Source organism: Streptomyces aureocirculatus, from assembly GCF_000720475.1.
In the GTDB taxonomy this organism is placed as follows: Bacteria; Actinomycetota; Actinomycetes; order Streptomycetales; family Streptomycetaceae; genus Streptomyces; species Streptomyces aureocirculatus.
In genome coordinates this window covers 115,344-198,875 of sequence record NZ_JOAP01000028.1, presented here as the reverse complement: position 1 = coordinate 198,875, position 83,532 = coordinate 115,344, and the positions used below count along the sequence as shown (strand labels likewise).

58 protein-coding genes and 2 pseudogenes (1 of these 60 cut by a window edge) are annotated in these 83,532 nt (G+C 71.1%); 23 read left to right on the top strand and 37 right to left on the bottom strand.

Annotated features, from left to right (window positions below; genetic code table 11):
* Window positions 1-365: 365 nt before the first annotated feature.
* A complete protein-coding gene (locus IG78_RS0125490; protein ID WP_030567145.1) occupies window positions 366-2,051 on the bottom strand; it encodes a ribonuclease J in 1,686 nt (561 codons plus the stop codon).
* A 129-nt stretch (window positions 2,052-2,180) separates the two neighbouring features.
* Window positions 2,181-3,080 carry a 4-hydroxy-tetrahydrodipicolinate synthase gene (gene dapA, locus IG78_RS0125485; RefSeq protein ID WP_030567143.1) on the bottom strand — a complete coding sequence of 300 codons (900 nt, stop codon included), beginning with the start codon at window positions 3,078-3,080 and terminating at the stop codon, window positions 2,181-2,183.
* A gap of 526 nt (window positions 3,081-3,606) precedes the next feature.
* Here dapA and IG78_RS0125480 point away from each other — a divergent pair.
* Window positions 3,607-3,846, top strand: coding sequence for a hypothetical protein (locus IG78_RS0125480; RefSeq protein WP_030567141.1), 240 nt, complete (start codon window positions 3,607-3,609; stop codon window positions 3,844-3,846).
* A gap of 90 nt (window positions 3,847-3,936) precedes the next feature.
* A complete protein-coding gene (locus IG78_RS0125475; protein WP_030567138.1) occupies window positions 3,937-4,497 on the top strand; it encodes a PH domain-containing protein in 561 nt (186 codons plus the stop codon).
* A 19-nt stretch (window positions 4,498-4,516) separates the two neighbouring features.
* Here the strand turns inward: IG78_RS0125475 and IG78_RS0125470 are convergent, their stop codons facing one another.
* The 6 genes from IG78_RS0125470 to eccD form a co-directional block, all read right to left on the bottom strand.
* The gene (locus IG78_RS0125470) at window positions 4,517-4,969 is read right to left on the bottom strand and encodes a hypothetical protein (RefSeq protein ID WP_030567136.1); all 453 of its coding nucleotides are present in this window, start codon (window positions 4,967-4,969) and stop codon (window positions 4,517-4,519) included.
* Between the two features lie 5 nt (window positions 4,970-4,974).
* Window positions 4,975-5,727 carry a 4-hydroxy-tetrahydrodipicolinate reductase gene (dapB, locus tag IG78_RS0125465; RefSeq protein ID WP_030567134.1) on the bottom strand — a complete coding sequence of 251 codons (753 nt, stop codon included), beginning with the start codon at window positions 5,725-5,727 and terminating at the stop codon, window positions 4,975-4,977.
* A 57-nt stretch (window positions 5,728-5,784) separates the two neighbouring features.
* Entirely contained in the window at window positions 5,785-7,164 is a 1,380-nt protein-coding gene (locus tag IG78_RS0125460) for a M16 family metallopeptidase (RefSeq protein WP_030567132.1), read from the bottom strand.
* Window positions 7,161-9,401, bottom strand: coding sequence for a polyribonucleotide nucleotidyltransferase (locus IG78_RS0125455; RefSeq protein ID WP_030567130.1), 2,241 nt, complete (start codon window positions 9,399-9,401; stop codon window positions 7,161-7,163). Before IG78_RS0125455 ends, IG78_RS0125460 begins: the two co-directional genes overlap by 4 nt.
* A gap of 421 nt (window positions 9,402-9,822) precedes the next feature.
* Window positions 9,823-10,110, bottom strand: coding sequence for a 30S ribosomal protein S15 (gene rpsO / locus IG78_RS0125450; RefSeq protein ID WP_030567128.1), 288 nt, complete (start codon window positions 10,108-10,110; stop codon window positions 9,823-9,825).
* A 360-nt stretch (window positions 10,111-10,470) separates the two neighbouring features.
* On the bottom strand, window positions 10,471-12,024 hold the full coding sequence (eccD, locus tag IG78_RS0125445) for a type VII secretion integral membrane protein EccD (protein ID WP_030567126.1): 1,554 nt from the start codon (window positions 12,022-12,024) through the stop codon (window positions 10,471-10,473).
* Between the two features lie 205 nt (window positions 12,025-12,229).
* Between eccD and IG78_RS0125440 the strand changes: the two genes are divergently transcribed.
* From IG78_RS0125440 to IG78_RS49420, 6 genes are all read left to right on the top strand, one after another.
* Window positions 12,230-16,204: a type VII secretion protein EccC gene (locus tag IG78_RS0125440; protein WP_030567124.1), complete on the top strand. Its 3,975-nt coding sequence runs from the start codon at window positions 12,230-12,232 to the stop codon at window positions 16,202-16,204.
* 154 nt (window positions 16,205-16,358) lie between these two features.
* Window positions 16,359-16,685: a DUF397 domain-containing protein gene (locus IG78_RS0125435; protein ID WP_030567122.1), complete on the top strand. Its 327-nt coding sequence runs from the start codon at window positions 16,359-16,361 to the stop codon at window positions 16,683-16,685.
* Between the two features lie 207 nt (window positions 16,686-16,892).
* Window positions 16,893-17,369, top strand: coding sequence for a hypothetical protein (locus tag IG78_RS0125430; protein ID WP_225882209.1), 477 nt, complete (start codon window positions 16,893-16,895; stop codon window positions 17,367-17,369).
* Entirely contained in the window at window positions 17,366-18,028 is a 663-nt protein-coding gene (locus IG78_RS0125425) for a hypothetical protein (RefSeq protein WP_051852954.1), read from the top strand. The genes IG78_RS0125430 and IG78_RS0125425 overlap by 4 nt, the downstream gene beginning before the upstream one ends.
* Complete coding sequence (locus IG78_RS0125420; protein ID WP_078965505.1) at window positions 18,028-22,875, top strand: putative T7SS-secreted protein; 4,848 nt, start codon at window positions 18,028-18,030, stop codon at window positions 22,873-22,875. The genes IG78_RS0125425 and IG78_RS0125420 overlap by 1 nt, the downstream gene beginning before the upstream one ends.
* Complete coding sequence (locus IG78_RS49420; RefSeq protein WP_157855875.1) at window positions 22,875-23,303, top strand: hypothetical protein; 429 nt, start codon at window positions 22,875-22,877, stop codon at window positions 23,301-23,303. The genes IG78_RS0125420 and IG78_RS49420 overlap by 1 nt, the downstream gene beginning before the upstream one ends.
* Before the next feature lie 184 nt (window positions 23,304-23,487).
* Here the strand turns inward: IG78_RS49420 and IG78_RS0125415 are convergent, their stop codons facing one another.
* The 4 genes from IG78_RS0125415 to IG78_RS0125400 all read right to left on the bottom strand — a co-directional run bounded on the left by IG78_RS0125415 (window position 23,488) and on the right by IG78_RS0125400 (window position 27,624).
* On the bottom strand, window positions 23,488-23,790 hold the full coding sequence (locus IG78_RS0125415; RefSeq protein ID WP_030567114.1) for a WXG100 family type VII secretion target: 303 nt from the start codon (window positions 23,788-23,790) through the stop codon (window positions 23,488-23,490).
* A gap of 72 nt (window positions 23,791-23,862) precedes the next feature.
* Window positions 23,863-24,201, bottom strand: a complete 339-nt coding sequence (locus tag IG78_RS0125410; protein WP_030567112.1) for a WXG100 family type VII secretion target — start codon at window positions 24,199-24,201, stop codon at window positions 23,863-23,865.
* Window positions 24,202-24,272: 71 nt separating this feature from the next.
* Window positions 24,273-25,376 carry a S8 family serine peptidase gene (locus tag IG78_RS44285; protein ID WP_225882208.1) on the bottom strand — a complete coding sequence of 368 codons (1,104 nt, stop codon included), beginning with the start codon at window positions 25,374-25,376 and terminating at the stop codon, window positions 24,273-24,275.
* 1,789 nt (window positions 25,377-27,165) lie between these two features.
* Window positions 27,166-27,624: a DUF2563 family protein gene (locus tag IG78_RS0125400; RefSeq protein WP_030567109.1), complete on the bottom strand. Its 459-nt coding sequence runs from the start codon at window positions 27,622-27,624 to the stop codon at window positions 27,166-27,168.
* Window positions 27,625-28,117: 493 nt separating this feature from the next.
* Here IG78_RS0125400 and IG78_RS51610 point away from each other — a divergent pair.
* Window positions 28,118-28,557: pseudogene (locus tag IG78_RS51610) on the top strand (hypothetical protein); the annotation flags it as partial.
* Window positions 28,558-28,986: 429 nt separating this feature from the next.
* Here IG78_RS51610 and mycP read toward each other — a convergent pair.
* Together mycP and eccB are read right to left on the bottom strand one after the other, a co-directional pair.
* The gene (gene mycP / locus IG78_RS0125385; protein ID WP_030567106.1) at window positions 28,987-30,243 is read right to left on the bottom strand and encodes a type VII secretion-associated serine protease mycosin; all 1,257 of its coding nucleotides are present in this window, start codon (window positions 30,241-30,243) and stop codon (window positions 28,987-28,989) included.
* A gap of 22 nt (window positions 30,244-30,265) precedes the next feature.
* On the bottom strand, window positions 30,266-31,813 hold the full coding sequence (eccB, locus tag IG78_RS0125380; RefSeq protein WP_030567104.1) for a type VII secretion protein EccB: 1,548 nt from the start codon (window positions 31,811-31,813) through the stop codon (window positions 30,266-30,268).
* 176 nt (window positions 31,814-31,989) lie between these two features.
* Between eccB and eccE the strand changes: the two genes are divergently transcribed.
* The 8 genes from eccE (at window position 31,990) to IG78_RS0125335 (ending at window position 44,633) form a co-directional block, all read left to right on the top strand.
* Window positions 31,990-33,333, top strand: a complete 1,344-nt coding sequence (eccE, locus tag IG78_RS0125375) for a type VII secretion protein EccE (protein ID WP_225882207.1) — start codon at window positions 31,990-31,992, stop codon at window positions 33,331-33,333.
* Window positions 33,333-34,115 (top strand): hypothetical protein, encoded by a 783-nt coding sequence (locus tag IG78_RS0125370; protein ID WP_030567101.1) that lies wholly within the window; start codon window positions 33,333-33,335, stop codon window positions 34,113-34,115. Before eccE ends, IG78_RS0125370 begins: the two co-directional genes overlap by 1 nt.
* 284 nt (window positions 34,116-34,399) lie before the next feature.
* The gene (locus IG78_RS0125360; RefSeq protein ID WP_051852952.1) at window positions 34,400-37,591 is read left to right on the top strand and encodes an SCO5717 family growth-regulating ATPase; all 3,192 of its coding nucleotides are present in this window, start codon (window positions 34,400-34,402) and stop codon (window positions 37,589-37,591) included.
* 663 nt (window positions 37,592-38,254) lie between these two features.
* Complete coding sequence (locus IG78_RS0125355) at window positions 38,255-40,174, top strand: ABC transporter substrate-binding protein (protein ID WP_030567095.1); 1,920 nt, start codon at window positions 38,255-38,257, stop codon at window positions 40,172-40,174.
* Between the two features lie 158 nt (window positions 40,175-40,332).
* Window positions 40,333-41,445, top strand: a complete 1,113-nt coding sequence (locus IG78_RS0125350) for an ABC transporter permease (RefSeq protein ID WP_030567093.1) — start codon at window positions 40,333-40,335, stop codon at window positions 41,443-41,445.
* Window positions 41,442-42,485, top strand: a complete 1,044-nt coding sequence (locus IG78_RS0125345; protein WP_030567091.1) for an ABC transporter permease — start codon at window positions 41,442-41,444, stop codon at window positions 42,483-42,485. The genes IG78_RS0125350 and IG78_RS0125345 overlap by 4 nt, the downstream gene beginning before the upstream one ends.
* Window positions 42,482-43,477, top strand: coding sequence for an ABC transporter ATP-binding protein (locus IG78_RS0125340; protein WP_030567089.1), 996 nt, complete (start codon window positions 42,482-42,484; stop codon window positions 43,475-43,477). The genes IG78_RS0125345 and IG78_RS0125340 overlap by 4 nt, the downstream gene beginning before the upstream one ends.
* 136 nt (window positions 43,478-43,613) lie before the next feature.
* Window positions 43,614-44,633, top strand: coding sequence for an ABC transporter ATP-binding protein (locus tag IG78_RS0125335; RefSeq protein WP_051852951.1), 1,020 nt, complete (start codon window positions 43,614-43,616; stop codon window positions 44,631-44,633).
* Window positions 44,634-44,926: 293 nt separating this feature from the next.
* On the opposite strand, the gene IG78_RS0125330 is transcribed toward IG78_RS0125335, so the two are convergent.
* A complete protein-coding gene (locus IG78_RS0125330; protein ID WP_037686170.1) occupies window positions 44,927-45,877 on the bottom strand; it encodes a bifunctional riboflavin kinase/FAD synthetase in 951 nt (316 codons plus the stop codon).
* 1,280 nt (window positions 45,878-47,157) lie between these two features.
* Complete coding sequence (locus IG78_RS50650) at window positions 47,158-50,229, bottom strand: hypothetical protein (RefSeq protein ID WP_249926137.1); 3,072 nt, start codon at window positions 50,227-50,229, stop codon at window positions 47,158-47,160.
* Window positions 50,230-50,298: 69 nt separating this feature from the next.
* Between IG78_RS50650 and IG78_RS49415 the strand changes: the two genes are divergently transcribed.
* Window positions 50,299-50,838: a hypothetical protein gene (locus IG78_RS49415; RefSeq protein WP_157855874.1), complete on the top strand. Its 540-nt coding sequence runs from the start codon at window positions 50,299-50,301 to the stop codon at window positions 50,836-50,838.
* A gap of 309 nt (window positions 50,839-51,147) precedes the next feature.
* Here the strand turns inward: IG78_RS49415 and truB are convergent, their stop codons facing one another.
* The 7 genes from truB to rimP all read right to left on the bottom strand — a co-directional run bounded on the left by truB (window position 51,148) and on the right by rimP (window position 58,507).
* Window positions 51,148-52,059 (bottom strand): tRNA pseudouridine(55) synthase TruB, encoded by a 912-nt coding sequence (truB, locus tag IG78_RS0125315; RefSeq protein ID WP_030567081.1) that lies wholly within the window; start codon window positions 52,057-52,059, stop codon window positions 51,148-51,150.
* The gene (gene rbfA / locus IG78_RS0125310; RefSeq protein ID WP_030567079.1) at window positions 52,056-52,571 is read right to left on the bottom strand and encodes a 30S ribosome-binding factor RbfA; all 516 of its coding nucleotides are present in this window, start codon (window positions 52,569-52,571) and stop codon (window positions 52,056-52,058) included. The genes truB and rbfA overlap by 4 nt, the downstream gene beginning before the upstream one ends.
* A gap of 92 nt (window positions 52,572-52,663) precedes the next feature.
* Window positions 52,664-52,960, bottom strand: a complete 297-nt coding sequence (locus tag IG78_RS0125305; RefSeq protein ID WP_030567077.1) for a DUF503 domain-containing protein — start codon at window positions 52,958-52,960, stop codon at window positions 52,664-52,666.
* 265 nt (window positions 52,961-53,225) lie between these two features.
* Window positions 53,226-56,366: a translation initiation factor IF-2 gene (gene infB, locus IG78_RS0125300; protein ID WP_030567075.1), complete on the bottom strand. Its 3,141-nt coding sequence runs from the start codon at window positions 56,364-56,366 to the stop codon at window positions 53,226-53,228.
* Window positions 56,367-56,511: 145 nt separating this feature from the next.
* Window positions 56,512-56,811 carry a YlxR family protein gene (locus IG78_RS0125295; protein WP_030567073.1) on the bottom strand — a complete coding sequence of 100 codons (300 nt, stop codon included), beginning with the start codon at window positions 56,809-56,811 and terminating at the stop codon, window positions 56,512-56,514.
* A 125-nt stretch (window positions 56,812-56,936) separates the two neighbouring features.
* Window positions 56,937-57,995 carry a transcription termination factor NusA gene (gene nusA, locus IG78_RS0125290; protein ID WP_078965499.1) on the bottom strand — a complete coding sequence of 353 codons (1,059 nt, stop codon included), beginning with the start codon at window positions 57,993-57,995 and terminating at the stop codon, window positions 56,937-56,939.
* A 2-nt stretch (window positions 57,996-57,997) separates the two neighbouring features.
* On the bottom strand, window positions 57,998-58,507 hold the full coding sequence (gene rimP, locus IG78_RS0125285) for a ribosome maturation factor RimP (protein WP_030567069.1): 510 nt from the start codon (window positions 58,505-58,507) through the stop codon (window positions 57,998-58,000).
* Between the two features lie 272 nt (window positions 58,508-58,779).
* On the opposite strand from rimP, the gene IG78_RS0125280 reads away from it, so the two are divergent.
* The 3 genes from IG78_RS0125280 (at window position 58,780) to IG78_RS0125270 (ending at window position 60,902) form a co-directional block, all read left to right on the top strand.
* Entirely contained in the window at window positions 58,780-59,331 is a 552-nt protein-coding gene (locus IG78_RS0125280) for a hypothetical protein (protein WP_030567067.1), read from the top strand.
* Window positions 59,332-59,429: 98 nt separating this feature from the next.
* Window positions 59,430-59,840, top strand: a complete 411-nt coding sequence (locus tag IG78_RS0125275; RefSeq protein ID WP_063760799.1) for a ferritin-like domain-containing protein — start codon at window positions 59,430-59,432, stop codon at window positions 59,838-59,840.
* Window positions 59,841-59,987: 147 nt separating this feature from the next.
* Entirely contained in the window at window positions 59,988-60,902 is a 915-nt protein-coding gene (locus IG78_RS0125270; RefSeq protein WP_030567062.1) for an aminoglycoside phosphotransferase family protein, read from the top strand.
* 266 nt (window positions 60,903-61,168) lie between these two features.
* Here IG78_RS0125270 and IG78_RS0125265 read toward each other — a convergent pair whose 3' ends face one another.
* The 10 genes from IG78_RS0125265 to IG78_RS0125220 form a co-directional block, all read right to left on the bottom strand.
* Complete coding sequence (locus IG78_RS0125265) at window positions 61,169-62,863, bottom strand: proline--tRNA ligase (protein WP_030567060.1); 1,695 nt, start codon at window positions 62,861-62,863, stop codon at window positions 61,169-61,171.
* A gap of 80 nt (window positions 62,864-62,943) precedes the next feature.
* Entirely contained in the window at window positions 62,944-63,492 is a 549-nt protein-coding gene (locus IG78_RS0125260; protein WP_030567058.1) for a GNAT family N-acetyltransferase, read from the bottom strand.
* A gap of 201 nt (window positions 63,493-63,693) precedes the next feature.
* Complete coding sequence (locus IG78_RS0125255; RefSeq protein WP_030567056.1) at window positions 63,694-64,542, bottom strand: GNAT family N-acetyltransferase; 849 nt, start codon at window positions 64,540-64,542, stop codon at window positions 63,694-63,696.
* Between the two features lie 110 nt (window positions 64,543-64,652).
* Window positions 64,653-65,807, bottom strand: a complete 1,155-nt coding sequence (gene ispG, locus IG78_RS0125250) for a flavodoxin-dependent (E)-4-hydroxy-3-methylbut-2-enyl-diphosphate synthase (RefSeq protein ID WP_030567054.1) — start codon at window positions 65,805-65,807, stop codon at window positions 64,653-64,655.
* A 249-nt stretch (window positions 65,808-66,056) separates the two neighbouring features.
* The gene (locus tag IG78_RS0125245) at window positions 66,057-67,358 is read right to left on the bottom strand and encodes a M50 family metallopeptidase (protein WP_030567052.1); all 1,302 of its coding nucleotides are present in this window, start codon (window positions 67,356-67,358) and stop codon (window positions 66,057-66,059) included.
* Window positions 67,355-68,644 (bottom strand): 1-deoxy-D-xylulose-5-phosphate reductoisomerase, encoded by a 1,290-nt coding sequence (dxr, locus tag IG78_RS0125240; RefSeq protein WP_030567050.1) that lies wholly within the window; start codon window positions 68,642-68,644, stop codon window positions 67,355-67,357. Before dxr ends, IG78_RS0125245 begins: the two co-directional genes overlap by 4 nt.
* A 197-nt stretch (window positions 68,645-68,841) precedes the next feature.
* Window positions 68,842-70,791, bottom strand: a complete 1,950-nt coding sequence (locus IG78_RS0125235) for an acyl-CoA dehydrogenase family protein (protein WP_107055001.1) — start codon at window positions 70,789-70,791, stop codon at window positions 68,842-68,844.
* Window positions 70,792-70,976: 185 nt separating this feature from the next.
* Entirely contained in the window at window positions 70,977-72,422 is a 1,446-nt protein-coding gene (locus IG78_RS0125230; RefSeq protein ID WP_030567046.1) for an aldehyde dehydrogenase family protein, read from the bottom strand.
* A 321-nt stretch (window positions 72,423-72,743) separates the two neighbouring features.
* A complete protein-coding gene (locus IG78_RS0125225) occupies window positions 72,744-74,336 on the bottom strand; it encodes a PucR family transcriptional regulator (protein WP_030567044.1) in 1,593 nt (530 codons plus the stop codon).
* A 321-nt stretch (window positions 74,337-74,657) separates the two neighbouring features.
* The gene (locus IG78_RS0125220) at window positions 74,658-76,802 is read right to left on the bottom strand and encodes a hypothetical protein (protein WP_030567042.1); all 2,145 of its coding nucleotides are present in this window, start codon (window positions 76,800-76,802) and stop codon (window positions 74,658-74,660) included.
* A gap of 260 nt (window positions 76,803-77,062) precedes the next feature.
* On the opposite strand from IG78_RS0125220, the gene gabT reads away from it, so the two are divergent.
* Both gabT and IG78_RS42660 read left to right on the top strand, forming a co-directional pair.
* A complete protein-coding gene (gene gabT / locus IG78_RS0125215; protein ID WP_030567040.1) occupies window positions 77,063-78,397 on the top strand; it encodes a 4-aminobutyrate--2-oxoglutarate transaminase in 1,335 nt (444 codons plus the stop codon).
* Between the two features lie 587 nt (window positions 78,398-78,984).
* Complete coding sequence (locus tag IG78_RS42660) at window positions 78,985-79,566, top strand: phosphatase PAP2 family protein (RefSeq protein WP_037686161.1); 582 nt, start codon at window positions 78,985-78,987, stop codon at window positions 79,564-79,566.
* On the opposite strand, the pseudogene IG78_RS0125205 reads toward IG78_RS42660, so the two are convergent.
* From IG78_RS0125205 to IG78_RS0125190, 4 genes and pseudogenes are all read right to left on the bottom strand, one after another.
* Window positions 79,517-80,536 (bottom strand): annotated as a pseudogene (locus IG78_RS0125205) (chitinase); the annotation flags it as partial. The gene IG78_RS42660 and the pseudogene IG78_RS0125205 overlap by 50 nt on opposite strands.
* A gap of 297 nt (window positions 80,537-80,833) precedes the next feature.
* Window positions 80,834-81,328 (bottom strand): hypothetical protein, encoded by a 495-nt coding sequence (locus IG78_RS0125200; RefSeq protein ID WP_030567033.1) that lies wholly within the window; start codon window positions 81,326-81,328, stop codon window positions 80,834-80,836.
* 143 nt (window positions 81,329-81,471) lie between these two features.
* Window positions 81,472-82,890 carry an NAD(P)/FAD-dependent oxidoreductase gene (locus IG78_RS0125195; protein WP_030567031.1) on the bottom strand — a complete coding sequence of 473 codons (1,419 nt, stop codon included), beginning with the start codon at window positions 82,888-82,890 and terminating at the stop codon, window positions 81,472-81,474.
* Window positions 82,891-82,940: 50 nt separating this feature from the next.
* On the bottom strand, window positions 82,941-83,532 hold the 3' portion of the coding sequence (locus IG78_RS0125190; RefSeq protein ID WP_030567029.1) for an ABC transporter permease. It continues 221 nt past the right edge of the window; the window shows 592 of its 813 coding nt (coding positions 222-813); its start codon lies off the right edge, out of view; the stop codon is at window positions 82,941-82,943.

The following is an 83,532-nucleotide window of genomic DNA, read 5'->3' as shown; positions in this document are numbered from 1 at the left end:
TGTACTCACCCGAGAGACTCTCTCAGGCTTTCCTCCGGGCGCTTCCCTTCGGTGTTTCTTTTGTTCTTGCGTTTCCGACTCTATCAGATCTTTCCGGCTACCCGTTCCGATCCGATTTCCTCGGTGCTTTCCAGGTCTTCGCTTTCGCGTTTCCCTTTCCGGCGGCTCCGACTTTATCAGAGATTCTGAGTCGGAATTTCCGTCCCGTTCGGGGTGTCCCCGGCACACTGTACGCGGCGCTTCCCCGTCTGGCGGAGCCGTAAACGTACTGGAGCGGGGCGCCCCGATGCAAATCGAGGCGCCCCGCTCCGGAAGACCGCTAGTCAGACGGGTCGGGCGGGCCGGTGGACCGCCACGGTGGACCGTCAGACCTCGACGACCACAGGCAGGATCATCGGGCGGCGGCGGTAGTTGTCCGACACCCACTTGCCCAGCGTGCGGCGGATGAGCTGCTGCAACTGGTGGGACTCGACGACGCCGTCCTGAGCCGACCTCTCCAGGACTTCCTGGACCTTCGGGAGGACCGCGTTGAAGGCGGAGTCCTCGATGCCGGACCCACGGGCCTGTACGTGCGGGCCACCGGTGATCTTGCCGGTGGTCGAGTCGACCACGACGAAGACCGAGATGATGCCCTCGTCCCCGAGGATCCTGCGGTCCTTCAGCGCGGGCTCGCCCACGTCACCGACGGAGAGACCGTCGACGTACACGTACCCGGCCTGGACCTTGCCCACGATCTTGGCCTTGCCCTCGACGAGGTCGACGACGACGCCGTCCTCAGCGATGACGATCCGGTCGTGCGGGACGCCGGTGAGGGCGCCCAGCTCGGCGTTGGCGCGCAGATGGCGCCATTCGCCGTGAACCGGCATCAGGTTCTTCGGCCGGCAGATGTTGTAGAAGTACAGCAGCTCACCGGCCGACGCGTGGCCCGAGACGTGCACCTTGGCGTTGCCCTTGTGCACGACGTTGGCGCCCCAGCGGGTGAGGCCGTTGATGACGCGGTACACCGCGTTCTCGTTGCCCGGGATGAGGGACGAGGCCAGGATCACCGTGTCGCCGGACACGATCCGGATCTGGTGGTCCCGGTTGGCCATGCGCGAGAGTGCCGCCATCGGCTCGCCCTGGGAACCCGTGCAGACCAGGACGACGTCGTGGTCGGGCAGATCGTCGAGGGTCTTGACGTCCACGACGAGGCCCGGCGGGACCTTCAGATAGCCCAGGTCACGGGCGATGCCCATGTTGCGGACCATGGAACGGCCGACGAAGGCGACCCGGCGGCCGTACTCGTGGGCCGCGTCCAGGATCTGCTGGATGCGGTGCACATGGCTGGCGAAGCTGGCCACGATGATCCGCTTGCGGGCGCCCCCGAACACCTGGCGGAGCACGTTCGAGATGTCGCGCTCCGGCGGCACGAAGCCCGGGACCTCGGCGTTCGTCGAGTCCGAGAGCAGCAGGTCGATGCCCTCCTCACTCAGCCGCGCGAACGCGTGCAGGTCGGTGAGGCGGCCGTCGAGCGGGAGCTGGTCCATCTTGAAGTCGCCGGTGTGCACGACCATGCCCGCGGGGGTGCGGATGGCCACGGCCAGGGCGTCCGGGATGGAGTGGTTGACCGCGACGAACTCGCAGTCGAAGGGGCCGACCCGCTCGCGGTGACCCTCGGCCACCTCAAGGGTGTAGGGCCGGATGCGGTGCTCCTGGAGCTTGGCCTCGATCAGCGCGAGGGTCAGCTTGGAGCCGATCAGCGGGATGTCCGGCTTCTCGCGCAGGAGATAGGGGACGCCGCCGATGTGGTCCTCGTGGCCGTGCGTGAGGACGATGCCCTCGATGTCGTCGAGGCGGTCCCTGATGGACGTGAAGTCCGGCAGGATCAGGTCGATGCCGGGCTGCTCCTCCTCGGGGAAGAGCACGCCGCAGTCGACGATCAGCAGACGCCCGTCGTACTCGAAGACGGTCATGTTGCGGCCGATCTCGCCGAGGCCGCCGAGCGGGGTGACCCGGAGGCCGCCCTTCGGGAGCTTGGGCGGGGCGCCGAGTTCAGGATGCGGATGACTCAAAAGACTCTCCTCACCACACACGCCACGTACCTGATGGGCACGTGGCGCGCATGACGTTCGTGCAGTAGCAGTTGTGTGGTTGCAGGCTCCTGGCCTGCGGTGTTGCGTATTCAGTTATGAAGTCTGTGGTTACAGCTCTACCCCACCGGCGGCAAGATCGATCTTGAGCTGGGCCGTCTCCTCCGGTGACAGTTCGACGAGCGGAAGCCGCAGCGGCCCGGCGGGACGGCCCTGCAGGGCGAGCGCCGCCTTGCTCGTGATCACACCCTGTGTACGGAACATGCCCGTGAACACCGGGAGCAGTCGCTGGTGGATCTCGGTCGCCTTCTGCACGTCGCCGTTGTTGTACGCCTCTAGCATCGCGCGCAGCTCGGGTGTGACGACGTGGCTGACCACGGAGACGAAACCACAGGCGCCGACCGAGAGCAGCGGCAGGTTCAGCATGTCGTCGCCGGAGTACCAGGCGAGGCCGGAGCGGGCGATGGCCCAGCTTGCGCGGCCGAGGTCGCCCTTGGCGTCCTTGTTGGCGACGATCCGCGGGTGCTCGGCGAGGCGGACGATCGTCTCGGTGTTGATCGGCACCCCGCTGCGCCCCGGGATGTCATACAGCATCACCGGCAGCTCGGTGGCGTCGGCGATCGCGGTGAAGTGCCGGAGGAGGCCCTCCTGCGGGGGCTTGTTGTAGTACGGCGTGACGGTGAGCAGTCCGTGTGCGCCGGCGCGCTCGGCGGCGCGGGCGAGCTCGATGCTGTGGCGGGTGTCGTTCGTGCCGACACCGGCAACGATGTGGGCGCGGTCTCCGACGGCGTCCGCTACGGCTCGTACGAGATCTGCTTTCTCCGCGTCGCTGGTGGTCGGGGACTCGCCGGTGGTGCCGTTGACGATCAGGCCGTCGTTGCCTGCGTCCACCAGATGGGCGGCGAGCTGTCGCGCGCCGTCGAGGTCGAGTGCGCCGTCCGCCGTGAAGGGCGTGACCATGGCGGTGAGGACCCGCCCGAAGGGGGTCTGCGGAGTGGAGGTCGGAGCCATGGGTAACACGCTACTCGCTGCTCAGCACGGGGTCGCCCCTCGGGTGACGCACAGGGCCTGACAGGGCCTGACAGGGGAGGAGCCCGGCACTGCCTGCTCGGGGGTTCAAGCAGTGCCGGGTCCGTTTGATCAGGCTAGATGAACTTCTAGAAATGCCGCAATACGGACACTTCGCTCAGCTCACCCGCACATCAGTGCCGCAGCGCACCGCGCGTCCGTGCCGTGCGCGGCATGATGAGGGGCGTCTCACGCGGTCGTGCGCCCCCGGTCGGGGAGCGGACGTCGCACGTCGCACACACCGAGGCGACCACTCGATGGTCTGGCGGCGGCCACTCGACAGTCCGGCGGCGACCACTCGCCGGACCGGCGGCGGCCAGTTGGCGGCCCGGCGCCGAAAGGCGGCTGTCCGGAGCTCCGTGACGACAATCTTCGGAGAATTTGCGGAAACCGGGCACCTTTTGGGCGATTCGAGCGTCTGTCTAGTTGACACAGTTCAGTTCGAGTCCCGTGAGGAGACGCGCTACCCATGTTCCGTCGGCGAGAGCCCGTACCCTTCGCCTTCGTCGCCGAAGCCGACAAGTTCCGCAGCAACGTCACTCCCCCGCCTCGTGAGCGCGCCACGGCCGGCCAGATCATGGGCCGCACGCTCATCGGCCTCACCGTGGTGGCCGGCCTGGTGGGCTCCCTGCTCTTCGGGATGCCCGCGATGTCCGCCGACCAGTCGCCCGCCAAGACCCAGCAGTCCGAGGCCTCCGACGGACGCTGACCCCCTTGGCCCCCCAAGGGTGGTAGCAGGGAGCACGGCTCGATAGCCTCACCGGGCACAGCCCATGCGTGGATCGAGTGAGGATCAGCCGTGCCCCTGCCCTTCCTGACCGCGGACCGCGCTTTCGACGACGCGGCGCACGATGTCGCGCTGCCCTTCGACGACCGCGACCGCTGGCGGCGGCCGTATCGCCCCGGCCCCTGGCGCGTGGGCGCCGCCGCCGTGCTGCTGCTCCTGGCCTCGTACGTCCTCGTGGCCGCCGTGATCATCGCCGTCGCCGAGTCCCTGCCGGGTGCCGCGGTCTGCGCCGGGCTAGCCGTCCTCGTCATCGGCGCCGCCCTGCGGCTGCTTCGCATGGGCACCTGGGTGAGCGCGCAGGGGCTGCGCAGGGTCTCGTTCCTGGCCACACGGACGGTCCCGTGGGCACAGGTGGGCTCGGTACGCACGACGCAGCAGCCGGTGCGGTGGCTCGGACTGCCCCGCACGGTGCAGGGGCAGGCGCTGCTCCTCGTACGGCAGGACCGGGCCGCCGCCGATCCGTGGCTGCTCCTGACCGACAGGAACGCGGACTTCCTGGCACGCCGTGCGGCCTTCGACCGGGCGGCCGACACGGTCGAGGTGTGGGCCGAGGAGTACCGGCCCACCGCCTGACGCATCGCGCCGAGCCCGGCTAGGCGCCGAGCGCCCCGCCCTCATGGAGGGTGATCGCCCTCTGCATGGCCTTCCGCGCGCGGGGGGTGTCCCGCGCGTCGTGGTAGGCGATGGCGAGCCGGAACCAGCAGCGCCAGTCGTCCGGGGTGTCCTCCGTCTCCGCCTTGCGCCGGGCGAAGACCTCGTCCGCCGAGTCCCGGTCGATACGGCCGCTCGGCGTCCGCTTCAACTCGTCGACTGGCAGCCCGCCTTCGGCTTCCAGCTCGGCGGCGAGCCGGTTCGCACGCCGCACGAACCGGGTGTTCTGCCAGAGGAACCAGACGCCGATGACGGGCAGGATGAGCACCGCGACACCGAAGGTGACGGTGAGCAGGGTGCCGTGCTGTATCAGGAGCACGCCACGGCTGCCGACCAGGACGAAGTAGACGACCAGGACGGCAGCCGTGACGGCGTAGGTGATCTTTGCGCGCATCAGGGTCAGTTCAGGTCCAGGAAGTGTTCCAGGCCGAACGTCAGGCCCGGCGTGGACACCACCCGGCGCACGCCGAGCAGGATGCCCGGCATGAAGCTGCTGTGGTGCAGCGAGTCATGGCGGACCGTGAGGGTCTCGCCCTCGCCGCCGAGCAGGACCTCCTGGTGGGCGAGGAGGCCGCGCAGCCGCACCGAGTGGACCGGTACCCCGTCGACGTCCGCGCCCCGGGCACCGTCCAGGGCGGTGCTCGTGGCGTCGGGCTGCGGGGCGCTGCCCGCTTCCCGGCGCGCCTCGGCGATGAGCTGGGCGGTGCGCGTGGCGGTGCCGCTCGGCGCGTCCACCTTGTTCGGGTGGTGCAGCTCGACGACCTCGACCGACTCGAAGTACGGCGCCGCGATCTGCGCGAACTTCATCGTCAGGACCGCGCCGATGGAGAAGTTGGGGGCGATGAGGACGCCCGTCCCCGGGGACGCGTCCAGGGACGTCCGCAACTGCGCGAGGCGCTCGTCGGTCCATCCCGTCGTACCGACGACGGCGTGGATGCCGTGTCGTACGCAGAAGTCGAGATTGCCCATCACCGAACCCGGGTCGGTCAGTTCGACCGCGACCTGGGCGCCGGCTTCCACCAGCGTCTCCGGTTTGTCGCCGCGGCTCAGTCCGGCGACCAGTTCCAGGTCGTCGGCGGCCTCGACGGCCCGGACGGCTTCGGAGCCGATCCGGCCCCTGGCGCCGATGACCGCCACGCGCAGCTTGCTCATGTCCTTCATCCTTAAACGGGAGTCGGTCCTTGGGGCGGACTGGGTCCTGCGGACGGGTCAGGCGACCGCGTCGTGCAGACGCGTGACCTGCTTGTCCTTGAGCGGGCCGATCGCCGAGAGCGAGGGGCGCCGGCCAAGGACCTCCCTGGCCACCTCGCGCACCTCGTCGGGGGTGACCGCCGTGATCCTCGCGAGCATGTCGTCGACGGACATCTGCTCGCCCCAGCACAGCTCGCTCTTGCCGATACGGTTCATCAGCGCGCCGGTGTCCTCGAGGCCGAGGACGGTGGAACCCGCGAGCTGGCCGATGGCGCGGGCGACCTCGTCGTCAGTGAGGCCGTCCTTGGCGACCTGGTCCAGCTCGTCACGGCAGATCTTCAGCACGTCGTGCACCTGGCTCGGGCGGCAGCCCGCGTACACGCCGAAGAGGCCGGTGTCGGCGAAGCCCGAGGTGTACGAGTACACGCTGTACGCCAGGCCGCGCTTCTCCCTGACCTCCTGGAACAGGCGCGAGGACATGCCGCCGCCGAGCGCGGCGTTCAGGACGCCGAGGGCCCAGCGGCGCTCGTCGGTGCGGGCGAGGCCCGGCATGCCGAGGATGACGTGCGCCTGCTCGGTCCTGCGGTCGACGATCTCCACCCGGCCCGATGTGGTCAGGCGGCGCGTGCCGGAGCGCGGGGCCACCGGGGTCGCGTCCGTGCGGTGCAGCGCGCCGGCCTTCTCGAAGGCGGCGCGGACCTGGCGGACGACCTTCTGGTGGTCCACGTTGCCGGCCGCGGCGACGACCAGGTGGGTCGGGTCGTAGTGCTTCTTGTAGAAGCGGCGGATGCGGTCGGCCGTCAGGGCGTTGACCGTGTCGACGGTGCCGAGGACCGGGCGGCCGAGGGGGGTGTCGCCGAGCATCGTGTGCGCGAACAGGTCGTGCACGCAGTCGCCCGGGTCGTCCTCCGTCATCGCGATCTCTTCGAGGATGACGCCGCGCTCGGCGTCCACGTCCTCCTGCTCGATGAGCGAGCCGGTGAGCATGTCACAGACGACGTCGATCGCCAGGGGCAGGTCGGTGTCGAGCACGCGCGCGTAGTAGCACGTGTACTCCTTGGCCGTGAACGCGTTCATCTCGCCGCCGACCGCGTCGATCGCCGAGGAGATGTCCAGGGCGCTGCGGCGGGCGGTGCCCTTGAAGAGCAGGTGCTCCAGGTAGTGCGTGGCGCCGTTCAGGGCGGGGGTCTCGTCGCGGGAGCCGACGTGGGCCCAGATGCCGAAGGTGGCCGAGCGGACGGACGGGAGGGTCTCGGTGACGACGCGCAGGCCCCCGGGGAGGGTGGTCTTACGGACCGTGCCGATGCCGTCGCGGCCCTTGATGAGGGTTTGGGTACGGGCGACGGCCCGCGCCTCCGAAGAGGTGCGGGCCGTCGCCTTGGAGCTACGGGACGTCACTTGGCGGCGTCGTCCTTCGTCTCGGAGTCCTTCGCGTCGGCGTTCTCCTCGCCGTCCTCGCCCTCGACGACGGGGATCAGGGAGAGCTTGCCGCGGGAGTCGATCTCGGCGATCTCGACCTGGACCTTCTGGCCCACGCCGACGACGTCCTCGACGTTCTCCACGCGCTTGCCACCGGCGAGCTTGCGGATCTGCGAGATGTGCAGCAGACCGTCCTTGCCCGGCATGAGCGAGACGAACGCACCGAAGGTCGTCGTCTTCACGACGGTGCCCAGGTAGCGCTCGCCGACCTCCGGCATGGTCGGGTTGGCGATGCCGTTGATCGTGGCGCGGGCGGCCTCGGCCTGCGAGCCCTGCGCGGCACCGATGTAGATGGTGCCGTCGTCCTCGATCGTGATGTCGGCGCCGGTGTCCTCCTGGATCTGGTTGATCATCTTGCCCTTCGGGCCGATGACCTCACCGATCTTGTCCACCGGGATCTTGACGGTGATGATCCGCGGGGCGTTCGGGGACATCTCGTCCGGGACGTCGATCGCTTCCATCATCACGTCGAGGATGTGGAGGCGGGCGTCACGGGCCTGCTTCAGCGCGGCGGCAAGGACCGAGGCGGGGATGCCGTCGAGCTTGGTGTCGAGCTGGAGGGCGGTCACGAACTGCTTCGTGCCCGCGACCTTGAAGTCCATGTCGCCGAAGGCGTCCTCCGCACCGAGGATGTCGGTGAGGGCGACGTAGTGCGTCTGGCCGTCGATCTCCTGGGAGATCAGACCCATGGCGATACCGGCGACGGCGGCCTTCAGCGGCACACCGGCGTTCAGCAGCGACATCGTGGAGGCGCAGACCGAGCCCATGGACGTCGAGCCGTTGGAACCGAGGGCCTCGGAGACCTGACGGATCGCGTACGGGAACTCCTCGCGCGAGGGGAGCACCGGCACGATGGCGCGCTCGGCGAGCGCACCGTGGCCGATCTCGCGGCGCTTGGGCGAACCGACGCGGCCCGTCTCACCGACGGAGTACGGCGGGAAGTTGTAGTTGTGCATGTAGCGCTTGCGCGTCACCGGGGACAGCGTGTCGAGCTGCTGCTCCATCCGGAGCATGTTCAGCGTCGTCACACCGAGGATCTGCGTCTCGCCGCGCTCGAAGAGCGCCGAGCCGTGCACGCGCGGGATGGCCTCGACCTCGGCGGCGAGCGTACGGATGTCCGTGACGCCGCGGCCGTCGATGCGGACCTTGTCCTTGATGACGCGCTCGCGGACCAGCTTCTTGGTCAGCGCGCGGTAGGCACCGGAGATCTCCTTCTCGCGGCCCTCGAACTGCGGGAGCAGCTTCTCGGAGGCGATCTCCTTGACGCGGTCGAGCTCGGCCTCGCGCTCCTGCTTGCCGGGGATGGTCAGGGCCTGGGAGAGCTCCGACTGCACGGCGGCGGTGAGGGCCTCGAGGACGTCGTCCTCGTAGTCCAGGAAGACCGGGAACTCGCCGGTGGGCTTGGCGGCCTTGGCGGCGAGGTCCGCCTGAGCCTTGCAGAGCGCCTTGATGAAGGGCTTCGCGGCCTCGAGACCGGCGGCGACGACCTCCTCCGTGGGGGCCTCCGCGCCGTCCTTGACGAGCTGGACGGTCTTCTCGGTGGCCTCGGCCTCGACCATCATGATCGCGACGTCGCCGTCATCGAGGACGCGACCGGCGACGACCATGTCGAAGACGGCGTCCTCGAGCTCGGTGTGCGTCGGGAAGGCGACCCACTGGCCCTTGATGAGCGCCACACGCGTGCCGCCGATCGGGCCCGAGAAGGGCAGTCCCGCGAGCTGCGTGGAGCAGGAGGCGGCGTTGATCGCGACCACGTCGTACAGGTGGTCGGGGTTGAGCGCCATGATCGTCTCGACGATCTGGATCTCGTTGCGCAGGCCCTTCTTGAAGGAAGGACGCAGCGGGCGGTCGATCAGGCGGCAGGTCAGGACCGCGTCCTCGGAGGGACGGCCCTCACGGCGGAAGAAGGAGCCGGGGATCTTGCCGGCCGCGTACTGCCGCTCCTCGACGTCCACCGTCAGGGGGAAGAAGTCGAGCTGGTCCTTGGGCTTCTTGGACGCGCTGGTGGCCGAGAGGACCATCGTGTCGTCGTCCAGGTAGGCCACGGCGGAGCCGGCGGCCTGACGGGCCAGGCGGCCCGTCTCGAAGCGGATGGTGCGGGTGCCGAAGGTGCCGTTGTCGATGACGGCCTCGGCGTAGTGGGTCTCGTTCTCCACCAGCGATTCTCCTACGTTCGTCTTCGCTCCCTGGCCCGTGTGGCCTAGGAGTTCCTCCCGGGCCCGTGTGGCCTGGGAGTCCGCCAAGCCCGTGTGGCCTGGGGTTTTCCACCGCGGGCCCGTGTGGCCTTGCGGTGGTGGGAGAAGCGCGCCGTGAGTGCGGGCCGGTCTTCGATCGAAGCACCCGGGGTTCGTCTTCTTCGTATCCCGGGGGCCACTACCGAGGACCGGCGGCGGCTGGATGCGCTTCTCCTATGGGGTTGTGAGCACGGGCTCGCGCCCGCGTCCGGCGCATGTGCCGGTGTCCAGCGGTGTGCCGGACGTCACCAGACTACAAAGCCACGCTGACAATGCGCACGTACAGCAAAAGGAGCGGCCCCCTTCGAGTGCTTCGAGTGGGAACCGCTCCCTTCACGGCGTCTTACTTGGCGCCCGCCGCACCGCGGCGGATGCCGAGCCGGTCAACCAGGGCACGGAAGCGCTGGATGTCCTTCTTGGCCAGGTACTGCAGCAGACGGCGGCGCTGGCCGACGAGGATCAGCAGACCACGACGGGAGTGGTGGTCGTGCTTGTGCGTCTTGAGGTGCTCGGTCAGGTCCGAGATGCGGCGGGAAAGCAGCGCCACCTGAACCTCGGGGGAGCCGGTGTCGCCCTCCTTCTGGCCGAACTCGGACATGATCTGCTTCTTCGTAGCGGCGTCGAGCGACACGCGTACTCCTTGAGATGTCTTCAATGCCTTCGAGTGCCCCTGGTCTGCTACTCAGGGGAGCTTCCGTGACTCGGGAGGCTGGGGTCCGCCCGGGGGCGGGGCCACCTTTGAGGGTGGGGTTCCGCCTCGGGAGGCGGGGTGCCGCGGCGCTTCTCCCTGGCCTGGGGGCCTCGGGGGGTGCGCAGACATGCGGGCGTTACACAGAGTACCAGGCTGGAAGCGGGCACCTTCCCGGGCCTCCCCCGGGCCTCCTGACCACACTGCCGGGAGCCACACGCCGGGTACCGCACCGCCGGGAACCGCACCGTCGGGAACGGGTGCCGCACCGCCGAGTACCGCACCGCCGGGAAGCCCCTCGCGTCAGCTCGTCATCGCGCGGGCCGACGCGTACACGTTGAACACGGCAAGCGTAAGCGGAAGCAGGGTGAGCAGGACGAAGACCTCGGCGATCTCCACGAAGCGGCCCCAGAAAGGGGTCACCCCGCTACGGGCCGTGATCAGGCCGATGGCGGTGGTCAGCGCGGCCGCCGCGGCGATGGCGGCCACGAGCCAGATGGTCCGCAGGTCGAGCGCGCCGGATTCGCCCGCGAGGGCGTCGCGGACCAGGTGCTGCGGCGGGTTCAGGCACAGCCCGACGCCGAGCAGGACCAGGCAGGCGAGCCCGGCGGCCAGCGTGGCGGCGACCTGGGCGGTGTAGCGGAAGAGCTGGGCGCGCATGAGCATGGCGATGCCGGTGGCGAGGGCGAGCAACTGGGCCCACACGTCGTCCGACGAGCCGAGGACCACCGCGGCACCGACGGACACCAGGGCGCAGCCGCCGACCAGGCCGATGAGCAGTTCGTGGCCGCGGCGGGCCTGGGCGGCGATGCGCTCGGCGTCGACGGGGTCGTGGGGCGCGGGGTCCGGGTCGGGGTCGTAGGCCTGGCGGGAGGCGTGCGGCGGCTCGTAGCCGATGGGTAGCCGGGCGAAGCGCATCGACAGGCCCGGCAGGAAGGCGAGCGCGCCGACGGCGAACGGGGCGCAGAGCGCCGCGGTCTCGGCCGGAGTCAGCTCGGCGAGGCTCGCCGTGAACGAGGCGAAGAGCCCCACGGCGGCAGCGAAGGCGCACGCCACGAACGGGCCGTCCGCGCGCGGCGACACCAGGACGAGCACCACGGAGGCGATCAGCACGGCCGCGCAGGCGAGCAGGAACTGGAGCTTGCCGATCCCCTGCCCGTCGGCCGGCGGAAGCAGCCCCGAGCCCGCGACCGCCACGTTCGGCAGCGCCCCGAGGCCGAGCGCCACGGCCCCGGCCCGGTCGTCGTAGATCCGCGCCCGGACGCCGGCGAGGGTGAGCAGCAGCAGACCCGCGACGGCGGCGAGGATGCCGGGGAGGCCGTGCGTGTCGTGCCGGGGGGCCGCGGTCCAGGCCGCGAAGGCGAGGAGGACCGGCAGCACGGCGCCACCGGTCAGGCCCGCCAGGCGCGTCAGCTCGGCGTTCCACAGGGAGCGGTCGCGCGTGACCGCGGAGGCGATGGCGTCGGACACGTCGTCGAAGACGGCCGGGGGCAGTGACGCGGAGAAGGGCCGCAGCGTGAGGAGCTCACCGTCGAGGATGCGTTGGGCCGCGAAGGAGCGCGCGCTGTCGAGGACCGCGCCGTCCCGGCGTACGAGGTGGTATCCGACCGGGGCGCCTTCGGCGGGGCTCTGCCGCGACAGGCGCAGGATCTCCGGGTAGAGGTCGGCGACCGCGACGTCGTCGGGCAGCGCCACGTCGACGCGGCTGTCGGGGGCGACGATGGTGACCCGGCAGAAACCGAGTCCGGCGACGGTCCTGGGGAGCGCCGGGTCCGGTGCGGCGGCGGGCCGGCCGCCGCTCCCTGACGCCTGTCCCGGTCCGTTGGCCCCGGCGGCGGCAGAAGTTGTCACGCTCACCCGTCGTTCCCCCCTTGGCGCTTCCGCTGCCGGCCACCCCGAACGGCCTGTTTTCTTCGCTCAGTTCGCAGATGCTCACGCGAACCAGAGAAACCCTATCGCCCCGTGCGACGACGTGTGTCAGTAGGATCGCGAGTCGGCCGACATCCGCCCCCGCAGGGCCTGAGGGGGCGTCTCCGCACTCCGGCAAGGGATTTGGTGGGCAGTGAGCCACATCGTCGTCAAGCGACCGCCGCGCGCTCTGCCGTCCGAGGTGCCCACGGCCGAGATCGTCCTGCAACCCCCTCCTGAGCTGCCGCGCGGTCAGCAAGAGGGCGCGCTCATGCAGTTGTTGCCCATGCTCGGTATGGGCGGCTCCGTGGTGTTCTTCTTCATGCCCACGGCGCATCCGTTCATGAGGATCATGGGCATGGTGATGATCGCGTCGACCATCGCCATGGCGGTGGCGATGCTCATCCGCCACCGTCGCGGGACCCAGGGTCAGTTGGCCGATATGCGTCGCGATTATCTTCGGTATCTGGCGCAAACACGACGTGCCGCCGTCGCCGCGGAGCGGGCGCAGCGGGACGCGCAGTACTACCTCCACCCTTCGCCCGAGCAGCTTTGGGCGCTCGTCGCCGAGGGCAGCCGGGTGTGGGAACGGCGTCCTGGGGACGCGGACTTCGGGCAGGTACGCGTGGGCCTCGGTCCGCAGGCGCTCGCCACACCGCTGCGCGCACCCGAGACGGCACCGGTCGACGACCTCGAACCGCTGACCGCCGGTGCGATGCAGCGCTTCCTGGCCGCGCACACCACGGTGGCGGACCTGCCGATGGCCGTGTCCCTGCGGGCCTTCTACCACCTGACCCTCAGCGGTGAGCCGGAGGCGGTCCGCGCCGCGGCGCGTGCCCTGACGGCCTCACTCGTGTCGCTGCACTCGCCCCAGGACGTGGTCGTCGCCGTCGCGGCGGGACAGGAGGCGACGGCCCACTGGGAGTGGACGAAGTGGCTCCCGCACTGCCAGATGCCCGACGCGGCGGACGGCGCGGGCTCGCGCCGTCTGATCAGCACCGATCCGCGGGAGCTCGAACAGCTCCTCGCCGCCCGCCTCTCCGGCCGCCCGCGCTTCCAGGCGTCCGGCACGCCGGTGCCCGACGAGCCGCACCTCGTCGTCGTCCTCGACGGCGTCACGCTCTCGCCGGACTCCCCTCTCGCCGCGGCGGAGGGACTGCAGGGCGTCACGGTCGTCGAGGTCGTGCCGGGCGAGCCCGCGGGCGGCCGCGGGGGCCTTTCGGTCGTCGTACGGCCGAATGTGCTGCGGATGGAATCCGGCCACGGCCTGGTGTACGAGGGCACTCCCGACGCGCTCTCGTACGAAGCCGCCGAGGCACTCGCGCGGCAGCTCGCCCCGCTGCGCGTCGCGGCGGGCGGTGACGACGACCAGCCGCTGCTCGCCAACCTGGACTTCACCGATCTGCTCGGCCTCGGCGACGCCGCGTCGGTGGACACGGCCCGCACCTGGCGGCCGCGCTCCCTCGCCGAGCGGCTGCGCGTCCCGATCGGGGTGGGCGAGGACGGCCGCCCGGTGATGCTCGACCTCAAGGAGGCCGCCCAGGAGGGCATGGGGCCGCACGGCCTGTGCGTGGGAGCGACGGGTTCCGGCAAGTCGGAGCTGCTGCGCACCCTCGTCCTCGGCCTCGCCGTCACGCACTCGTCGGAGACGCTGAACTTCGTCCTGGCCGACTTCAAGGGCGGCGCGACCTTCGCGGGCATGGCGCAGTTGCCGCACGTCGCCGCGATGATCACCAACCTCGCGGACGACCTGGCGCTCGTGGACCGCATGGGCGACTCCATCCGCGGCGAGCTCAACCGCCGCCAGGAACTCCTTCGTGACGCGGGCAACTACGCCAACATCCACGACTACGAGAAGGCGCGGGCGGCGGGCGCGCCGCTGCAGCCCATCCCCTCTCTCGTCCTCGTGATCGACGAGTTCAGTGAGCTCCTCACCGCCAAGCCCGATTTCATCGACATGTTCGTGCAGATCGGCCGCATCGGCCGCTCGCTCGGTGTGCATCTGCTGCTCGCGTCGCAGCGCCTGGAGGAGGGGCGGCTGCGCGGCCTGGAGACCTATCTCTCGTACCGCGTGGGCCTGCGCACGTTCTCCGTGGCGGAGTCCCGCGCGGCGCTCGGCGTCGCCGATGCCTACCATCTGCCGAACGTTCCCGGCTCCGGCTATCTCAAGTTCGGCACGGACGAGATGGTGCGCTTCAAGGCCGCGTACGTCTCCGGAGCGTATCGATCCGGTTCGGCGCGGGCCGCCGCGCTCGGCGGGCCGCTGCCGGTGGACCGGCGTCCTGTGCTGTTCACGGCGGCCGAGGTGCCGGTGCGCTACGCGCCGGCCGCGGTGGCAGAGCCGCGGGCTGCCACGGGCCCGGACCCCGATGACGCGCTCGCCGACACGGTGCTCGATGTGATCGTGGGCCGCGTCGAGGCCCGCGGCCCGGCCGCGCACCAGGTGTGGCTGCCGCCCCTCGACAGCCCGCCGCCGCTGGACGCGCTGCTTCCGGGACTCACGGCCGTGCCCGGCCGCGGTCTCACGCAGCCCGGTTACGAGGGCGCGGGCCGTCTCGTCGTACCGCTCGGCCTGGTCGACAAGCCGTACGAGCAGCGCCGTGACCCGCTCTGGTGCGACTTCGCGGGCGCGGCGGGCCATCTGCAGATCCTGGGCGGCCCGCAGTCCGGCAAGTCGACACTGCTGCGCTCCCTGATCGCGTCCTTCGCGCTCACCCACACCCCGCACGAGGTGCAGTTCTACGGACTCGACTTCGGCGGGGGCGGCCTTTCGGCGGTGGCGGGCCTGCCGCATGTCGGCGGGGTGGCGTCACGGCTCGACCCGGAGCGGGTGCGGCGGACGGTCGCCGAGGTGTACGGCGTCCTCTCCCGCCGCGAGGAGTACTTCCGTACGGCGGGCATCGCCTCGATCGCCGATTTCCGGGCACGCCGGGCGCGCGGCGACATCGCCGTCACGGACCAGCCGTGGGGCGATGTCTTCCTGGTGATCGACGGGTGGGGCAACTTCCGTTCCGAGTACGAGGCGCTTGAGGAGCACGTCCTCGACATCGCGGCCCGCGGCCTCGGCTACGGCATCCATCTGGTCCTCGCCGCGTCCCGGTCGATGGAGGTCCGCGCGAACCTCAAGGATCACCTGGTCAACCGTCTGGAGCTGCGGCTCGGTGACACGATGGACTCCGAGTTCGACCGCAAGGTCGCCGCCAACGTGCCCGCGGGCGTGCCCGGCCGCGGCCAGTCACCGCGGAAGCAGCACTTCATGGCGGCCGTCCCGCGTCTCGACGGCGTCACCTCGGACGCGGACCTCGCCGAGGCGACCGCCGCGCTCGTCACCGAGGTCTCCCGGCACTGGACGCTGCCCGCGGCGCCCCAGGTGCGGCTGCTGCCCCGCGAGCTTCCCGCGGAGCAGTTGCCTCCGGGCCACGCGTTCCCCGACCGCGGTGTGGCCTTCGCCCTCGACGAGTCCCGTCTCGAACCCGTCTTCGTCGACTTCGAGCAGGACCCGTTCTTCCTGGTCTTCGGCGAGAGCGAGGCAGGCAAGTCGAACCTGCTGCGCCTGCTCGTCCAGCGCCTGACGGAGCGCTACAGCGGCGACGCGTGCAAACTCTTCGTGGTCGACAACCGCCGCTCGCTCCTGGACGTCACCCCGGCCTCGCACCTGGCGGAGTACGTCCCGATGTCGAACGCCATGGATCACCACGTCGACGCACTCGCCGACCTGATGCGGCGCCGCACGCCGAGCCCCGATGTCACCGCGCGGCAACTGCGCGACCGCTCCTGGTGGTCGGGGCCGACGGTGTTCGTGATCGTGGACGACTACGACCTCGTCTCGACGTCCAGCGGCAACCCGCTCGCCAAGCTCACCGAGAGTCTTCCCTTCGCCCGCGACGTGGGCGTCCGCTTCATCATCGCGCGCTCGACCGCGGGCGCGAGCCGGGCGGCGTACGAGCCGTTCATGCAGCGCATGCTGGAACTCGGGGCGCAGGGTGTCGTCATGGCCGGTGACCCGAGCGAGGGCGACGTCCTCGGCGGGGTGCGGCCTCGGCCGATGCCGGTCGGGCGGGGCATCTTCGTCTCGCGGAAGCGCGGGAAGCCGTTGGTGCAGACGGGGTTGGTGGCGGGGCAGCCGTGAGTGGGCGGACCGGCTGCGCGCCGCCGGGGGCAGCCGTGAGTTGCCGGGAAGCAGCCCTGAGTTGGCGGGAGGGCAGCCTTGAGTAACAGAGCGCGAAGTAGGGTGTGCGCACAGTTCGTCCGTACGTCGTACGTCGGGAAGGGGCCGCTTCACCATGGCCGAGGCACAGAACGAGGCGCAGGAGCAGGGCCGGGAGTCGGAGCAGGACGTCAAGGCGCGCAAGGAGCGGGAGAAGAACGAGCTCTACGCGCTCGACATCTCCGGCGTCGAGTGGCACAGCGCACCGGGCACCGAGACGCACGAGGAGCGCGTCGAGATCGCGTACTTGCCTGGCGGCGCCGTCGCCATGCGGTCCTCCCTCGAACCGGAGACCGTCCTGCGCTACACCGAGGCGGAGTGGACGGCCTTCGTACTGGGGGCGCGGGACGGGGAGTTCGATCTGGAGCCGTCACCGCGGAACGGTGGTACGGCGGCGGAGTAGGCCCGGCGGTCGCGCCGCCGGGCCGGGAGGGGACCGCTGGTGGGCGGTGACGAGGCAGGCATGACCGGGCGGCCGGTGCGGCGGTCTCGGCTTGCGGAGCTGGCGGACATGACGGTGCAGGGACCGGCGGCGCCGGGACCGGGATTGTCGGCACCGGGACCGGGACCGTCGGCGCCAGGGCCAGGACCGTCGGCACCGGAACCGGCGATGCTGGAGGCGTCGGCGGGGGCGCCCCCAGGACCCGGGTCCCCCGCACCCGGGTCACCCGCACCCGCCGTCGACGCCGCGGCCCCCGCCACCGACACCGCCACCGCCACCGCCCGGCAACGCCGTGAGTTCGCCGTACTGCTCGGTGAATTCCGGCGGACGGCGGTGCTGTTGCCGCTGGGCGCGGACGAGTCCCCTCTCGTAGCGGACCTCGACGGCATTCGGTGGCTGTACGCGTTCTCGGACGAGGCGGCCCTGGCCCGCTTCGCCCTTGCGCGGGGTGATGCGGCACGCGCCTGGGACTACCAGCGCCTCCTGGGTGCCCGCCTGCTGGACGCCGTGGTTCCGGGGGTCGGCGTGCCGTGCGGGGTGGCGCTCGACGTGGGCAGCGAGGGGCACGAGGTGCTGTTTCCGCCGGTCCTTGGAATCGTGCCGGATCAGGTGGCGGTGGACGCGAACGAGGAGGAGCGGCAGTGAGCCAGGGCTTACCGGACCTGCAGGCAGGCGGCCTGAGCCGAATAGCCCAGGGCATCACCCTGGTGCTCGACGAGCTAAGGGAACTCGGCATGGCGGGCGCGGCCGGTGCCGGGCGCGGCTTCGAGGACATCGCCCTGACGGGACTCCAGTTGGGGCACGGCGGCCTGACCGCCGACTTCAAGGCGTTCTGCGAGCGCTGGGAGTGGGGAGTGCGGTCCCTCGTCAACGAAGGGAACGACTTCGCGCGAGGGGTGGGGCTCTCCGCGGGGACGTTCCATGAGACGGAGAAGTACGTGGAGGGCTCACTCAAGATCGCCGTGAACGCGGTGAACCCCGGGGGCAGCCCGTACGCGAGCGAGGAAGAGGTCACGCGGAAGAACTGGGGCGAGCTGACCGAGCGCCCGTTCTCGGACGCGGACTACAGCCTGGGCTCCGTCATGGACGCCAAGGACAACGCGGTGCAGGGCTGGAAGGACGCCGGCCGGGACGCGGCGACCTCACCGCTGCTCGGACCCGTGCCGCAGCAGGTGACCGGCATGAGCGACGAGGAGTACGAGGCGAAGCTGGACGAAACGTTTGGCCCCTCGCCCGATGAGCGGGCCGCGGACGCCGCAGGGCGGCAGAACCAGACCCGGCAGCAGGGCGGCGGTACGGACTGATGGGCATCGGCGACAGCATCGGAGACGCCTTCGGCAAAGGCGTGGACGTCGCGAAGGACGGCCTGGGCGAGGCGAAGGACGCCGTGGGCGAAGGCCTCAACTCCGGCCTCGGGGAGCTGGAGGACGGCTGGGACACGGCGAAGAGGTACGCGGGCGAGGGCATCGAGTGGGGCGGCGGTCGGCTCGGGGACGGCCTCGACCACGTCGGCGCGCACGGCGCCGCGGACGCGGTCGAGGACTATGCCGACGGCCTCGCCTCCGGTCTCGGCGCGGACATCGACGAGCAGCGGCTCGGCGAGACCGAGGAGGCCAACGAGCTCGTCCACGGCACCCCGGGCGCGATCCGCCGCAGCGCCGGGCATCTGAAGGACTTCGCCAAGGCCTTCGACAAGGTCGGCGGCGGCATGCGCGGCCTCGACTCGTCCCACTGGCGGGGTGCGGCGGCCACCACCTTCCGTGAGAAGTTCGCCGTGCACCCCACCAGGTGGCTGCACGCGGCGGACGCCTGCGAACAGGCGGGGCAGGCCCTGTCGACGTACGCGGACACGGTCAAGTGGGCGCAGGGGCAGGCGCAGGACGCCGTCGACCTGTACAAGAAGGGCAAGCAGACCTCCGAAAGGGCGGTGGAGGCGTACGACAAGCGCGTCCACACGTACAACGCGGCGATCGCGCTGGACAAGGACCCAGGGCCGCGCCCGGAACCCTTCGAGGACCCGGGCAAGGCCGACATGGAACGCGCCCACGAGATCCTCGCCGAGGCGCGCCGCCAGCGCGACGAGGCGGGCCGCGTCGCGGCGGCCGTGGTCAAGGCCGCCCTCACGCACGCCCCGGCGGAGCCGCCGCCGCTGTCCCGGCTGAAGTCCAACGGCGTCGACGTCCTCAAGGGGACGGGCCTCGAACTCACCCATGTCGGGGGCGGCGTCCTGAAGGGGGCCGCCGGCCTGGCCAACACCGCGCGCGGCCTCAACCCGCTCGACCCGTACAACGTCACGCACCCCGCCGAGCACCTGCAGAACGTGCACACGACGCTGGCCGGTCTTGTCTCGACGGCGGCGCACCCGGACCGCGCCGCGAAGGACATGTACGAGACCTTGAAGAAGGACCCGTCCGAGTTCGCGGGGAGGTTGTTGCCGGAGGCGGTCGGCACCAAGGGGGCGGGGCTCGCGCGAGGCGGTGTCAGAGCCGCCGCGAGGCGAGGGGCGGGCGACGCGGCGGAGTCGGGCGGACGGCGCGGGGCACGCGGTGCCGTCGGCGACGACCCCGGGAAGGGATCACGCCAGGAGGGCGTGGAGAGCCGGGGCACGGACCCGATCGACCTCGCGACCGGCAAGATGTATCTTCCGCAGACCGACATCACCCTGCCCGGCACGCTCCCCTTCACCTTCAGACGGCGGGTCGAATCCGGCTACGCGCTGGGCCGCTGGTTCGGCCCCTCCTGGTCGTCCACGCTCGACCAGCACCTGGAGATCGACTCCGAGGGCGTCGTCTTCGTCACCGAGGACGGCCTGCTCCTCCCCTACCCGCACCCTGCCCCGGGCCTGCCCACCCTGCCGAGCCACGGTCCGCGCCGCCCCCTCGACCGGGTGGACGGCGGCTACACGATCACCGATCCGGTCACGTCACGGGTGTGGCACTTCACCGATCGCGGCGGCGCCCTGGCCGTCATCGAGCAGATCGACGACCGCAACGGGAACTGGATCACCTTCGAGTACGACGCCGATGGCGCCCCCCGGTCGGTCGTGCACAGCGGCGGCTACCACGTCCGCGTCACCACCGACGCCGGTCGCGTCACCGCCCTGCACCTGGCGGGCGCGGCCCCCGACGGCACGGACCAGGAGCTGGTGCGCTACGGCTACACCGACGGAGATCTGACGGAAGTCACCAACTCCTCAGGGCTCCCGCTCCGCTTCGCCTACGACGAGGCGGGCCGCGTCACGTCATGGACGGACACCAACGACCGCGGCTACACCTACGTGTACGACGACCAGGACCGGTGCGTGGCCGAGGGCGGCACCGAGGGCCATATGAGCCTGCGCATCGCCTACGAGGAGCCGGACCCGGCGACCGGCCTGCGGGCGACGACCACCACGACGGACGCGGGCCACACCCGCCGCTTCCTGGTCAACGCGGCCTGGCAGGTCGTCGCCGACATCGACCCGCTGGGCGCGGTCACGCGCTACGAACGCGACCGTCACCACCGCCTGTTGTCCCGCACGGATCCGCTGGGCAACACCACGTCGTTCGCCTACGACGAGGCGGGCAACCTGCTCGGCGTGGTGCGCCCCGACGGCCGTGAGGCGCGCGCGGAGTACAACGATCTCGGGCGTCCGACGCGCGTGGTGACCCCGGACGGCCAGGTCTGGCGCCACACGTACGACGAGCGCGGCAACCGCACATCGGTGACGAGCCCGGCGGGTGCGACCACCCGCTTCACGTACGACGAGGCGGGCCGCCCCACGTCCGTGACCGACCCGCTGGGCAACACGACGACGGTCCGCTGCGACCGGGCGGGGCTCCCGCTGGAGACCGTCGACCCTCTCGGCGCGGTGACCCGCTACGAGCGCGACGCCTTCGGCAGGCCGATCGCTGTCGTGGACGCCCTGGGCGCCACGACCCGCCTGGAGTGGACGGTGGAGGGGCACATCGCACGGCGGGTGGCGCCGGACGGTACGGCGGAGTCCTGGACGTACGACGGTGAGGGCAACTGCACCACGTACGTGGACGCGATGGGCGCGGTCTCCTCGTACGAGTACACGCACTTCGACCTGCTGTCGGCCCGCACGGGCCCGGACGGTGTGCGCTACGAGTTCACGCACGACACGGAACTCCGCCTCACCGAGGTGAGGAACCCCCAGGGTCTGACCTGGAGCTACGCATTCGACGCCGCGGGCCGCCCGATATCCGAAACGGACTTCGACGACCGCACGCTGACGTACGAGCACGACGCGGCGGGGCGGCTGCGCTCCCGTACGAACGCGCTCGGCCAGACGGTGGCCTTCGAGCGCAACGCCCTCGGCCAGGTCGTCCGCAAGGACGCCGACGGCCGGGTCACGACCTTCGCGTACGACCTGACGGACCGGTTGGCCCAGGCCACAGGGCCGGACGACACTTCGTTGATCCTGCTCCGCGATCGCTTCGGCAGACTCAGGTCGGAGAAGGTCGACGGCCACGAGGTCACGTACACGTACGACGACTTGGGGCGCCGTACGGGTCGTACCACCCCTTCCGGGGCGACGAGCACGTGGACGTACGACGCGGCGGGCCGCCACGCTCAGCTTCTGGCATCGGGCCGCGCCATCGACTTCACGTATGACGCGGCGGGTCGTGAACTCGCCCGCCACCTGGGTGACTCCGTCACCTTCTCCCACACCTTCGACGACTTGGGCCGCCTCACCACCCAGTCGGTCACCGCGGCCGACGGCCACGCGATACAGGGCCGCGCGTACGCCTACCGCGCGGACGGCAACCTCATCGGCGTCGACGACCATCTCAACGGCGCCCGCCGCTTCGACCTGGACGCGGCGGGCCGGGTCACCGCGGTGCACGCGGCGAACTGGACGGAGACGTACGCGTACGACGAGGCGGGCAACCAGACGGAGGCGTCCTGGCCCGTGTCGCACCCGGGGCACGAGGCCACCGGCGCCCGCGCCTACACCGGCACGAGGATCACCCGGGCCGGGGCGGTCCGCTACGAACACGACGCCCTGGGCCGCGTCACCCTCCGCCAGAAGCCCCGCCTTTCACGGAAGCCGGACACGTGGCGGTACACGTGGGACGCCGAGGATCGACTGACGTCGACGGTCACTCCGGACGGGACGGTGTGGCGGTACAGGTACGACGCGCTGGGGCGTCGCACCACCAAGCTCCGTATGGCGGCGGACGGTTCGACGGTCGTCGAGCGGGTGGACTTCGCATGGGACGGGACGACGTTGTGCGAGCAGACGACGACGTCGACCGACCTGCCGAACCCGGTCACGCTCACGTGGGACCACCAGGGCTTGCGCCCTGTCACCCAGACGGAACGCATCACGTCGCCCGACGTGTCCGACGCGTCCACGGCTCCCCAGACCGAGATCGACTCCCGCTTCTTCGCCATCGTCACGGACCTGGTGGGCACGCCTACCGAACTCGTCGACGAACAGGGCGAGATCGCGTGGCACACGCGGAGCACCCTGTGGGGGGCTACGGCTTGGGCGGCTGGCAGTACGGCTTACACTCCGCTGCGGTTTCCGGGGCAGTACTTCGACCCGGAGACGGGGCTGCATTACAACTACTTTCGGCATTACGATCCGGAGTCCGGCCGGTACCTGACCCAGGATCCACTTGGCATCACGCCTACTCCGAATCCAGCCTCATACGTCCACAACCCGCACACGTGGGCCGACCCTCTCGGGCTCACCCCCTGCCGCGCCGATTACATGGCGGACAACGGCATACCATCGGGAGCGCCTGTCACACACGGCGAGACAGGCACATTGATCGGGGACGACGGGCCGAGCCAGCGAAACTTCAATAACGTATTGAACGAGAACGAGCACGATGTTGTCGCACACGGCTCCGCAGATGGTTTCTTGCAGCTCCCCGGAGGAAACGTGAACGGCGGACAGATCGTGGATGCCGTGACAAACAATCCGCACTACAATGGCGGCCCGCTCCGCCTCATGGTGTGCCACTCCGGGGCGGACACATCGGGCATCGCCCAACAGATAGCAAATGAGCTCGGCGTTACGGTGCGCGCACCGACCAATATGGTCGGCACCAATCCAGTATTGGGCGCCGGTCAAGTACCACAGATCGCCGGCGGCGGGTACTGGCGGATATTCCTTCCCATCATCGGAGGAAACTGATGAAGTTTGTTGGATTTTACCAGGACATGAACCCTGAGGGCCCGAGCCTCTACAGCGAGTCAACTCCGAGCATCAATTCAGGTGCACCGGAATATTCGTCTCAAGAAGTTCGCCGCTATCTTCATTCCGGCCACCCCGTCCTGGATGTAATGGAATCAACAACCGACGTCATCGGCCAAGCTTTCCATGTCCCCGGCGGATCTTCAATTCTCACCGATGGATCATTCGCTTGGCGAGTGGATTTGGCATCGTATGTAGAGCACTACTCCATTGCTCTGCCGTCGGACTTTCTGGAGTTCATGAGCAGCAACAACTTCAAGGTTGCACATGTCCCCAAAGACCGACTCCTTGAAATCTCGGTCGCCGTAAGCAGCGCATTGGGTTTCCACACCGACTCGGGGGCCGCGCCCAGAGCGCCACACAAGTAGTCTCCAGGACCGCCGCCACTCGACTTCTGCTCGGCATCAACATCGACCCCCTGCGGAAATCGGCCAAAGGAGGCAGACGAGAACTCTACTTCCAATTCGGGCTCCGACCGACGGCCGACCACCGTGCAACAGAACGGGGTGGGCACCTCCCGCGTATGCCCACCCCGCTATCGCCTGCCGCCCCTCACTGGAAGTAGCTGGCCCCCTTCAGGTCGCCACCCCGGTAGTCACCGCCCGCCTGGCCGACCTTCTGGCCGATCTGCATGAGGGCCGTGTGGATCGCCGACGCGTGCTGGTCCCACTCCTTCTGCTTCAGGACGTACGCCCGGTGGGCCTCGCCCTCCCATCCTTCAGCCACCCTGGCCACAGCCCGCTTGATGTCAGCGAGGTCGGACTCCAATTGCTTCGCCTGGATGCCGAGTTCGGTGGTGATGGCGTCGAGCCCGCCGTATTTGACCGCGAGTTCGTCGAAGTTGCCGCTTGCCATGCTTGTCCATCCCCTGGTGGTTTCGGCCGGACCACGACGGCCCGGAGAACAGCTCAGCTCAGCTCAGCTAACTCAATAGCTGCTGATGGCCGAATTCTTGCCGCCGTAGTCCACGTCGATACTGTTCATGGTCGCGCGGACCTCGTCCTCAAGCCGGTCCTTGTCCTTGCGGTTGGCACTGATACCGTCCAGGAAGTCCACAAGGATGCGGCCGATCGCCTGCATGTGCTGGTTGATCTCGGTCTGCTTCTTGTCGAAGGCATGCGCACCGATACCGCGCCAGTTGCCCTCCATGGTGTCAAGCGTCCCCTGCAATCGCCTGAGCTGCTTCTGGACCGAGTCATACTTGTCGACGATCTCCTTTTCGAGGAGCGCGACTTCCTGGTCATTTAGCTTACGGCCGTCGGCCATGAGCGGGCTCTCCTTACGTAGACGTTCAGGCTGTCATTGAGGCTCGTCTGTGCTACTCGCCTCTGATCTGCTCAGGCGTTACGCCGTTTGCGTACGAACGCGAAGGCTGCGCCGCCGAGGGCCGCCACCGCGGCTACGGCGCCGACGACGATCCACAACTGGTCGTTGTCGTCATCGGAGCCGCCATCGGACTTCGAAGTTGACGCGGACGCTGCCCGCTTGCTGTCGGCCGCGCCCTTCGGGGGGTTCGCCGCAGGCGCCGATGACTCCTCCGACGGAGCAGAGGACGAAGCTCCGACACCCGGTGTCTTCTTATTGGTGAGGGGGTCGATATCCGGCGGGCCCGGATTACCCCTGTTCTTCAGCAGATTCGGAGCCGGCCGAACCAGGCCGTAGCCGAGATAGTCACTGGGCTTGTCCTTCGGCCAGCTACGGCCCGCGGTGTCGATGAGGACGCGTAGGACTTGGTTGGCGGTCCAGTTGGGGTGCTTGGACCAGATCAGGGCGGCGGAGGCGGAGGCGATGGCGGTGGCGGCACTGGTGCCGCCGTCGCCGTCGCAGTACGAACGGAAGGTTGCATCGCACCAGCGGGGGACGTCGCGGCCCGGCGCCGCCAGGTCCACGTAATCGCCGAACTCGGAGTACTTGGCAACCTTGCCGGACTTGTCTGCGGCGGAGACTCCGGTGACGTTGGGATAGGCAGCCGGATAGCCGATGTAGTTCTTCTTCTCGGCATCGTTCCCGACACCGGCGAACATCAACTTGCCTTTCGACGCAGCATACTTCACTGCCTCTTTCTCGGCTGGGTACATGAAGTCACCACCAATGGACAGACTGATAATCTGTGCATCGCTGTCTGCCGCAGCTCGAATGGCTTCGGCGCTATCGCTCTCTTTCTTACCCTTGGCGCTGTACAGAGTGGTACGAAAGGAAACGACCAGGGCCCCAGGTGCCAAGCCCTTGAGACCCCCTCCCCGGCCGGCACCCACGATCAGCTCAGCCATTGTGGTTCCATGGCCGTCGTAGTCGTCCAGAGCTCCGCCCCTGAGGCCAGTCACGTCCTTGCCTGCATGCACACGCCCCTTGAGAGAAGGCGTCACTGCAATTCCGCTGTCGACAACGGCAACCTTGACGCCCTTGCCGGTGCTGACCTCCCATAGCTCATCGGCGCCCATTGCCTCCAAGTACCACTGCTTCGACCGGACGTCGTCGGCAGCCGCACCCGGTGCCATTCCCACAGACATCAGGGCCAGAACGCTGACGGCCGCGCTCGTCGTAGCGACCCGTCGCCGCACACGCCCCCGAAGCGGGAATGCCCCGTTGCCGTGTCGGCCAGATCCTGACTCCACGCCCTGCACGCCTCCACTCATCACTAACTGATTACTGGCGGCACGTGCCGCCGCTCGCCGGACAGATGTGTCTCCTCGTCCTCGACCAGATAGTCAGGCCGTTGCGAGGCCTCACCCACTTGCTGTTCCGGGCGGGGACGATTGTCCACAGGACCACGTACCAGGCCTGTGCCACCCGTAGTGAATCCACTCCTACGGCCGCCGACCACAGACTGACGATCCTTCGGAGTGCCGACCACGCCGTCAGGATTACTGCCGGACCGGAGGGGCATCTGCCTGCCACCACCCGTGCCATGAGGTGGGGCTCCCATAACTCCACGCTGCCCCACAGCTCCAGCACCTGTTCGTGCCTGTCCAAAACCTTCCGCGGGCCGCCCCCCTACGACGCCGTTGGCGCGCGGGGCACCTGTGACGCCCTGAACTCCGGGACGGTTGGTCGGCACGCTCCCGGGCTGCGGCGTTCCACCCGTGATACCGCGTCCCGCCGGGGACTGTACGGGCCCCGTCGGACCACTGACGCCTCTTCCTTCTGCAACTGGCACACGGCCCACCGGACCTGAGGGGACACGCCCCGGCCCCTCCTTCCCAGGGCCTCCCCCACCCGTTCGCCCAGGCGTCGGCGGGACGGGCGTCGTCGGCTTCACATCTCCACCTCGACCAGCAGCACGTGCAGGCGGGCCCGGGAGGGGCAGAGGCGGCACAGGACCCCCGAACGGAGGAGGCGGCCCCCCTACGCCCGTCGGACCAGGAGCAGGAGCAGGAGCAGGAGGCACCGAACCTGGTCCGGGGCTACTCGGCGGGGGCAACGTACCGACGCTGTCAATCGCCGTACGGTGAGGGACCGAGCTGACGGGTGCCAGATTGTCAGGCCGGTCTGAAGACGGGGTCGGCCCGACAGGCCAGTCAGTGGACGGGATCGGACCGCGCTCTTCGTTGCGAGGTACCAAGGGATTTTCCGTCCCGTTGGGGCCCAACGTCGTAACGACGCCCGAGTCGGTGGGGCGGGGTAGCGCTTCTCGCGTGGCACCGGCAGAGTCGGCGGGCGGAGCGGGCTTCCTACCCTCACCGGGAGCGAAACGTCCTCGCTCAGGCCGAGGCACCCCCACATCCGGCATAGCCGAAAACGAAGGCGCCTCCTGCCCCGCCATCTCGTGCTGCGAGACCCGGTAGAACGACGCCAACCGGTTCATCTGGTTGATCGCCTCCTGCCGGTGCTTCTCGGACTTGACGGCGGCCTCGTAGTCCGCGTTGCCGTCCACCCTCTTCGGAGAGGGGATGTCCGCCACCGATTTCGGATCGGTGCGCGTATCCCGTGGTGGCATCGAACCCCGCACGGAAGCCAACCCCGCGCCGGCCGACGCGATCTGGACGCCAGCGGCGTCAGCGAAGTCGGACAGCTTGTGGGTGTCCTTGACGAGGTTCTTGCCCCACTTGCGGAACGCCCGCCCGGCCTCGCCTTCCCAGTCCACCCGGTCGATGTGCTCGCCCAGCTCCCGGGCCGCCGCCGCGATCGCGTCGCGCGCCCTCTGGAGTGCCTCCCCCGCGCTCTCCAGATCGGCCGGGTTCGCCTGCTCGACCAGGTCGATCATGTCGTTGAGCCGGTGCCCTTCGAAGCTCACAGCTTCCACCCCGAGTCGGACTTGTCGCTGCCCTGACCGCCCCGCTCGTCGGTCTTCCCTCCGGGCTCCCGCCCCTCAGGTGTCTCCGCACGGCCGACCTGCGTCTGGATCGCCCAGAAGCGTTGCCGCAAATCGTCTTCGAGGTTGTCGAAGCCGACGTCCGCGCCGTGCACGGCGATGCCCATGGCTTCGATCTGGTCCCCGAGCATCTTCGACAGTGAGGTGAGCCGCTCGTGCACCTGGTCGTACTGGGAGTAGAGGCCGTCGGCCTCAGGGAAAGGGGCCGCCTCGCCGCTGAAGGAGGCACGGGCGATCTTCTGGTCGCGGACCTTGGACGTGCCGCCGTCCGATCCCTCGAACTCGGTGAGGAGCGTGTCGATGCGACGCCGGAACTTCTTCAGCGCCTCTAACCCGCGCTTGAGATCCGCGCCCGCCGACGGCGGCGCGGAACTCATGTACCCATCCTCACGCACGATGCCCCCACCGCTCCCCCTTGCCCTCAACTGTCCCCAAACGCGCGAACGCACCGGGCTGTGACCGCCCGACCATCGCGCGTCGCGCGCTCGTCACTCTAGCCACACCGAGAGTGACATCCAACCGAGCTTTGCGTCACAGCAGTTGCAAAGCAGCCATCAGTCAGAATCGGATGATCACGCTCCAATGGCACACCCGTGTCGAGCCAGGACCGAGAAGCGGAAGGCTTCCGCGAAAGCGTCGTGATTGAGACAACTCGGCGTGACCACGAGCGTGCTGTCACGTTGGGCGGCAAGGCTGCCAGCCGTCCGGAGCGGCCGGTACGTACGGGAGGGGCACACGACCGTGGTGTGGCATCCGGCGGCAGTTGGGCCGCATCGACGTCCTTGACGCCGGGTTCGACGAGCGGGTCGCAAGGCCCGGCGAGAACAACCCCGTGCACCTGCCGCCGCCGAGCCCGGAGAAGGACGGCTGATGGACCTCGACGCGCTCCGGTCCGCCGACTTCAAGGCGCTGGACGACGCCGTCGGTGACTGGTCGACCCTGGTGGGCAGCCTGGACGGGTTGCGGAGGGACGCCGACAACGGTCTTCGGCCCGCCGCCAGGGCGAACTGGGCGGGCGTCAACGCCACCGTCTCGAAGGAGTTCATCGGCAAGACCGCCGGAGAGTTCCAGGACGGATCCTCGACGACGCCACCGAGAGCGACACCTCCGCCGGTAAGGTCCTCAAGGCGATCGCCGACCAGAGCACGCACGGCTTCTCCGAGGCGAAGTACAAGGACCGGGACAGTGCGGTCGCCGCCGTGGACTCGGCGGACGAGTTGTCGAAGCTGGCCAAGAAGGATCCGCAGGACCTCTCGGTCAGGGAGTTCGACAAGCTCCATTCAGGACTGAAGGCTTACGCGCACGATCCGCAGCATCGGGACGTGACCCGTTTCCGCTTCACTGTGGGCCAGCACCCTGAGGGTTACGCGGCAGTGGAGGTCGGACAGAAGTCGTACATCGCTCAACTGATGTCCCATCACCTCGACCCCGCCCTTCCGGCAGACCAGCGCTACGCCCAGGACCCCCAGTTCGTTGTCGAGAACGTGGCCAATGGATCCGGCGAAGTGGCCCTATACACAGGAGCGGGAGCAGTCGGAAAGGCCAATGGCTGCGCTGATCCAGCGCATCCCGACCAGCGCTTGTTCACCAGCATTCAGTCGTTCACGTACGGCCGTGAGGACGCCCGCGCCATGGAGAACCTCATCAAGGCCTACACAAAACAAGTCGAACAGTCGAAGGCCTGCCGCCCGGGCCGCCCGAGGCCCTCCAAGTCGTAGAGAGGTCCCGGCTCGCCGTCGTCACCCGCCCGCGCCGCTCCGGCGCCGCCTCCGCGCATCCCGCAAAGTAACCCCCACCCCACCAAGCCCCACCACCACAACCACGGCCCCCACTGCCACATACGTGGCGAGGCGGGCCGTTCGTTCCTCTGTGGTTTCGCCGAGGTGGAGCCTTGCGGGGCTCGGGGCCTTGCCTCGGGTGATGCCTTCGCGGGACGTGGGTCGCTCGATCGGGTGGTCGTCCTCCGTCAGGGCGCGGACCGGGTCGACCACGCCCCAGCCGACCAGGCGGTCTTGGCCCGGGATGGAGCGTTCGGCGGTCTGCTGGATCTGGGCGGTGATCTGGCGGGTCGTCCAGGTGGGGTGCTTGGCCTTGATGAGGGCCGCGAGGCCGGCCACGTACGGGGCGGCGAAGCTGGTGCCGTTGTCGGAGCAGTGGCCGCCCTCGGGGACGGTCGAGATCATGTCCACTCCGGGGGCCGCCACGTCGACGAAGTCGCCGGACTGGGAGAAGGGGGCGCGTTCGTTGTTGCGGTCCGATGCCGCGACCGCAAGGACACCCTCGTACGAGGCCGGATAGGTCGGTTTCACGTTGCCGCCCAGACCGTCGTTGCCCGCTGAGGCGACGATCACGCGATCCTTGTCGAGCGCCCTGTCGACCGCCTCTTGGAGCTGCGGGGCGGGCTTCACCGCCTTGGCCGTGTCCTGGGAGATGTTGATGACGTCGGCACCCTTGGCGACCGCGTGGTCGATGGCCTGCGCGAGGGTTTCCGTCGTTCCGTGGCCCTCCGCGTCGTTCTGTTTGACGGGGATGATCGTCGCCCGGGGGGCAAGCCCCACGAAGCCCGTGCCCTTGGCGGGGCGGGCCGCGATGATGCCCGCCACGCGCGTGCCGTGGCCGACCGTGTCCGTGGTGCCGTTCGGTTTGCCCCGATCCACCTTGTTGCCGTTGTCGTCCTTGAGGTTCCTGGAGAGGAAGTTGCCGCCGCTGGACGCGTCCACCGCCCGCTTGAGCTGCGGGTTCTTGATGTCCACGCCGGTGTCGATCACCGCCACGCGGACGCCTCTGCCCGTGGACTGACGCCACAGTTCGTCGAGGAGTACGCGCTGGAGCGACCACGGTCGGCCCGTGTACTTCTTGGACGGGAACTCGCACTGGTCCGGGGACGACGGCGCCGCGGCTGCGGGAGTCGCAGTCGTCGCGGCGACAACCAGGGCGGCGGCCACCGTCACGGCCGTCCGCGTCCAAGGGCAGCGGCTTTGGGATGAGTGCGGCATCGTGTTGGCGCCCCTCACGTGATCAAGAACCCTGCGGCTGCCGTGCCGCCGCCGTCGACAGACGAGGGCCCGTGGGCAGGAACTTGGACCAGGCCGCGGGCACCCGGCCCACCTCCGCGTCCCCGTAGCCGAGTCGGGTCTGGGCCTGCCGTGCCTCCTGCTCCTGCTGCTTGCGCTGCTCGCGCTGCTTCTTGGAGGTGCCGATGCCCGCGTCGTCCGTCGCGCTGTCGCTGTTGGACTGCATCGCGTACCGCAGGCCCGTGTCCGTGACCAGGAAGACACCGCCCGACTCGGTGTCCGTACCGGTGAACTGGCGGTAGAGCTGGCCCGAGCCGGGTGTGACGTACGCGCTGGACGAGCCGGTGGGCAGGGGTGCCGGGAAGTCCGGGCCCGTCCACGTGCTCAGCGTGGTGGAGCCGTTGTCGGCGTCGACGTCCCGCAGGACGTTGCAGACGGTGTTGCCGCCGCCGGGCGTGGCGGCGGCCCTCGTCGCGGCTTCGCGGGGCATCCTCGGGCGCCGGGTCGGCCAGGTGTACTCGGCGTCGAACTCCTCGGAGACGGGCTTGATGTCGGCGGCGCTCATGTCGCGGGCGGTGCCGTGCTGCCCGACGCCCTTCAGCTCGTCGCTGCTGAGGAGCAGACGCGCGGTGAAGTCGGAGACAGGGGCCACACGGCGGGGCAGGACGACGTAGTACCGCCAGGTGTCCCCGTCCCGCGCCCGGAGCACCATGCCCACCTTGTTCGCGGCCCGGTCCTGGAGACCCTCGACCTCGGCATCGGCCCCGGGGACGCCGTCCACCCTGGGGAAGACGATCCGGTCGCCCCGGTGCAGCGTGGCGAGCCACTCCCTGGACACACGCTGTGGCGCACGGCCGGAGCCCACGACCGTACGCAGGAGCAGTTCGTTCTCCGCGGAGATCCGGTACGCGTACCCACGCGCGTCGACCACATAGCGGGACTTGTCCGGGCCCACCACGTACAACAGCTCCCCGCCGCGCAGCCGTCCGGAGCCGTCGGTCCTGTCCTGCTCCCGTTCCGCGAGCACGAACGCCGCCTTCTGGATGGCGCGGCCGCCCTGGACGGGCCGCTCGCACACCGCCCAGCGCTTGCCGGAGCCGGCCTCGGACGGGGAGGGCAGCCGGTCGGGGGCGTAGGGGATGCCGATGGTGGCGCCGTGCGGGAGCTTGCCGTTGTCGAGGACGGACTCGTCGACCTTGATGACGTCCCCCTTGTCGGCGTCGAGGAGAAGCCTCGCCGACGCCATGTTGAGGACGGGGTGCAACTGCCGCTTGCCGTCGGTCCTGAGGACGACGTAGCGGGTGGTGGACTTGCTCGCGATGATCACGTGTTCCTTCGGCTTGTCCCAGCCCGGCTTTGCCGCGGGCTTCAACATCCCCCACGCGCCGAAGACAGCGAGGACGACCACCCCGACGACCAGGCCGGGCACCACCCCGCGCAGCGGACGCGGAGCACTCTCCTCCGAGCCCGAGGGCGAGGGCTGAACGAACGCCGCGAGTGCGCGGCGCTTCGCGAAGGTGTAGGCGTTGAGTTCGTCGCGGCGTGATGCCATGTGTGACTGCTTCCCCCCTGGCGGCGCCGGGGGTTCGCGCCCCCGCCCCTCAGTTGTCAGACCCAGCGCCTACTATGCCTGTTGTGTAATCGCGCGTGTGGGGTGGGTTAGGTTTCGGGGCTTCAAGCGCCTTGCACACCGAGGCAATTCGGGAGATTCAACAGGGGGGTGGGCTCATGGCTTCCGGCACACGGACGCGCGTGAGGGGGCGGTCGGGACCCGGAGTTCAAGGATCTCCCGGGGGCGCCGCACCGGATGCCTCGCAGCCCGGGACGCCGGTCGTCCTGCGTCACCGCTCGCCATCGGCGCGAGGGGGGCCGTTCCGGCTGCAACGGCTGGTCCTCGTGGAGGTCGCGGCCGCCCTGCTGGTGACCGGATGGGTCGTGGGAGGCCCGGCCGTCGCGCTCGCGGTCGGCGGCGCGGCAGTCCTTGTGCTGCTGGCTCTCGTACGCCGCCACGGGCGCTCGTTGCCCGAACTTGCGAGCGCGTCACGGGCCTTACGGGTACGTCGGCGCCGCGCGGCCGAGACGCCACCACCACCGGGGACGGACCCCGCGTTCGCCCCGGCCCTGGAGTGCGACCCCTCCTTGCGGACGTGCACCCATCGCGGTCGGGACCGGCGCGAGGTGGGAATGGTGGGCGACGGGACCTTCCTGTCCGCCGTGCTGCAGATCGAGTCGGACGGCACCGCTCTGCGCGTCGAGCACAGTCGCCGCCCCCTGCCGCTCGGCCTGGTGCGGGACGCGCTCGAAGTGGACGGGATCCAACTGGAGTCGGCGCAGATCGTGCTGCACACCCAGCCCGCGCCCGCGCTGCATCTCCCCCAGCAGTCCGTGGCCGTCAGCAACTACGCACCCCTACAGGCGCAGACGGGCGCGCCCGCAGTGCGCATCACCTGGGTCGCCCTGAAGTTGGATCCCGAGCTGTGCCCCGAGGCCGTGGCGGCTCGTGGCGGCGGGCTCGTCGGCGCGCAGAAGTGCGTGCTGCGGGCCGTGGACCATCTGGCGAGCCGCCTGGCGGGCCAGGGCTTTCGGGCGACGGCCCTGAGCGAGGAGGAACTCACCACCGCCCTCGCGACCTCGGCCTGCGCCAACCCACTGGTGACGGCACAGTCCGGCCGCGACGACATGCCGCAGCGCAGGACGGAGGAGTCCACGCGCGCCTGGCGCTGCGACAACCGCAGGCACACGACCTACTGGGTGCGCCGCTGGCCGCAGTTGGGAGGTTCGTCCGGACCGGCGATGCCTCAGCTCGTCACCTTCCTCACCGCCGTTCCGACCCTCGCGACGACCTTCAGCCTGACCTTGAGACGTGACGGGCACCGGTTGCGGCATGACGGACACCAGGAGGTCTCGATACGGGGCCATGTGCGGGTGACCGGGCGCAGCGACTCCGAACTGGAGGCCGCGCGCCGCGCGTTGGAGCAGGGTGCCCGGCAGGCAGGGGCCGGTCTCGTACGGCTCGACCACGAACAGCTCCCCGGAATGCTCGCCACTCTGCCGCTCGGGGGAACTCGCTGATGGCCACGACGCCAACGACCCCCGGCTCCGGCCCGAGCCCCGCGCCCCCGCAGCCGTCGGGCGGCTCCAGGCTCCGTGCCGTCGTCCGCGGAGGATTCGGGCTGCTCGGGCCGCGCCACGGCCATCACGCCCTGTCGGCCGAGCAAGTGGACACGCTCGCCCTGCCGATAGGCGACGACGGTGTGGTCGTCGGCACGGACGCGCAAGGCCACCCCGCGGTGCTCGGGTTCAACCGGCCCACCCCGTACGACATGCTGCTCATCGGCGGGCTCTGGACAGCCCAGGTGATCGCCCTGCGGGCCGCCGCCACCGGGGCCCGGGTAGCCGTGGAGACCGGCCGCGCGGCGGCGTGGGAGCCGCTCGTACGGGCCCTCGGGGTCGGGCCGAGCGGAATGTCCGTGCATGACGTGGGGCGGGTGCCGCCGCAGGGGGCGTCGGCCGGTGGCCCGGTGCTCGTCGTGCGGGACTGCGGGATGCGGCCGCCCAGGGGACGGGTGGTGTCGGGGCCCTGGCAGTCGGTGCTCACGCTGCTTCCGTATGTGAGTCCGGTGGCACCCCGGCTCATCCGGCAGGCACGGCTCGTCGGGCTGCAGCGGATCTCGCCGGACGAGGCTGCGCAGGTGGGGCGGGCCCTCGGGCTTGCGCGCGAGCAGGTCGAGTCGCTGCCGACGCTTGCCGACGGAGTGACCCTGTGGTGCGCCGAGCGCGATCGGCAGTACGTCGTGACGCAGGGCACCGACATCGAGACCGGCCTGCTCGGGACCGCGCGCAGGATGGACTGAGCCCGAAGTTTTACGCGATTCATCACCACCTGACCGATTTGTTCAGCACCTCGACGACAAGACAACCGCTCCTGAGTGAGGCGTGACGTAACGGTCGCTCACCGGCAGGCGGACTGGCCTGCCGTGCTCCCGCTTTTGGTGATTAGGCTGGGACAGGGCGCGACGCCAGAACCCGCGAGGGAGGTGTGCGCGTCCCGCACACGGGGAGAGCCAGGCGGATCGGACGACAAGAACGGTCGCCCCCCACCACGGCACGAACGTGCTCGACCACACCAGGAGGCATTGTGAACAGCGATCGGGACAAGATCCGCGACGGCTGGGACACACCCGTCGACGATCAGTCCGACGCGGAGTCCGCTGCCGAGACCACGGGCGAGTTCACCATCGACTACGCCCCGCCCGCCTGGTACACGCAGAACGCGTCCGGCAGTGCGGGGGAGACGCCGTCCGCCTCCCCCGCGTCCACGCCCGAGGCCCCTCCCGCCGCCACCACGCCTCCGCCAGCGCCGACTTCCGCGCCCGCTTCGGCTCCGACCTCTGCGGCCGCGTCCGCGCTCGCGGAGTCCGGCGCCCCCGCGCCTACCCCCGACCCGGACACGCCTCCCCCCGCCCCGGCCACCGTCGTGCCCAAGCTCCCCGTCGGCAGTGGGTTCCAGCCCGCGCCGCCCACGGGAGAGCCGCTGGCTCCGCCCGTACCGCCGACGCCGCCTTCGACCCCGCCGCCGTCCGCCCCTCCGGCCACGCCTCCCGCGTCCGCAGGCGCGGCGGACTGGAGCGGTGCCGTCGCCGGGGTCGCTGCCTCCGTGCCCGTACGTGGCGTGGGCGAGGCAGACTCGGCCCCTGCCGTCCCTCCGGGCACGGACCCCCGCACGGACCAGCGGGAAACCACCGCCCCGGCCGCCCCCGTCGCCGAGAGCCTGGGTGGGGAAGACCTGGAGAGCGGGGCCACCATGCGTTTCTCGCCCGCCGCGCTGCGCCGCGAGCTGGCCGAACGCGAGGCGGCCGCCGGTACGTCCGGAGACGAAGCCTCGGCGGAGGCGGCCGATGCGGGTGCGCTTGTCGCGCCTTCCTCGGGTACCGACACCGGTACCGATGGCGAGGCCGATACCGCCAAGGGGGACGGTACGGACGACGTTGCCGAGGGCGAGGGTGACACCCCGGAGGCTGACGCCATGGCTTCCCCCACCGCAACTGCCCTCGGGGGCGAGGGTCCCGGGGATGAGGATGCGTCCAACGCCAAGGACCACAAGAACGCAGAGGGCTCTGAGGGCTCTGAGGCCTACGAGAACGAGGCTGGCTCCGAGAACGAGGTTGGGTCTCAAAACGAGGCTGGGTCCGAGAACGAGGCCGCCATCAGTGCCGTGCCCACCCCCGCAGCACCCGCACCTGCACCTGCGCCCGCACCCGCACCCGCAGGGGACTCCGTCCCGGCCGCCTGGACTCCGCCGCCCGCGCCGGAGAGCGGGCTGCCGCCGCTGCCGCCCGCGTTCCAGCCCGCGGCGCCGACGCCCGCACCGCAGTGGCCCGCGCCGACGCACCCTCCGGCCGCCGCTGTACCCGCTGCCCAGAATGACCAGAACGAGCAGCCGGTCGAGCCCGAAGCCCCCGTGCACCAGCCCTCGGCGCCGCAGCCCCTGGCACCGCAGACTCCGGCGCCGCAGCAGCCCGCCCCCCAGGCGTGGTCCGCGCCGACGGCGCCCGTCGCGCCCACAGCGCAGCCGCCCGCGCCCACGAGCCCGTACGTGCCCGCCGCGCAGCCGCCGGAGGCACCCGTACCCGGGCCGCGGAGCGGGTACGGCTTCCCGACTCACGGCGCGCCCACGGACACGCCCGCTCCCACGCAGCAGAGCGGGTACGGCTTCCCGACCCCCGACTCCCCTGCCCCGCAGCCAAGTTACGGCTTCCCGCAGGCACCCCAGCCGCAGGCGCAGCCTCAACCGCAGACCATGCCGCCCACCGAGGCCCCCGTACCGCAGCAGACTCCACAACACCAGCACCAGCAAGAGCACCAGCCGCAACCGCAGTTCCCGGCGCAGCCGGGCCCGTACCAGCCGCAGCCGTCGCAGGCCCAACAGCAATCGCAACCACAACCACAACCCCAGCCGCAGCCGCAGCCGCAGCAGCCCTTCCAGCAGGGCCAGTTCCCACAACAGCAGCCGTATCCGCAGGCACAGCCCATGCCGCCTGCGCAGCCGCAGGCGCAACCGTTCCAGCAGGGGCAGCCGGGGCAGCAGGGGCAGCAGGTTCCGCAGAGTGCTCAAGCTCCGGTGGATCCCCGTACGGGGGCGGCCTGGCCGCAGCCGGTGCAGCACGATCAGCGTGAGCGGACCAATCCGGGGGCGCCGCTGGGGTACACGGCCGCCGTCGAGCTGTCCTCCGACCGGCTCCTGAACAACAAGAAGCAGAAGACGAAGAGCAACCGGCCGGTCGGCGGGTCGCGGTTCAAGATCGGCGGCAAGAAGGAGGAGGCGGAGCGGCAGCGGAAGCTGGAGCTGATCCGTACGCCGGTGCTCTCCTGCTACCGCATCGCGGTGATCTCGCTGAAGGGCGGTGTCGGCAAGACGACCACGACGACGGCGCTCGGTTCGACGCTCGCCAGCGAGCGGCAGGACAAGATCCTCGCCATCGACGCCAACCCGGACGCGGGCACGCTCGGCCGACGGGTGCGGCGGGAGACCGGGGCGACGATCCGCGACCTGGTCCAGGCGATTCCGTACCTCAACTCGTACATGGACATCCGGCGGTTCACGTCGCAGGCGCCGTCCGGGCTCGAGATCATCGCGAACGACGTCGATCCGGCCGTGTCCACGACGTTCAACGACGAGGACTACCGGCGGGCGATCGACGTACTCGGAAAGCAGTACCCGATCATCCTGACGGACTCCGGGACCGGTCTGCTGTACAGCGCGATGCGCGGGGTGCTCGATCTCGCCGACCAGCTCATCATCATCTCCACACCGTCCGTGGACGGGGCGAGCAGTGCGTCGACGACGTTGGACTGGCTGTCCGCGCACGGATACGCGGATCTGGTGTCGCGGTCGCTCACCGTCATCTCCGGGGTCCGGGAGACCGGGAAGATGATCAAGGTCGAGGACATCGTGTCGCACTTCGAGACGCGGTGCCGGGGGGTGGTCGTCGTTCCGTTCGACGAGCATCTGGCTGCGGGGGCCGAAGTCAATCTTGACATGATGCGGCCGAAGGTGCGGGAGGCGTACTTCAATCTTTCGGCGTTGGTGGCCGAGGATTTTGTGCGGGCGCAGCGGGTTCAGGGGTTGTGGACGTCGGACGGTAATCCGCCGCCTCGGGTGGCTCCGCCCATGCCTGGGCAGGGGTATGGCGGGGTCCCCCCTCAGGGCGGGGGGGCTTCTGCCCCGGGCGGGGCGCCTGGGTGGCAGGGGGCTCCGGCTGGCCCCGTTCCGCCCGCCCCCGGCTACTCGGCGCCGGAGGTTCCTGGTCAGCCGCCGCAGCAGCAGTAGGTACCGCAACCACGAGGGCCCGCACCGCACCGGTGCGGGCCCTCCGCGTTGCCGCACCCCGGTGCATGGGGACGCGCTATACCCCTCCGCCCACAGAACGGATACCCGGCACATGGGCTGTGCCCACCCTCCCCCAAGCTCTCGGCTCCGCTCGAGCAGGGAGGTACCCCCCTCGCCCCTGGCGGACCAGTTGCCCACAGGGGAGACGGGGGCGGCGGTGGGCCGTGGCCCGCAGGGGAATGGCAGGGCGGCGGAAGCCGCCCACTACGCGAGCACGGCCATACCGCCACGACCCCGCCACCCCCACAAACGGAAAGGCGAAAACCGTCAGCGCAGGCGGCGCCACGACCCGCCACCCCCACAAACGGAAAGGCGAAAACGCACAAACACCGCCAGAGGCGCTACCACGCCCCACCCCTCCCAAACCGCCACCGAATTCTCACGCCATCCTCTGGCCAGCACAGCGTCAGTGGTATTGACCAATGCGAGTGAAATCCCGGTCAACTCGTTATTTCCGCAGGCCACATGGGGTTCACGTCCCGTTGACGCGCGATGACCGGCGCTGATACACACACATCAACCACCTGACGTTTCTTGATCGCGTACCCGTAAGTAGCCGTAACCAGCCATCTCTGTGCAAGCGATGACGCGAGGTCACCGTCCATGGATACACAAGATCAGCACGGCAGAACACGAACACGGACACGGACACGAACAACACGGACACGGACACGGACACGAACGCGCCCCACCCGCCTCCACCCCCGGCTGCCCTTCCTGGCAGCCGCAGCCGCGGCCGCCGCATTCACCCTCACGGCAGCCCTGGCCACCCCCCTCAACCCGGCCCCCCAACAGGCCGAGGCCAAGGACGACGGCAAGAAGACCCTCACCGTCGCGGTGGCGCAGAGCGTCGACTCGCTCAGTCCGTTCGTCGCGCAGCGTCTGCTCAGCACCAGTGTTCACCGGCTGACGTACGAGTATCTGACGAACTACGACCCCAAGGACAACCACGCGGTCCCGGCATTCGCCACGAAATGGGAGTCGTCGGCGGACAAGCTCACCTGGACGTACACCATTCGGTCGAATTCCAAGTGGTCGGACGGGAAGAAGGCCACGGCGGAGGACGCCGCCTGGACGTTCAACAAAATCATGTCCAAGGAAGGCACTGCCACAGCCAACTCCAACTTCGTCACCAATTTCAAGAAGGTGACGGCTCCCACCCCCACCAAGCTGGTCATCGAGCTCAAGAAGCCGCAGTCGACCATGGCGGCGCTGGATGTCCCGATCGTTCCCAAGCATGTCTGGGAGAAGGTCGACGACATCTCGAAGTTCAACAATGACAAGGATTTCCCGGTGGTCGGGAACGGCCCGTTCGTGCTGTCGGAATTCAAGGTCGACCAGTACGTGAAGCTCAGGGCGAACAAGAACTTCTGGCGGGGCGCGCCGAAGTTCGACGAGCTGGTCTTCAAGACGTACAAGGACCAGGATGCCGCCGTCGCGGCGCTCAGGAAGGGCGAGGTGTCGTTCGTGGCGGGCCAGCCGGCCCTGACGCCCGCGCAGGCGAACGGCCTCAAGGGCGAGCCGGACATCAAGGTGAACAACGGCCCGGGCCGCCGCTTCTTCGCCCTGGCGACGAATCCGGGCGCGCGCACGCGGGACGGCAAGAAGTTCGGCGACGGCCACCCCGCGCTGCTCGACAAGCGGGTGCGCCAGGCGCTGTTCCTCTCCGTGGACAGGAAGGCGATCGTCGACAAGGTGTTCCAGGGCAACGCGGTGGAGGGCGCCGGGTACATCCCGCCGCGCTTCTCGGAGTACTCCTGGAAGCCCTCGGCGGACCAGGAGCTGGGCTACGACCCGCAGCGGGCGGCGAAACTCCTCGACGAGGCCGGGTACAGGAAGAAGGGCAGCAAGCGCGTCGGCAAGGACGGCAAGCCGCTGGACTTCCGGATCCTGTGCCACGCGACCGACCCGAACGACAAGGCCGTCGGGAAGTATCTGAAGGAGTGGTGGGGCGATCTCGGCATCGGACTCAAGGTGAACTGCCTCGACGACGTGTCGGTGCCCTGGTACGCGGGTGAGTACGACCTTGCCTTCGACGGATGGTCCGTCAACCCCGACCCTGACTTCGTGCTCGGCATCCACACCTGCGCGGCGCTGCCGGAGAAGGCGAAGGAGAGCGCGGCGACGGACAACTTCATCTGCGACAACAAGTATGACGAGCTGTACGAGAAACAGCTTGCCGAGTACGACCCGGCCAAGCGTGCCGCGCTCGTCAAGCAGATGGAGTCGTGGCTGTACGACTCGGGCTACATGAACGTCATCGCGTACCCGAACGCCGTGGAGGCGTACCGCACGGACCAGATCAAGTCCATCACCACCATGCCGTCGGCGGCGGGCAACATCTACGGGCAGGACGGCTATTGGAGTTGGTGGTCGGCGGTACCGGCGAGTGGGAAGGGTTCCTCCGACGGCGGCAGCTCGACCGGTGTCATCATCGGTATCGCCGTAGCCGCGGTGGTGCTGGCAGGCGGCGGAGCCCTGTTCGCCATGCGCCGCCGCTCGACAGCAGACGACCGTGAGTGACGGGTATCCGACCATGCCGCGAGCAACCGCGAGTACCGCATGAACCACACGACTGCACCCGACCACACAACGAACCACGCCACACCACCCGGGCACACAACGAACCACACCACACCACCCGGGCACCGCACCGAGCACAAGACCCCCACGAGTGCCACATGACCGCCGCGGGCAACAACCCGGCGGCGATCCTGGCCGCCGAGGCCGAAGCAGCACGAGCGGACCGAGGGGCGCCCGACGGCCCGGCCGAGCAGGCAGGGCCGCGAGGGCGCCGCGGCCCCCGGGCGCGCGACACGACCGCCTACCTCCAGTATGTGGCGGGCAAGCTGGGCGGCGCCCTGGTGTCGATGTTCGCGGTGCTCGTCACGAGTTTCTTCCTGTTCCGGCTGATCCCGGGCGACCCGGTGAAGCAGATGACGGGCGGCCGCCGGGTGTCGAGCGAACAACTGGCGGCGATGCGGACGGAGTTCGGCCTCGACCAGCCGGTGTGGCAGCAGTTCACGGACTACTGCGGCAATGTCCTGACCGGCGACTTCGGTACGTCGTACCAGTTCCACGCGCCGGTGCTGGACAAGATCACGGAGGCGCTTCCCGCGACGCTGTGGCTGACCGGGACGGCGTACATCCTCTACACACTGATCGGCATCTGGCTGGGAACGCGCACGGCCTGGCGCAACGGCCGCCTTGGCGACCGCTTCCACACGGGACTCGCGCTGACCCTGTACTCCGTGCCGTCGTTCTGGCTCGGCCTGCTGCTCATCATCACGTTCTCGGTGGGGATGGGCCCGCTGCCGGGCCTGTTCCCGACGGGCGGGATGGAGAGCGGCGACGAGAGCGGATTCGCGTACGTGGTGGACGTGGCGCACCACATGGTCCTGCCGGTGCTGACACTGGTCGCGGTGGGGTACGCGCAGACGCTCCTGGTGATGCGGTCGTCGCTGCTCGACGAGATGGGCGGCGACTATCTGACGACGGCTCGGGCGAAGGGGCTGAGGGACGACTTGGTGCGGCGCAGGCACGCGGTGCCGAACGCGCTGCTTCCGACGGTCACGCTGATGTTCGTGAACCTGGGCACGGTGGTCGCGGGCGCGATCCTGGTCGAGACGGTGTTCTCCTGGCCGGGGCTCGGCGGCCTGTTCTACCAGGCGCTGAGCGTGCCGGACCTACCGCTGGTGCAGGGACTCTTCTTCGTCTTCGCGACGGCGGTGATCCTGATGAACACGGTGGCCGACGTGATCTATCCGCTGCTCGATCCCAGGGTGGGCCGATGACGACCGACACAGCGTCCGTGCCGGCGCCGCAGGAGCCGGAGAAAACGCAAGGCACCCAAAACACCCAGGACACCCAGGACACACAAGGCACCCAGGACACACAAGGCACACACAACACACAAGGCAAGTCGGACCCCCCGCGGGAGGCGAAGAGCCCCCGGGCCCTGGCCTGGACCCGCAGACGGCACTCCGCGGCCCGCTTCTGGCGGGAGTACCGCACACACCGGGCGGGAGTGTGCGGGCTGGCGGCGCTCGTGCTGATCGCGCTCGCGGCGCTGGGCGCGCCACTGCTCGTGGGTTCCGACGCGCAGAGCGTGACGGAGGCCCCGGGCGAGGCCATGCGGGCGCCGAGCGGCGAGTTCCCACTCGGCACGGACCAGTTCGGACGTGATCTGCTCGCGCTGCTGGTGTGGGGCGCGCGGATCTCGCTGACGGTGGGCCTGCTCGCGGCGTTCCTCTCGGTGGCCATCGGTACGGTCGTGGGGATCACGGCGGGCCACTTCCGGGGCTGGTACGCGACGGTGATCATGCGGGTCACGGACTGGTTCCTGGTGATGCCGACGTTGGTACTCGCGATCGCGCTCGCGTCCGTGATGGACCGTTCCGTCTGGACGATCATCCTGGCGATCGGGGTGACGACATGGCCGACGACGGCCCGCCTGGTGCGCGCGCAGACCCTCGCCGTGGAGTCACGGCCGTACATCGAGCGGGCGCAGGCCCTCGGCGGCGGGCACGGTCACGTCATGGCCCGGCATGTACTGCCGAACGTGATGCCGCTGGTGCTCGCGCAGACCACGCTTGTCATCTCCAGCGCGATCCTGACCGAGGCGACCCTTGCGTTCCTCGGACTCGGCGACCCGACGGTGGTGTCCTGGGGCGGACTGCTCCAGGACGCCCGTGAGGCGGGCGCGGTGAGCGCGGGCGACTGGTGGTACCTGGCGCCGCCCGGCATCGCGATCGCCGTGGTCGCGCTCGCGTTCACGCTGTGCGGACGTGCCGTGGAGTCCGTGCTCAACCCGAGGCTGGGGGTGTCCCGGTGACCACTGACGGACTGCTGGACGTACGGAAGCTCACCGTGACGTACGCGACGGGTGCCGCCGCCGTCCGCGGGGTCGACCTCTCCGTGGCCGCCGGGCAGAAGCTGGGCGTGGCGGGCGAGTCGGGCTGCGGCAAGTCCACGCTGGCCCTCGCGCTGCTGCGGCTGCTTCCCGCGGGGACGAAGGTCACCGGCGAGATCCTGCTCGACGGTGAGGACGTGCTCACGATGAAGTGGGGGCGGGTGCGCGCGGTGCGCTGGGCGGGGGCGTCCATCGTGTTCCAGGGCGCGATGCACTCGCTGAACGCGGTGCACCGTATCGGCGACCAGATCGCCGAGCCGATCGTGCTGCACAGGAAGGCGACACCGGCGGGCGCGAAGAAGAAGGCCCGCGAGCTGCTTGAACAGGTGGGCCTGCCGGGCGCCCGCGCGGACGCCTATCCGCACGAGCTGTCCGGCGGGCAGCGCCAGCGCGTGATGATCGCGATGGCGCTCGCCTGCGACCCGCGGCTGATCATCGCGGACGAGCCCACGACGGCGCTCGACGTCATGATCCAGGCGCAGATCCTGCGCCTCATCGAACAGCTCGTCACCGACCAGGACCTGGGCCTGATCATGATCAGTCACGATCTGGCGGTGCTCTCCGACACCTGCGACCGGCTCGCGGTGATGTACGCGGGCCGGGTGGTGGAGGAGGGACCGGCGCGGGAGGTGTACGAACGGGCGCAGCATCCGTACGGCAAGGCCCTCTCGGCGGCGTTCCCGCGCATCGGGGACCTGTCGTCGCGGTTCGCGCCGCGCGGTCTGCCCGGCGACCCGCCCGACCCGTCGGCGCTGCCGTCCGGCTGTACGTTCCATCCGCGGTGCGCCGTGGCCCTCGACATCTGCGCCACGCAGGATCAGGTGCTGCGGGTGGCGGGCCCGGCGCGCCGGGCGGCGTGCGTGCACGTGGGCGCGCCGGGGCAGCCGGAACCGGCCGCGGAGGCCGCGCGGTGACCGGCGCCCGCGCCCGCGCGCCCCGCACGCCCCGCACGCCAAGCCCCGCGTACGCCGTACCGCCCCCGCCCCGCGCCGCGCACGCCCCGGCGCACACCGTGAACCGTCCGCCCGGGTCCCCCGCGAGGAGCAGCGCATGACGACCGAAGCCACCGCAGGGACGGCCGCGGAGCCGAGCGCGGCCGCGCCGCTGCTCTCTGCCTCCGACCTGCACATCACGTTCCCCGGGCGCCGGGGCGCCGACCCGGCGCGCGCGGTGGACGGCGTGGACCTGGACATCCGTCCGGGCGAGATCGTCGCGCTCGTCGGCGAGTCGGGCTGCGGCAAGACGACGCTCGCGCGGTCCCTGCTCGGGCTCGTCCCGCCCACGTCCGGGCGGGTCACGTTCGGGGGCGAGCCGCTGGACTACCGCAGCCGGGCCCTGAAGGCGTACCGCAAGCGTGTCCAGCTCGTGCTCCAGGATCCGAGCGGTTCGCTCAATCCCCGGCACACGGTGTACGAGGCTGTCGCCGAGGGGCTGCGCATCCACAGGTACGGCGGTGACGAGCGGGCCGCGGTCGGTGAGGCGCTCTCCCGGGCCGGGCTGCGGCCGCCGGAGCGGTTCTTCCTGCGCTACCCGCACGAGCTGTCCGGCGGGCAGCGGCAGCGCGTGGTCATCGCGGGCGCCCTGGTCCTGCAACCGGAGCTGATCGTCGCGGACGAGCCGGTGGCCTCGCTGGACGCGTCCGTGCGCGGCGAGATCCTGGCGCTGCTGCTGCGGCTTCGCGAGGAACTCGGCCTGTCCGCGCTCGTGGTGACCCACGATCTGGGTCTGGCCTGGAACATCGCCGACCGGGTCGCGGTGATGTACCTGGGCCGGATCGTGGAGACCGGAGCGGTCGAGCGGGTCCTCACGGACCCTCAGCATCCTTATACGCAGGCTCTGTTGTCCGTGCTGCCGGAGGCGGAGGGGGAGCCGGTGGTGCTCACCGGGGAACCGCCGGATCCGTCCCGGGTGCCGGCCGGGTGCCGGTTCCATGCGCGGTGTCAGGTTCTCGCCGGGGGCGAGGCGGAGCGCGCCGGGGTCGCGGAGGACTGCCGTACGCGGGACCTTCCGGTGCTTTCCGGCTCCGCCGGGGCGCAGGTTGCCTGTCATTGGGCGGTTGCCCGGGGGTGACCGTGCGGTCGGCCTGGCAGGTGACCCGGCGGTCGGCTGGACGTCGATCGCCCTTCGGGCTCGTCCTCAAACGCCGGACGGGCTGAGATCGGCCGCCCGACGGGACAGGAACTGAACGCAGGACGGGCTGAAATCGGTTGCCTGCCGGAGGGCCCATTCAGCCCGTCCGGCGTTTGAGGACGAGGCGCGGAGCGCCGATAAAGCGGGGGTCCAGGGGGCGCAGCGCCCCTGGTTTCGGGAAGGGGTGGGGCTGGGGCGCACCCCGCGAGGGCACAGCCCCACGCCCCGGAGGCTCAGGCGTTCGTGGCCTCGATCAGTTCGCGGGACTTCTTCACGTCGTCCGCCATCGCGACCAGGAGCTGGTCGATGGAGTCGAACTTCGCCTGGCCGCGGACGAAGGCGAGGAAGTCGACGGCTACGTGCAGACCGTAGAGGTCGAGGCCGACGCGGTCGATGGCGTATGCCTCGACGGTGCGCTCGGTGCCGTCGAACGTGGGGTTGGTGCCCACGGAGATGGCGGCGGGCATCGCCTCGCCGTCGGCGTGCAGCCAGCCCGCGTACACGCCGTCGGCGGGGATCGCGGTGTGCGGCAGGGTCTCGACGTTGGCGGTGGGGAAGCCCAGTTCGCGGCCGCGCTGGGCGCCGCGCACCACCACGCCCTCCACGCGGTGCGGGCGGCCGAGGACCTCGTGGGCGCCGGCGACGTCGCCCTCGGCGATGAGGCGGCGGGTGAGCGTGGACGAGAAGGGCTGCCCCCCACCCGCGGTGCCGCTCACGTACAGGTCGATGACCTCGACCTCGTAGTCGTAGGTGCGGCCGAGCTCGGCGAGGACCTCGACGTTGCCCGCGGCGCGGTGGCCGAAGCGGAAGTTGGGGCCCTCGACGACGGCCTGGGCGTGCAGCTTGTCGACGAGGACCTTCACCACGAAGTCGGCGGGCGACAGCTTCGAGAACTCGGTGGTGAAGGGCAGGATGAGGACGGCGTCCACCCCGAGTTCCGCCATCAGCTCCGCGCGCCGGTGGTGCGGCGCGAGCAGCGGCGGGTGGCTGCCGGGCCGCACGACCTCGCTGGGGTGCGGGTCGAAGGTGACGACCACCGCGGGCACGCCCAGCTCGCGGGCGTGGGCCACCGCGCGGCCGATGATGAGCTGGTGACCGCGGTGCACGCCGTCGTAGGAACCGATGGTGACGACGCTGCGCCCCCAGTCCTGGGGAATGTCCTCCAAGCCACGCCAGCGCTGCACTGTCTTCGCTCCTCGCCGAACCCGTGTATGTATCCGTGTATCCGTACGCGCGTACGTCTGTACGTTCACTGTCGATTGCGCAGGTCTAAGACTGCCATGCCGACAGATTGTCGACCGCATCGGCCGGGGTGGCGGACCTCACGCCGACACCGGCACGGCTCCCGCCGACTGCGTCACGGTACGCCGGGCGCTCGGACCGACCAGGGCGGCCCAGTCGTCAGGGGCGTCGGTGAGCCATGTGGTCAGCCGCGCCGCGAAGCCCGGCACGCGCTGCGCCAGGTCGACGAGGACGCGGTCGGAACGGGTGGCTCCGTCCGGTGTGCGGCCGAAGAGCAGGACGGCGCGGCGCACCAGGTCCCGGTCCCCCTCGGCACCGCCGCCCCGGCCGCCGACCGCGCGCAGCAGCGCCTCGAAGACGGGGTGCTCCCGCTCACCGGCGAGCAGCAGGTCGAGCAGTTCGCCCCGCAGGGGCCGTGAGACGGGGGTGCCGGGCGCGGCGAGGACGGGCGCGAGCGCGACCCGTACGTCCACGCCGCGGCCCCGCAGCAACCCCGCGACCAGCGGGAAGAGTTCGTCCCGCACCGCGGCCCCCTGTTCGAGACGCAGGTCCACGTACGCCGCGGCGTCCGCGGCGGCACGCGGGCACTGCTCCACCTGGTCCTGTACGAGCTCCGCGACGCGCCGCGCGAGGGCGGGCGACGTCACGTGGGCGAGGCTGCGCAGGATGTCGCCGGTCCCGGTGTCCCGCGTGCGCAGGCGGGCTCGGAAGGCGGCGAGTACGGGCTCGGGGTCGCCGGCGAGCGCGACGGCGAGTGCGCTCGCGGGCAGGCTCGGGTCGCCGTCGGCGAAGCGCTTCAGGGCGCGCGGCAGATAGCGGGCGCGGGAGTACGGGTCGCGTACGAGGAGGGCGAGGGCGACGCCGTGCAGCGCGTCGTCGGCGGAGTGGGACAGCAGGGCCTGGGCGGCGTACCGCAGGAGGCGGCGGTCGGCCTCGCCCGTGATGTGCGGGGCGGTGCGCGGCGCGTACACGGCGGCGGCGATGCGGCGGGCGGGGCGCGCGTCGTGGGCCCACCGGTCGACGGCGCGGCAGAGCGCGGACGGCTCGTCCTCGGTGAGCGCGCCGAGCAGTTCGTCGGCGCGCGGGTGCGCGCAGTCGACCAGGGCCTCGGTCAGGTCGTCGACGGCGCGGTGCCGGTGGGTGTGGAGCAGGGCCTGGGCGGCGGAGGCGACGGTCGCCTCGGGGGCGGCGCGCAGGGGCCTCTCGTCGGCGAACCAGCGGGTCAGGTGGCGCTGTACGGCGGCGGGGTCGGCGGCGAGGCACCCGGCGACGGCGTCCAGGCAGCGGCGCCCGGTACCGGGCGGGCCGTCGTGCACCACGGCGGCCCGCAGCAACTCGTACCGCACCGCCTCCGGCAGTTGCAGCGCGAGCCAGAAGTCGGGGCCGAACTCCCTGCGGGTGGCGATCCGTTGCAACAGATCGCCGTACGGGGACGCGTCGGGCACCCGGAGCAGCGTCTCCCGCACGAGGTACCGCCCCCACCACATCGCGTCCACCGCGCCGTTCGGGGGTTCGGGAGGGGGTTCGGGTGCGGGCCCGGGTGAGGACCCGGGTGGGGACCCGGGTGAGGACCCGGATGCGGACCCGAGTGCGGACCCGAGTGCGGACCCGAGTGCGGACCCGGATGCGGACCCGAGCGCGGACCCGAGCGCGGACCCGGATGCGGACCCGGATGCGGACCCGAGCGCGGACCCGGAAGGGGACCCGAGTGCAGACCCGAGTGCAGACCCGGATGGGGACCCGGATGGGGACCCGAGTGCAGACCCGGGTGCGGACCCGGATGCGGACCCGAGTGCAGACCCGGGTGCGGACCCGGATGCGGACCCGAGTGCAGACCCGGATGGGGACCCGGATGCGGACCCGAGCGCGGACCCGGATGCGGACCCGGATGCGGACCCGGATGCGGACCCGAGCGCGGACCCGACCCGGATGCGGACCCGGATGCGGACCCGGATGCGGACCCGAGCGCGGACCCGGATGCGGACCCGGATGCGGACCCGGGCGGGCCGCCGCCCAGGCCCCCGCCCCCGACCAGACCACCACCCCCTAGCCCTCGGACCAGCCCCCTCCCCCGCGCCCCGCCGACGCCCGACCTCACCACCACAGCACCTACGCCCACGCCCGCATCCAGATCCGAACCCGCACACGCATCAGGACCGGCACCCACACCGGCACCGGCACCCACACCCACACCGGCACCGGCACCGGCACCGGCACTCACACCAGCACCCACACCCACACCCACACCCACACCAGCCCCAGCCCCAGCCCCAGCACTAACGCTCAGCGTCTCCAGCGCCGTCAGCAACTTGTCCAGCCTCGCGCCGAGTTCGGCGGCCCCGCGCTGCCGTTCCAGTTGGAGCAGCGCCTGCAGCACCGGTCCCACGCGGTGGCGTGGGACCGGCAGCGGCCTCGGCGTGGGGGGCGCGGCGTCCTGTTCCGCGTAGCGGAGGACCAGGGAGGTCAGGGCGCCGTCCACGTCCAGGTGGAGGCCCTGGACCCAGTCCCCGACCTCCTCGTGCGCGAAGCGGTAGCCGCCGCCCGCCGGGACCAGGAGCCCCTCGGTGAGGACCGCGGAGGCCCAGCCGGTACAGGTGTCGAAGCCCATGCCGGGCAGGGCACCCCACGGGAAGACCTCTTCGAAGGCGGCACGGTCGAGCTGGCCCTGACCGGGGCCGAGGCAGCGTCTGGCCGCCTCATGGACCTGCCCGGACACCTTCGCCGCGAGCCGCCGCACGGCACGCCCGCGCAGCCCGCTCTCGGCGGCGAGACGGACGGCGATCCGCAGGCCGAACAGGTCGAGGTAGGCGGCGAACACATCCTGCCGCGTGGGCTGCCCCGCGGGGTCGCCCGGGAGCGCCGACGCCACCTCCGAGAGCAGCCGCAGTGCCAGCGGATGGCGGGCGTCGGCGGCGGCGAGCGCGCCGTCCGGGACGCCGAACCGGGCGCGGGCCGACCGCGCCTGCGCTTCCGGCAGCGCACCGAGGCGCACACAGCCGACGAGCCCGGCGTCCACGCCGCCGTCCGTGCCGTCGTCGGGGGCCGGGGGGTGGAGAAGGGCGGGCGGGAAGTGGGCACCCGCCTCCTCCCAGTACTCGGCCCGGCAGGCCACGACGAGCCGGGCGCCGGTGTCCCGCAGCCAGCCCGCCGTCCCCGCGCTCCAGGCGGCGAGGCGGTGCGCGAGCGCGGGCGGCATCTCCTCGGGGCCGTCGAGCAGCAGCATCAGAGGCCGCCCCGTGTCCCGCAGCAGGCGGGCGACACGGCCCGCCGAGATGTCCCCGAGTCCGTCGTCACCGCCCGCCGTGGCGTCCGACGCGGCGAGGATGCGCCCGGCCCGCTCCAGGGCGCGGGCGACGGCGTCGGCCACGGACGTGTCGGCGTCCCGCAGGTCGGCGCCGCGCAGCCACAGGGTGGGGGCGGGCTCGGCACCCCGGGCACGGCGGGCGGCGAGCGCGGCAAGTTCCGTGGTGCGGCCGGTGCCGGGATCGCCGACGAGGCCGAGTACCTGCGCGGGCCCAGCGGTGAAGCGGGCGAACTCCCGAGCCGTGTCGGGCCGTTCGACGGGCCCCGGGTCCAGGGCGCGGGGGCCGTCGGAGCCGACCGAGGTGGCCGTGAGGTGCAGGGCGCCCGCCAGGTTCAGGTCACGGCCGTAGCCGGGGACGGTGGCTGCGTTGCGTTCCAGGAGGCGGGCGAGCGGCCCTTCGGGATCGGCGGCGGCCGCCGGGGCCAGCGGCACGGCGAAGCCCGCGGCGCGGTGCGGTGCCTGTAGGGCGGTGGCGACGACGGCCAGGACGGCACCCGTGGCGGCGTCCACGACGGGCCCGCCCGCCGCGCCGCCGCCGAGCCGCAGCGCGTCCGCGCCGTCCGTGCCGATGGCCAGCTCCAGGGCGTCGTCCAGGAGGTGGAAGCGGTCCGTGGCGGTGTACGTCACCGCGGCCGGGCCGAGGACCCGGGCCTGCCGCCAGCCGCAGGCCGCGATGCGTACGTACGCGCCGACGGCCACGGAACCGCGGGCGGTGACGGGCAGTGGGCGCAGGCCGAGTCCTTCGGTGCGGACGAGGGCGAGGTCGGACTCCGGCAGGGCGGTGACGGCGTCGTCGGCGACGAGGCAGGTGCGCTCGCCCGGCGCGTGCAGCACTATGCGGGCGAGTCCGTCGACCGCCTCGTGGCTGGTGATCACCGTGCCGTGCTCGTCGGCGGCGAAGCCGTGGCCGCGCGGGCGCCCGGCCAGATCGCAGATCCACACCAGGGCTCGCTCGGGCTCCCGCCAACCCCTCCGCCCCACCGCCCACACCCCGGAACCACCACCACGCTCACCGAGCCCGGGCCGGTCCCCACCGTCGCCGCGGTCGGCACGCACTCCTTGATCGCCACACTCCCCGCGCCCGAGCCGCTCCCCGCGTCCTCCCCCATCGCCATGGTCGACGCACGGCCCTCGGCCACCACGCTCCCCGCGCCCGCCCCGGCCACCGGGACCGCCGGGACCGCCGGGACCGCCGCGGTCATCGCGGCCATCGCAGTCATCGCGGTCGCCGCAGTCATCGCGGTCGCCGCAGTCGCCGCGGTCGCCGCGGCCATCGCGGTCACCGCAGTCACCGCAGTCACCGCAGTCGCCGCAGTCACCGCGGTCATCACGACCCCCGCCGAGGTCGCCCCGCGCACTCACGTCCCCCCAGGCCCATACCTCACCTCGGGCACTCACATCACCCCAGTCACCCAGACCATCCTGGTCGACGAGGGTGTCCCGGGTGTCCCGGGTGTCCCGGGTGTCCCGGCCACCCCGGTCACCCCAGGCATCCCGGTCACCCCGGGAGCCCCGGGCGCGACCACTGTCGCCCCGAATCCGCGGGCCCCGTCCCGCCATGCTCGAACCTCCCAGCCGCGCCCCGTTCTTCGACCGTAGGTCGGGGATGATCAGCCGGACAGAACACGAGCCGAACGCGCCCCCTTCCACTCCCTCGGTTCACTCCGAGCGCTGGTCCGAAGGGGTGAATCCACAGACGGGGATGGACAGACCTTCAGTGGGGGAACCAGCGGGGGAGCCAGTGGGAAATCAAGTGGGGGGACTGTGGAGCGGCGGACCACCGCCCGCCGCTCCACGCACCGCCCACGGCACCACGCACAGCCCGCCGCTCCGCGAGCAGCGAGCAGCGAGCAGCAAGCAGCAAGCAGCAAGCAGCAAGCAGCGGAAGTGAAGTGAAGTGAGCGGTCGTCAGAAGGTGGCGAGGCTCTTCGCCTTGCCCTTCGACTCCTCGGCCAGGACCAGGAAGCGTCCTTCAGGGCCGAAGACGGCCACAGGCCCCGCGCCCGCGTACTCGTCCGGCATCTCGATCCGTACGCCATTGCCGAGCAGCCGTGCGCGCCGCTCGTCGACGTCCCAGCGGGGGAACGCCGTGGCGGCGGCCTCGGCGACCGGCATCACCGTCAGCTCCTCCTGGAGCTGGTCGATGGTCCGGGCGACGTCCAGCTTGTACGGGCCGACGCGGGTGCGGCGCAGCGCCGTGAGGTGGCCGCCCACGCCCAGATCCGCGCCGAGGTCGCGGGCCAGGGCCCGGATGTACGTACCCGATGAGCAGACGACGGACACGACCAGGTCGAGGACGGGGGTGCCGTCGTCGGCGACCGCGTCCCGGATGTCGTACACCTGGAACGAGGAGACCCTGACCGGGCGGGCCGGGATCTCGAAGTCCTCGCCCTGCCGGGCCCGTGCGTAGGACCGCTTGCCGTCGATCTTGATGGCGCTGACCTTCGACGGGACCTGCATGATGTCGCCGGACAGTTTGGCGATGCCCGCGTCGATGGCGTCCCGCTTGACGTCGGAGGCGTCGGCGGACCCGGTGGTCTCGCCCTCCGCGTCGTCCGTCACGGTGGACTGGCCGAGGCGGATCGTGCCGAGATACTCCTTCTCGGTGAGGGCGAGGTGGCCGAGCAGCTTGGTGGCGCGCTCGACGCCGAGCACGAGGACGCCGGTCGCCATCGGGTCGAGGGTGCCCGCGTGCCCGACGCGCCGGGTCCTCGCGATGCCCCGCATCTTGGCGACCACGTCGTGCGAAGTGAAGCCGGACGGCTTGTCGACGATGACAAGGCCGTCCGGCGTGGTCCCACTGGTACTGCGCTTGCTCATCGGGAAGCGTCGCCGTCCTTGTCCTGACCGGCGCCTTCCGCAGTCTGTGCCGCGCCTTCCGCCGTCTCGGCGGAGGTTTCCTCGTCGGCGTCCTCCGGCTTGCGGTACGGGTCGGCGCCGCCCGCGAAGTCGGCGCCCGCGGAGGCCTCACGGACCTTCGCGTCGGAGGCGCGGGCGCGGTCGAGGAGGTCCTCGATGGCCCGTGCGTTGTCCGGGAGGGCGTCCGCCACGAAGGTCAGCGTCGGGGTGAACTTCACGCCCGCCGCGCGGCCGACCTCGGAGCGGAGTACGCCCTTGGCGCTCTCCAGGCCCGCGGCCGCTGCCGCGCGCTCCTCGTCGTCCCCGTAGACCGTGTAGAAGACGGTCGCCTCCCGCAGGTCACCCGTGACCCGGGTGTCCGTGATGGTGACATGTGAGCCGAGCCGCGGGTCCTTGATCCCGCGCTGCAGCTTCTGGGCCACCACCTCTCGGATGAGGTCCGCCAGCCTCTTCGCCCGCGCGTTGTCGGCCACTGCTGCGTCTCCTTCTGTGCTGTGCTCGCCGCTGGTCGTTCAAGTCGTGCAGTTGTTCAAGTCGTGCAAGTCGTTCAGGTCGTGCGGGTCGTTCAGGCGTCATCGTCGCCGTGGAACCGCCGCCGTACCGAAAGCAGCTCCACTTCGGGCCGGGCGGCGACGAGCCGTTCACACCGGTCCAGTACGTCCGTGACGTGCCCTGCGTCCCCGGAGACCAGCGCGAGGCCGATCTCGCTCCTGCGGTGCAGTTCCTGATGGCCCACCTCGGCCGCGCTCACCGCGTACTTCCGCTGGAGTTCCGCCACGATCGGGCGGACGAGGGAGCGTTTCTCCTTCAGCGAATGTACGTCGCCGAGGAGCAGGTCGAAGGACAGAGTCCCCACATACATATGTGTGCCGGATGACCCGCCGGTGCGGGATCGCGCCCTGCGCACGGTTGGCAGGGTCACCTGAACCGTACAACGAGCGGGTGCTCCTGCTCGACGGAGTTTCGCCCCCGCCGTCCCTACCCGTCCCGTACCTGGGGCTCCGCCCCAGACCCCGCTCCTCAATCGCCGGAGGGGCTGAAACTCCCGGCAAGGGGGCGCAGCCCCCGGAAACGGGGGTCGGGGGTCGCCCGGGGAAACCCCCGGGCGACCCCCGACCCTGCTCACGCTATGCCCGCGGCTTCTCGCGCATCTCGTACGTGGCGATGACGTCGTCGACCTTGATGTCGTTGAAGTTGCCGAGGTTGATACCGCCCTCGAACCCTTCGCGGATCTCGGTGACGTCGTCCTTGAAGCGACGCAGACCCTCGATGTTGAGGCTCTCCGCGATGACCTTGCCATCGCGCAGGAGCCGGGCCTTGGTGTTCCGCTTGACCTCGCCGGAGCGGATGAGCACACCCGCGATGTTGCCCAGCTTGGACGAGCGGAAGACCTCGCGGATCTCCGCCGTGCCGAGCTCGACCTCTTCGTACTCCGGCTTGAGCATGCCCTTGAGGGCTGCCTCGATCTCCTCGATGGCCTGGTAGATCACCGAGTAGTAGCGGACGTCGACGCCCTCGCGCTCCGCCATCTGCGCGGCACGGCCTGCCGCGCGGACGTTGTAGCCGATGACGATGGCGTCGGAGCCCATCGCCAGGTCGATGTCCGACTCCGTGACCGCACCCACACCGCGGTGCAGGACGCGGATGTCGACCTCTTCACCGACGTCGAGCTGGAGCAGCGAGGACTCGAGAGCCTCGACCGCACCGGACGCGTCGCCCTTGATGATGATGTTGAGGTCCTGTACCAGGCCTGCCTTGAGCACCTGGTCGAGGTCCTCGAGGGACACCCGGCGGGTGCGCTTGGCGAACGCGGCGTTGCGCTCGCGGGCGGCACGCTTCTCGGCGATCTGACGGGCCGTACGGTCCTCGTCGACGACCAGGAAGTTGTCGCCCGCGCCCGGGACGTTGGTGAGACCGAGCACGAGGACCGGAGTCGACGGGGTCGCCTCCTCCACGTTCTCGCCCTTGTCGTCGAGCATCGCGCGGACTCGGCCGTAGGCGTCACCGGCGACCATCGTGTCGCCGACGCGGAGGGTACCGCGCTGGACGAGGACGGTCGCGACGGCGCCGCGGCCCTTGTCGAGGTGGGCCTCGATGGCGATGCCCTGCGCGTCCTGCTCCGGGTTGGCCCGCAGGTCGAGCGAGGCGTCCGCGGTCAGGACCACGGCCTCGAGCAACTGCTCGATGTTGAGGCCCTGGCGCGCGGAGATGTCGACGAACATCGTGTCGCCGCCGTACTCCTCGGCCACCAGACCGAACTCGGTGAGCTGGCCGCGCACCTTGGTCGGGTCGGCACCCTCGACGTCGATCTTGTTGACCGCGACCACGATCGGCACGTCGGCCGCCTTGGCGTGGTTCAGCGCCTCGATCGTCTGCGGCATCACACCGTCGTTCGCCGCGACCACGAGGATCGCGATGTCGGTGGACTTCGCACCACGGGCACGCATGGCGGTGAACGCCTCGTGACCGGGGGTGTCGATGAAGGTGATGGCGCGCTCTTCGCCGTTGACCTCGGTGGCGACCTGGTACGCACCGATGTGCTGCGTAATACCGCCGGCCTCGCCCGCGACGACGTTCGTCTTGCGGATCGCGTCCAGAAGTCGGGTCTTACCGTGGTCGACGTGACCCATGACGGTCACGACCGGCGGGCGGGAGACGAGCATGTCCTCGCCGCCCTCGTCCTCACCGAACTCGATGGAGAACGACTCGAGCAGCTCGCGGTCCTCCTCCTCCGGGCTGACGATCTCCAGGACGAAGTTCATCTCGTCCGCGAGGAGCTTCAGCGTCTCGTCGGAGACGGACTGCGTGGCGGTGACCATCTCGCCGAGGTTCATCATCACGCCGACGAGCGACGCCGGGTTGGCGTTGATCTTCTCGGCGAAGTCGGTCAGTGAGGCACCGCGCGACAGGCGGACGGTCTGTCCGTTGCCGCGAGGCAGCATGACGCCGCCCACCGACGGGGCCTGCATGGCCTCGTACTCCTGGCGCCTCTGCCGCTTCGACTTGCGGCCACGACGGGCGGGCCCGCCGGGACGGCCGAAGGCACCCTGCGTGCCGCCACGGGCACCGGGACCACCGGGACGGCCACCGAAGCCGGGACGACCGCCGAAGCCGCCGCCGCCACCGGGACGACCGGCACCGCCGCCACCGCCCGGACCACCGGGACGGCCGGCGAAGCCGCCGCCACCACCGGGACCGCTGGGACGACCGGCGAAGCCGGGACGGCCACCGCCGCCGGCGCCGGCGCCGCCGGGACGACCGCCACCGCCGGGACCACGGCCACCGCCGGGGCCACCACCGGGACGCGGGCCCGCGGCGGGACGCTGCGGCATCATGCCCGGGTTGGGACGGTTACCGGCGGGGCCACCGCCGGGACGCGGCGCCTGCGGGCGCGGCATGCCGCCGGGGGACGGACGGGCGCCGCCCTGACCCTGCGGACGGGGAGCACCCTGGCCGCCGCCCTGCGGACGCGGGGCGCCGCCGGGAGCACCGGCACCGCCCTGGCCGCCGGGACGCGGGGCACCGCCCGGACGGGGCGCCTGCGGGCGCGCCATGCCGGTGGAGCCACCAGAGGTGAAGGGGTTGTTGCCCGGACGCGGTCCCGCGGGACGGCCACCGGGACGGGGGGCGCCACCCTGGCCGCCGGGGCGCGGGGCGCCCTGACGGTCACCGCGGTCACCGCGGTCGCCACGGTCACCGCGGTCGCCGCCGCGCTGACCCTGGGCGGGTGCCGGACGGGCACCGGGCTTCGGGGCACCGGGACGGGCGCCGGGGCGCGGGGCCGAGGGGGCCTGGGAGCCGCCGCCGGACGACGCCGCGGGAGCGGCGGGCGGGGCGGTGAACTCGGGCGCGGCCGGAGCCGGTGCGGCCGGAGCCGCGGGGGCCGGCTTGGGCGCCGGCGGCTTCGGACCCGGGCGCGGGCCCGGTGCCGCCGGGGCGGCCGGCTTGTCGGCGGCGGCCGGTTCGGCAGCCGCCGGTTCGGCAGCGGCCGGCTTGGGGGCCGGCGGCTTGGGCGCGGCGGGCCGCGGGGCCGCCTGCGCCGGAGAGGGGGCGGCCGGCTTGGCGGCAGCCTTGCGCGGGGCGGGCTTCGCGGACTTGCCGGAGCCGTTGCCCTGCTGGAATGCGTCAGTCAGTTTGCGTACTACGGGCGCCTCGATCGTCGAGGACGCCGAACGTACGAATTCACCGAGTTCTTGGAGCTTGGCCATGACGGCCTTGCTCTCTACCCCGAACTCCTTGGCGAGTTCGTATACCCGGACCTTAGCCACTTCGCTCCTTTTAGGTCCGGGTTACGCCGGACCGTCGCTACTTCATGGGCGTACTCATCGCGTGCTCATCGAGTGCTCATCGCAATCTCGACCTACTTCCAACTCGCGGGGTACCAGGGCCGCACGGGGTTCCGTGCGACACGTCCTACGGTGTTGCCTGCTGGGCAACGGTCTCGGCTGCCTCGACATTCCCGCGCAGTTCCGCGGTGTCGAGCGGTCCCTGGGCCCGGAAGGCCCGGGGGAACGCCCGGCGCCGGAGCGCCAGGTCGAGACAGACCAGGGCGGGGTGCACGTAGGCACCCCGGCCGGGCAGCGTACCGCTTGGGTCGGGGACGCAGACGCCCTCGACCGCCACGATGCGCAGCAGCTCGTTCTTGGCCGCTCGCTCCCGACACCCCACACACGTGCGTTCAGGGCATGCGCGGGCATACGTCCGGCCAGACACGCTTAAGTCTACCTCCCCGCACCGACCTCACCCCTTTGGGGCAGAAATCGAACGACTGTTGTCTTGATCAGTACCTGGCCGGGTGCGGCCGGCCATGGCACTTTCGGGGCGGATCAGTCCCGCGATCAGTCCCGCGATCGGTCCCGCGGCCGGTCCTCCGCGCCGGGCTCGGAGTCCCCGGAGCGGCCGGATCGCGCCGGTCCATCGGGCACCTCGGTGTCCGGACGGATGTCGATGCGCCAGCCGGTGAGCCGGGCCGCGAGGCGGGCGTTCTGGCCCTCCTTGCCGATCGCCAGCGAGAGCTGGTAGTCGGGCACGGTCACGCGGGCGGAGCGGGCGGCCAGGTCCACGATCTCGACCTTGCTGACGCGGGCCGGGGAGAGCGCGTGGGCGACCATGTCGCCCGGGTCCTCCGACCAGTCCACGATGTCGATCTTCTCACCGTTGAGCTCGCCCATGACGTTGCGCACGCGGCTGCCCATGGGGCCGATGCAGGCGCCCTTGGGGTTCAGGCCCGAGCGGGTCGAACGGACCGCGATCTTGGTGCGGTGGCCGGCCTCGCGGGCGATGGCGGCGATCTCCACCGACCCGTCGGCGATCTCCGGCACCTCGAGGGCGAACAGCTTCTTGACCAGGTTCGGGTGGGTGCGCGACAGGGTCACGGACGGGCCGCGGACGCCCTTGGCCACCCGGACGACGTAGGAGCGCAGGCGCATGCCGTGCCGGTACTCCTCGCCGGGGACCTGCTCCTGCACGGGCAGGATGGCCTCCAGCTTGCCGATGTCGACCAGGACGTTCTTCGGGTCGCGGCCCTGCTGGACGACGCCGGTGACGATGTCGCCCTCGCGGCCGGCGTACTCACCGAGCGTCGCGTCGTCCTCGGCGTCGCGCAGCCGCTGCAGGATGACCTGCTTGGCGGTGGTGGCGGCGATGCGGCCGAAGTCGGACGGGGTGTCGTCGAACTCCTTCGGCTCCTGGCCCTCTTCCAGGTCCGCCGGGTCCTCCGTCGCCCACACCGTCACATGGCCGCTGTCGCGGTCCAGCTTCACGCGTGCGCGACGGAAGCTGCCGTCGGTGCGGTGGTAGGCGATGAGGAGGGCCGACTCGATCGCCTCGACGAGGAGGTCGAAGGAGATCTCTTTCTCCCGTACCAGACCCCGCAGGGCACTCATGTCGATGTCCACGGCTACGCCTCCTCCTCTTCCTTCATGTCCTTCTTGTCCTTGCGGTTGAACTCGACCTGCACGCGCGCCTTGTCGATCTCGGCGAAGGCCAGGCGGCGGGATGTGGGCTTGCGGCCCTTCACGCCGGGTACCTCCAGATCGAGCCCCTCGTCGTCCACGGTGAGGATGCGGGCGACGAACTCGCCGCCCTCCTTCAACTGGAACTTCGCCAGGCGGTCCACAGCACGCACGTAGTGGCGGTGCTCGGTCAGGGCGCGCTCGGCGCCGGGGGATCCGACCTCCAGGTCGTACTCCCCCTCGCCCATGGCGTCGCTCTCGTCGAGCTTCGCGGAGAGCAGGCGGCTCACTTCCGCGATCGTGTCGAGGTCCACGCCGTCCTCGGAGTCGATGACGACTCGCAGCACTCGCTTGCGTCCGACCGGGGCCACTTCGATCTCTTCGAGATCCAGATCCTGGGAGCTGACGAGCGGTTCGAGCAGTTCTCGCAGCCTCTCGCTCTGGGTGGTGCTCATCCGGGTGACTCCTCGGCCGCGTGTGCTGTTGTGGGATCGTCGCGTGTCTGGTCAAAGGGTATCCGGTCCCGGAGGGTGTTGCCGTCACCCACCGGCCCGCGGAACGCCCCGGGACCGAGCCGGTCGCCCATACGTCGCCCATACGTCGCCCATACATCGAGTCGATCGCACGTACGAGGACAGGGCGCAGGTACGGTGATCACCGACCCAGGGCCTGCCGCCCGCCCCCGCCCCTCGTGCCCTCGCGGCCCACCTTTCCGAGGACGTCTGCCGTGCCGTCGTATGTCACCCCTTCGAGGTCCCGCCCCGGCCCGCGCAGACGGAGCCTGCTCACCGGCGCCGCGGCGGCCGGGAGCACACTGCTGCTCGCCGGGTGCTCGGGCTCCGACACCGCGAGCGACGGACGCTCGTCCGCCGAGAAGCGGGTACGCGCGCGTGCGGCGCGGGACAGCGCGGAGCTGCTGCGCCGGTACGACGCCGTGCTCGCGGCGCACGCCTCCCTCTCGGACCGTCTCGGGCCGCTGCGGGCGGAAGTGGCACGGCACGAGAAGGCGTTCGGCGGCACCCACCCACCCACGAAGAACGCCTCCCCCGACTCCCCCGGCTCTCCCGCCCCCTCCGCCGCCTCATCGTCGGCGAAGCCGGTCGACGTACCGCCCGGCAGGATGAGCGCGCTGCGGTTCCTCGCCACGGCGGAACGGGACCTCGCCGACCGCCGCGGCAAGCAGCTCCAGGAAGCGCCCGCCGAACTCGCCCGACTGCTCGCGTCCGTGGCGGCGGCGGGCGCAGCGCACGCCTACCTGCTGACGGAGGACGACAAGTGAGCCAAGTGAGCCGAGTGAGCCGGGCGGCACAGGACGCGGCGCCGGACGAAGAGCGGGACGACGCCGCGGGCGGCGGTGCGAAGGCCGAGCTCAAGGCCGTGCAGGCGGCGCTGCGGGCCGAGCACGCGGCCGTGTACGGGTACGGCGTCGTCGGCGGCCGTATCGGTGACGGGCGCAGGGCGGAGGCCCGTACGGCGTACGACGCGCACCGCGCGCGCAGGGACGAGTTGCGGCGGGCGGTGCGCGAGCTCGGCGGCGAGCCGGAGTCCTCGGCGGCCGCGTACGCGCTGCCCTTCCCGGTGCCGGACGCGGCGGCTGCCGCACGGCTCGCGGCCGAGCTTGAGGAGCGGGTGGCCGGGGTCTACGCCGACCTGGTGCGGGCGGCGGGCGGTGCGCGGCGCGGAATGGCGGCCGAGTCGCTGCGGGAGGCGGCGGTGCGGGCGGCGCGGTGGCGTGGCGGGAGCGTAGCCTTCCCAGGGCTCGCGGAGCGGTCGGCCGCGTCCGGATGACGCCCCGGTGTCGCCGCGCAGGCCCGGTGCACGGACGTCCTCAGGGGCGGCCGGGCCCGTCGGCGTGACGGCGCCACCACGTACGCATGCCTTCGGGCAGTTGGGACACGAACGCCTTCGGGCGGCCGGGAAGGGAACACCTCGCGCATGGCTTTCGAACCGCCGCCGCGCCTCGTCCGTGCGCTCGGCGAGACGCCGCGCGACACCGCCACCGCCGACTGGCTCAACCGCCTGCCCGAACTGGTACGGGACGCGGTGGCGCGCCGGGAGCTGACGGTCGAGCGGGTCCAGGTGCCGGGCGGTCGCAGCAGCCTCGTCGTGCTCGTACGGACCCGCGAGGACACGCCCGCGGTGCTCAAGCTGGTGCCGCCGCGGTCGCGGCCGGACAGCGAGCGGGCCGCAATGGCGCACTGGGGCGGTCTGGGGGCCGCGCGGCTCCTCGACGCCGATACCGGGGCCGACGGGGCGTACTTGGTGGAACGGCTGCACCGGGATGTGTCCGTACGGTCGCTGCCCGAGGCCAAGTCGATGCTGGAGGCGGCGGGGACGCTGCGGCGGCTGTGGGTGCCGCCGCCCGCGGGGCACCGGTTCGAGACCGTCGCGGAGCGGACGGGGCGGCAGGCCGACGCGATGGCCGCGTGCGCGGAGCCGGACGTCCGGCCGCTGGTGAGCGCCGCGCTCGCGGCGCGCGACGAGCTGCTCGGCTCGGTGCCCGCGGGGCCCGGGGACGCGGTGCTGCTGCACGGGACGTTCCGGCAGAGCAAGGTGCTTGCCGCCGAGCGGGTGCCGTGGCTGGCCGTGGGGCCCGATCCGGTGGTGGGTGAGTGCGCGTTCGATCTGGCGCGCCTCGTGCGGGACCGGGTGGAGGATCTGATCGCCACGCCGTCGGGGGCCGGGGTGACGCGGCGGCGCGTCAAGCGGCTCGCCGAGTCCCTGGAAGTGGACCAGGAGCGGCTTCGGGGGTGGACCTTGTTCCGGGCCGTGGAGTCCGGTGTGCGCGCGCTGCGCGTGGGGCGCACCCAGGACGCGGAGTTGCTCCTGGAGTTCGCGGGCTGGCTGTAGCCCGCGTGGGACGCCCCAGGCCCGCCCCTTCCCGAACCAGGGGCGCTGCGCCCCCTGGACCCCAGCTCTATCGGCGCTCCGCGCCTCGTCCTCAAACGCCGGACGGGCTAAAAGATCTACGCCGCACCGGCGAGAATTCGAGCCCGTCCGGCGATTGAGGACGAGGCCGCAGGCCGATGACGGGGTCTGGGGCGGAGCCCCAGGACCGGAGCAGGGGCGCCCGCGCGCGGAGCCCGCTGAGGATGCAGCGGGCGCCCCGCAAGGGCCTACGCCGACAGGCGGGCGATCGCCTCCGCCACGGAGAGCTCCTCGCGCTCACCGGTGCGCCGGTTCTTGAGCTCCAAGACCCCCTCCGCGGAGCGGCGCCCCGCGACCAGGATCTGCGGAACACCGATCAGCTCGGCGTCGGTGAACTTGACGCCGGGCGAGACACCGGCCCGGTCGTCGACGAGCACCCGCACCCCGGCGGCCCCGAGCTGCGCGGCCACATCGAGGGCCAGCTCGGTCTGCACGGCCTTGCCCGCGGCGACGACGTGCACATCGGCCGGAGCGACCTCCTTGGACCAGCAGAGCCCCTGCTCGTCGGCGGTCTGCTCGACGAGCGCGGCGACAGCACGGGAGACACCGATGCCGTAGGAGCCCATGGTGACGCGGACGGGCTTGCCGTTCTGGCCGAGGACGTCGAGCTGGAAGGTGTCGGCGTACTTGCGGCCGAGCTGGAAGATGTGGCCGATCTCGATCGCACGGCCCAGCTTCAGGCCCGCGCCGCAGAGGGGGCAGGGGTCCCCGGCCTCGACCACGACGACGTCCAGGTAGTCGTCGACCTCGAAGTCACGGCCGCACACGACGTTGCGGGCGTGCGTGTCGGGCTTGTTGGCGCCGGTGATCCAGGAGGTGCCGGGCGCGACGCGCGGGTCGGCGAGGTAGCGGACCTTGCCGAGGCCCTGGGGGCCGACGTAGCCGCGTACCAGGTCGTCGCGGCCCTCGAAGTCCTCGGCGGTGACCAGCTCGACCTCGGCGGGGGCGAGGTGCTCGGCGAGCTTGCCGAGGTCGACCTCGCGGTCACCGGGCACGCCCACGGCCACGATCTCGCCGTCGACCTTGACGAGGAGGTTCTTGAGGGTGGCGGAGGCCGGGACGCCCAGGTGCTCGGCGAGGGTCTCGATGGTGGGGGTGTCGGGGGTGTCCAGTTCCTCGGCCGCGGGGTGTCCTTCGACGGACACGGGCTTCAGGGCGAAGGTCACGGCCTCGGTGTTCGCCGCGTAGTCGCACTCGGGACAGTCCACGAAGGTGTCCTCACCGGCGGGCGCGGGCGCGAGGAACTCCTCGGACGCCGAGCCGCCCATGGCGCCGGACACGGCGGACACGATGCGGTAGTCCAGGCCGAGGCGCTCGAAGATGCGCTGGTAGGCGCCGCGGTGCAGGGCGTACGCCTCGGCGAGGCCCTCGTCGGAGGTGTCGAAGGAGTACGAGTCCTTCATCTGGAACTCGCGGCCGCGCAGCACACCGGCGCGGGGGCGGGCCTCATCGCGGTACTTGGTCTGGATCTGGTAGAGGATCACCGGCAGGTCCTTGTAGGACGAGCACTGGTCCTTGACGACCTGGGTGAAGATCTCTTCGTGGGTGGGGCCGAGGACGTAGTCGGAGCCCTTGCGGTCCTTGAGGCGGAAGAGCAGGTCGCCGTACTCCTCGTAGCGCCCGCTTGCCTCGTAGGGCTCCTTGGGCAGCAGGGCGGGGAGCAGGACCTCCTGGCCGCCGATGGCGTCCATCTCCTCGCGCACGATGCGGGCGACGTTCTCGTAGACCTTCTTGCCGAGCGGCAGCCAGGTCCAGATGCCCGCGGCGGTGCGGCGTACGTAGCCGGCGCGCACGAGCAGCTTGTGGTTGAGCGTCTCCGCGTCCGCCGGGTCGTCGCGCAGTGTCTTGACCATCAAACGGGACATGCGCTGGACCTGGGCCATGATGAACTCCTGCTACGAAAAGTGTGGTGGGCGCAGGTTAGCCCCGGTGAGCGCGCACCCGGAAATCCGTTTCCCGGCCGTCAGCCCCGCGCGGGACGCACAAGCGGCAGCGGGGCGCCCATCACGGCGTACGGCTTGGGTGCGCTCGGGAAGAGGACGTTGCACGCCAGGTCGGTGTAGCCGAGCGAGCGGTACAGGCCGCGGGCGGGGCTCTCGGCGTCGATGGCGGAGAGGATCGAGCGGGGCTCGGCGGCGGTGTCCGTGATGGTGGTGATCAGGGTGCGGCCGATGCCGCGGTTCTGGTAGCCGGGGCGTACGTGCAGCTCGGTGATCACGAAGGAGCCGTCGAGCCAGTCGTCGAGGCCCCAGCCGCGGAGATAGGGCTCGACGACCGTGGACCACCAGTGTCCGCGGTCGTTGGGCATGCCGTAGACGAAGCCGATGAGCCGCCCGTCGCCGGTGGTCGCGCCGTACGCCCGCGCCCCGGGGTAGGTGAGGTGCCGCAGGACGATCTGGCGGCGTACCGCGATCTCGTCGTCGCTGAGCCCGAAGGCGAGGGCCTGTACGCGCAGTGCGTCGTCCACTCGCTCCGCGAGATCCAGGGGCCCGATCACGACTTCGTCCGTCATGCGGGCACCCTACTTCGCCAAGCGGCACCGACCGCCGGGCGCGACCGGAAACGGGCCCCGTCAGGGGCGCGGGGAACTGCGCGCTCAGCGCGCTACCAGCCGCGGACGCGTCTGCCGAGTCACCGTGCAGACGCGTCTGCGGCTTTTCTTGGGCTGGTCGCGCAGTTCTCCGCGCCCCTGACGGGGCCCCTGACGGAAAGGTCAGAAGAGGACGCTCATGAAGGCGCCGACTTCCTTGAAGCCGACCCGGCGGTAGGTGGCTCGTGCCGCCGTGTTGAAGTCGTTGACGTAGAGACTGACGAGGGGCGCCACGTCCGCGAGGGCGTACCGCATGACGGCGGCCATGCCGGGCGCCGCATACCCCCGCCCCCGGTACTCGGGCGCCACCCACACACCCTGCACCTGGCACGCCAGCTCCGTCGATGCGCCGATCTCGGCCTTGAAGACGACGCGGCCGTCGGCGTCGAGGCGGGCGAAGGAGCGTCCTGAACCGACGAGTTCGGCGACCCGGGCCTGGTAGAGCAGTCCGCCGTCGCCGGAGAGCGGGGAGATGCCGACCTCCTCGGTGAACATCGCCACGCACGCCGGCATGATCGTCTCCATCTCGTCCTTGCGGACGCGGCGGACGTAGGGGTCGGGCGTGATGTCGCCGGGCAGCCGGTCGGCGACCATCAGCGGCTGCTGGGAGCGGACCTCGCGGGCCGGGCCCCAGGACGGTTCGAGCAGCCGCCACAGTTGGGCGGTGGCCTCGGCGGGGCCGACGATGGAGGAGCAGCGGCGTCCTGCCCTGCGGGCGCGGTCGGCGAAGCCGCGCACGGCACGCGGAGACGCGCAGATCGGGACGAGGTTGGCGCCCGCGTAGCACAGGGACTCCAGCATGCCGTCCTCGTACCAGCCCCACATCTCGCCGCCGAGGCGCCACGGGTCGAGGCCCGCCATGCGCACCCGGGCGGTGACGAAGGCATTGGCGACCGGCTCGCGGTCGAGTACCGCGAGCGCCGCGTCCAGGTCACTCGGTTCGAGCACCCTGGTGGTGGTCTGGGTCAACACGTGCGGGGGCCTCACCATACGGTCTGCTGATCTCCGCACTGTACCTGGCGGGATTGTCTGCCGCCGCCCGGTCGTCCGCGGGGCCGTACCGCATGCGCCAGGGGTCAGGACTAGCTGATCGTGACCTCGGGCTCGCCCGACATCACGCCGTCCTTCTCCATCTGTTCGGCGATCTTCATGGCCTCGTCGATCAGGGTCTCCACGATCTTCGACTCCGGCACGGTCTTGATGACCTCGCCCTTGACGAAGATCTGCCCCTTGCCGTTGCCGGAGGCCACGCCCAGGTCCGCCTCGCGCGCCTCGCCGGGGCCGTTGACGACACAGCCCATGACCGCGACGCGCAACGGCACCTCCATGCCCTCTAGGCCCGCCGTCACCTCGTCCGCCAGCTTGTACACATCGACCTGGGCGCGACCGCAGGACGGGCAGGACACGATCTCCAGGCGGCGCTGGCGCAGGTTCAGCGACTCCAGGATCTGGATGCCGACCTTGACCTCCTCCGCGGGCGGGGCGGAGAGCGAGACGCGGATGGTGTCGCCGATGCCCTCGCTCAGGAGCGCACCGAACGCCACCGCCGACTTGATCGTCCCCTGGAAGGCCGGGCCCGCTTCCGTCACACCCAGGTGCAGCGGGTAGTCGCACTGCGCGGCCAACTGACGGTAGGCGTTGACCATCACGACCGGGTCGTTGTGCTTCACCGAGATCTTGATGTCCCGGAAGTCGTGCTCCTCGAACAGCGACGCCTCCCACAGCGCCGACTCCACCAGGGCCTCCGGCGTCGCCTTGCCGTACTTCTTCAGCAGCCGCGCGTCCAGCGACCCCGCGTTCACACCGATCCTGATCGGCGTGCCGTGGTCCTTCGCCGCCCGCGCGATCTCCTTGACCTTGTCGTCGAACTGCTTGATGTTGCCCGGGTTCACCCGGACCGCCGCGCATCCGGCCTCGATCGCGGCGAACACGTACTTCGGCTGGAAGTGAATGTCGGCGATCACCGGGATCTGCGACTTCCGCGCGATCGTCGCCAGGGCGTCCGCGTCGTCCTGCGTCGGGCACGCCACCCGCACGATCTGGCACCCCGACGCCGTCAGCTCCGCGATCTGCTGCAGCGTCGCCCCGATGTCGGACGTACGCGTCGTCGTCATCGACTGCACCGAGACCGGCGCGTCCCCGCCTACGGCCACCGGACCGACCTGGATCTTGCGGCTGACCCTGCGCTCGGCGAGCTTGGTCGGAACGGACGGGATTCCGAGAGAAACGGCAGTCATCTGGCGTGCATCCCCAAAGTGTGGGTCAAGGTCCGGATCGAGGTCCCGAGTCCGGCGGGCACCGGGCTCCACGGGTTCGCTGGTACGTCGCAGCTTCGCTGCCACATCGCTCATTCGCGGGTTCGAGGTTACGACACCCCGGCGGGCAGCGGCACATCCCGCCCCGATGTCCACCCGTTGGCAGGCGTGCTCGCACACACTGCGGCGGTCGGCCACACATCGTGCCCGACCGCCGCAAACATCGCGCGTCTAGGAGATTCTCACCGGGTTAACCACATCCGCGATGAGCACCAGAATGGTGAAGCAGATGAAGATTCCGGCGACGACGTAGGCGACCGGCATCAGCTTCGCCACGTCGAAGGGGCCGGGGTCGGGACGGCGGAGCACCTTCGCCGCGTTGCGGCGGAGCGACTCCCACAGCGCCCCCGCGATATGCCCGCCGTCGAGCGGCAACAGGGGCAGCATGTTGAACAGGAACAGCGACAGGTTGAACCCGGCGAGCAGGAACAGCATCATCGCGACCTGGTTCTCCGGCGGGATGTCCAGGGTGAACACCTCGCCGCCGACACGGGCCGCGCCGACGACGCCCATCGGCGAGTCCTGCTTGCGGTCGCCGTCGCCGAAGGCCGCGTTCCACAGATCGGGGACCTTGGAGGGCAGCGCGATGATGGACTCGACGCCGTTCTCCATCATGCTGCCCATGCGGTCCACGGACTGGCCGAAGGACTGCTGGACGATGCCGGATGCCGGGGTGAAGCCGAGGAAGCCGGCGTAGACGTAACTGCCCTCCACGTAGCCGCCGTCGCCGTCGGTCTTGCTGACCTGGTTCCTGATCAGGTTCGCGTGCAGGTCGGTCCGCTTGCCGTCGCGCTCCACGGTGATCGTCGCGGGGCCGACGGTCTCGCGGATCTTCGTCTGGAGCGCCGACCAGTCGCCGACGGACTTGCCCTGGAAGGCGACGATCTTGTCACCGGCCCGCAGGCCCGCGGCCTTGGCCGGTGCGGGCTTGTCGCCCTTCTCGCAGGTGCTGCGGTTCTGGCTCGCCTCGATGACGCAGTCCGAGACCTTGCCGACCGATGTCGTCTGGGTGCTGATGCCGAAGGTCATCATCACGCCGAGGAAGATCACGACAGCCAGGATCAGGTTCATGAAGGGACCGGCGAACATCACGATCACGCGCTTCCAGGGCTTGCGCGTGTAGAAGAGGCGACTCTCGTCACCCGGCTTGAGCTCCTCGAACGCCGCCGAGCGGGCGTCCTCGATCATGCCGCGCCAGGGCGAGGTGGAGCGTGCCTCTATCTTTCCGTCCGGACCCGGCGGGAACATGCCGATCATGCGGATGTAGCCGCCGAGCGGGATGGCCTTGACGCCGTACTCGGTGTCGCCCCTCTTCCGCGAGAACAGGGTCGGCCCGAAGCCCACCATGTACTGCGGCACGCGGATGCCGAACATCTTCGCGGTCGAGAGGTGGCCGAGCTCGTGCCAGGCGATCGAGAACAACAGCCCGACCACGAAGACGACTATGCCGAGGATCATCATCAGGGTCGTCATGCACGAGCCTCCGCGGTCGTCTGGTTCCCCGTCGTCGCCGACGAGGTGGTCGTGGCCGTCAGTTCACGGGCCCGGGCGCGCGCCCAGGTCTCCGCTTCGAGGACGTCCGCCACGGTCAGGGAGGTTCCCGCGCTCGGGGTGCCGTGTTCGGTGACGACCCGGGTCACGGTCTCCATGATGCCGTTGAAGGGCAGCGCGCCCGCCAGGAAGGCGTCCACGCATTCCTCGTTGGCGGCATTGAACACCGCCGGAGCCGTGCCCGCGAGCTCCCCGACGTGCCGGGCGAGCCCGACCGACGGAAACGCCTCCTGGTCGAGCGGGAAGAACTCCCAGGTCGAGGCCTTGGTCCAGTCGAACGCGGGCGCCGCGTCCGGCACCCGCTCGGGCCAGCCGATGCCGATGGCGATGGGGCCGCGCATGTCCGGCGGGGTGGCCTGGGCCAGCGTGGAGCCGTCGGTGAACTCGACCATGGAGTGCACGTACGACTGCGGGTGCACGACCACCTCGATGCGGTCGAAGGGGATGTCGTAGAGCAGGTGGGCCTCGATGACTTCCAGGCCCTTGTTGACGAGCGTCGCGGAGTTGACCGTGATGACCGGGCCCATCGCCCAGGTGGGGTGCGCGAGCGCGTCCTCGGGGGTGACATGCGCGAGGTCGGCCTTGGTGCGGCCGCGGAAGGGGCCACCGGACGCGGTGACGACGAGCTTGCGCACGTCCGCGCGTGTGCCCGCCGCGAGCGCCTGGAAGAGCGCGGCGTGCTCGGAGTCCACCGGGATGATCTGGCCGGGCTTGGCCAGGGCCTTGACCAGGGGGCCGCCGACGATCAGCGACTCCTTGTTGGCGAGGGCGAGCGTGCGCCCGGCCTCCAGGGCGGCCAGCGTGGGGGCGAGCCCGATGGAGCCGGTAATGCCGTTGAGCACCGTGTGGCAGGGGGAGGCGGCCAGTTGGGTGGCCGCGTCGGGGCCGGCGAGGATCTCGGGCAGCGGCTCCCCGGCGCCGTACTCCGCCCGCAGTGCCTCCCGCAGCGCGGGCACCGCGTCCTCGCGGGCCACCGCGACGGTCCGCACCCGCAGCCGCCTGGCCTGCTCGGCGAGCAGCGCCACCCGGCCGCCCGCGGCGGACAGGGCCGTGACGCGGAAGCGGCCGGGGTTGCGCAGCACGAGGTCGACGGCCTGCGTGCCGATCGAGCCCGTCGAGCCGAGGACGACGATGTTCCGCGGGGCGTCGGTGCCGACTGGGTCGAAGACGAGATGCGGGGCGGCGAGGGGTGCGGGGCTTTCGCTCATGCCCCCATTGTGGCCGGAGCGGGGCCCGGATCCGACAGCGCCTCTCGGCTTCGCCGGGCCCTTGCAAGGCTCCCCTGGCCCGCCCCTTCCCGAACCAGGGGCGCCGCGCCCCCTGGACCCCAGCTTTATCGGCGCTCCGCGCCTCGTCCTCAAGCGCCGGACGGGCTGGATCTTCTCCGGGGCGGGCTGAATCCGTTTCAGCGGATCGGGCGGTGGACGTTCTCCCCTTTCGCCGGGCCCGGTGTCGCGTCCGCGATCCACGCTCCGTCGCCGCTGGGGTCGACCACGCCCTGTTCCAGCCAGGTGTAGGTGCCCGCCAGGACGCCCTTGACGACCTTGTGGTCCAGGTCGTCGGTGTTGGTCCACAGCCGGCCGAAGAGTTCCTCGACGCGGATGCGGGACTGCCGGCAGAAGACGTCGGCGAGCTGGTAGGCCTCGCGGCCGTACTCCTCGGTCTCGCGCAGGAGTTCGGCGCGTACGCAGGCCGCGCTCATCGCGAACAGCTCCGCGCCGATGTCCACGATCCGGCCGAGGAAGCCCTGCTTGGTCTCCATGCGGCCCTGCCAGCGCGACATCGCGTAGAACGTGGAGCGGGCCAGTTTGCGGGCCGTGCGTTCGACGTAGCGCAGATGGCCCGACAGGTCCGGGTGGCCCGCGGGGTGGAAGTCGGCGTAGCTGCGCGGGAGCTGGCCTGGACCCGCGACCAGCTTGGGCAGCCAGCGGGCGTAGAAGGCGCCCGCGGCGGCACCGGCCCGCGCCTTGTCGGACAGGGACTTCTCCGGATCGATGAGATCCCCCGCGACCTTCAGGTGGGCGTCGACGGCCTCGCGGGCGATCAGCAGGTGCATGATCTCCGTCGAGCCCTCGAAGATGCGGTTGATGCGCAGGTCGCGCAGGATCTGCTCGGCGGGCACGGCGCGCTCGCCGCGGGCGGCCAGGGACTCGGCGGTCTCGAAGCCGCGGCCGCCGCGGATCTGCACCAGCTCGTCGGCCATCAGCCAGGCCATCTCGGAGCCGTAGAGCTTGGCGAGCGCGGCCTCGATGCGGATGTCGTTGCGGTCCTCGTCGGCCATCTGGGAGGACAGGTCGAGGACCGCCTCCAGGGCGAAGGTGGTCGCGGCGATGAAGGAGATCTTCGAGCCGACCGCCTCGTGCAGGGCGACGGGCTTGCCCCACTGCTCGCGGGCGCCCGACCACTCCCGGGCGATCTTCAGGCACCACTTGCCCGCGCCGACGCACATGGCGGGCAGCGAGAGGCGGCCGGTGTTCAGGGTGGTGAGCGCGATCTTCAGGCCCGCGCCCTCGGGGCCGATGCGGTGGGCGGCGGGGACGCGCACGCGGTGGAAGCGGGTGACGCCGTTCTCCAGGCCGCGCAGCCCCATGAAGGCGTTGCGGTTCTCCACGGTGACGCCCTCGGACGCCGCCTCGACGACGAAGGCGGTGATGCCGCCCTTGTGCCCGTCGGACTTCGGCACCCGCGCCATGACGACGAGCAGATCGGCCACGACACCGTTGGTGGTCCACAGCTTCACGCCGTCGAGGATGTAGTCGTCGCCGTCCGGCACGGCACTGGTCGCGAGGCGGGCCGGGTCGGAGCCCACGTCCGGCTCGGTGAGCAGGAACGCGGAGATGTCCGTGCGGGCGCACCGGGGCAGGAACTCGTCCCGCTGCTCCTGGGTGCCGAACTGCTTCAGGGGCTGCGGTACGCCGATCGACTGGTGCGCCGAGAGGAGGGCGCCGATGGCGGGGTTGGCGGAGCCGACGAGGGCGAGCGCCTTGTTGTAGTACACCTGCGTGAGGCCGAGCCCGCCGTACTTCGTGTCGATCTTCATGCCGAGCGCGCCGAGTTCCTTGAGGCCGTTGATGACCTCGTCGGGGATGCGGGCCTCGCGTTCGATGCGCGCCCCGTCGATCTTCGTCTCGCAGAAGTCGCGCAGCTTGGCCAGGAACTCCTCACCGCGCTGGGCCGCCTCGTCGGAGGGCATCGGGTGCGGGTGGATCAGATCGAGGCGGAAGCGCCCGAGGAACAGCTCCTTGGCGAAGCTCGGCTTGCGCCAGTCCTGCTCGCGGGCGGCCTCGGCGACCTGCCGGGCCTCGTGTTCGGAAACCTTGGGCCGTGCGGAATGTGGTGCGGACAAGAGGCTCACCTCGCCGCGAGTCGGGATCAGGGGACCGTTTGGTTACTCACCGGTGCTACTGGATCGTTGGTACCCGATTCCCGGCGTTGTCACCAGCCCTCGTGCGGCGAATGCACGAGAACGGCCGGAGCCCCCGCACAGCGGGCTCCGGCCGTTCTCCGTGGGGTGCGAGGGGTTGTCCCCGCGCCAGGGGGTTACAGGTCGATCCCCGTGAGCACCATGACGCGCTCGTACGTGTAGTCGTCCATGGCGGAGCGCACGCCCTCACGGCCCACACCGGACTGCTTCACACCGCCGTACGGCATCTGGTCGGCGCGGTAGGAGGGCGCGTCGCCGATGACGACACCGCCGACCTCCAGGGCACGGTGGGCCCGGAAGGCGGCCTGCAGGTCGTGGGTGAACACGCCCGCCTGGAGGCCGTACTTGGAGTCGTTGACGGCGTCGTACGCGGCCTGCTCGCCGTCGACCTTCGTCACCGTCATGACCGGGCCGAAGACCTCCTCGCGGGCGAGGGTGGTGTCGGCGGGTACGTCGGTGAGGACGGTCGGCGCGTACGTGGCGCCGTCGCGCTTGCCGCCCGTCAGGAGGTGGGCACCGGCCTGGACGGCCTCGTCGACCCAGGACTCCACCCGCTCGGCGGCGTCCTCGCTGACGAGGGGGCCGACGTCGGTCTTCGGGTCGGAGGGGTCGCCGGTGACCTGGCCCTCCACCGCCTTGACGATCTTCGGCAGGAGCCGGTCGTACACGGCGGCGTCGGCGATGACGCGCTGCACCGAGATGCAGGACTGGCCGCCCTGGTAGTTGGAGAAGGTCGCGACGCGGGCGGCTACCCAGTCGAGGTCGGCCTCGGTGGAGAAGTCGCCGAGGACGACGGCGGCGCCGTTGCCGCCGAGCTCCAGGGTGCAGTGCTTGCGCGGCACCGAGTCCATGATCGCGTAGCCGACCTTCTCGGAGCCGGTGAAGGAGACGACCGGCAGCCGCTCGTCCTGGACAAGGGCGGGCATCTTCTCGTTGGCCACCGGCAGCACCGACCAGGAGCCCGCGGGCAGCTCGGTCTCGGCGAGGAGCTCACCGATGACGAGGCCCGACAGCGGGGTCGCCGGAGCCGGCTTGAGGATGATCGGCGTGCCGACGGCGATGGCCGGGGCGACCTTGTGGGCGCACAGGTTCAGCGGGAAGTTGAACGGCGCGATGCCGAGGACGACGCCCTTGGGGAAGCGGCGCGTGAAGGCGAGCCGGCCCTGGCCGCCCGCGTCGGTGTCCAGGCGCTGGGCCTCGCCGCCGTTGAAGCGGCGGGCCTCCTCGGCGGCGAACCGGAACACCGAGACGGCACGGCCGACCTCGCCGCGCGCCCACTTGACCGGCTTGCCGTTCTCTGCGGAGATGAGCTGCGCGATCTCCTCCGTGCGCTCGGCGAGCCTGCGGCTCACGTGGTCGAGGGCGGCGGCGCGGACGTGCGCCGGGGTGGCCGCGAACTCGTCGCGCACGGCGTGGGCGGCGGCCACGGCCTCCTCCACCTGCGCGTCGGTGGGTACGGCCGCCTTGGCGACGAGGCGCCCGTCCCAGGGCGAGGTGACGTCGAGCGTGGTCTCACCGGTGGTCTGGCGACCGGCGAGCCAGAAGGCGTGGATGGAAGTCATGTCGTTCCCGGCCCTTCCGCGGAGGTTCATTCGTCTTCGGGGGTTACGGGACCACCGTAGGGGTGGAGGTTTCGGCGTTGGTTTGTCCGACTCGGCGTAGTCGTGCGACCTGGCACACCGGAATGTCGGAGCCGCAGCTCACCTGGGGCTACGCCCCTCTCCCCCTGTCGCCGCTCCGCGGCTCGTCCTCAATCGCCGGACAGGCTTTTTTCCCCCACCCACCCGCCCTTTCCACCCGTCCCGGGAATCCAGCCCGTCCGGCGCGGAAATGAGCTTGGGGGAGTTTGAGGACGAGGCGCGCAGCGCCGATGAAGCAGGGGCTCACTCCCCCGCGGCCGCCGTCACCTTCAAGGACAGCCACAGTTCCATCCGGACGTCGGGATCGTCGAGGGAGCGCCCGAGGATCTCCTCGACGCGGCGCATCCGGTAGCGCAGGGTGTGCCGGTGCACGCCCAGGTCCGCGGCAGCGGCGTCCCACTGCCCGTGCCGCGACAGCCAGGCCCGCAGCGAGGCGACGAGGTCACCGCGCCCGGTGGCGTCGTGCTCCCGCAGGGCCCGCAGCAACCCGTCGGCGAACGCCCGCACCGCATCGTCCGCGAGCAGCGGAAGCACCGACCCGGCGGCCAGCTCCTCGTGCTCCACGAGGCACCGCCCGCGCCGCCGCGCCACGGACAGCGCCTGCTCGGCCTGCTTGTAGGCGGAGGCGGCGGCGATGGGCCCGGCGGGGGCGGAGAGCCCCATGACCGGCGCGGGCTCCTCCGTGGGCTCCCGCCCCTCGGCCCGCTCCGCGTCGATCGTCGCCGCGTACTCCACGGCGGCCACCTGCGCCGCCCCGCCGTCCGCGACGAGAAGCACGAGCCGGTCGCCGTACGGCACCACGAGCAGCGCCTCGCCGAACCGCGCCGCGGCCGCCTCGACGGCGTCGACGAGCCCGGCGGACCAGCCGCCCCCGTCCGCCCCCGCCGCTTCCTGTGTTCCGGCGGCCTCCGCGACGACCAGCCGGAAGGGGGCGTCGAGCAGTCCGCCGTACAGATCACCGGCGACGGCACGCGCGTGGTCGGGTTCCCCGGCGAGGAGCATGCGAAGGACCGCGGCCCCGATCCTGGCCTCCGCGGCCTGGAGCGAGCGGGACCGCTCGGTGGTGAGGGTGAGCAGGGCGATCGCGGAGTGCACCGCGTACCGCTCGGCGGTGCCGAGGGTCGATGCGGTGCCGACGGCGAGGGCGGCGCGTGGCCTGCGGCCGGTGCCGAGGCTGTGCAGTTCGACCCGGTCGTCGGCCCCGGCGACGACGAGGCTGGCCGGGGCGGGGCGCTCGCGCAGGCGCTCGACGTCGGGGGTGAGCCGGGCGGCGCGGCGGGTGGCCCACTCGGGCGCGGTGGCGACGACGGCTCCGGAGGCGTCGTACAGGGCGGCCCAGCCGTCGATCTGCGCGGCGAGCGCGCCGAGCAGACCCTGGGCGCCGTCGCCGAGCGCCTGCTTGGTCAGCTCGCGCTGGGCGGCGAAGCCCGCCGTCACCGCGCGGTACTGGTCGGCGGCGATGGCCGCGGACACAGCCTTGCTGATGGCGAGGAAGGGGGTGCGCCGCGGCACCTCGATGAGCGGAAGGCCCTCCGCCGCCGCGGCCTCGACGAGCGCGTCGGGGATGTCCGGGTAGTTCACACCGACCGCGAAGCCGAGCCCCACGACGCCCGCGCCCACGAGCCGTTTCACATAGCGCGTCATGGTCTCCGGGTCCTCCGCGTCCAGCTTGAGCGCGGTGATCAGGAGCAGTTCGCCGCCCTCCATGTACGGCACGGGGTCGGCGAGCTCGCTGACGTGCGCCCAGCGCACGGGGACGTCCAGGCGGTCCTCGCCCGCGCGCACGGTCAGTTTGAGCGCGGAGTGGTGGACGAGCGAGGCGAGCGTGGGGGGCATGGGACCTTCAGGGCGTACGGCGGCGGGGCCGGTCGGCTGGGGGACCTCGGGCGGGAGCCTGGGCGGGTGCGGGGGTGGGCCGCGGGGTGGGCTGCGGGTGCTGCGGTCGTGGCCGGCGGGCGTTCGAAGGCCCCGTTGCGACCGGCGGGCGCCCGCTTGTTGATCTTTTGGCCGCCACGTATGACGGCTACGGTCGATTCTGCCTCACCGTACGGTCGCCTCGGGCGGCTTGAGGGGTACGTACGGCAGCCTTTTCCCCACGCCGCCAACGCGCGGGCGCATCGCGAGTGCGGCGCACGCGCCCCAGGGGCGCCCCTGCCTTCACCCCCGCAGATCCACGAGCAGCGGCGGCGCGTGCTCCCCCCGCACGTCCGTCAGGGAGAGCACCGCGTGCCCGGGCGGTACCGCGTGGGCCAGTTCCGAGGCGGACCAGCGCTCCCGCTCGACCTGGCGGACGGTCACCGCGCGGGCGGTGGGCGCGTGCCCGGTGATGACGCGGCGCAGCACGTGCACGGCCTTGCCCGCCGGGGTCTCGGCGATGATCTGGCGGTCGGTGACGTCCCGTGCCTCGGTCCACTCCTTGCCCCAGACCTCCGCGAAGTCCTGGCCGTCCCACGGCGTGAGCCCGGACAGGGCCATGCGGCAGCCGACCGCGCCGAGCAGCGGGGTGCGCAGGGGCCGCGGGGCGTCGTCGAGGGTCCGCAGGGTCATGACGACGCCCGCGTTCGCGGACCGCAGCCGCTGGATGCGCCGCACCGCCTCCGGGGTGACCGTGCCGGTGGCGTCGTCGAGGACGAGGCAGGCGAAGAGCGAGCGGTCGTCGCGGACGGCGGCCGACGCGGTGAACTGGGCGAGCACGAGGCGCGCGAGGATGCGCGACGCGTCCGCGTGCCCGCGTTCGGGCAGGTCGATGCGGACCCGTACGGGGTGGTCGAGGGCCCGCAGCGAGAAGGGCGTGGACCGGCCCGAGGTGTCGAAGAACGCGGCGAACGCGGGGCGGTCGAGCAGCGCGATACGGTCGGCCAGGGCCGCCCCCGGGTCACCGGGGTGGCCCAATTGGCGTTCGCGGGCGTCGAGTTCCCGCAGCATGACCTCCTGCCCCGCCTGTTGCAGGGCGGTGCGCAGGGCGCCGAGCGGGCCCGGCGCGCCGTCGAGCAGGGCGCGCAGCTCCGGTACGGCGGGGAAGCGGCCGTGGACGGCGTGGAAGGGGCCGAGGAGCTGGGCGAGCACGGTCGTCGAGCGGCGGTGGTCGCCTCCGATGTGCGGGTCGACGAGGTCGCCGACGAGGGCTTCCGCGAGCACGCCAGCGGCCTCGTCGGGGTCGGAGGTGCCGCCGTAGAGGTCGAGGTCGTACACGGAGTCCGGGTGGCCGACCCGTACCACCACGTCGTAGTCGTCGCCGGGGCCGAGCCCCGCGCCCGCGGCCCCCACCACGACGACCGCGGCCCGCCCTGCGAGCGCTTGCAGGCACAGCGACTCGGCGAGCGGCCACACCACGGTGCCGGTCTTGCCGGAGCCCGCGGGGCCGACGGCGAGCAGGGAGGTGCCGATGAGGTCGGGGCCGAGGGCGAGGCCGGTGCCGCGGTAGGCGTACGGGTTGCGCGGGTCGTCGACGGTGGTGCCGATCCTGACCTGCGCGGTGGCGAGGTCGTGGCGGGCGGCCCGCGCGGGCAGGTCCCTGGCGCCGGAGGGGTGTGGGCAGGCGGTGGCGCCGTCGCGGACGACGGCTTCGGTGAACGCCCCGAGCGGGCTGTTGCCGGAGCGCACGGAGCGCCAGGCGCGGGCGATACGGGCGACGTCGATGTCCCGCATGAGGCCTGCGCGGGCGTCGGCGGCCAGGCGGTCCGCGGCGGGCCCGGCCCCCGCGGCGCGCAGCTTGGGCCACTGCGCGGGGTCCTCCTCCGGCTGGGGCGGCGGCGCGGCCGGTGCGGGGCGCTTGACGCGGGGGGCGACGAAGCGGCGCCACACCTCGCCCCAGCGGCCGAGTCGGCCCACGGTGACCATGATGCCGAGGGCGATGGCCGTGTAGTACGTGTTCCAGACGACGGCGTTGCCGACGCTGTCGCCGGTGTAGATCCACGCGTCGGGCAGGAACAGTTCGAGCGGTACCACCCACCAGCCGCCGAGGTAGCCGTTCCACAGGAGCGACCACAGGAGCCAGCCGACCAGGAAGGCGATCACGGCACCGCTCAGAAGCTGCCGGGTCGGCACGACATCCGGCTCCTGCTCGGGCCGCGGCACGTGCCCGAACCGCCAGACGCCGGGCGCGGCCTTCGGGCGGGGGGTGCGCAGCCAGGCGAGGAACGCCTCACCGTCGGTGCCGGGCGCGGCGCCCGGCGCGCGGGCCGGACGCGGCGGCAGGGGCACCGGCCGCGCGCCCCCTGCGGCGTCGCCGCGCGGCGACGCCGGCCGTGGCACCGGCGTGGCGTGCGTACCGCGAGCGTCGTACGTGCCGTCGGAAGTCATGGCCCTTGCCCCCTGACCTGCCCTGTCTTGACCGTGCTTACTGGGTTTCACCGGGTTCGCTGGTTCGCGGCTCAATCTAGTGCCCGGGCGCCGCCCGGGGGCCGGACCCGCGCCGATCACGCCAAAGGGGCGCTATGTCCACCGCGGACAACGTCTTTCCCCAACATCTCCCCCGTGGAGCATGCCCGCTCCCCCGCCCCGCCCCTAACCTGCGAAGAAAGTAGTCGAACGTGCGCAACACCCCACCCCCAGGAGCCCTCATGACCGACCTTCCCCAGGAGCGCCGCGTCGTCACCGCCATCCCCGGGCCCAAGTCGCAGGAGCTGCAAGCCCGGCGTACCGCCGCGGTCGCAGGCGGCGTGGGCTCGGTGCTTCCCGTGTTCGCGGCGCGCGCCGGTGGCGGCGTCATCGAGGACGTGGACGGCAACCGCCTCATCGACTTCGGCTCCGGCATCGCCGTGACCAGCGTCGGCGCCTCCGCCGAGGCCGTCGTGCGGCGGGCGTCGGCCCAGCTTCAGGACTTCACCCACACCTGTTTCATGGTGACGCCGTACGAGGGCTATGTGGCCGTCGCCGAGGCGCTCGCGGAGCTGACCCCCGGCGACCACGCCAAGAAGTCGGCCCTCTTCAACAGCGGCGCCGAGGCCGTCGAGAACGCCGTCAAGATCGCCCGCGCGTACACCAAGCGCCAGGCCGTCGTGGTCTTCGACCACGGCTACCACGGCCGCACCAACCTCACGATGGCCCTGACGGCGAAGAACATGCCGTACAAGCACGGCTTCGGCCCGTTCGCGCCCGAGGTCTACCGTGTCCCGGTGGCGTACGGCTACCGCTGGCCGACCGGCGCCGAGAACGCGGGCCCCGAGGCCGCCGCCCAGGCGATCGACCAGATCTCCAAGCAGGTCGGCGCCGAGAACGTCGCCGCGATCATCATCGAGCCGGTGCTCGGCGAGGGCGGCTTCATCGAGCCCGCGAAGGGCTTCCTGCCCGCCCTGTCGAAGTTCGCCACGGACAACGGCATCGTCTTCGTCGCCGACGAGATCCAGTCCGGCTTCTGCCGCACCGGCCAGTGGTTCGCGTGCGAGGACGAGGGCGTCGTGCCCGACCTGATCACGACGGCCAAGGGCATCGCGGGCGGCCTGCCGCTCGCCGCCGTCACGGGCCGCGCCGAGATCATGGACGCCGCCCACGCGGGCGGCCTCGGCGGCACCTACGGCGGCAACCCGGTGGCCTGCGCCGCCGCGCTCGGCTCCATCGAGACGATGAAGGAGCTCGACCTCAACGCCAAGGCGAAGAACATCGAGGCCGTCATGAAGGCCCGCCTGACCGCGATGGCGGAGAAGTACGACATCGTCGGCGACATCCGCGGCCGCGGCGCGATGATCGCGATCGAGCTGGTCAAGGACCGGGCGACGAAGGAGCCCGACCCGGAGGCCACCGGCGCGCTCGCCAAGGCCTGCCACGCGCAGGGCCTGCTCGTCCTGACCTGCGGCACGTACGGCAACGTGCTGCGCTTCCTGCCGCCGCTGGTGATCGGCGACGAGCTCCTGAACGAGGGCCTGGACATCATCGAGGCCGCGTTCGCGGAGCTCTGAGCGAAGATCCGAGCAGGGCTCTGAGCGGCTCCGAGCGAAGCTCTGGGCGGAGCTCCGAGCCGCGCGCGGCCCACGGTGCGCCGAGCCGTGCGCGGCTCACGCCACGGCGCCGGAAAGCGCCGGGTGCGTCACCGCGTACCCGGCGCTTTCGCGCCACCCGCAGCCCGGATCATTCCTCTGACGTGGGTGGACCGCACGCTGTGCGGAAGGCATGACCTGGGGTGACGGTCAGGGCCTGTGAAGAACGTGTGGGAGCCCCATGTCGGGATGTCGTTCCTCCTGTCGGCCCCCTTCCTCCTGACGTACGGTTTCTGCAGATGAGAGAAACACCCCGCTCACGGGGGACCGTGAGCGACACCGGGACGGAGCCTCCCCAGCCCCGCCCTGGGCGTGCCTTCGCGCACACGCCTGGAGCCGATGGCTCCGGAACTCCTCACCGATCGGATGGCCGCCCGTCCCAAACCCCCCGGGGCGCGCGGCAACCCGGTCCTCTCGGCCACCTCGGAGCTACCCCCCCTGCTCCGAGGTGGCCGACCACTTGGCTTCCTCTCACCCTCGGTGTCCTCTTCGCGCTCTTCACCTGGCAGGTGGCCGCCGAAGGCCCGCTGCGCCGCCTCGACGAACGTACGGGCCGCGCCCTCGCCGCCAGCCGACTGCCGGGTGCCGCCGCCGAGTTCTTCGCCGACCTGGGCAACATGCCGGTCGCCGTTCCCGTACTCGCCGCGGCCGTGGCGTTCACCGCGCTGCGGGCCTTCAGGGCCGGTGCGTTCCGCTGGTGGCTCGCGCCCCTGGGGGCCGTGGTCGCGATGGTGGCCGTACCGCTCCTCGTGATCCCGCTGAAGCTCGCCGTGGACCGCGCGGGCCCGCCCGGCGCGGACGGCAGCGGCTACTACCCCTCTGGGCACACGGCCACCGCCACGGTCGCCTACGGCGCGGCCGTCCTGCTCCTGCTCCCCCTCCTGGCGGCCGGGGCCCGCCGCGCCCTGGTCACCGGCTGCGTCCTGGTGAACGCGGGCGTGGGTCTCGGCCTGGTCCGCAGCGGCTACCACTGGCCCCTTGACGTCGCCGCGAGCTGGTGTCTCGGCGGCACCCTGCTCTGGGCCCTGACGGCCTGTGGGGCTACTGGCCGAAGTAGCTGTCGAAGTTCTTGGAGAACTCCCCGTTGTTGAAGCGGTCCCAGTTGATGGACCAGGTCATCAGGCCGCGCAGGGTGGGCCACTTGCCGTGCGGCTTGTAGGTGCCGCAGTTGGTGTTCTTCGTCAGGCAGTCCAGGGCCTTGTTGACCTCGGACGGGGAGACGTGGCCGTTGCCCGCGTTCACCGAGGCGGGCATGCCGATGGCGATCTTCTCCGGGGGCAGGGGCGGGAACACGTTCGCGGTGTTGCCCTTGACCGGGAAGCCGGTGAGCAGCATGTCGGTCATCGCGATGTGGAAGTCGGCGCCGCCCATCTGGTGGTATTGGTTGTCCAGGCCCATGATCGGTCCTGAGTTGTAGTCCTGGACGTGCAGCAGGGTGAGGTCGTCGCGCAGGGCGTGGATGACCGGCAGGTAGGCGCCCGCGCGCGGGTCCGCGCCCCACTGGCCGGGGCCGTAGTGCTGGTAGCCCAACTGCACGAAGAACGTCTCCGGGGCCATGGTGAGGGTGAATCCTGCGCCGTACTTGGCCTTCAGGGTCTTCACCGCGGAGATCAGATTGACGATCACCGGGGTCTTGGGGTTCTTGAAGTCGGTGTCGTTGGCGTTCAGCGACAGGGAGTGGCCCTCGAAATCGATGTCGAGGCCGTCGAGGCCGTACTCGTCGATGATCGCGGAGACGGACGAGACGAACTTGTCGCGGGCCTGGGTGGTGGTGAGCTGCACCTGCCCGTTCTGGCCGCCGATGGAGATCTGGACCTTCTTGCCCTGGGCCTGCTTGGCCTTGATGGCCGCCTTGAACTCGTCCTTGGTCTCGACGTTGGGGCACTCGGTCTTCGGACAGAGGCTGAACCGGATGTCGCCGGACGTGGCGGACGTGGGCTCGCCGAAGGCCAGGTCGATCACGTCCCAGCTCGCCGGGACGTCCGCGAGCCGGGTGTAGCCGGAGCCGTTGGCGAAACTGGCGTGCAGATAGCCGACCAGGGCGTGGGCGGGCAGGGCTCCGGCCTCGGCACGGGCGGGTTCCGGGCGGGGCGCCGGGTCCGCGGAGCTGGGTGCGGCGAGCAGGCCGGTGGCCGCGAGCGCGAGGGCCGCGGTCGCGGCGGCCGCTCCGAGTCGGGATCCGCGCTGGGGTGCGCGGAATCGTGAGCTGTCCATAACTGCCTCCGGCGGTGGGGGGTTTGGGGACGGGGAGGTGCCGAGCAGGACGCGCTCAAGATGGTCCAGACCAATAACCTTGTCAAGGCTTCCGGCAACACCGGCCCGTCCGGGCGAGGAGCACCGCCCCGCCCCCGCGGGCCCTCACTCCGCGCCGTCGTCGGCAGCCCCGGTGCCGCCCGTCTCGCGCACCAGGAACGCCGCCGCCTCGTGCATCGCCAGTTCGAGCAGCGCCGGGTCGACGAGCGTGCCGGAGCCGTCGGGCGGCACCAGCCACCGCACCCCGCCGGTGGTCCGCCCGGGATAGGGCACGACGATCCAGGTGCCCTGCCCCGCGCCGCGCACCCCCGTGCCCACCCAGCGCGCGGCCGTGCCGGCGGGCACGAAGAACCCGAGGCGTGCGTCGCCGAAGTCGGCGAGCACGGGTCCTGGCCGGTCCACGACGTGGGTCAGCACGTCCAGAGTGGGGTGGCCGAGATCACCCGGCAGGATGAGTACGTCCCAGAGCCTGCCCGCCGGGAGCAGCGCGACGCCCAGGGGGTTGCGCTCCCACTCCCAGCGGCAGGCGTCCGGATCCGGTGCCACCGACACCAGCCACTCCACCGCAGATTTGGCACCTTTGGCACCCGAGCCCGTCATGGCAGGACCTACCTCTCGTGTACTCGCGATACGCGTGTCACCGGAGAGAGGCCGCCGGGCGCCGGGCATTACGCGGGTTCGGCTACCGAGTGGTAGTGAAGGGGGCACGGCGCACGAAGGGCGTGCGCCGTCGCGTTACGGGGTCAACTGTCGAAGCCGAGTCCCATCTTGTCCATCGCACGCAGCCACACATTGCGCCGCCCGCCGTTCTCGTCGGCGCGCGCGAGGCCCCACTTGGTGAGGGTCACCCCGGCCCAGGCGAACGGCTCCGGCGGGAACGGCAGCGGCTTGGAGCGCACCATCTCCAGGTCCGTGCGCTCGGTGCGCTCCCCCGCGAGCAGGTCGAGCATCACATCGGCCCCGAACCGCGTGGCCCCGACACCGAGGCCCGTGTACCCGGCCGCGTACGCGACCCGGTCCCCGTACGCCGTGCCGAAGAACGCCGAGAACCGCGAGCAGGTGTCGATCGCGCCGCCCCACGCGTGCGTGAAGCGCACCCCCTCCAACTGCGGGAAGCAGGTGAAGAAGTGGCCCGCGAGCTTCGCGAAGGTCTCGGGGCGGTGGTCGTACTCGGCGCGCACCTTGCCGCCGAACGGATAGACGGCGTCATAGCCGCCCCACAGGATGCGGTTGTCGGCCGAGAGCCGGAAGTAGTGGAACTGGTTGGCCGCGTCACCGAGCCCCTGGCGGTTGTGCCAGCCGATGGCGGCCATCTGGTCCGCGGTCAGGGGCTCGGTCATCAGGGCGTAGTCGTACACCGGGATCGTGTACGGGCGCACGCGCTTGACCAGGGACGGGAAGACGTTCGTGCCGAGCGCGACCTGGCGGGCGAAGACCCTGCCGTAGGGGGTACGGGCCGCCATTCCGGCGCCGGACGAGGCGAGATCCAGGGCCGGGGTGTGCTCGTGGACGCGTACGCCGAGGTCGCGGCAGACACGCTTGAGGCCCCAGGCGAGCTTCGCCGGGTGCAGCATGGCGACGCCGTCGCGGTCGTGGAAGCCGCCGAGGAACGTCGGCGAGTCCACCTGTGCGCGCAGGGCGTCCTCGTCGAGGAGTTCGGCGGTGCCGGTGAGGCCGAGGGCGGCCATCTCCTCGTACATCTCGTGGAGTTCGGCGAGCTGGTGCGGCTCGGTGGCGACGTCGATCTCGCCGGTGCGCTCGAAGTCGCAGTCGATGCCGTAGCGGGCGACGGCGGCCTCGATCTCGTCGAGGTTGCGGGCGCCGAGCTCCTCCAGCTTCGCGATCTCCTTCGGCCAGCGCGCGAGGCCGTTGGGGACGCCATGGGTGAGGGATGCGGCGCAGAAGCCGCCGTTGCGGCCGGAGGCGGCCCAGCCGATCTCACGGCCCTCGACGAGGACGACGTCACGGCCGGGGTCGCGCTCCTTGGCGATGAGGGCGGTCCACAGGCCGCTGTAGCCGCCGCCGACGACGAGCAGGTCGCAGGACTGGTCGCCGACGAGGGCGGGTTCGGGCGCGGGCTTGTTCGGGTCGTCCAGCCAGTAGGGGACCGGCTTGGCTTCGGCGAGAGACTTGGCCCAGTGGGTCATGGCGCGAGGGGCCATGATTTCCAACTCCTTCAGAGTTTTTGGGGTTCTTGCAGTTCTATGGCTTCTCAAAGGGATTTCTTGGCGCGGCGCTTTCCGGCGAGCATTCCTGTCACCACGAGCAGGACCGCGATAAGGAACATCGCCGTACCGATCACATTGATCTGAACGGGCGTGCCCCGCTGCGCGGATCCCCAGACGAACATGGGGAATGTCACGGTCGAACCGGCGTTGAAGTTGGTGATGATGAAGTCGTCGAAGGAGAGCGCGAAGGCGAGCAGCGCGCCCGCGGCGATACCGGGCGCGGCGATCGGCAGGGTGACCCGCAAGAAGGTCTGCACGGGTCCGGCGTAGAGGTCCTGGGCGGCCTGTTCCAGACGCGGGTCCATGGACATCACACGTGCCTTCACGGCTGTCACGACGAAGCTCAGACAGAACATGATGTGCGCTATCAGGACGGTCCAGAAGCCGAGCTGTGCGCCCATGTTGAGGAAGAGCGTGAGCAGCGAGGCGGCCATGACCACCTCGGGCATCGCCATCGGCAGGAAGATCAGCGAGTTCACGGCGCCACGCGCCCGGAACCGGTAGCGCACCAGGGCGAAGGCGATCATCGTGCCGAGCACGGTCGCGCCGAGCGTCGCCCAGAACGCGATCTGCAGG

Excerpts from the sequence above, each read along its gene's own strand:
- dapA (WP_030567143.1), bottom strand. The coding sequence starts at position 3,080 with ATGGCTCCGACCTCCACTCCGCAGACCCCCTTCGGGCGGGTCCTCACC.
- IG78_RS0125480 (WP_030567141.1), top strand. The coding sequence starts at position 3,607 with ATGTTCCGTCGGCGAGAGCCCGTACCCTTCGCCTTCGTCGCCGAAGCC.
- IG78_RS0125470 (WP_030567136.1), bottom strand. The coding sequence starts at position 4,969 with ATGCGCGCAAAGATCACCTACGCCGTCACGGCTGCCGTCCTGGTCGTC.
- dapB (WP_030567134.1), bottom strand. The coding sequence starts at position 5,727 with ATGAGCAAGCTGCGCGTGGCGGTCATCGGCGCCAGGGGCCGGATCGGC.
- IG78_RS0125435 (WP_030567122.1), top strand. The coding sequence starts at position 16,359 with ATGGCCGAGGCACAGAACGAGGCGCAGGAGCAGGGCCGGGAGTCGGAG.
- IG78_RS0125430 (WP_225882209.1), top strand. The coding sequence starts at position 16,893 with ATGCTGGAGGCGTCGGCGGGGGCGCCCCCAGGACCCGGGTCCCCCGCA.
- IG78_RS0125420 (WP_078965505.1), top strand. The coding sequence starts at position 18,028 with ATGGGCATCGGCGACAGCATCGGAGACGCCTTCGGCAAAGGCGTGGAC.
- IG78_RS49420 (WP_157855875.1), top strand. The coding sequence starts at position 22,875 with ATGAAGTTTGTTGGATTTTACCAGGACATGAACCCTGAGGGCCCGAGC.
- IG78_RS0125415 (WP_030567114.1), bottom strand. The coding sequence starts at position 23,790 with ATGGCAAGCGGCAACTTCGACGAACTCGCGGTCAAATACGGCGGGCTC.
- IG78_RS0125410 (WP_030567112.1), bottom strand. The coding sequence starts at position 24,201 with ATGGCCGACGGCCGTAAGCTAAATGACCAGGAAGTCGCGCTCCTCGAA.
- IG78_RS44285 (WP_225882208.1), bottom strand. The coding sequence starts at position 25,376 with ATGGGCGCCGATGAGCTATGGGAGGTCAGCACCGGCAAGGGCGTCAAG.
- IG78_RS0125400 (WP_030567109.1), bottom strand. The coding sequence starts at position 27,624 with ATGAGTTCCGCGCCGCCGTCGGCGGGCGCGGATCTCAAGCGCGGGTTA.
- mycP (WP_030567106.1), bottom strand. The coding sequence starts at position 30,243 with ATGCCGCACTCATCCCAAAGCCGCTGCCCTTGGACGCGGACGGCCGTG.
- eccB (WP_030567104.1), bottom strand. The coding sequence starts at position 31,813 with ATGGCATCACGCCGCGACGAACTCAACGCCTACACCTTCGCGAAGCGC.
- eccE (WP_225882207.1), top strand. The coding sequence starts at position 31,990 with ATGGCTTCCGGCACACGGACGCGCGTGAGGGGGCGGTCGGGACCCGGA.
- IG78_RS0125370 (WP_030567101.1), top strand. The coding sequence starts at position 33,333 with ATGGCCACGACGCCAACGACCCCCGGCTCCGGCCCGAGCCCCGCGCCC.
- IG78_RS0125355 (WP_030567095.1), top strand. The coding sequence starts at position 38,255 with ATGGATACACAAGATCAGCACGGCAGAACACGAACACGGACACGGACA.
- IG78_RS0125350 (WP_030567093.1), top strand. The coding sequence starts at position 40,333 with ATGACCGCCGCGGGCAACAACCCGGCGGCGATCCTGGCCGCCGAGGCC.
- IG78_RS0125345 (WP_030567091.1), top strand. The coding sequence starts at position 41,442 with ATGACGACCGACACAGCGTCCGTGCCGGCGCCGCAGGAGCCGGAGAAA.
- IG78_RS0125335 (WP_051852951.1), top strand. The coding sequence starts at position 43,614 with ATGACGACCGAAGCCACCGCAGGGACGGCCGCGGAGCCGAGCGCGGCC.
- truB (WP_030567081.1), bottom strand. The coding sequence starts at position 52,059 with ATGAGCAAGCGCAGTACCAGTGGGACCACGCCGGACGGCCTTGTCATC.
- IG78_RS0125305 (WP_030567077.1), bottom strand. The coding sequence starts at position 52,960 with ATGTATGTGGGGACTCTGTCCTTCGACCTGCTCCTCGGCGACGTACAT.
- rimP (WP_030567069.1), bottom strand. The coding sequence starts at position 58,507 with ATGAGCACCACCCAGAGCGAGAGGCTGCGAGAACTGCTCGAACCGCTC.
- IG78_RS0125270 (WP_030567062.1), top strand. The coding sequence starts at position 59,988 with ATGGCTTTCGAACCGCCGCCGCGCCTCGTCCGTGCGCTCGGCGAGACG.
- IG78_RS0125265 (WP_030567060.1), bottom strand. The coding sequence starts at position 62,863 with ATGGCCCAGGTCCAGCGCATGTCCCGTTTGATGGTCAAGACACTGCGC.
- IG78_RS0125260 (WP_030567058.1), bottom strand. The coding sequence starts at position 63,492 with ATGACGGACGAAGTCGTGATCGGGCCCCTGGATCTCGCGGAGCGAGTG.
- ispG (WP_030567054.1), bottom strand. The coding sequence starts at position 65,807 with ATGACTGCCGTTTCTCTCGGAATCCCGTCCGTTCCGACCAAGCTCGCC.
- IG78_RS0125245 (WP_030567052.1), bottom strand. The coding sequence starts at position 67,358 with ATGACGACCCTGATGATGATCCTCGGCATAGTCGTCTTCGTGGTCGGG.
- dxr (WP_030567050.1), bottom strand. The coding sequence starts at position 68,644 with ATGAGCGAAAGCCCCGCACCCCTCGCCGCCCCGCATCTCGTCTTCGAC.
- IG78_RS0125230 (WP_030567046.1), bottom strand. The coding sequence starts at position 72,422 with ATGACTTCCATCCACGCCTTCTGGCTCGCCGGTCGCCAGACCACCGGT.
- IG78_RS0125225 (WP_030567044.1), bottom strand. The coding sequence starts at position 74,336 with ATGCCCCCCACGCTCGCCTCGCTCGTCCACCACTCCGCGCTCAAACTG.
- IG78_RS0125220 (WP_030567042.1), bottom strand. The coding sequence starts at position 76,802 with ATGACTTCCGACGGCACGTACGACGCTCGCGGTACGCACGCCACGCCG.
- gabT (WP_030567040.1), top strand. The coding sequence starts at position 77,063 with ATGACCGACCTTCCCCAGGAGCGCCGCGTCGTCACCGCCATCCCCGGG.
- IG78_RS0125200 (WP_030567033.1), bottom strand. The coding sequence starts at position 81,328 with ATGACGGGCTCGGGTGCCAAAGGTGCCAAATCTGCGGTGGAGTGGCTG.
- IG78_RS0125195 (WP_030567031.1), bottom strand. The coding sequence starts at position 82,890 with ATGGCCCCTCGCGCCATGACCCACTGGGCCAAGTCTCTCGCCGAAGCC.